Origin of the sequence: Spirillospora sp. NPDC048911 (genome assembly GCF_043198015.1) — a bacterium.
Classification (GTDB): Bacteria; Actinomycetota; Actinomycetes; order Streptosporangiales; family Streptosporangiaceae; genus Spirillospora.
This window is the reverse complement of the sequence record NZ_JBICUD010000004.1, coordinates 172978-285633: the sequence shown is the minus strand read 5'-3', so window position 1 is coordinate 285633 and position 112656 is coordinate 172978. Positions and strand designations below refer to the sequence as shown.

Genomic DNA, 112656 nt, shown 5'->3' with positions numbered 1-112656 from the left:
GCGCCGCCTCGATGAACTCCTTCCGCTTCAGCGACATCACCTGGCCGCGGATGATCCGGCCGGTCGCGGCGAACGAGAAGAACGCGATGACGACGATGGTCATCGTCAGGCTCGCCGTCACCGAGGTGGGCTGGAAGGTGACCGCCAGCACGATGGCCACCAGCAGGTAGGGCAGGGCGAGCGTGATGTCCATCGCCCGCGCGAGGATCGTGTCGAGGACCCCGCCGGCGTAGCCGGCGAGCACGCCGACGGCCACGCCGGACAGCGACGCGAGCATGGCCGCGGCGACGCCGACGATGAGGGAGATCCGCGCGCCGTACGCCGCCCGGACCAGCACGTCGCGGCCGAGCTGGTCGGCGCCCAGCCAGAACTCGCCGCCCGGTCCGGCCGGCTGCCCGTTGACGTCGAGCCCGGTCCGCGGGAACGTCGCGTCGTACGGATGGCCCGTCCACGCCGCCCAGAGCGGCGCCAGGAGCGCGAAGAGCACGATCAGCAGCAGCACCGCGAGCGAGATCAGCGCGACCGTGTCGCCGCGGAAGCGTGCCCAGGCCAGCTGGAACGGGCCGCGTCCCTGCACCCGGGCCGGCTCGGTGCTGGCCGCGGGCAGTTCGGACTCGAGTTCGGAACGGCTCATGACGGGACCTCCGGCAGCTCGGGCTCGGTGGACTCCTGCTCGATCCCGGCGTGCTCGCCGGCCAGCCGCTCGCCCGGCTCGACCGGGAAGTGGCAGGCCGCCGCGTGGTCCGGCGCGCCGGCGCCCTTGACGGTGAGCACCGGCTCCTCGGCGACGCAGCGTTCCCGGGCCTTCGGGCAGCGCGGATGGAACCGGCAGCCGGACGGCGGGTCGACGGGCGAGGGCACGTCGCCGCTCAGCACGATGCGCTCGGCCCGGTCGGCCTTGTCGGGGTCAGGCACCGACGCGGCCGACAGCAGCGCGGCGGTGTAGGGGTGGCGCGGCAGGACGTAGAGGTCTTCGACCGGGGCCGTCTCGCCGATCTTGCCGAGGTACATCACCGCGACCCGGTCGCTCACGTACCGGACCACCGACAGGTCGTGGGCGATGAAGACGTACGTCAGGCCGAGCTCGTCCTGAAGGTCGTTCAGCAGGTTGATGACCTGCGCCTGGATGGAGACGTCCAGCGCGGACACCGGCTCGTCGCAGACGATGAGCCTGGGCTTGAGCGCGAGCGCGCGGGCGACGCCGATGCGCTGGCGCTGGCCGCCGGAGAACTCCGCGGGGAAACGGTTGTAGTGCTCGGGGTTGAGGCCGACGAGCTCCATGAGCTCCTGTACCCGCCTCTTGCGTTCGGGCCCGTCGGCGATGGCGTGGATCGCGAACGGGTCGCCGATGATGGACCCGACCCGGCGGCGCGGGTTCAGCGCCCCGTACGGATCCTGGAAGATCATCTGAACGTCGCGGCGGAAGCTCTTGAGCCCCGCCTTCGACAGCGTGGCGATGTCGGTGCCCTCGAACCGAATCCGGCCGCCGGTCACCGGCTGCAGCCCCGTGACGCAGCGCGCCAATGTCGACTTGCCGCAGCCGCTCTCCCCCACGACGCCGAGCGTCTCCCCGCGGCGGATCTCCAGGCTGACGCCGTCGACGGCGTGCACCCTGGCGACCTCCTTCTTGAAGACGACCCCCTGCCTGATCGGGAAGTGCTTGCGGACGTCCTCGATCGACACGAGGACCTCGCCCCGCGCCGTCAACGGCCTCCCCCGTCCGCGTCCTCGATGCCGGCGGCGCGGCGGCGGACGCGTTCGGCCTCGTCGCCCAGGCCGACGGCCTCGGGCGGCAGCCAGCACGCGGAGACGTGCTCCGGCGCCGCCGCGCCGGCCGCGCCGGCCGCGCCGGCCGGCGCCGGGACCGGCATGAGCGGCGGCTCCTCGGTGCGGCACCGGGGCATCACGTACTCGCAGCGCGGGTGGAACACGCACCCGGGCGGCAGGTTGATCAGGCTCGGCGGCTGGCCCGGGATCGGCCTGAGCCGGGTCCCGGCACCGGCCGCGCCCGGCACCGACTGCAGCAGCCCCTTGGTGTACGGGTGATGCTGCCCGTAGTAGAGGCCGCGGCGGCCGGCGTGCTCGGCGGGCTTGCCGCCGTACATCACCAGCACGTCGTCGGCCATGTCCGCGATCACGCCGAGATCGTGCGTGATCATGATCAGCGCGGTGCCGAACTCGCGCTGCAGCCGCCGCATCAGGTCCAGGATCTGGGCCTGCACGGTGGCGTCGAGGGCCGTGGTCGGCTCGTCGGCGATGATGAGCGCGGGGTTGAGGGCGAGCGCCATGGCGATCATCGCGCGCTGGCGCATGCCGCCGGAGAACTGGTGCGGGTAGTCGCCGGCGCGGCGGTCCGGCCGCGGGATGCCGACCAGGCCGAGCATCTCGACGGCGCGCCTGCGCGCCTGCTCCCTGCCCGTGCCCGGCTCGTGCGCTTTGATCATCTCCTCGATCTGCCGGCCGACCCGGTAGAGCGGGTGGAGGCTGGACAGCGGATCCTGGAAGATCATCGCGATCCGCGCGCCGCGGATCCGCCGCAGCTCCTTCTCCCCGGCCGCCAGCAGGTCGCGGCCCTCGAACAGCGCGCGGCCCGTCACCGTGGCGCCCGGGGTCAGCCCCATCAGCGTCTGCGTGCTGACGCTCTTGCCGGAGCCGGACTCGCCGACGATGCCGAGGGTCCGGCCGCGGTCGACGCCGAACGACATGCCGCGCACCGCGCGCACCACCCCGTCGGCGGTGGGGAAGGAGACCTTGAGGTCGGTCACCTCGAGGAGACTCATTGACGCCCTTCGTCAGGAGAGCTTGATCTGGCCGAGGTCGTAGGACTGGAACTGCGGCAGGTAGAGCGCGTTGGAGACCTTCGCCGAGTGGAAGATCGGGTACTTCTGGTTCATGAACGGCACCACGGGGGCGTCCTTCATGATCAGCTTGTCGGCCTCGGCCCAGGCGGTGGCGGCCTGGGCCTCGGCCGGCGCCTGGAGGGCCCTGTCGATGAGGGCGTTGACCGCGTCGTTGTCGTAGCCGCCGTAGTCGGTGGAGTTGGGCCCGTACGTGCGGCCGTCGAAGAGCGGCACGATGTTGGTGCGGCCGTTGTTGCCGTACCAGTCCGGCACCCAGCCCGGCGCGGCGATGTCCCACTTGCCTTCCCTGGCGTCGGCCGGGGTGACCAGCGTCTTGCCGTAGAAGTTGCCGTTGCTGTCGGCCGTGAGGTCGGCGGTGATGCCGCACGCCTTGAGGTTGGCCTGCACCGACTGTGCGATCTTCTGGTGGTTGCTGTTGGTGCGGTAGGGATACTTCAGCGTGAGCCCGCCCGGGTATCCGGCGGCCGCGAGCAGCTGCCTGCACTTGGCCGGATCACCGTTGTCGCCGCTGGTCGGATAGGAGTTGTACGTCTCGTGCCCGACGCTGCCCGGCGGGATCACCTGGTTGAGCACCCCGCTCACGTCCGGCCCGCCGTAGATCTGGACGAGCGCGGTCTTGTTGATCGCGTACTCGATCGCCCGCCGTACCGCCGGCTTGGACAGGGCCTTGCCGTTGGCGGGGCTCAGCGTGTTGAAGACCAGGTACGGGTTGCTGGTGGAACCCTGCATGATCTTGAAGTCGCCGTTGGACTTCAGGCTCTGGATCCTGCTGGTGGGCACCGGCTGGTCCCAGGAGAGGTCGGCCGTGCCCTGCTCGATCTGCTGCTGGACCACGTCGGGCGAGTCCTGGCCCATCGTGATCTGGATCCGGTCGGGGTTCTGCCCGCGGAGCGGGTCGGTCTCGGGCTTCCAGTTCTTGTTCTTGGCGAGCGTGTAGCTCTTGTTGGGCGTGTACCCCGTGATCTGGTACGGGCCGTCGGAGATCGTGTGCTCACGGAACTCGGCGCTGTCGGGAACGTACCGGTCGTACTCGGCCGGCGCCGCCGCGGAGAACGGGATCCCGAGGATGTTGGTGAAGTCGCTCGCCCTGCTCTTGAGCTTGACCACGAGCGTCTTGGCGTCCCTGGCCTGGAGCCCGGCGACCTGGTTGCCGTTCTGGTAGCGGGCGATCGCGGCGGCGTCGCGGGCGTCGACCTTGCCGAACCCCGTGCAGAACGCCTGCATGCCGGTGATCGTGCCGGTGTAGTAGCCGATGGCCCCCGAGGGCGACGCCGGGTTGCACAGGCGCTTGAGCCCGCGGACGAAGTCGGCCGCGGTCACCTCGCGGGGGGTGGGGGTGTTCCACCGGACGCCGGTGCGCAGCCTGATCGTGTACGTCCTGCCGTCGGCGCTGACGCCGCCGTTGCCGGTGGTCGGCAGCTCCCGGGCGACGTCCGGCCGGATCTTGATGGCGGCGTCGAAGTCGCCGGCGCCCTTCACGTTGAAGAGCGTCCGCGCGTACTGGCGGCTCAGCTGGCCGCTGATCGTCGAGTAGCCGCTCGCGGTGTCGAGGTGGTCGACGTCCGCCGACCCGACGACCTTGAGCGTGCCGCCCCCGCCACCGTCGTCGTCCCCGCCACAGGCGGCCAGCCCGAAGACGACCGCGCCGAGCCCCGCCGCGGCGCCGAGCCTCCGTCCGCTTCCCGTCATCGCACACCCCCGTGATCGCAACAGGTAGTCAAACTAGCACCGGGAGTGACCATCGCGGGGTGCGTGACGCCGACTTGCCAGGCGGGGTCTTTCAGTGGACGCGGCCCCAGGCGCGCGGGTCGCCGGGCTCGGCCGAGAAGTCGTAGCGCAGGCCGTCCCGGGTGAGGGCGGCCAGGCTCACCGACGTGGTGCCCCACACCCCGCCCCCGCCGAGGTCGAGGAGAGGCAGCAGCGCCCGCTTGTCGTCGCGCGCGAGGCCGTCGCCGTCCACCAGGGGCAGCCACTCGCCCCACGCCTGCGCGGCGGTGCCCGCCGCGCCGGGCTCGGGCCGGACGGCGGCGGCGAGCCTGGGCCGGAAGTGCGCGATGCGTTCCGACATGTAGGCGTCCTCGGAGCCGCCCGTCTCGGGGCCCTCGCCTTCGAGGCCACGGTTCACCACCAGGTGCAGGCCCGGGCCGAGCGGCCGCGCGGTGAGCTCCACGCCGTCCCAGCTCCACAGCCGCACGTCGCCGGGCCCCGCGCCGATCAGATGGAACGGGTCGAAGCGCGGCAGCTCGAGGCCGCCCGGATCACCGCCGGCCGCGGCGAGCAGCGGCAGCTCGCCGCGGGAGGCGCGCGCCTCCTCCGGGGCCATCCGCCCGCGGCCGTTGAGGACGCAGGCGGCGCGCGGGGCCGCCGGGTCGGCGGCGAACCAGGTGCCGCCGGCCCGCAGGTCGCGGCCGCCGATCAGGCCGGGCCGCCCGGGCCAGTGCGGGCCCGGCGGCTGCCAGGCCCGGGCGACGAACTCGTCCCGGACGCCGACGAGGAGGACCGGGACGGGGGACGAGGGGTCGACGCTGACGATCGCCGTGCACATGGCGACCATTGGAGCATTACGGGCAAAACCATCGGCGGCCGGGGGGCGGCGAGGCACGCCCAGGCGTCACAGGGGCGGCCAGGGGATGGCGGGCCAGTCTTCGGGCGGGTAGGGGTGAATGCGGTGCTTGAGCATCAGCTCGACCCTGCGGCGCGTGGCGTCCACCTCCTCGGCGGTGAGCAGCTCGGCGAGCCGGTCGCCCAGCGTGCCCTTGCGCAGCGCCGTCTCGACCCGGCCGAGCGCCTCCAGCGCCTCGCCGGTCAGCGGCTTGCCGCGCCACTGCCACAGCACCGTGCGCAGCTTGTACTCCACCGAGAAGCAGACGCCGTGGTCGCAGCCGTAGACGTGCCCGTCGCCGGGCGGGAGGAGATGCCCGATCTTGCGGTCGGCGTTGTTGACGACCGCGTCGAACACCGCCATCCGGCGGATCGGGTCGTCGTCCGACCGCGACAGGCCCACCAGGTCGATGTCGGGGTCGGGCTCGACCCACAGCTGCACCATGCCCGGCCCGTACGGGCCGTCGCGGTGCACCGTCGGCGGCACCAGGTGCCAGCCCATCGCCTCCGAGACCGCGTAGGCGGCGACCTCGCGGTCGGCCAGCGTGCCGTCGGGGAAGTCCCACAGCGGCCGCTCCCCCGCGACCGGCTTGTAGACGCAGGCGGCCTGCAGCCCCTCCCACTCGACCGAGCAGTAGAGGGTGGCGTTGGAGGCCTGGACGAGGCGTCCCTCCACGTTGAGCCGGCCGCGCAGCAGCAGCCGCTCGGCCCCCTCGACGTCGTGCGGCGAGACCGACCGGCCGCCGGCAGGGGTGCGATCCCGGGAGGACTGCGTCATGCGTTCATTCTCCAGGGCACCGGGGTCATGATCCAGCACAGGGCCGTCTCAACCGAGATGCCCGTTTTGGCGTGGGCAGATATGGCCGGCCGCGTCGAGCGGCAGACCGCACAGCGGGCAGGGCGGGCGGCCGGCGGCCACCACCTTCAGGGCGCGCTCGGCGAACGCGCGCGCCTGGGCGGCGGTGATGCGGACCCGCAGCACGACGATGGCCGGGTCGTCCTCGCCGACCTCGGCGTCCTCGGCGTCCTCGGTGACCTCCTGGGCCTCGATGATGACGCGCTCGTCCTCGGGGTCCCAGGCGAGCGCCATGGTGCCGACCTTGAACTCCTCCTCCACCGGCTGGTCGAGCGGCTCGTCGTCGCGCAGTTCCGACGGGGCGACGGCGGGCACCGCGGCGTCGCCGCCGCTGCGCCGCAGCACCTCGTCCAGCAGCTCTTCGAGACGTTCGGCCAGCAGGGTCACCTGGAACTTCTCCAGGCCGACACTGGTCACCCGCGGGCCCGAGCGCGCCTGCAAGAAGAACGCGCGCTCCCCGGGCCGGCCGACGGCGCCGGCGACGAACCTGTCGGGGAGTTCATAGGAGATGACCGGCATGACCACGACCCTACGCGCCGCCGCCGACGGGCGCGTCACCGTCCCCGCCGCCGGCGCTCGCGCCGTCCGCGGGCGGCTTGGGCACCAGGTCGGCCACACCGCCGCCGGTGTCGTTCAGGCGGACCACGAACGGCCGCAGCTCGGTGTAGCGGATCACCGTGAGCGAGGCCGGATCGGCCTGGATCCGCTGGAACTGGTCGAGGTGGAGCCCGAGCGCGTCGGCCACGATCGCCTTGATGATGTCGCCGTGGCTGCAGACCGCGTACATCGCGTCCGGCCCGTGCTCGGCGGCCACGCGCTCGTTCCACTCCCGCACGCCCGTGACGGCCCGGTGCTGCGCGGCGGCCAGGGACTCGCCCTCCTCGCCGGGGAAACGGGCGGCGCTCGGATGCGCCTGGACGACCCGCCACAGCGGCTCCTTGGCGAGCTCCTCCAGCGGCCGCCCGGTCCAGTCGCCGTAGCGCACCTCGCCGAACCGCTCGTCGACCTCGATCTTCTCGATGGGGTCGGCGTGCCCGGCGGCGATCGCCTCGGCGGTCTCCAGGCACCGGTCGAGCGGGCTGGAGACCACGGCCGCCAGCGGCAGCCCGGCGATCCGCGCGCCCAGGTCGCGGACCTGGGCCCGGCCGCGCTCGTCCAGGTGCAGATCGGGCGTCCAGCCGGCCAGCACGGGGCCGGTCAGCGCGGTGAGGCCGTGCCGCACCAGCAGAAGCGTCGTCACAGCACGCACTCTACGAGACCGGGCACGAAATGGAGATCATTACGCTCGCCGTGAATTTTCGGGAAGAATGCCTGCGTGATTGTGGACAAGGCGATCTACACCGCCGGAGTGCGCCAGGAGATCGACGGCGACATCAGCGACGCGTTCGACGCCGCCCGGACGAAGGGCGACTGCTTCGCGTGGATCGGCCTGTTCGAGCCGACCGAGGACGAGTTCGAGCTCATCCGCGAGGAGCTCAAGCTCCACCCGCTGGCGGCCGAGGACGCGGTCTCCGCCCATCAGCGGCCCAAGCTGGAACGCTACGACGACACGCTCTTCGTCGTGCTGAAGTCCATCGCCTACCACGACGACACCTCCGACATCGAGCTCGGCGAGATCCAGCTGTTCCTCGGCAAGGACTTCGTGGTGACGGTCAGGCACGGCCCCGGCAACCCGCTCGGCAAGGTGCGCAAGCGGCTGGAGAGCGACCCCGAGCTCCTCAGGTACGGCGCCACCTCCGTGCTCTACGCCGTCTGCGATGAAGTTGTCGACCACTACGGCGTCGTCGCGCACGAGGTTGAGCAGGACATCATCAATCTCGAACGCGCGGTGTTCGATCCGCGAGCCGCCGACGTCACCGAGGAGATCTACTCCCTGAAGCGCGAGGTCCTGGAGTTCCGCAGCGCCGAGGACCCGCTCATCCCCGTGCTCCAGGAGATCGTCAAGGGCCGCGTCGCCGAGTGCGGCACCACCCGCGAGTACTTCCGCGACGTCCTCGACCACCTGCTGCGCGTGGACGGCCTCGTGGACGCCCACAACGAGCTGCTCAACAGCGCCCTCACCGCGCACCTGGCCCTGCTCGGCAAGCAGCAGAACGAGGACATGCGCAAGATCTCCTCGTGGGCGGCCATCATCGCGGTGCCGACCGCCATCGCCGGGATCTACGGCATGAACTTCAAGCACATGCCCGAGCTCAACTGGGTCATCGGATACCCGCTGGCCCTCGTGGTGATGGCGGTGGCCTGCCGCATCGTCTACCGCAAGCTGCGCAAGAACGGCTGGCTCTGAAGCTCGCGGCCAGGTCCGCGCCTAGGCCTGGGACGCCTTGCCTTGGGGCACGCGGGCCAGCAGACCGGCCCAGAGGTGGGACTCGGCCCCCGCCGACTCCAGCCGGCCGCGGATCCGGTCGACGGTCCCGGTGGTGGGCAGCGCCAGCCAGATCAGCAGCGGGTAGCCGAGCACGAAACCGGCGACGAACACCAGCTCGCTGTGGCCGACCATGGCGAGCGGAAGGCCGAGCAGGATGACGCCCTCAGCCAGGGCGAACCGCAGCAGCAGCGCTTGGCGGAACTGCAGCAGTGCCGTCTCCACCGCCTGCGCGGGCTCCAGCCCCGCCTCCATCGGGCGCGGGGCGCGCGGGCCCGCCAGCGCCGCCAGCAGGGCCCCGGCGGCCAGCGGCAGGTAGAACCACCACGGCGCGTCGCCCAGCCGGCCCTTGCCGTCCTGGACGATCAGCGGGGTGATGGCGGCGATCAGCACCGGCGCGACCATCAGCACCAGCATCGTGGTCCGCAGCCGCCCGAGCAGCGTCCCCGACCGCGTCGACGCCACGAAGCCCGGGTCGTCGGCGCGGCTCGCCCCGAACACCGGCTCGACGATCTGCCCGCCGTCGTCGGGGAACTGCTGCGGCGAGTACATCGGAAACTGCGGGGGCGCCATGGTCGCGAACTCTAGCCCGAGACGGCGCGGATCGGGAGTCTTGCGGCGGCAAGGAATCCGAGGTCAGCGGCCAGGTGCGGCACCGACCACGCCACCGTCCACTGGTCAGGTCGCGCTGATCGCCCCGGCGGCCAGCAGGCCCATGATGATGCCGCCGAGCGCCACCCGGTAGTAGACGAAGATCATCATCGAGTGCCGGGTGAGGTACTTCAGCAGCCAGGCGATGCAGGCGTAGCCGACCACGAACGACACCACGGTGGCGATGATCGTGGGCACGAGCTGCAGCCCGCCCTCGAACGCGTGCCGCATCTCGAAGGCGCCCGACAGCACCACCGCGGGCACCGACAGCAGGAACGAGTAGCGCGCCGCGGCCTCGCGGGTGTAGCCGAGAAAGAGCGCGCCGGTCATGGTCGAGCCCGACCGCGACGAGCCCGGGATCAGCGACAGGCACTGGAACGCGCCGATGATCAGGCCGTCGCGCAGGTTGAGGTCGGCGACCTCGCGCTTGCGGTTGCCCGCCCACTCGGCCACCATCAGCAGCAGGCCCATCAGGATCAGCGAGGTGGAGTTGATCCACAGATTCCGCGACGGGCCCTCGATGAAGTCCTTGAACGCCAGGCCGCAGATCCCGATCGGGATGGTGCCGAGGCCGATGTACCAGCCCATCCGGGCGTCCTGGTGACGGCGGAGGTCAGGCGTCCACAGGCTCTTGGTCCACGTGGTCGCGATGTTCACCAGATCGCGCCAGAAGTAGATGATGACGGCCGCCATCGTGCCGAGCTGGATCACCGCCGTGAAGGGCGCGCCCGGATCGTCCCACCCCATGAACTTGGGGACGAAGAGCAGGTGACCCGAACTGGAGATCGGCAGGAACTCCGTGAGCCCCTGGACGATTCCGAGCACGGTCGCTTCCACGACGTTCACTAGGTGAGCTTCCCCTCAGGCACGAACCACGCGCCGACGCATGTTCCCGAAGGAAGCGTAGCGTTCCCCGGGCGCCCGCGCGCCCCGCCGGACCTGGACCGCTTCCGTTCCCCGATACATTGACGCCCTATGGAACAGCGTCACCTCGGCCGGAGCGGACTGCTGGTGTCCCGGCTGGGTCTGGGCACCATGACGTGGGGCCAGGACACCGCGCCGGAGGAGGCCGCCGCGCAGCTGACCGCCTTCGTGGAGGCCGGGGGGTCCCTCGTGGACACCGCCGACGTCTACAGCGAGGGCGACAGCGAGCGGATCCTCGGGCACCTCCTGCGCGAGCTGGTCGACCGCGACGAGATGGTGGTCGCCACCAAGGCGGCGATCCGCCCCAACGGCCGCTACGACGCCTCCCGCCGCCATCTCCTCGGCGCGCTGGACGCCTCGCTGGACCGGCTGGGGCTGGAGTACGTCGACCTGTGGCAGCTGCACGTGTACGACCCGGCGACGCCGATCGAGGAGACGTTGTCCGCCCTCGACGAGGCGATCGTCTCCGGCCGCACCCGCTACGTCGGCGTCTCCAACTACACCGGCTGGCAGCTGGCCAAGGCGGCGGCCTGGCAGAAGGCCTGGCCCGGCCGCGCCCCGGTCGTGTCCGCGCAGCTGGAGTACTCGCTGCTGCGCCGCGACATCGAGCGCGAGGTCGTGCCCGCCGCCGTCGACGCGGGCACGGGGGTCCTGCCGTGGTCCCCGCTGGGCCGCGGGGTGCTCACCGGCAAGTACCGCACCGGCATCCCCGCCGACTCGCGCGCCGCCGCCCCGCACTTCAACGAGTTCGTGCAGCCCTACCTCGACGAGGAGTGCGGCCGGATCGTGGAGTCGGTGGTGACGGCCGCCGAGGGCCTCGGCGTCTCGCCGCTGAGCGTGGCGCTCAGCTGGGTCCGCGACCGCCCGGGCGTGGTCGCGCCGATCGTCGGGGCGCGCACGGCGGCTCAGCTCGCGGTCGCGCTGGAGAGCGAGGGCCTCACGCTCCCCCACTCGATCCGCTCCGCCCTGGACGACGTCTCCGACATGTCGGCGCCGCACTCCTGACGTTCGACGTTCATCCGATGTTCAATGACCACCGGCCGTCCGCTTCCGCTACCGGGGATCCCGTGACCGATTCCGACCTGACCGACCTCTTCGCCTCCACCGGCGTGCCCGCCTCGTTCGCCGCCCGCGCCGCCGCGCGGCTCGGCGCGGGCGCCGCCGGGCGCCTCCGCGAGGACCCGTGGCGGCTGCTGCGCGTCCCGGGCGTCCGGCCGCAGCAGGCCGACCACTTCGCCCGCCAGGTGCTCGGTGACGCGGCCAAACCGGACGATCCGCGCCGGGGCCGCGCGCTGGTGGAGCATCTGCTCACCGAGGCCGCGCGGCAGGGCCACACCGCGACGCCCCTCGCCGAGGTCGAGTCGGCGCTGGGCGGCCTCGGCGTTCCCGACGCCCGCAAGGCGATCGACGACGCGCTGGACGAGGCCGAGGTCCTCTCGCTCACCGAGGAGCCCGAGTTCGACGAGGCCGCGTTCGAGGACGACGACGCCGAACCGCCCGAGCCGGAGGAGACGCTCGGCCTCGCCCGCTGGGCGCTGCCCGAGGAGGCGGCGGCCGAGGGCTTCCAGCGCCTGAACGCCACCGCGAGCCCGCTGCTGGACAACGCCGCGATCAAGGAGGCCCGCGCGGGCCTCCCGGAGGATCGTTCCCTCGCCCTCACCGCCTCGCTGCGCACCGGCGTCTGCCTGCTGCGGGGCACGCTGGACGACCTCGCCGAGACCGCGCTCCTCCTCGCCAGAGCCGCCACAGCGAACGGCCTGCGCGCGGCCGTGGTGACGGCGAGCGAACGTGCTGCCGCCGACCTTCGGAGCGAAGCGAGGAAGGTCGGCGTGGCCGTTGCTGGGGGGTCGTCCCCCCAGAATGGAACAGACCTGCGTGGCGAAGCGGACGATGTCGTGGTCGTGGGGTTGCACCGGCTGCTGGAGCCGCTGGAGGACGCCGCGGCGGCGCCGGGCGCCGTGGTGTTCGCCCGAGGCGAGCAGCGGCCGTTCGAGCTCGACCTGGTCGTGCTCCCGGACGCGGCGGGCCTGGACGTGGAGCTGTGCGCCGTGCTGGTCGAGGCGTGCGCGGACGGGACGCACCTGGTCCTCGGCGGCGAGCCCGGGGCACTGCCGCCGAGCGGGCCGGGGCACGTCCTCGGCGATCTGGCGGTGTCGGAGACCGTGCCGGTCGTCGACCTCGAGCCGGCGGCGGCGGCCGATCCGATCGCCGCGCTGACCGCGGCCGTGCGGGCGGGCGGCCTGGTCCCGGTCGAGGCGCCGGGCAAGGAGGTCGTGATCGTCCCGGCGGCCGACCCGCGCGAGGCCGTGCACCGAACGGTGCAGCTCGTCACCGACTCCATCCCCCGCGCGCTGGGCATCGCCCTGGACGACGTGCAGGTGGTGGCGCCGGCGGCGAGCGGCGAGGCGGGCACCGCCGCGCTCAACGCCGCGCTGAAGGCCCGCGTCAACCCCGGCCCCGGCGCGTACGGGGGCTTCGACCCGGGCGACCGTGTCGTGGTGGCCGCGCCGCTGCCGCAGGCCGCCGTGGGCGAGACGGGGACCGTCACCGGCGCCGAGGGCGGCGCCCTCCAGATCGCCTTCGCGGGAGGCACCGCCGACGTCCCCGCGGCGCTGACAGGCCGCCTGCGGCACGGCTGGGCGGTCACCGTGGCCCAGGGCCGGGGAACGCGGCGGCCCGCCGTCGTGGCCGTGCTGCCGGACGCCGGGCTCTCCCGTCCGCTGGTGGCCACCGCGTTCGGATTGGCGCGCCGCCATCTCTCGGTCGTGCAGGCCGCCGGACCCGCGCTGGCGCGCGCCGTCCGCGAGACGAACGCCCCCGCCCGCCGCACCCGACTGGCGCGGCTCGTGGTGCAGTGAATCCGGTGTTTACGGGTGAGGCCGGGCGGGGCAGGATCGGTCCAATGGCACCCCCGTGACGGGACCGGCCTGAACCGTTATCGTGGGGCCTGCGACATCTTGGACCGGGTGTCAACAACTGCATGGGGAGTGACGCGCATGGGGATTGGCGTGGCGCAGGAGCGGGTGCGGCGGCGGCGCTTCAGGCGGTTCGGCTCGGCCACCACCGCGGTGTCGGCGGGCGCCCTCGTCCTGGTGTTCCTGGGGGCGCCGGCGGCGTACGCGGGCACCGCGACGGCGTCGAAGCCCTGCAAGAAGGGCACCGATCCCCAGAGCACCCTCGAGAACTGGAAGTGCCAGCTCGGCAACCTGCGCGAGAGCCTCACGCCCAAGAAGCCGCAGACGACGCCGAAGCCGACGCCCTCGAAGAAGCCTCCACTGAAGAAGAGCTCCAGCGGCAAGAGCACCAAGTCGTCCAAGGGCTCGCAGGCACCGTCCAAGAGCGGCGGCAGCGGCGGGGTTCAGCCGCAACAGGGCTCCGGACCGGTCACGCTCAGCCGGCCCGGCAGCGTGCGGCCCTACTCCCCCTCGGTGCCGACGGCCAGCCTGCCGGGCGTCCTGCCGACGCCCGAGGTGGCCGCCGACCCGCGCGCCTACCTGCAGCAGCCCGGCACGCCCCAGACCCGCCTCATCTCGCCCGTGGCGGCCTCGGGCCGCCAGGACGACGAGGTGATGTGGGTCGCCGCGGCGGCGGCCGCGGCGGGCGCCGTGGGCGCGCTCAACCTCAGCGTGCTCGGCCGCCGCCTGCGGCGCCGCGCCGCGGAGGGCTGACCGGACGCGACGGCGGGCCCCGTTCCTCCCCGGTGAAGGGAGGAACGGGGCCCGCCGTCTCCGCTGTCTAGCCCGGGGCGCCGATGGCGTGCAGACCGCCGTCGACGTGGACGATCTCGGCGGTGGTCGCCGGGAACCAGTCCGACAGCAGCGCGACGCAGGCGCGCGCCGTGGGGTCGCTGTTCTTGACGTCCCAGCCGAGCGGCGCGGCCTGCGGCCACATCTCGACCATGCCCTCGAAGCCGGGGATGCTCTTGGCGGCCATCGTGGCCAGCGGCCCGGCGGCGACCAGGTTGACCCGGATGCCCTGCGGCCCGAGGTACTTGGCGAGGTAGCGGGCGCACGACTCCAGGCCCGCCTTGGCGACGCCCATCCAGTCGTACACCGGCCAGGCCTTGGTGGCGTCGAAGTCGAGGCCGACCACCGAGCCGCCCTCCTTCATCAGCGGCATGCAGGCCATGGTCAGCGCCTTGAGCGAGAACGTGGAGGCGTGCACCGCGGTCGCCACGTCCTCCCAGGGCGTCTCCAGGAAGTTGCCGCCGAGCGCGGTCTGCGGGGCGAACCCGATCGCGTGCACGACGCCGTCCAGGCGGTCGAAGCCGACCTCCTGGAGGTTGCCGGCGAGGGCGTCGAGGTGCTCGGTGTTCATCACGTCGAGCTCGATCACCGGCGGCGGCGAGTCCGGGCCGGACGGCAGCCGCTTGGCGGTGCGCTGGGTCAGCGTCGGGCGCGGGTAGGCGGTGAGGACCACCTCGGCGCCCTGCTCCTGCGCGACCCGCGCGACGTGGAAGCCGATCGAGGCGTCGGTGAGGACGCCGGTGACCAGGATGCGCTTGCCTTCGAGGATTCCCATGCTCAGTGTCCCATTCCCAAGCCGCCGTCGACCGGGATCACGGCCCCGGTGATGTAGGACGCGTCGTCGCCGGCGAGGAACCGGACGGTCTTGGCGATCTCCACCGGCTCGGCGACGCGGCCGAGCGGGATCACGCTCCTGATCGTCTTCTGCTGGTCCTCGCTCAGCGCGGCCGTCATGTCGGTGTCGACGAAGCCGGGGGCGACCACGTTGACGGTGATGTTGCGGGAGCCGAGCTCGCGGGCCAGCGACCGGGCGAAGCCCACCATGCCCGCCTTGGAGGCGGCGTAGTTGGCCTGGCCGGCCGAGCCGAGCAGCCCGACGACGGAGGAGACGAGGATGATCCTGCCCTTGCGCTTGCGCATCATGCCCTTGACGCCGCGCTTGGCGACGCGGAACGCGCCGGTCAGGTTGGTGTCCAGGACGGAGGTGAAGGACTCCTCGCTCATGATCGCCAGCAGCGTGTCCTTGGTGATGCCGGCGTTGGCCACCACGACCTCGACCGGGCCCTGCTCCGCCTCGACCTTGGCGAACGCGGCGTCCACGTCCTCCATGCTCGTCACGTCGCACTTCACGCCGAACAGGCCCTCGGGAGGCTCCCCGGACCGGTAGGTGACCGCGACCGCGTCACCGCCGGCGGCGAGCTCGCGGGCGATCGCGAGGCCGATGCCCCGGTTACCGCCGGTCACGAGGACAGAGCGACTCATGTCGTACCTCTCGTTAGCTGCGTCACAACGCAAAAGAGCGTATCGGCCGGGGCTCCGCGAGGAGATGTGGCTTCCCGACAAGATCCGGTCTCCCGGCTTTGTTCCGGACGGGCCCGGCGGCCCACGCGGTAGGTTTTCCAGGGTGCATGAAATCGATCCCGAATTCGTGGCGCTGCCGCTGCGCACGCTCGCCGACGCGGCCCTGAGCCGGGCCCGTGAGCTGGGCGCCGAGCACGCCGACTTCCGGCTGGAACGCATCCGAAGCCAGAGCCTGCGGCTGCACGACGCCGCGCTCGAGACCGCGCTCGACGCCGACGACGTGGGCCTGTCGGTCCGGGTGGTGAAGGACGGCACCTGGGGCTTCGCCGCGGGCATCGACCTCACCCCCGAGGGCGCCGCCCGGGTGGCCGCGCAGGCCGTCGAGGTGGCGGCGGTGGCGAAACCGGTCAACCGCGAGCCGATCGAGCTGGCCGCCGAGCCCGTCCACGGTGAGCGCACGTGGGTCTCCGCGTACGAGACCGACCCGTTCGCGGTGCCGACCGCCGACAAGGTCGCGCTGCTGACCGACTGGTCCCGCCGGCTGCTGGCCAGCGACCACGTCGACCACGCGGACGCGTCGCTGCTCCAGATCAAGGAGAACAAGTTCTTCGCCGATCTGCGGGGCACCGTCACCACGCAGCAGCGGGTGCGGCTGCATCCGTCGCTCACCGCGGTGGGCATCGCCGACGGCATGTTCGACACCATGCGCACCCTTGCCCCGCCGGTCGGCCGCGGCTGGGAGTGGCTGACGGGCGCGCACTGGGACTGGGACGGCGAGCTGGCCGCGATGCCCGAGCTGCTCGCCGAGAAGCTCGCCGCGCCGTCGGTCGAGGCGGGGGTGTACGACGTGGTCGTCGACCCGTCGAACCTCTGGCTGACCATCCACGAGTCGATCGGCCACGCCACCGAGCTCGACCGGGCGCTGGGCTACGAGGCCGCCTACGCGGGCACCTCGTTCGCCACCCCCGACAAACTCGGCAAGCTGCAGTACGGCTCGGCCGTCATGAACGTGACCGGCGACCGGACGGCCGAGCACGGGCTGGCCACCATCGGCTACGACGACGAGGGCGTCGAGGGCCAGTCGTTCGACATCGTCAGCGGCGGCCTGTTCACCGGCTACCAGCTCGACCGGCGCATCGCGCGCCTCACCGGCCAGGAGCGGTCGAACGGCTGCGCGTTCGCCGACGCGGCGTCGAGCATGCCGCTGCAGCGGATGGCGAACGTGTCGCTGCAGCCCGCGCTGGACGGCCCGAGCACCGACGAGCTCATCTCCGGCGTCGAGCGCGGCGTCTACATCCTCGGCGACAAGAGCTGGTCGATCGACATGCAGCGCTACAACTTCCAGTTCACCGGCCAGCGCTTCTACAAGATCGAGAACGGCCGGCTGGCGGGCCAGCTGCGCGACGTGGCCTACCAGGCCACCACCACCGACTTCTGGAACTCCATGGAGGCCGTCGGCGGCCCGCAGACCTACGTGCTGGGCGGCGCGTTCAACTGCGGCAAGGGCCAGCCCGGCCAGGTCGCCCCGGTCAGCCATGGCTGCCCGTCGGCGCTGTTCCGCGGGGTCAACATCCTCAACGCCCTCAAGGAGGCCGGCCAGTGACGAGCATCAGGCCGCAGGAGGCCGTCGAGCGGGCGCTGGCGCTGTCGCGCACCGACGACTGCGTCGTCATCGCCGACGAGTCCAGCACCGCCAACCTGCGCTGGGCGGGCAACACCCTGACCACCAACGGCGTCACCCGCTCCAACCGGCTGACGGTCATCGCGATGCGCGGCACCGGCGGCGGCGTCGCCACGGGCGTGGTGTCGCGGGCGGGGGTCGGCGCCGACGGCATCGAGGACCTCGTCCGCGCCGCCGAGAGGGTGGCCGAGGGCAGCGAGCCCGCCGAGGACTCGGCGCCGCTCATCACGTCGGACGCGCCGGGCGGCGGCTGGGACGACGCGCCGGCCGAGACCGGCATCGGGGTCTTCGCCGGGTTCGCTCCCGCGCTCGGTGAGGCGTTCGCCGAGGCCGAGGGCGCCGGCCGCAAGCTGTACGGATTCGCCAACCACGTGCTCACGTCCTCGTTCGTCGGCACGTCGGCGGGACTCCGGCTGCGCCACGACCAGCCGACCGGGCTGCTGGAGGTCAACGCCAAGGGCGGCGGCGGCTCGGCCTGGGCCGGCGTCGGCACGCGCGACTTCACCGACGTCGACGTCCCGGGGCTCACCGGCGACCTGGCGCGCCGCCTCGACTGGGGGCGGCGGCGGGTGGACCTGCCGGCCGGGCGGTACGAGACGATCCTGCCGCCGAGCGCCGTGGCCGACTTGATGATCTACCTCTACTGGTCGGCCAGCGCCCAGGACGCGCACGACGGCCGGACGGTGTTCAGCGCGCCGGGCGGCGGCACCCGCGTCGGCGAGAAGCTCGCGAGCCTGCCGGTCCGGCTGTCGAGCGACCCGCGCGCCGCCGGGATGGAGTGCGCCCCGTTCGTCGTCGCGCACGCCTCCAGCCGCGACTCGTCGGTCTTCGACAACGGACTGGACCTCGGCGCCACCGACTGGATCTCCGACGGCACGCTCCGGGCGCTCACGCAGACGCGCAAGTCGGCCGAGCTGACCGGGCTGCCGCTCACCCCGGGCATCGACAACCTGATCTTCGCGGGGCCGGAGGGCTCGTCGGCGTCGGTGGAGGAGATGGTGGCGCGCACCGAGCGCGGCCTGCTGCTGACCTGCCTGTGGTACATCCGCGAGGTCGATCCGCAGAGCCTGCTGCTCACCGGCCTCACCCGGGACGGCGTCTACCTCGTCGAGAACGGCGAGGTCGTCGGCGAGGTCAACAACTTCCGGTTCAACGAGAGCCCGGTGGACCTGCTGTCGCGGCTGTCCGAGGTCGGCGCGACCGAGGCGACGCTGCCGCGCGAGTGGTCGGACTACTTCACGCGCGCCGCCATGGCCCCCGTCCGCGTGCCGGACTTCAACATGTCGACGGTCTCCCAGGCCTCCTGAGCGACCGCGGGACGTCCGGCCGGGCCCCGGAGTGACCGGGGCCCGGCCGGACGCCTCCTAGGAGTCCTCGAGGCGGAAGCCGACCTTCATGCCCACCTGGAAGTGGGCCACCTCGCCGTCCACGATCTGGCCGCGGACCTCGGTCACCTCGAACCAGTCCAGATGGCGCAGCGTCTCCGACGCGCGCCTGATCCCGTTGCGGACCGCGTGCTCGACGGAATCCGGAGACGTGCCGACGATCTCGGTCACGCGGTACGTTCGATCGGTCATAGTGCCCTCCCTGGTGTCGCCTGTCAGCCCCCGTGGGCTTACCGTGGAATGGTGAAGGTCATTCCCCGCCGGCAGGCCGAGGTCTACACGGTCACCAACGCGCCGCGGCCGATGTCCGAGGACATCGGCTACCGCCAGCGCCGCTATCTGATCTCCATGGGAATCCGCACGGGCTGCTTCGTGGGCTCGGTCATCACGGCGATGGCCGGCGCCCCGCTGTGGGTCGTCGGCCTCATGGTGGTCGGCGCGCTGTTCCTCCCCTACATCAGTGTGATCTTCGCGAACGGCGGGCGCGAGCCCACGGAGACGGCACGCTACGCCATCCCACAGCCCCCGCCCAGCCACCCTTCCAACGGACAAGCTTCGCTTGGAAGCCCGCCACCGGACAGCCCGCACCACAAGCAGATTTCCGGACAACGACCAGAAATCGGGTCGTGACTTTCTCTTGACTAACCGCAGGGGGTTTCGGTGTACGATTTGTACCGGCGCTCTGGTCCCCCGTCGGAGCGCCCGTGCCGGTGTTCCGGGCCCCCGTCGGAACACCGATGATGCGACGCCGGGTGGATTGCCCCCGTATCCACCCGGCGTCGCTTTCATTTCCCCAGGTCTTCCCCTGAGTCTCCGACCAGGCGTGATCCCCGTCCGGCAGCCGGCTCCGGCCACCTGACCAGGCCCGCCCGCCTTCCCGGACACAACACGCGAGCCACACCCCTCCCGGCATCGCCGCCCGCCCGCGTTCGCTCCAGATCCGGCGTCCAGGCCCTTGACGGCGGATGACGCGGCCAAGGCCCCGCCTTTGCCTCCGGCAAACCCTGCGGGCTGTTCCTTCCTCGCTCACCAACGTCCGGACCAGGCGTTTCATCTCCCGGACGGGTGGCAGAGCCACCAGACCCCGCATCTTCGTGCCGCCGTGGCAAGTCTCGTCGCTGGCCTTGTCCGGCCACGAGCCGAAAACGGGGAATTTACAGATGAAGCCCGCCGACTCAGCCCATTTGCCACATACCGCTTGACGACTGCGGGGAGTGAGGCGAGCATCACACGTCCACTGTCATGAGACAGATGCCTCGAGTGTCTCACCGTCGGCCCGGGCGAGCGTCCGGTGCCGGCCAGATCGGAGAGCGGCGATGAGCCAGCATTCCCACGCGGCCCGGTCACCGCGGCACAGCCGCGACAGCGGCGGCGGCCACGCCCTCCCGCCGCGTTCCCGGCGGCGCGGCCTGCTGATCGGCCCCCTGGTGGCCGCGGTGGGACTCACGATCCTGGCGGCCTTCGGGGTGTACGCGTTCGCCGCCGGCGGCGGCTGCGGCGGGGACGACGCCGTCACGCTCGACGTGGCGGCGGCGCCCGGCGTCGCCCCGGCCGTCACCACCGCCGCCGGCCGCCTCAACGACGCCCACCGCGAGACGGCCGGGAAATGCGTCCGGGCAAGGGTCAGGGCCGCCGACCCGGTCGCGGTCGCGACGCTCCTGTCCGGCCGCGGCGTCGCGGGGGTCACCCGGCGGCCGGACGTCTGGATCCCCGACTCCTCCCTCTGGATCGGCCCGGCCCAGGCCGCGTCCAAGGCGGCCGGGGGCACCCGGATCACCCCGCACGGCTCGCTGGCGGCCAGCCCGCTCGTGGTGGCCGTGCCCCGCACGCTCGCGGCGCGGCTCGGCGGCCAGGGCACCCGGCCGTCGTGGGCCGATCTCCTCAAGGCCGCTTCCGGCGGCACGGCGGCCGCGGGCCAGGCCGCGATCCCGCCGGGATCGGTGAGGCTCCAGGTCCCGGATCCGACCCGCACGGCCCCGGGGATGGCCGCCCTGCTGGTGGCCGACGACCCGCAGGCCGGCTCGCCCAAGGAGGCCGCCTCGTTCACCGGGGCCGTCAGGGCGCTCCGCGAGGGCGTGGCACCGTCGGTCAAGGCCGAGTTCGCCTCGTTCCGACGCGACCGGCAGGGTCGCTATCCGGTCGCGCTGGCGCCCGAGCAGGCCGTGTACGAGTACAACGCGCAGGGCCCGGGAGAGCCCGCGGTCGCGCTGTACCCGGCCGAGGGCACGCTCACGATGGATCACCCCGTCCTGTTCCTCGGCCCGGACGGCGAGCGGGAGCGGGCGGCCGGTCTCCTCACGTCCGCGCTCACCGCCGAAGCGACGCGCGACGATCTGCGCGGGCTCGGCTTCCGCGCGCCCGACGGGACGGCGCCCGGCACGTTCGGGCCGAAGACCGGCCTCGACCCGCGGCCGCCTCGCGCGCTGCCGCCGCCCGCACCCGCCGAGGTGCGGAAGACCATGCAGGCCTGGGCGCGGCTCTCGCTCAGCATCCGCATGCTGAGCATCATCGACGTCTCCGGCTCGATGGAGGACGAGGTCGCGCCGGGCGTCACCCGCCTGCAGTCCACGGTGCGGACGGCGCAGCAGGGGCTGGCGCTGCTGCCCGACGACTCCGAGCTCGGCCAGTGGGTGTTCTCCACGGACCTGCAGAACGGCCAGGACTGGCGGGAGCTGGTCAGCGTGGGCCCGCTCGGCGAGCGGCTCGGCTCCGCCACCCGCCGGCAGCTCGTGCTCAGCGCGTTCGCCGAGACACGGCCCAAGAAGAACGGCGACACGGGGCTGTACGACACGATCCTGGCGGCCTACCGGGCGATGAAGCGGTCCTACAAGCCCGAGTTCGTGAACTCGGTCCTGCTCTGGACCGACGGCAGGAACGACGACCCGGGCGGCCCGTCGCTGCGGGCGACCCTGGACGCGCTGCGCCGGGAGGTCGACCCGGACCGGCCGGTCCTGGTGTTCATGTACGGGTTCGGCAAGGGGGTGGACGCGGGCGCCCTCCGGCGGATCGCCGAGGCGACCAGGGGCGACGTCCTCATCTCCGACACCCCTGAGGAGGTCCAGCAGAAGTTCCTCCAGGCGGTCACTCGGCGGGTGTGTGCCCCTGACTGCTGAACCGGGCCCCCGGAGTTCATCGCCGTCCGAGTTGAAACTAGAATCGGGTTCGAGGAAACTTAGCGTTCCGCTAGATCGATGGCGAAGCCGATGAGAGAAGGGGCGGATCGTGCGCCGTACCGTTTTCAACGAGGACCATGAGGCGTTCCGGGAGACGATCCGGGACTTCATCGAGGCCGAGGTCGTCCCCGCCTTCCCCGCGTGGGAGGAGGCGGGGCACCCGCCGCGCGACTTCTACAACAAGCTCGGCGAGCTGGGCGTCTTCGGCATCACCGTGCCGGAGGAGTACGGCGGCGCGGGCGAGACCAGCTTCAAGTACGCCGCCGTGATCTCCGAGGAGTGCGCCCGCCAGGGCGTGAACTTCGGCGCCACGACCGTGCACGTCAACCTCGTCCTGCCGTACCTGCTCGCGTACGGCTCCGAGGAGCAGAAGAAGCGCTGGCTGCCCCCCTTCATCTCCGGCGAGATGATGACCGCGATCGCGATGACCGAGCCCGGCGCCGGCTCGGACCTGGCGGGCATGCAGACCACCGCCAAGCGCGACGGAGACCACTACGTCCTGAACGGCGCCAAGACGTTCATCACCGGCGGCGTGCTGGCCGACCTGTGCCTGGTCGTGGCGCGCACCTCGCCCGCCACCCCGGAGAACCGCCGCGCGGGCCTGTCGATCCTGTGCGTCGACACCAAGAGCGAGGGCTACTCGGTCGGCCGCAAGCTGGAGAAGATCGGCCTGCGCACCTCCGACACCGCCGAGCTGTCGTTCACCGACGTGCGGGTGCCGGTGGAGAACCTCCTCGGCGAGGAGGGCCGCGGGTTCGAGTACCTCGCCCACAACCTGGCCGAGGAGCGGCTGGCCATCGCGGTGCAGTCGTACGCGTCCGCCGCCGCGGCGGTCGAGTTCGCGATGGGCTACGTGAAGGACCGCACGGTGTTCGGCAAGTCCGTCGCCTCGTTCCAGAACACCAAGTTCGTGCTGGCCGAGTGCGACACCGAGGTCGAGGCGGCCCGCTCGCTGGTCGACCGCGCGATGGACGCGCACGACCTCGGCGAGCTCACCCCGGCCGACGCGGCCAAGACCAAGCTCTTCTGCACCGAGGTCCAGGCCCGGGTCGTCGACAAGTGCCTGCAGCTGCACGGCGGCTACGGCTACATCCTCGAGTACCCCATCGCCCGGCTCTACACCGACGCCCGCGTCAGCCGCATCTACGGCGGCACCAGCGAGGTGCTGAAGACCATCATCGCCAAGCAGCTCGGCGTCTGACATCGGCGTCTGAGGGAGGAACGGACATGACCGAGTCCAAGGTCGCGATCGTCACCGGGGCGGCGCGCGGCATCGGCGCCGCCACGGCGGTACGGCTCGCCCGGGAAGGCTTCGCCGTCGCGGTCTGCGATCTCGACGAGGCCGCCTGCGCGGGCACCCTGGAGGACATCGCGGCGGCCGGCGGGCGGGCCGTCGCGGTCGGCGTGGACGTCGCGGACGCCACCCGGGTCGAGGCGGCCGTCGCCCGCGTCACCGAGGAGCTGGGCCCGCCGGTGGTGCTGGTCAACAACGCCGGGATCATCCGCGACAACATGCTGTTCAAGATGACCGACGACGACTGGGACTCGGTCATGTCCGTCCACCTGCGCGGCGCGTTCCTCATGAGCCGGGCCGTCCAGGCGCACATGACGAACGCGGGCTGGGGCCGCATCGTCAACCTGTCGTCGGTGTCGGCGCTCGGCAACCGCGGCCAGGCCAACTACTCGGCGGCCAAGGCGGGCCTGCAGGGGTTCACCAAGACCCTCGCGATCGAGCTCGGCAAGTTCGGGGTGACGGCCAACGCCATCGCGCCGGGCTTCATCGCCACCGAGATGACGGCCGCGACCGCGGCCCGGATGGGCGTGGACTTCGAGGAGTTCAAGCGCGCCGCGGCCGACCAGATCCCGGTGCGCCGGGTCGGCGTCCCCGCCGACATCGCCGGCACGGTCGCGTTCCTGGTGAGCGACGACGCCTCGTTCGTGACCGGCCAGGTGATCTACGTGGCCGGCGGCCCCCGGGCGTGACCGGGCCCGCACGCGAACCCGCCCGCGGGCGGGAGGTGACCGAGGAGTCGCTGCGCGCCGCCGCGATCGGGCTGCTGCGCCGCGAGGGCGTCCTCGCGGGGCTCAACCTCCGCGAGGTCGCCGACGCGGCGGGCGTCAACCGGGGGCTGGTCTACCAGTACTTCGGCTCGCGCCGCGGCCTGCTCCGGTCGGCGCTGTTCCACCGCGCGCGGGCCAACGCCGACGACGCCGGCGAGACGGCCGGGCTGCCGTTGCGCGAGCGGCTGTCGCGGCTGCTGTGGATCAACCTGCGCCGGCCCGAGCCGGTCGTGCTCACGACGCTGCTGGTGCTGGACGGCGACGACCGGCCCCGCGTCCTGCCCGACCGCGGCGAGGGCCGGGCCCGGCTCGCCGAGAGCGCGGCCCGGGGCGAGCTGGCGAGCTGTGACGTCGAGGCGGTCCAGGCCGCGCTCGCCTCGACGATCTACGGCTACACGCTGTTCCGCGAGCAGCTCGCCCGGGAGATCGGCCTGCCGGTCGACGAGCTCGACGCCCGCGTGGACCGCTGCGTGGAGGCGCTCTTCACCCGCTAGGGACTGATCGCCAGGAAGAGGAACGAGGCGAAGATCACCAGGTGCACGCCGGCCTGGAGCAGGATGGCCCGCCCGGTGACGACGGTGAGCGTCGACACCGCGACGGTGAGCGCCAGCAGCACCATGTGCGTGCCGCCCAGCCCGAGCTCCAGCGGGCCGCTCAGCCAGATCGTGGCGACGGCGATGGTCGGGATGGTGAGCCCGATGCTCGCCATGGCGGAGCCCAGTGCCAGGTTGAGGCTGGTCTGCACGCGGTCGCGGCGGGCCGCCCGGACCGCGGCGAGCGTCTCGGGCAGCAGTACCAGCAGGGCGATGACGACGCCGACGACCGCGTGCGGCAGCCCGGCGGCCTCGACGCCGCGCTCGATGACCGGTGACTCCACCTTGGCCAGCCCGACCACGGTGACCAGCGCGATGAGGAGGAGCACCAGGCTCGTCGTGGTCTCCCTGCCGGAGGGCGCTTCGGCGTGGTCGTCCTCGTCCAGGACGTCCCCGTCCTCGGTGACCGGCAGGAAGTAGTCGCGGTGCCGGACCGTCTGGGTCAGCACGAACAGGCCGTAGAGCACGAGCGAGGCGACCGCCGCGAACGCCAGCTGGCCGGGCGAGAACACCGGCCCGTTCGCGCTGGTGGTGAAGGTCGGCAGCACCATGCACACCGTCGCCAGCGTGGCGACGGTGCCCAGCGCGGCTCCGGTGCCCTCGGCGTTGAAGACGGCCACGCGGTGCCGCAGGGTGGCCACCAGCAGGGACAGGCCCACGATGCCGTTACAGGTGATCATGACGGCGGCGAACACCGTCTCCCGCGCCAGCGTCGCCGACTTCTCGGCGGACGACGACACCATCAGGCTGACGATGAGGGCCACCTCGATGACGGTGACGGCCACCGCCAGCACGAGCGAGCCGAAGGGCTCCCCGACCTTGTGCGCCACGACCTCGGCGTGGTGCACGGCCGCCAGCACCGAGCCCGCCAGCAGCAGCGCGACCACCGCCACCGCCAGGCCGGGCAGGTCCCGCCCCCAGGTCACCGCGAGCGCCACGAGCGCCAGCGCCGGAACGAGAACCTCCCAGCGTCCCGCGAGGGACCGAGCGAAGCCGATCATGTACCCAGTGGTATCACAGCACGTCGAGTGCGGCGGCCAGTGCCCGCGGCGCCGTCACCAGCGACGGCCCGTACCAGGTGAGCAGGCGGCCGTCGACGAGAGCGGCCGGTGTCCCCGGGAAACACTCCGGCCCGTCGTCGGCGGTGAACCGGTAGGGCTCGTCGGGCAGGACGACCAGGTCGGGTCCGGCCGCGACGAGCTCGGCCAAGGGAATCTTCGGATAGCGCTCGGGGTGATCGGCGTAGATGTTGCCGACGCCGAGGCGTGCCAGGACGTCCCCGGTGAACGTGTCGCGTCCCACGACCATCCAGGGCCGCCGCCAGATCGGGACGACGGCCCGCACCCGGCCGGCGGGCGGCGCGAAGTCCCAGGCGCGGGCGGCGTCGTCCAGCCAGGCCGGGGCGTCGAGCCCGCACGCCTCGGTGAGCATCCGGCGGAGCGACACGAGTGCCTCGTCCACCGTGCGGATGTCGGTCATCCAGACCGGGAGGCCCGCCGCGCGCAGCGCTTCGACGTCCACGGCGCGGTTCTCCTCGGTGTTGCCGAGGACGACGTCCGGCTTCAGCGCCACGATCCGCTCGACGTCGGGGTTCTTGGTGCCGCCGATCCGCTCGGCGTCGAGCCCGGCCGGATGGGTGCACCAGTCCGTCGCCCCCACCAGCAGGCCGGGGGCGGTCTCGGCGACCGTCTCGGTCAGCGACGGCACGAGCGAGACGACCCGGCGCACGACCGAAGCGGTCACACGTTCCGCCGGTACTGCCCGCCGACCTCGAAGAACGCGTCGGTGATCTGCTGCAGGCTGCAGATCCGCGCCGCGTCCATCAGCACGGCGAACACGTTGCCGCCCGAGCGCGCCGCCTCCTTGAGCGCGGCCAGTGCGCTCTCGGCGTCGTCGCGGTGCCGCTCCTGGAAGCCGCGCACGCGGTCGAGCTGCGAGCGCTTCTCGTCCTCGGTGGCCCGGGCCAGCTCCAGCGGCTTGCCGGCCTCCTCGTCGCCGTTCGGGTTGCGGAAGGTGTTGACGCCGACGATCGGCAGCGACCCGTCGTGCTTGCGCTGCTCGTAGAGCATCGACTCGTCCTGGATGCGGCCGCGCTGGTAGCCGGTCTCCATCGCGCCGAGCACTCCCCCGCGCTCGCTGATCCGGTCGAACTCGGTGAGCACCGCCTCCTCCACCAGGTCGGTCAGCTCGTCGATGACGAACGACCCCTGCAGCGGGTTCTCGTTCATCGCCAGGCCCCACTCGCGGTTGATGATGAGCTGGATGGCCAGCGCGCGGCGGACCGACTCGGCGGTGGGCGTGGTGACCGCCTCGTCGAAGGCGTTGGTGTGCAGGCTGTTGCAGTTGTCGTAGATGGCGATCAGGGCCTGCAGCGTGGTGCGGATGTCGTTGAAGTTCATCTCCTGGGCGTGCAGCGACCGGCCGGACGTCTGCACGTGGTACTTCAGCTTCTGGCTGCGCTCGTTGGCCCCGTACCGGTCCCGCATGGCCACCGCCCAGATGCGCCTGGCCACCCGGCCGAGCACGCTGTACTCGGGGTCCATGCCGTTGGAGAAGAAGAACGACAGGTTCGGCGCGAAGTCGTCGATGTCCATCCCGCGCGCGAGGTAGGACTCGACGTAGGTGAACCCGTTGGCCAGGGTGAACGCGAGCTGGCTGATGGGGTTCGCCCCGGCTTCGGCGATGTGGTAGCCGGAGATGGAGACCGAGTAGAAGTTGCGGACCTTGTTGGCGATGAACCATTCCTGGATGTCGCCCATCATCCGCAGCGAGAACTCGGTGGAGAAGATGCAGGTGTTCTGCCCCTGGTCCTCCTTGAGGATGTCGGCCTGGACGGTGCCCCGCACGGTGGAGAGCACGCGGGCGCGGATTTCGGCCGCCTCCTCGGCGGAGGGCTCGCGGCCGTTCTCCTCCCGGAAGGCGTCGGCGCCCTGGTCGATCGCGGTGTTGAGGAAGAACGCCAGGATCGTCGGCGCGGGACCGTTGATGGTCATCGACACCGAGGTGGTGGGGCTCGCCAGGTCGAACCCGTCGTACAGCGCCTTCATGTCGTCGAGCGTCGCGATCGAGACGCCCGAGGTGCCGACCTTGCCGTAGACGTCGGGCCGCTCGCCCGGGTCGCGGCCGTAGAGCGTGACCGAGTCGAACGCGGTGGACAGCCGGGTCGCGGGCTGGCCCTCCGACAGCAGCTTGAAGCGGCGATTGGTGCGGAACGGGTCGCCCTCGCCCGCGAACATGCGCGCCGGGTCCTCGTTGTCGCGCTTGAACGGGAAGACCCCGGCGGTGAACGGGAAGCGGCCGGGCAGGTTCTCCGCGCGCAGGAAGCGGAGCAGCTCGCCGTGATCGGTGTAGCGCGGCAACGCGACCCGCGGGATGCGGCTGCCCGACAGCGACTCGCGGGTGAGCGCGGTGCGCAGCTCCCTGTCGCGGATCTTCACGACCTGCTCGTCGCCGGAGTAGGACTCCACGACGGCCGGCCAGCCCTCGATGAGCTCCGCGTTCTCCGGGGCGACGTCGCGGCGCGCGCCCTCCAGCAGTCCCTCGACCTCGGCGGTCTCGGTCAGTTCGGCACTGACCTCTGCCAGCCGCTGGACGCGCCGGACCGCCTCGATCTGTTTCAGCGTCTCGGCGTGGTAGCCGCGCACGGTCTCGGAGATGCCGGACAGGTAGCGCACCCGCGCGGGCGGGATGATCTGGGCGGCGCCCGTGGAAATCTTGGTCTCCGCCCGCGGCAGCACGCCCGGCTCGATGCCCAGCGGGCCGATCAGATGCTGGTAGAGCGCGGTGACGCCGTCGTCGTTGAAGGTGGCGGCGCTCGTGCCGAACACCGGCATGTCCTCGGGCTTGGCGCCGAACGCCTCGCGATTGCGGATCAGCTGCCGGGACACGTCGCGCAGCGCGTCCGCCGCGCCGCGCCGCTCGAACTTGTTGATCGCCACCACATCGGCGAAGTCGAGCATGTCGATCTTCTCGAGCTGGGAGGCGGCGCCGAACTCGGGCGTCATGACGTAGAGCGAGACGTCGGCGAGCGGGACGATCGCCGCGTCGCCCTGGCCGATCCCGGGCGTCTCCAGGATCACCAGGTCGTACCCGGCGGCCTTGCACGCCTCGATCACGGTCTCGATGTTCTCCGGCAGCTCGCGTGCGCCGCGGGTGGCCATCGAGCGGAAGAAGACGCGGTCGCCGTCCAGCGCGTTCATGCGGATGCGGTCGCCGAGGAGGGCGCCGCCGCCGCGCCGGCGGGTCGGGTCGACCGCGAGCACCGCGACGCGCAGCCCGTCCCGCTGGTCCACGCGCAGCCGGCGCACCAGCTCGTCGGTGAGGGACGACTTGCCGGAGCCGCCGGTGCCGGTGATGCCGAGCACCGGGACGCGCCGCTCGCCGGCCGCCTCGGCGATCGCCCGCCGGTCGGCCTCGGGCAGCTTGCCCGCTTGAAGGCAGGTGATGGCGCGGGCGAGCGCACGCCGGTCGCCGGCGAGCACCGCTTCGGCCGGGACGGGCTCGGCCGCCAGGTCGACGTCGCAGTCGCGGACCAGCTCGTTGATCATGCCGGGCAGGCCCAGCCGCTGGCCGTCCTCCGGCGAGAAGATCCGGACCCCCGCCTCGGCGAGCCGGGCGATCTCCTCGGCCACGATGACGCCGCCGCCACCGCCGAAGACGTGCACGTGCCCCGCCCCGGCCTCGGCCAGCGATTTGGCGAGGAATTCGAAGTACTCGACGTGGCCGCCCTGGTAGGAGCTGATCGCCACCCCCTGGGCGTCCTCCTCCAGGACCGCGTCGACGACGGCCTGGACCGAGCGGTCATGGCCCAGGTGCACCACCTCGGCACCCTGCGACTGCAGGATGCGCCGCATGATGTTGATGGCCGCGTCGTGGCCGTCGAACAGCGCCGCCGCCGTCACGAACCGCACGGGATTCACCGGGACATGCATCAGAACCCTACCCCTTGGACTTCCAATATTTGGAAGCTAAAGTAATTCGTCGTGGACGAGACAGTCAATTCCCTGGATCCCATCGCCGAAGCGCACCACCAGTGGAGTGCCCGGTGGCCCGAGCACGCCGACCACATGGCCGCGGTGACATCGGTGATGCGGGTGCAGCAGTTGCTGCTGAGCCGGATCGAGGCGGCGCTCAAGCCGCACGGCCTCACGTTCGCGGCCTACGAGGCGCTGCGGCTGCTCGCCTTCACCCGCTCGGGCTGCCTGCCCATGGGCAAGATGGGCGTCCGCCTGATGGTGCACCCCGCCTCGGTGACCAACGTGATCGGACGCCTCGAGCAGCGCGGGCTCGTCCGGCGCAGGCCCTCCCAGGGCGACCGCCGGATCGTGCTCGCCGAGATCACCCCGGCCGGGCGGGAGGTCGCGGAGGAGGCGACGGAGGCCCTCCACGAGGCGTCGTTCGGGCTCCCCGGCCTGACCTCCGAGCAGGCCACCGGCCTCACCGAGGCGCTGCGCGCCGTCCGCGTCTCCGTGGGCGAGGTCGACCGGATCGGTTAGCTCAGCGTTCGCGCGCCCAGGCGTCGACGAGGTCGGCCACCTCGGGCCGGGACCCGCGGACGTAGTGGTCGTCCTTGACGAACTCCAGGCGCTTGTCCCGGGCGGCGAGGGCTTGGTGAACGCCCCGGGCGTCGCTCTCGTACACGCACTCGTCCGCGGTCGCGTGGATCACCAGCGACGGCACGGTGATCCGCCCGAGATGCGGCGCGGCGGCGCACTGCGAGGTGCGCAGGCTCCACATCGACAACCAGGTGCGCAAGGTGCACAGCGAGCCGATGCCGAAGACCCCGTAGTTGGCCTTGACCGGCTCGCCCTGGTAACACCAGTTGGGCTTGCGGTCCGAGGGTTCGATGGCGGGGTCGATCATCCGCAGATCGGCCCAGGTGCGGTGGAGGGTGAAGAGCTGGTCGCGGGCGCGGGTGCCCTGGAGCGCGGCGAGCCGGCCGAGCACCCAGTCGGTGATCCGCTCGTTCCGGGCCCGCTGCGCGGCGCGGTAGCGCGCCTGGAACCCGGCGCCGTAGGGCGGGCCGTTCGCCGGATCGAACGGGTCGAGGGCCGGGTCCACCGAGAGCGCGTCGGTCTCGTCGGTGATCGAGGGGTCCATCCAGGCGGTGAGCACCTCGGGCCGTCCCGAGTGCGCGGCCAGCGCGACGAACAGATCGCCGGCGGGCAGATCCTCGATCGCCGGCACGGGCCGCATCCCGGCGACCGGCGTCACGTTCGGCTCGACCGCCTGGGACTGGTAGGCGGCCATGAGCGAGCCGCCTCCGGAGTTGCCGAGCAGCACCACGCGCTCGGCACCGGCCTGCTCACGAAGCCACCGCACGCCGACGCCGATCTCGGCGAGCGCGTGGTCGAGCAGGAAGTACGGCTCGGCGCCGCGGAACCGGGTGTTCCAGCCGAGGAAGCCGTAGCCGCGCTCGGCCAGGTGGGAGGCGAGATAGTGCTCGGAGAAGTCGATGTTGTAGTGCGTGGCGATGAACGCGGTCTTGGGAGTCGCTCCGGCCGGCCGGTGGTAGACGCCCTGGCAGGGGTGACCGCCCGCGCCGGCCCTGCCGATGAGGGGCGAGGGCAGCCCCACGAACTCCCTGACCACGTTGGCCACCCGGCCTCCCAGCTCGAACCGAATCTCGTTCTACCGGAAGGCTAGGGGGCTCAGCGTTTGAGCGCCAGCCCGATGTGGACGCCCAGTTCCTCGTACAGGGCGAGGTCGGTCAGCGTGAAGGCCGGCCGGTCCGGCTTGCGGACCAGGAACAGGACGCCGAGCGGATCGGCCGTCTCGTCACGCAGGGCGACGCCGACGGCGAACGCCGTGTTGAGCTCCTTGGGCACGGCGCGGCCTTCCCTGCTCCGCCCCAGCGCCCCGTCCTCCCACAGCGGGATGTGCAGCATGGACTCGCCGGTCTCGACGATGGTGCGCGCGACCAGGGAACCGCCCGGATCCATCCGTTCCAGGGCACGGCAGACCACCACGCCGTCAGGCTCCGCCGGCGTGCCCACCGGGCCCGCCACGACGGCCCGCCGGAGCGCGCCACCGCTCACCAGGTCGAGGATGGCGAAGTCGCAGCACTCGGCGGCCAGCAGTGCCGCGGCGTCGCCCAGCATGGTCGGGCCGAAGGCCGCGGGCGCGCCGAGGAGCAGCCGGGTCATCCGTCCCATGATGTCCAGCCGGCGCAGCTGGGCGGCCTCCGCCATGATGTCGTGGTGGCCGCCCTGACCGGCGAAGACGTCGAGCGTGACCAGGACGCCCGGCCGCTCGTCGGTGTGCAGGGCGAGCCGTGCCAGCCGGAGCTCGAGCGGCGGCGTGCTGCCGTTGCGCGACCCCACCCGGCCGAGGACCGACCCCGGCCGGCCCTCGCGCAGCACGTCGGCGAGCTCGCAGCGGAAGGTCGCCCGCCACGGCAGCTCGACGAAGACCGCGAAGGGCTTGCCCACGGCGCGCAGGGCCGTGACGCCGAGGAGGCCGGCGCCCCGGCGGTTGAGCGCGCGGATCACGCCGGTGCCGTCGAGCACGAAGGCGGGCGAGGGCAGCTCCTGGAACGCGCGGTGCGTCAGCTCCCGCTGCCACGCGGCCCCGGCGCCGGGCAGCGCCAGCCGTTCGATCTCCTCGGTGCAGACCCGGAGCTCCTCTTCGGCGTTCTCCAGCTCGGTCAGCGCCGTCTCGAGCGTCGGCGCCGCGCGCAGTGCGTCGATACGGCCGGTGAAGGCGTCCAGGTCCTTCCGAATGGCCGCGAGATCCAACCTTGAGGCCATCGCGTGCCCCTCCCACGAGCAGCCGACCCAGGTCCGGTGTTCTCCTGTTTTCCACTCTAGGGGAAGAGCTCGGCCGCCGGTATTCCCGCCGTCAGCCGTCTCCGGCTGAGGTGTGGTCCATGACGATGATCACCCCTCGGACCTGCCCGTCCTCGTCGCACAGCAGGTTGAGGTCCACCGTCAGCCGCACCGGCCGGCCCCGCCGGTTCACCGCGTCCAGCGTGACCGCCGAGCCGTTGTGCGAGGCGTCGCCGAGCAGCCGGCGCACCGACGGCTCCAGCTCGTCCAGCGGCAGGCCGATGTCGAGGGTGAACAGGTCCCGGCCCTGGGTCTCCTCCGCGCGCATCCCCCAGAGCTCCTCCGCGCCCTGGTTCCAGACCTGCACGCGCAGCGCCTCGTTCACCACGACGGCCGCCGCGCCGAGGCTGCGCAGCACCGAGCTGAGGAACGAGTTGGCCGAGTCGAGCTCCTCGCTGCGGATGCGGAGCGCGTCGTTGATCTCCTGCAGCTCGTCGTTGGTGGACTGCAGCTCCTCGTTCATCGTCTCGAGCTCCTCGTTGGTGGACTGCAGCTCCTCGTTCGTGGTCTCGAGCTCCTCGTTGGTGGACTGCAGCTCCTCGTTGGTCGTCTCGAGCTCCTCGTTCAGCGACTGCAGCTCCTCGTAGGCGCGTTCCAGCTCCTGGTTGGAGTGCTCCAGCTCGTCCCGGAGCCGGCGATAGTGCGTGACGTCGGAGAAGCTGACGCCGACGCCGATCATGTCGCCCGGCGCCCTGTGGAGCGGCACCGCCAGGACGTCGAAGACGCTCGGCTCCGCGCCGGCGGCGCGATGCCAGATGACGTCGTGCAGCTCGATGGGACGGGAGTCCTTCTTGACCTGCTCGATCACCGAACGGAGCTCGACCGGGCGGTAGGAGACCTCGAGGTCCTGGAACGGCCGGCCGAGGTCGCGGGGACGCAGGTTGAACAGCGCCTCCGCGCGGCCGTTGGCCACCCTGAGCCTGCCGTCGAGGTCGATGGCGAGCTGGGCCACCGGCCCGGAGCTCAGCGCCGCCTGGTCGAGGTTGCTCGCCGCCGTCCCGGTGCTGACGGTGTCCTCCCAGCCCTTGTAGGGGAAGCCGGACTGGGGCACGGCGGGGATCTTGCGGAAGAGCCGTTTGCGCAGGTCGATGGGCTCGAACCGGTCGCCGTGGTTGAGCAGCATCTCGGCCTTGCCGAGGAAGAGGAAGCCGGGCTTGGACAGCGCGAAGTGGAAGCGCCGGATCACCCCGGTCTGCGTCTCGGCGTTGAAGTACATGAGGGTGTTGCGCGCGACGAGCAGGTCGACACGGGAGATGGGGGCGTCCCGGGTCAGGTCGTTCCGGCCGAAGATCACCTGGCGCCGCAGGTCACGGCGGAACGCGTAGCGCGTGCCGACCGGCTCGAAGTAGGTGCGGCGCAGCTCCTCGGGGATGTCGGCGACCTGCCGCTCGGTGTAGGAACCGGTCCGCGCCTGGCTGAGCGCGTCCTCGTCGAGGTCGGTCGCGTAGATCTTCACCCGGTCTCGAAACGCGTCCGTGCCGAGCTCCTCCGCCAGCAGCATCGCCAGCGTGTAGGCCTCCTCGCCGGTCGCGCAGCCGGCGCTCCACACCCGGATCATGCGGCTCGGATCCTTGGCGGCGAGCATCTCCGGCAGCACGGTCTCGCGCAGCGCCTGCCAGGCCGGCGGGTCCCGGAAGAAAGCGGTCACGTTGATGAGCAGGCTGTCGAACAGCCGGGCGAACTCCTCGTGCTCCAGCTCGAGATAGTCGCGGTACTCCCCGACCGTGCCCAGGTTGAGGGCGTCCATCCGGCGCCGTATCCGGCGGGTCAGGGTCGTCGGCTTGTAACCGGTGAAATCGAATCCGCGGGTCTCCTTGAGCATGAGGAGGAGATCCTCGAATTCCTGTCCGTTCTCACTTTCCGCCACCTCCGAAGCCTACGCCGCGCGGGCCCGCTTCGCCTGGAAGCGGGCGTCCTCAGGAGATGGTCCCGGCATCGCGGGACCGGCCCGGCACGCCGATCTCCACGGGGCCTCCGCTCTGGTCGACGATGAACGCCGCCAGGTCCGCGGCGCGCAGGGCGACCGCGCCCTCGGTGGCCGCCAGCGCCGCTCTCGGCATGCCGTCATAGGCGCACTCGGCCGGGTCCTGGACGGCCACGACGCCGCCCCGCCGTTCCACCGCGGCGCACCCGGCCGCACCGTCACGAAGAGCGCCGCTCAGCACCACCGCCACCACGTGGGGACCGGCGGTCAGGGCCGCGCTCTGGAACAGCGCGTCCGCCGAAGGACGGTGCCCGTGCTCTCGCGGGCCCCGGGAGACCCGGGCGGTGCCGCCGTCGACCAGGAGGTGGTGGTCCGGCGGCGCCAGGTAGATGCGCCCCGGCCGCAGCTCTTCCACGTCCCCGGCGGGCGCGGCGGGCAACGCCCCGGCGCGGGCGAGGATGCCCGGGAGCGCCCGCCCGCCACTGGGCGGAAGGTGCAGCACCGCCAGCACGGCGGCGGGCAGGCCCGCGGGCAGTCCCGCCACCACCGCGCGCAACGCCTCGATACCGCCCGCGGAGGCCGCCATCACGACCACGTCGCGGCCAGGCGCCTTTCCCATGTCGCGTCCATTCCCGGCCGGCGCGAGGTCACTCGCGTGGACGGCGCGTCGTTCCCGCACGAATGCTCCCGCCGGTCTTGCGATCCGCCTCGGCGAGCGACCGGTGCTCCCGGGCCTTCTGCCGGTGCCGGCCGGTGTCGCCGATGCCGCTCTCGGCGAGGCGGTCGTGCAGGGCCGCCGCGCGGTCATGGACGTCACCGGCGTGATAGTAGGCCGCCTCGGCCGCCTCGGCGGCCGCTTCCGCCCGCAACTCGGCCATCCGGACCAGCTCGGCGGACCGTGGCAGGCGAGCGGAACGGGCGGCCTGGCTCGCGCTGTACTCCCGCAGTTCGCGGCCGCGGGCCTGGAGTTCCCGCAGGCGCTGGCCGATCTGTTCGAGACGCCCACCGGTGGAGTACCGAGGGGAAGCTTCGCCCTTCACTCTCCCATTTATCCTCCTTCCCCCAGCTCCTGGCCAGAAGTTTCTCGAAGAGGGGGAACCGGACCTCGGAACCGGGGGTAGTTTCGTGATTGCGATCCGTGTCCATCCCCAAGAGATCGGCCATCATGAGCGGCCACGTCCTCCGCGATCTTGACCTGCCGCCTGCCGGGACCGGCTCGCCGGTGCCGTCGGGCCGGCTTCTGGGGCTCACCCGGCTGGCCCTCGTACCGCTGGACGGCCACGGCCACGTCCTGCACTGGACGGCACAGGCCGAAGAGCTGTTCGGCTGCACCATCGACGAGACCGCGGGGCGGAGTTTCGGCGAGATGTTTCAGGTGCCGGGCAGCCCCGGAGCGGCGCTCGACGGCACCTGCTCCCCGGACGGGCAGGCCATCGCCTTCGTCGCCCCCGCCCTCCGCCGCGAGCGCCTCACCATCAAGAACATCGCCTGGTGGGTGTACCCGATGCCGCCCCCGGGGCCCGTCCGGCTGCTCGTGTTCGCCGTGGAGGCCGCCGAGCTGCGGGAGGTCTCGCTCAGCCTCTCGGTCGGAGACCAGCTCATCGTGCGCCCGCGCGGCGCCCCCGGCCCCCGGCGCGGACTGCGGGTGCCGAGCCTCAGCCCGTGCGTCCTCCCGGTGGAGGCGGCGAGCCTGGCGCGGCTGCGGCACAACCTCGCCGAGGCATTGCGGGTGCTGCCGCCCGAATGCCGCCGGAGGGCGAGCGCGCGGATCCTCGCGCTCGGCTATCCCGGGATCGGCCTCATCGTCACGGCCCGGCTGCCGTTCGACGTCCGCAACGGCGCCGTCCCCGAGGAGACCACGCTGCCCGCGACGGCCGCCCCCCGGCAGCTCGCCTTCATCAACCGGGCGACGGCCCGGATCGCGAGCAGGCTCGACCCCGTCCACGCCGCGGCGGAGCTGGCCGGCGCCATGGTGCCGCACTTCGCCGAGTTCGCCGAGGTCCACGTGGTGGAGGAGGTGCTGGCGGGGCCCAGGACTCCCCGATCGTCCAGAGTCCCCTGGCGGATCCGCCGGCTCGCCCGCACCGAAGGCCCGCCGCCTCGGCCCGACCCCGTCGAGGTGCCCGCGAGCAGCCTCCTCGCGCACACGCTCAACACAGGGGAGCCCGTGCACCTGCCTCGCGCGCCCGGCGACCCGGCCTTCGGCGACCGGCTGCTGGAAGCCGTTCCGCACTCCGGGCCGCTCACGATCCTCCCGCTCGTCGCCCGGGGCGCGGTGGTCGGCGACCTCCTGCTGGCGCACGCGGCGCACAGGCCGGCCCCTGCCGGCCACGACCTCGCCGCCGCGGAGGAGATCGCCCGGGTCGCGGCGACGTCGATCGCCGACGCGGGGCTCCTCCAGCACGAGTCGCGCATCGCCGAGGCGCTCCAGTCGAGCCTGCTGCCGCGCGCCATCCCCGAGCTGACGGGGGTCCGGGTCGCCCACCGGTACCTGCCCGGCAGCGCGGGGGCGCGGGCCGGCGGCGACTGGTTCGACGCCATCCCGCTGCCCCGCGACCGGGTCGCGCTGACCGTCGGCGACGTGATGGGGCACGACTGGCGGTCCGCGGCGACCATGGGCCAGCTGCGCACCGCCATCCAGGCGTTCGCGTCGCTGGACCTCGATCCCCTGGAGGTGCTCCGGCGACTCGACACGCTCGCCCCGAGGCTCGGCGACGGCAGCATCGCCACCTGCGTCTACGCGGTCTACGACCCGGTGCAGCGCCACTGCACGATCGCCAACGCCGGACACGTGCCGCCGGTCCTGATCGCACCCGACGGGTCGAGCCGCCTGCTGCGGCTCCCGGCCGGGGTGCCGATCGGCGTGGGCGGACATCCGTTCGGGACGGCGGGGCTCAGGGTCGAGAACGGCAGCCGCCTCGTGCTCTGCACCGACGGGCTGGTCGAGCGGGCCGGCGCGGACATCGAGGCGCGGCTCGGGCTGCTGTGCGATCATCTCGCCGGCGCGGGGCGCGCGCTGGACGACCTCTGCGACGACGCCGTGTCGGCGATGCTCGGCACGGACCGGCACGACGACGTGGCGCTGCTCGCCGCCGAGTTCCGCGGCGTCGACCGGCCGCGGGGCAGGCCTCGCTGAGCGCCCCCTCGCACCGGGTATGTACCTTTGTGCCGGTCCTGTGGTGAGGATTCGGTCACAACGTCGTGCCGGCGCCGCGGGACGGGGAGGTATGGCGATGGGCGATCCGACGGCGGCAGACCACCCGGCTGAGGGGGTCACTTATGGCGGCTATCTGAGTCTCGACCGGCTGCTCGCGTGCCAGGAGCCGCGCACCGGCGCGCACGACGAGCTGCTGTTCGTGATCATCCATCAGGTCTACGAGCTGTGGTTCAAGCAGCTGCTGCACGAGGCCGCGCTGCTGCAACGGCGGCTGGAGGAGGGCAACAGCGCGGGCGCGCTGCACACGGCCCGCCGCATCGCCAAGATCCTCAAGACGGTCGTCGGGCAGCTGGACGTCCTGGAGACGATGACGCCGCGCCAGTTCGCCTCGTTCCGCGACGCGCTCGGCTCGTCCAGCGGCTTCCAGTCCGCGCAGTTCAGGGAGCTGGAGGCGGTGCTGGGACGCCGCGAGTTCCCCGCGTCCGACCTGCGCGACGACGAGCGGCTTCAGGCCGCCGTGGCGCGGCGCTCGGTGTTCGACTCGCTGCTGCGCTACCTGCGGCGCCAGGAGTTCGCCGTGCCCGACGCCGCGCTCGACCGCGACCCGGGCACGCCGTGGCGGCCCGACGAGGACGTGCAGCGCACGCTCCTCAAGGTCTACGCCGACGAGAGCGGACCGGCCGCCGAGGTGTGCGAGGCCCTGGTCGACGTGGACGAGGGCATCCAGGAGTGGCGCTACCGGCACGTCAAGATGGTGGAACGCACCATCGGCGCCAAGCTGGGCACGGGCGGCTCGGCGGGCGCCGACTACCTGCGCTCGACTCTGTTCCGGCCCGCCTTCCCGGATCTCTGGGAGGTCCGCTCGCAGATCGAGGAGGCACCCGTCCATGACGCGTGACGACGAGCGGATCGCGATCGTCGGCGGCGGCCTCGCCGGAGCGCTGCTGGCGACGCTGCTGGGACGGCGCGGCCTGGAGGTGACGCTCTACGAGCGCAGGCCCGATCCGCGGATCGCCGGGGCGGAGCGCGGCCGCTCCATCAACCTCGCCATCTCCGCTCGCGGGCTGGCGGCGCTCGACGCCGTGGGGCTGCGCGACCAGGCGCTCAAGCGGGCGCTTCCCATGCACGGGCGGATGATCCATCCGCTCGGGAAGGGGCTCGACTTCCAGCCGTACAGCGCCGACGGCGAGCGGGCGATCAATTCGATCAGCCGGGCCGAGCTCAACCAGGCCCTTCTTGGCGCGGCGGAGGCGACTCCCGGCGTGACCGTGCGTTTCTCGCAGCGGGTGACCGGCGTCGACACGGCCGCCGGGCTGCTCCTGCTGGAGGGACCGGACGGGCCCGTGACCGAGCGCGCCGGCGTCGTCCTCGCCGGGGACGGCGCGTACAGCGCGGTGCGCCGCTCGCTGGCCGCCGGTGGCGGGATCGACGACCGGCAGGACTTCCTGGAGCACGGCTACAAGGAGCTGACGATCCCGGGCCGCGGTGCCACCCCAGACGATCCGGGGGACTTCGCGCTGGATCCCGACGCGCTGCACATCTGGCCGCGCGGGACCGCCATGATGATCGCGCTGCCGAACCTCGACCGCTCGTTCACCTGCACGCTGTTCTGGCCCAAGAGCGACTTCGAGGCCCTCGACACGGCCGCGAAGGTACGGGCCCACTTCGAGACCCACTATCCCGACGCCGCCCGCCTGATGCCCGCGCTGACCGACGACTTCGCGCACAATCCGGTGGGCTCGCTCGTGACGGTCCGCTGCTGGCCGTGGGTCCGGTACGGGCAGGGCTCCATCGTCGCGCTGCTCGGTGACGCCGCCCACGCGATCGTGCCGTTCTTCGGACAGGGCGCCAACTGCGCGTTCGAGGACTGCATCGAGATCGACCGGCTGCTGGGCGAGGCCGGCGGCGACTGGGCCGGTGCCCTCTCCCGCTATCAGGAGCAGCGCAAGGCCAACACCGACGCGATCGCGGCGATGGCCCTCGACAACTTCGTCGAGATGCGCGACCGGGTCGGCTCGCCGGTCTACCGGCTGAAGCAGACCGCCCAGCACGCCCTCGAACGCCGCTCGGCGGGCCGCTACCTCTCGCGTTACGAGCTCGTGTCGTTCACCACGATGCCGTACGCGCAGATCCCGCGGCGGATCCGGCGGCAGAACCAGGTGGTCGCGGCCGGGCTGCTCGGCGGCGCGCTGCTGGCCGGGCTCGCCGCCCGGCGCCTGCGCCGGCGTCCCGGCCGGCGGCGCGGCTGTGCCAGGGTGGGGACGTGACGGACGAACCCATCGACGAACTGCAGTGCTCGGCCAAGGGGTGCCGCGCGGACGCCGTGTGGGCGCTGCGGTGGAACAACCCCAAGATCCATACGCCGGACCGGCGCAAGACCTGGCTGGCCTGCGACGAGCACCGCGCGAGCCTGTCGGCCTTCCTGGACCGCCGCGACTTCCTGCGGGACGTCGTGCCGGTCGCCGAACGCGACGTGCCCGCCTAGGAGCCCGCCCCGGGGTCAGGCTCAGCGCCGGCCCCGGGGCCGGGCTTCCATCCTTCGGCCATCGCGGTGAGCCGGGCGGCCGCGTCCCGCGCCGGGGCGCCGCGCCCGACCGCCAGTCCCAGCAGGTAGGCGGTGAGCGGAGCGCCCGGCCGCGCCACCCCGTGGGCGACGTCACGGGCGAGATCAAGGATCAGGTCGCGGTCGACCTCGTCCCGGCCGATTCCGAGTTCGAGGCAGGCAGCCTCGATCCATTCCTCCAGCACCGTCGTCCTCCCCCTCAGCGAGCGTGCGTCCACTCTCGCACGATCAAGGGCCGCCGGGCCGGGTCAGGCGGTCGGCGTGTTCGAGCTCGCCGGGGGTGTCACAGTCGTACCAGGGCGGCCGCTCCCCCGCCCGGACGGTCACCGTGACCGGGCCGAGCGGTGCGAGCAGGCCGCGCAGAGAGGCCCCTTCGTAGCCCGCGAGGGCCCGGCGGAGAGCGCCGGCCTGCCAGCATCCCGCGAGCCACTGCTCGCGCCCGCCGTCGTCCAGCAGCACCGCCCCGGCCGCGTCCGCGTCGCGTGCCGCGGCCAGCAGCAGAGCCACGTCGCCGGGGCCCAGGAACGGAAGATCGCCCGCGAGCAGCGCCACCCACGGCGCGGAGACCGCCGGCAGGCCCGCGCGCAGGGCGGGGACCGGCCCGGCGCCGGGCGGGTCCTCCCGCACGAACACGGCGTGCGCGGGCTCGGGACGCGGCGGGCCGACGATCACCAGGGTGCGGGCGGCGCCGGCCGCGTCCGCCACGCGGGCGATCAGCGGCCGCCCGCCGACCCGCTCGCCGGGCTTGTCGCCGCCGCCCATGCGCCGGGCCCGCCCGCCCGCGAGCACCACCGCGTCGAACGGCTCAGCCGTCGCCATTGCCCCGGGTGCCGCCGGTCTCGCGCTCGTAGGCGCTGAGGTTCTGCTCGAGGGCCTTCATCAGCTCCCAGATCTGGCCCGGCGGGATCCGTACCCGCGCGACGACCTGAGCCGGCACGTGGACGTACCGTTCCCCGGACGCCGGGTCCTCGGAGACCTCGGGCGGCCGTATCTCGGTCGCGAAGTCCAGGACGAAACAGTCTTGCGTGCGCCACACGGAGGCGAACCCCGCGTAGGCGCCGACCTCGTTCTCCGGCGGTACGACGATCTCGACGCGATGCTCCAGCGGCTGGTCCGTCACCCCGCCATCGTCGCATGTGGCGCGGGCGGAACGGTCAACCGCCGATCGCCGACATGGGGCGGGCCGGCTGGAGGAAGGACGGGTCGTCGATGCCGTGACCGGCCCGCTTGGCCCAGACCGCCTTGCGCCAGCGGTCGGCGAGCTCGTCGTCGGAGGCGCCCGCCCGCAGGGCGTCGCGGAGGTTGGACTCCTCGGTGGCGAACAGGCAGTTGCGGATCTGCCCGTCCGCGGTGAGCCGGACGCGGTCGCAGGCACCGCAGAACGGCCGGGTGACAGAGCCGATCACGCCGACCGCGGCGGGCCCGCCGTCGATCAGGAACGACTCCGCGGGGGCGCTGCCGCGCTCCTCCGGCAGCTCGGGGGTCAGCTCGAACTCCCCGCCCAGCAGCGCGAGGATCTCGTCCGCGGTGATCATGTTGTCGCGGGTCCAGCCGTGCTGGGCGTCCAGCGGCATCTGCTCGATGAACCGCAGCAGATAACCGTGCTCCAGGCAGAAGCGCAGCAGCGGCACCGCCTCGTGGTCGTTGATCCCGCGCATCAGCACGGCGTTGATCTTCACCGGGGCCAGCCCGGCGGCGACCGCGGCGGCGAGCCCCTTGAGCACGTCGTCGAGGCGGTCACGGTGCGCCAGCCGCTTGAAGGTCTCCCGGTCGAGCGTGTCGAGGGAGACGTTCACCCGGTCGAGGCCGGCGTCCGCCAGCGGCGCGGCCAGCCGGTCCAGGCCGATCCCGTTGGTGGTCAGCGAGACCTGCGGGCGCGGCGCCAGCTCGGCCGTCCGCTGAACGATGCCGGCGATGCCCCGCCGCAGCAGGGGCTCGCCGCCGGTGTAGCGGACCTCGGTGACGCCCAGCTCCGCCACACCCAGCCGGACCAGGCGGACCACCTCGTCGTCGGTGAGCAGCTCGGGCTTGGGCAGCCAGTCCAGCCCCTCGGGCGGCATGCAGTAGGCGCACCGCAGATTGCACCGGTCCGTCAGGGAGACCCGCAGATCGGTCGCGGTACGGCCGAAGGTGTCGACCAGCACGGGCGCCCTTCCCTCCTGCTGTGGCGGTCCGTCACCGGACGCCATTGATGGGCAGATCGTCCCAGACTATTCGGGTGGTTGACGATCCGTCGCATCGCGGGAGACGGTATCGGCCACGCCCACGGCTCCGTCCTTCGGCGGATCGCACAAGAGGGCACCGGACGCGGGAGGCGCACATGGCCATGGCACGACTGTGGGAGTTCGCGGGGGTCCGCGGGGCGATCACCGCCCATGCCTGGCACCACGAGGATCCCCGCTACATCGCGGTCCTCACCCACGGCTATGGCGAGCACCTCGGCCGCTACGAGCACGTCGCCGGCGCCCTGGTCCGGCACGGCGCCGTGGTCTGTGGCCCGGATCACCTCGGGCACGGCCGGTCGGCGGGCGAGCCGGTCCTGGTGGAGGACTTCGCGGACGTCGTGGCCGACCTCCACACGGTGGTCGAGTCGGCCCGCGCCGATCATCCCGGCCTGCCCGTGGTGCTGATCGGCCATTCGATGGGCGGCATGATCGCCACCCGGTACGCCCAGCTCCACGGCCGGGACCTGACCGCCCTGGTGCTCTCGGGGCCCGTCCTCGGCCGCTGGGACGCCCTCAGCGCCCTGCTCGCCCTCGACGAGATCCCCGACGTCCCCATCGACCCCGACACGCTGTCCCGCGACCCGGCGGTCGGCAAGGCCTACAACGAGGACCCGCTCGTCTGGCACGGCCCGTTCAAGCGGCCCCTCCTGCTGGCCACCGAGGCCTGCGTCAGGCAGATCAACGAGCACGGCTCGCTCGGCGACCTGCCCACCCTCTGGATCCACGGCTCGGACGATCAGCTCGTTCCGCTCGAGGGCACCCGCACGGGCATCGAGGCGATCCGCGGCAGCGACCTCAACGAGATCATCTTTCCCGGCGCCCGGCACGAGGTCTTCAACGAGACCAACAAGGCCGAGATCCTGGCCGCCGTGACCGCTTTCGTCGACCGGAACCTGCCCGCCCGGTAGCCCCGCGCCCACGGAAACTGGGAAGGTAGATCGTTATGAACGAGGTGAACCGGTCCGCTCAGGCCCGCGAAGTCGACTACATGAAGAACGTGGACGTCCACCCCGACGTCCACCGGGCGACCGAGCCCGATGAGGACCAGGTGCTGCGCGAGCTCTACGGCGAGCCGGACGACGACGGGATCTTCCGCGCGGACGGTCCCGCCGAGCCGGTGGACGACCCGCCGGAGTCATGAGCCCGACATCGCGGAGAGGATGCGTTCCTCGGTGACCTCGCGTCCCGCCAGCTCCGCGATGACGGCTCCGGCGCGCAGCACCACCACGCGGTCGCAGCCGTTCACCAGTTCCTCCAGGTCGGAGGAGATGAGGAGGATGGCCAGGCCGTTGACGGCCAGCTCGTCCAGCAGGTCGTGCAGCTCGGCCTTGGCGCCGACGTCGATGCCGCGCGTGGGCTCGTCCAGCAGCAGCACCTTCTGCTGATTGCCGCCCGACAGCTCGCCGGCCTTCTGCTGCGGCGAGGTCGCCTTGATCTGCAGGCGGCGCATGAACGTGTCGACGCGGGCGGTGGACAGCACGCCGAACCGCGACAGGCGCGGCAGCGCCGCGAGGGCGATGTTGTCGCGCACCGACAGGCTCGGGATGATCCCCTCGGTCGTGCGGTTCTCGGGGAGCAGGCTCACGCCCGCGCGGATGGCGCCGGGGATCGAGCGCCGGCGCAGCGGGGCCCCGGCCACCGTCACCTGGCCCGCGTCCAGCGGCAGGGCCCCGGCGATGGCGCGCGTCGGTGCGGCCGGCGGCCTGGGTCTCCGGATCGACGGGCACATGTACGACCCCGAACGCGGCTTCGCGTACGAGATGACCTCCGACTCATCGGCGCTCACCCGCCGCTTCACCGAGCTCCAGACCCGCATGCTGACCGTCAAGAGCCGCTGCGCGGTCTCGGGCGCGGTCTACACCCAGCTCAGCGACGTCGAGAACGAGCTCAACGGCTTCTACACCTACGATCGCCGAGTGCTCAAGATGGACGCCGCCGCCGTCCGCAAGGCCAACCGGAAACTCATCACATCCACGAACGGAGACACGCCGCCCCTCCCGCCGGGCAGCCCGAACGCCATCGGCGTCTACCCGTTCAACGAAGGCACCGGCTCAACAGCGGAAGACACGGCCGGCGACCACGACGCGACCCTCGTCGACAACCCGACCTGGACCACAGGCCGTTCAGGCTCGGCCCTGCAATTCAACGGCTCGAACCAGTACGCCGACACCAACGCCGCGATCCTCGACACCACAGGCAACTACACCGTCTCCGCCTGGGTGAAGCTGGACCGCCTAGGAGGCTTCGCCACCGCGGTCAGCCAGGACGGCGCCACCAACAGCGCCTTCTTCCTCCAGTACTCGGGAGCCGACAACCGTTTCGCGTTCAGCTTCGCCGGCCTCCGCGCCCTGGCGCCCACAGCGCCTGAGACCGACCGCTGGTACCACCTGACCGGCGTCCGTGACGCCGCCGACGGCTCACTCACTCTCTACGTGGACGGCCAGAAAACAGCCACCGCCGCCGCCTGCCTGGGCGACGCGTCCACCGGCCACACCGTGATCGGCCGAGCCCAGTACGGCGGTAACCAGGTCGACTACTGGCCCGGAGCCCTGGACGAGATCCGCCTCTACGACCGTGCCCTCTCCCCCACCGAAGTAGAGACCCTCTACAAGTCCACCAAGTAGACACCCGTCGTCCGCCGGGGCCCACGACCCCGGCGGACGGCTAGCTCTTCTCCCAGTCCCAGATCGGCACTGTCCGCAACGGATGCAGCTCAGCGTCCGTCTCCGCATGGGAGTTCTGCTTGGCGACCTCGGTGCCGAACTCGACGTGGCTCCGCAACGTGGCCCGGAAGGGCTCGTCCGCGGGCAGCCCCGCCTCGTCCGCCGACGCCATGTAGAGATCGACGAACCGCTGCCGCTGCTCCTCAGTGATCTTCAGCCTCCGATGGACGGCGATGAGGGCGGGCATGCCGCCGTGCTCCCGCGTGAAGCCGTCCGGCCCCCCGAACGTCTCGACCTCGAACGCCGTCAGCCTGGGCACGTGTTCCGGCCTCCCCCCGCCGAACAACGGCCCGATGAGCGGATCCGCGAGACAGTGACCGTAGAAGATCTCCACAAACCGCCGGAACGCCTCAGCGCCGCCCCCGTGCTCCAGAATCGTAACCACGATTACTCGATTACAGGCGCGCGATGCAGCCAGGCAACACCATGGCCGCCACCGGCCGCACAACAACACATTGTAGATATCCATTTACTCTATGTGACAACTGCCGATGGAGGGGTATTCAGCTGGCCACGGCCGCGTCATCGGGCCCGGCCACCACGAAAGGACCGACCATGCGCACCCCCCGCAAACTGCTGACCACCGGCGCGCTGACCGCTGCCCTGCTGGCCGTCCACGCCCCGGCCGACGCCGCGTCGCCGTCCGACCCGCCGGGCGGCAGCGCGGGCTTCTTCACGGGCTTCTTCGACGGCCACCAAGGCGGCTTCTCCGGAGGCTTCTTCAACAGCGGCGGCAGCAGCGAAAGCCAGAGCGAAAGCCAAGGAGGCTTCCTCGGCGGACTCTTCGGCAGCAAGAGCGACGGCCAAGGCTCTCCGGCGCGAACCGGTCGATTGGGCAGGCCTGGTCAGACCAGACCTGCCCAAATCACCTAGCCCTTGATGCAGATCAACTGGCGCAGGTGCGCCACTACCTCGACGAGGTCGGACTGCGCTTCGATCACCGTCTCCAGGTCCTTGTAGGCACCGGGGATCTCGTCGAGGACGCCGCCGTCCTTGCGGCACTCGACGCCCTTGGTCTGCTCGACCAGGTCGTCGACGGTGAACGACTTGCGCGCCTTGTTGCGGCTCATCTTGCGGCCCGCGCCGTGGGACGCGGAGTTGAACGAGTCCTCGTTGCCCAGGCCGCGCACGATGTAGGTGCCCGTGGCCATCGAGCCCGGGATGATGCCGAGGTCGCCCTCGCCCGCGCGGATCGCGCCCTTGCGGGTGACGAGCAGCTCGACGCCGTCGTAGACCTCTTCCGCCACGTAGTTGTGGTGGCAGGAGATGACCTCGCCCCACGTGCAGCGCTTCTCGCCGAAGCGGCGCGTGATGACGTTCTGCGCGAGCGCGATCATGACGGCGCGGTTGCGGCGCGCGTAATCCTGCGCCCAGAACAGGTCCCGGCGGTACTCCTCCATCTTGCGCGTACCGGACAGGAAGACCGAGAGGTCCTTGTCCGGCAGGTCCTGGTTGTGCGGCAGCTTGCGCGCGGCCTCGACGTGGTGCTCGGCCAGTTCCTTGCCGATGTTGCGCGACCCGGAGTGCAGGACGAGCCAGATCGCACCGGAATCATCCGCGCAGAGTTCAAGGAAGTGGTTGCCTCCGCCAAGGCTGCCCATCTGTGCGCGGGCACGGCCAAAGCGGCCGCGCACTCCGGGGTGGAGGTCCTCGAAGTCCTTCCAGAAGTCGTACCAGCCGCGTTCCCGCAGGTTCGGCAGCGCGGACGGGTCGACCGGGTCCTTGTGCGAGTAGCGGCCGACCGGGATCGCCTTCTCGAGGCGGCCGCGCAGGCTCGACAGGTCGTCGGGCATGTCGTCGGTGGTGAGGCTCGACTTGACCGCGGTCATCCCGCAGCCGATGTCGACGCCGACGGCGGCCGGGGACACCGCGTCCCGCATCGCGATCACCGAGCCGACGGTCGCGCCCTTGCCGTAGTGCACGTCGGGCATGACCGCGAGGCCCTCGATCCAGGGCAGGCCCGACACGTTCTTGAGCTGGTCGAGCGCGACGTCCTCAACGGTGGCCGGGTCGGTCCAGAGGCGGATCGGAACACGGCCGCCCTTGAGCGTCTGGTACGGCATCACCTGCTCCTCTCCGTCGTGAGGGATCCGAACCGTGATCTATGACGCCAGAGACGCCCGTCCCGGTTCAACTCATTTTCCCTCGTCCGGGACGCTGCGGGTGTCGCCGGTCCGGTGGGTGAGGCCTCTCGTGTCCAGGTGGGTGAGGAGGGCGATGGCCACTCGGCGGGTGGTGTTGAGGGCTTCGCGGGCCTGGCTGACGGTGAAGGGCTGCGGGAGTGCCTTGAGGATCTGGAGGGCCTCGTCGTCGGCGCCCGGCAGGAGGACGATGCCGTCGGGGAGGTGGAGGACGGCTCCGGCCCGTTCGGCCGCGCTGAGCACCTGGGGGGTCAGGCCGAGGTTCGCCAGGCGGTCGGTCGTGGGGGCGTCGAAGGGGGTCGTCAGGTCGGCGGTGAGGCGTTTTACAGCGTCGGCGACCTGGGGCGGGAGGCCTGTGTCGGGGCCGTAGACGCGGCCCTCGGTGAGGCGGAGGGGCGGGCGGACCAGGGCGGCGACCAGCCGGCGGGACGGGAGGCCCAGGCGGAGGCGGAGTGCCTCGACGGGGATGCCCGGGGCCAGGGGCTGCGCGGCGGCGTGCTGGGTCAGGGCCTCGGTGAGTTTGGTGTGGAGCTCTTCCCAGTGGGCGGGGTCCGCCAGCCACTCGGTGCCGATCGGGACGGCGTTCGGGGGCGGGGTGCAGCCCATGATGCTGAGGTCGTCGCGGTGCAGGACACCGTGGCGGCGCAGCACGAGCTTGCCGCCGGGCTGGTTGGGCCAGGACGCGAGCTCGCGGGCGCGGGCGGCCCCGGCGCCGCGGCGGACGAGGGTCGGCGGGCGGACGTCGAGGACGCTCAGTCCGGCGATGGCGCGGCGGCCGGGGTCGCGGAGGAGGGCCGTGTCGCCGACGTGGAGGGGCAGGCGGGCGTTCAGGGTGAGGCGCGCGGTGTCGGGGCCGAGGGGGCGCAGGCGGACCGGCGTCGCGGTCGAGCCCAGGTGCAGGATCATCTGGCGGGCGAGCCGGCCGGAGGGCTCGTCGGACGCGACGCGCACGTCGATGCAGGTGGTGAACGCCCATTTGCCAGGGCTGACCAGGGCCATGCCGCGTTCGACGCGGTCGAGGTCGACACCGCGGAGGTTGAGGGCCACGCGGGCGACGCCGTGGACGGTCCGCTCGGGTTCCTTGGCGGATTCGAGGGCGCGGACGGTGACTCGTTCACCGGCGGGCATCAGGAGGAGCTCGTCGCCGACGTGGAGGGTGCCTGCGGTGAGCGTGCCGGTGACCACGGTGCCACTGCCCGGGATGGTGAACGCGCGGTCGATCCAGAGGCGGATGGGCGCCTCGGGGTCGGGCACCGGGAGGCGGGCCGCCAGGCGGTCGAGCGCGGCGATCAGTTCGGGCAGGCCCGCGCCGGTGGTGGCGCTGACGGTGACGGCCTCGCAGGCCCGCAGGCTGGTCTTGGCGAGGCGTTCGCGGGCTTGGCGCAGTGCGAGTTTGGGGTCCGCCACGTCCGAACGGGTGATGACGAGGACGCCGTGGCGGACTTCGAGGGCGTCGATGGCCGCCAGGTGCTCCTCGGTCTGCGGCATCCAGCCCTCGTCGGCCGCCACGGCCAGCAGGACCGCCGGGACGGGCCCGACCCCGGCGAGCATGGTCGTGACGAACTTCTCGTGGCCCGGCACGTCGACGAAGGCCAGCTGCTCGCCGGAGGGCAGGGTCGTCCACGCGAAGCCCAGGTCGAGGGTGAGGCCGCGGCGGCGTTCCTCGGCGAGCCGGTCGGGCTCCATGCCGGTGAGCGCGCGGACGAGCGTCGACTTGCCGTGGTCGACATGTCCGGCGGTGGCGACGACCTGCATCAGACCTCTTCCTTGGACGCGAGGACGGCGGCCCGCAGCGGGCCGTCGTCGGCGGTGCCGGTGGAACGAAGGTCGAGCAGGAGCCGGCCGTTCTCGATACGGCCGATGACCCTTCGGGCCCGGAGCGGGGATTCGTACGTGGCGGGGAGCGAGACGGCGGCGCTGGGCAGGTCGACGGCGGGCGCGCCGCCGGCGCCGACCGCGGCGGCCGTGTCGATGGCGAGGGCGTCGATGTCGTGGGCGGCCAGGTCTTTCGCGAGGCGCTCGGCTCGGTCGCGAAGGCCGCCTGCCGGGATGTGGAGCATCTGGACGGCCGGCGGGAGCGGCCCGCGGAGGGTGGCTTCGAGCGCGGCGAGCGTCAGCTTGTCGACGCGGAGCGCGCGGTAGAGGGGGTGACGGCGGAGCCGCTGGACGAGGTCGCGCGCGCCGAGGATCAGCCCGCCCTGGGGGCCGCCGAGGAGCTTGTCGGCGCTGGCGGTGACCAGGCCGGCGCCGGCCTCGAGCACGGTGGTGGCGTCGGGCTCGTCCGGCAGCGCGGGATCGGGTGTGAGGAGGCCGGAGCCGATGTCGACGACCAGGGGGACCCCGAGGGCGGCCAGTTCGCCGATCGGCGCCGTCGCGGTGAAGCCCTCGATGCGGAAGTTCGACGGGTGGACCTTGAGGACGAAGCCGGTGTCCGGCCCGATCGCGGCGGCGTAGTCGCCGGCCGTGGTGCGGTTGGTGGTGCCGACCTCGCGGAGGCGGGCGCCCGTCGAGGCCAGCAGGTCGGGCAGCCGGAACCCGTCGCCGATCTCGACCATCTCGCCGCGGCTGATGACGATCTCGCGGCCCGCCGCGAGGACGGTCGCCGCGAGGACGAGCGCGGCGGCGTTGTTGTTGACGACCTGGACGGACTCCGCGGCGGGGCACGCCTCGCGGAGGGCGGCCAGGGTGCCGCTGCCGCGCGGGCCGCGCCTGCCGGTGGCCAGGTCGTACTCGACGTCGGAGCATCCGGCGGCGGCGGTGAGGGCGGCGCGGGCGGCCTCGGAGAGCGGCGCCCGGCCGAGGTTGGTGTGCAGCAGGATGCCGGTGGCGTTGATGACGGGCCGCAGCGTGGTCGCGTGGTCGGGGAGCGCCGCGAGCGCGGCCGCCGCGACCGCGCCGGGCGGGATCTCCCCGTCGCGGGCCCGCTGCTGGGCCGCGCCGACCGCGGACTTCACCAGTGCCCGGCCGAGACGGACGGCGGCGTCCGCGAGCCGGGGGTCCGCCATGACGGCGTCGGTACGGGGAACCTGTCTCCGTGGGTCCACGCCAAGCCACCTTATGGACGCCGGGGCCTCCTGTGAAAGCTGATCGTGCTCACACTCTGAGATCAGCGCCCGAACCGCGAAAAGTGTCACCCTATGCACTGTCGCGCCCACCTGGCTGTAAGCCCTATTTGGGGGCGATGCCGAAGTGGTCCCGTTCGGCCGCGTGCGCCACGAAGTCGTCCACCATCCGGTTCACGAGTTCGGCGAGCAGCCGGCGCTCCTCCCCCGACCATCCGGACAGGGCCTCGTCCATCCATCGCCGCCCGACGGCGCGCAGGCACTCGACGGCCTCGCGGCCCGAGTCGCGGAGGCGGATCCGCTGGGCGCGCCGGTCGTCGGGGTCGGGCACCCGTTCCACGTAGCCGGCCTTCTCCAGCCGTTGCAGCTGGCGGGTGACGTGCGGCGCCTCGACCGCCAGCCGGGTGGCGAGCTCTCCCGGCCGCATGGGCCCGTCGGCGTCCGCGAGCAGGCGCAGCAGCGGCACGGCGGCGCGGTCGACCGGCACTCCCGCGGCGGCGACGGTCCGGTCGTGCTGCTTGGCCCGGGTGAGCAGGTGGGAGATGCGGGTGAGGGCCCGCTCGATCTCCGCGATGTCCGCGATGTCCGCCGGGGCGGTGTTCCGCGGCTGGCTTGACGGCATGTGATGGAGCTTACTAGCTACTTACTTAACTTAAGTAAGTACAATCGCCGTCATGTCGTCCGCTCCCCCCGCCGCGGCCTCCGTGCACACCGGCCAGGCCGATCAGGCCACCGCGCACGCCGGGCTCACCCTCCTCGCGCTGGCCACCGCCGGCGCGGTCGTGTCGGTACAGCAGACCCTGGTGATCCCGCTGCTGCCGCGCCTCATGACCCAGTTCGACGCGTCGGTCACCTCCGTCACGTGGGTGTTCACCGCCTCCCTGCTCGCCGGGGCGGTCGCCACGCCGCTGCTGTCGCGCTTCGGCGACATGTACGGCAAGAAGAAGATGATCCTCGTGGCGATGGGCCTGCTGCTGGCGGGTTCGGTGATCTGCGCGCTGTCGGGCTCGCTCGGCGTCCTGGTCACGGGACGGGCGCTCCAGGGCACCTCGGCGGCGATGATCCCGCTCGCCATCGGGATGATCCGGGACACCTTCCCGCCGGAACGGGTGACCACCGCGATCGGGATCGTCAGCGCCACCATGGGCGTCGGCGGCACGATCGGCATGATCGTCACCGGCCTCGTCGCCGACCGCGTCACCGGCCACCACCCGATGTTCTGGATCGCCGCCGGGCTGGCCGCCGTCGGCCTGGTGCTGATCGCCTACAGCGCGCCCGACATCGGCGGGCGCACCGGCGGGCGGCCCGACCTGCTCGGCGCGGCGGTGCTGGCGGGCTGGCTGGTCTGCCTGCTCATGGGCATCAGCGAGGGCAACGCCTGGGGCTGGACGTCGGGCGGCGTGCTCGGCCTCTTCGCCGCGGCCGCCGCCCTGTGCGCGCTGTGGGTGATGATCGAGCTCCGCGTGCGCGAGCCGCTCGTCCGGCTGGGCCTGCTGATCGGCCCCAAGTCGCTGTCGGCCAACCTCGCGTCGATCCTGCTGGGCTTCTCGATGTTCGCCGCGTTCACGCTGATCTCCAACTTCGTGCAGTCCCCCAAGGACAAGGTCGGGTACGGCCTCAGCGGCTCGGTCCTGGACGTCGGGCTCTACATGCTGCCGAGCACCGTCACCATGCTGGTCTTCTCTTCCCTGGCCGGGCGCATCGCCGCGCGCGTGGGCCCCGCGTTCACGCTGGCGGCCGGCTCGTTCGTCGCCGGGCTGAGCTACCTGTGGCTGGCGCTGTCGAACGCGCACGGCTACGACATGCTCGCCTTCAGCGCGCTGCAGGGTGTCGGGTTCGGCATCGCGTACGCGGCGCTCGGCACGCTCGCCGTCCAGCACGTGCCGATGGACCAGAGCGGCATCGCGAGCGGGATCAACTCGCTGGTCCGCACCACCGGCGGCAGCGTCGCGGGCGCCGTGACGGCCGCGATCCTCAGCGGCCGCACGCTCGCGGGCACGTCCGTGCCGACGCTCGGCGCCTACGAGCTGTGCTTCTTCATCGTCGCCGCCGGAGCCGCCCTCGCCGCGGCCGTCGCCGTCGTGCACGGGCTCCGCCACGCGCCTCGGGCCTCTTGACGAACCACCCTCCGGACCGACCCAATAGGGGGACGCCCCGAATGGGCAATTGGGGCGACGGGACTCTGTGAAGAAGAGACGCAGGGGCACCTGAACCGGAGGTTGACATGGGCGCCTACGCGGCGGCGTACGAACGCAGCATCGCCGACCCCACCCGGTTCTGGGGGCTCGCCGCGCGGGACGTCCGGTGGCTCGTGCCGCCGGACCGGGTGCTCGACGACGGGGCGCCGCCGTTCTACCGCTGGTTCACCGGCGGCGAGCTCAACACCTGCGACAACGCGCTGGACCGGCATGTCGAGGAGGGCCGCGGCGACCAGGCCGCGCTGATCTACGACAGCCCGGTCACCGGTACCGTCGCGACCTACACCTACCGCCAGCTGACCGACCTGGTGGCGCGGTTCGCGGGCGCGCTGCGCGACCTCGGCGTCGACCGCGGCGACCGCGTCGTCATCTACCTGCCGATGATCCCCGAGGCGGTCGTCGCCATGCTCGCCTGCGCCCGGCTCGGGGCGGTGCACTCGGTGGTGTTCGGCGGGTTCGCGGCCAAGGAGCTGGCGGTGCGGATCGACCACGCCCGGCCCAAGGTCGTGGTGTCGGCGTCCTGCGGGATCGAGGGCGGCCGGGTCGTGGCGTACAAGCCGCTGCTGGACAAGGCGCTGGACCTGGCCGCGCACAAGGTCGACCGCTGCGTGATCCGGCAGCGCCCGCAACTGCACGCCGACCTGGTCCAGGCCCGCGACATCGACTGGGACGAGGCGGTCGCGCGGGCGGTCCCCGCCGACTGCGTCCCCGTCGCCGCCACCGACCCCCTCTACATCCTCTACACGTCCGGCACCACCGGCCGCCCCAAGGGCGTGGTCCGCGACAACGGCGGGCACGCCGTGGCGCTCCGCTGGTCGATGGAGAACATCTACGGCGTCGGCCCCGGCGACGTGTTCTGGGCGGCCTCCGACGTCGGCTGGGTCGTCGGCCACTCCTACATCGTGTACGCGCCGCTGCTCACCGGCTGCACGACCGTGCTGTACGAGGGCAAGCCCGTCGGCACGCCCGACGCCGGGGCCTTCTGGCGGGTCGCCGCGCAGCACCGCGTCAAGGCGCTCTTCACCGCGCCCACCGCCGTCCGCGCCATCAAGAAGGAGGACCCGGACGGGGAGCTGCTCGCCGGATACGACCTCTCGGCCATGGACACCCTCTTCCTCGCGGGAGAGCGGCTGGACCCCGACACCTACCACTGGGCCGAGCGCGTGCTCGGCAAGCCGGTCATCGACCACTGGTGGCAGACCGAGACGGGCTGGCCCATGGTGGCGAACCTGCGGGGCCTGGAGCCGATGCCGGTCAAGCCCGGCTCCCCCACCGTGGCGGTGCCCGGGTTCGACGTCCGGGTACTGGCGCCGGACGGCACCCGCAGCGCTCCCGGCGCCGACGGCGACCTCGTCGTGCGGCTGCCGCTGCCGCCGGGCACGCTGTCCACGCTGTGGCAGGACGACGAGCGCTTCGTCGAGTCCTACCTCACCCGCCATCCCGGGCACTACCTCACCGGCGACGGCGGTCGCGTGGACGACGACGGCTACGTCTGGGTGATGGGGCGCACCGACGACGTCATCAACGTGGCGGGCCACCGGCTGTCGACCGGCACGATGGAGGAGGTCATCGCTGCCCACCCCGCGGTGGCCGAGTGCGCCGTGATCGGCGTCCAGGACCGGCTCAAGGGCCAGGTGCCCCGCGGCCTGGTCGTGCTCAAGAGCGGCGCCGAGGTGGACGAGGAGACGCTCCGCGGCGAGCTGGTGGGGATGGTCCGCGAGCAGGTCGGGCCGGTCGCGGCGTTCAAGGAGATCGCGATCGTCCCGGCGCTGCCCAAGACCCGCTCGGGCAAGATCCTGCGCGGCGCGATGCGCGGCATCGCCGACGGCCTGGAGGTGACGGTGCCGTCGACGATCGAGGACCCTGCCGTGCTCGACGGGCTCCGGCCCGTCCTGCGCCCGCCGGCCGCCCCCTGACCCCCGGCGGCCCCTAACTCGCCCGCGCTCAGAAGTCCGCGGTCTTCCGGGGCCAGAACGCCGCCACCAGGTAGACGCCGACCACCGCGAAGGCGATCTGGAAGAGCGTCTCCCAGAAGTTCCAGCCGCTGGTCTTCAGGTCGAACAGGTGCGCCAGGCCCGTTCCGGCGAACGCGGCGACGATGCCGACGACGATGGTGAGCCAGATCGGCATGTGCTGCTTGCCCGGCACGATCAGGCGCCCGACGGCACCGATGACGGCCCCGAAGATCAGGGCGGTGATGATCCCCCCGATGGTCATGTCCACTCCCTCGGTCGTGTGGTGCCGGCCCCGCTCGGCCGCGAACCCGTAACCGGGTGAATACCCAGCGTAGGGATTATTGACACGACCGTGACGTAGCCGACGCGGGCTACCGCACCACGAGGGTGTGCCTGCCCCGCCCGACCAGCTCGCCCACCACCGGCGCGCCGGGGATCTCGCCCGCGACGAGCAGCCCGCCGGAGGTCTGCGCGTCGGCCAGCAGCAGCCGTTCCGCCTCGGCGATGCGGCCGAAGTCGGTGTGCGGCGCGACCCAGGCGAGGTTGCGCCGCGAGCCTCCCGGCACGAAGCCGTCGCGCACGGCGGCGCGGGCGCCGTCGAGGTAGGGCACGGCGGCCGCGTTGACCACGGCCGTGACGCCGCTCGCCCGCGCCAGCTTGTAGAGGTGCCCGAGCAGGCCGAAGCCGGTGACGTCGGTCGCGCAGCGGATGTCGCGTTCCAACGCGAGCCGGCCCGCCGCCGCGTTCAGGGTGGTCATGACGTCGACGGCCTGGCCGAACACCTCTCCGGTGGCCTTGTGGCGGGCGTTGAGCACCCCGATGCCGAGGGGTTTGGTCAGCGAGAGCGGGATCCCGGGACGGCCAGCGTCCAGCCGCAGCAGCCGCCCGGGATCGGCGGCCCCGGTGACCGCCAGGCCGTACTTGGGCTCGGGGTCGTCGATGCTGTGGCCGCCCGCGATCGGGCAGCCCGCCAGCGCCGCGACGTCCCGGCCGCCGCGCAGCACCTCCTTGGCCACCTCCCAGGGCAGCGCGTCGCGCGGCCAGCCCAGCAGGTTGATCGCCATGAGGGGTTCGCCGCCGACCGCGTAGACGTCCGAGAGCGCGTTGGCGGCGGCGATCCGGCCCCAGTCGTAGGCGTCGTCGACCACCGGGGTGAAGAAGTCGGCGGTGGAGACGACCGCGCGGCCGCCGTCGATCCGCAGCACGGCGGCGTCGTCCCCGTCGGCGGCGCCCATGAGGAGCGCGTCCGGGAAGCCCCCGGCGAGCCCGGCGACGACGTTCTCGAGCTCTCCTGGCGGGATCTTGCAGGCACACCCTCCGCCGCGGGCGTACTGGGTCAGGCGAAGGCCGGCCGGCACGGAGTCCACAGCGGGAACCTATCCCACCCCCCACCTGGATGATCAAGAACCGGACGGTACCCGTCCGGCTACGCACCGATCCCATCCGGCCGCGACCAGCACGAAAGTCCGGACGGCACGCCCCGAACCCCCTTGCCCGAACCGCATTCGGCATGATGCGATTCCGAGGATGCAAGTAACCAGTTACTTTGACAGCGGGGCCGAGAGGGGCGCGGACATGGGCGAGGCCGAGAACCCGGCGGGACGGACGATCTGCACGAGCCTGGCGGCCATCGCGGCCGAGCACGGCGGCGCGCCCGCCTACTCCGACCGCGACGGCGACGGCTGGCGGACGCTGACCTGGGGCGAGACGCGGCGGCGGGCCCTGGAGACGGCAGCCGGATTCGCGGCGCTGGGCCTGGAGGCCGGCGAGGTCGTCGCGCTGATGATGCCCAACCGGTCCGAGCACGTCCTCGCCGACCTGGGTGCGATGCACGCGGGCGGCGTGCCCACGACCGTCTACGCGACGCTCGCCCCCGACCAGGTCGCCTTCGTCGCGGCCGACTGCTCGGCCAGGTACGCCGTGCTGGACGGGCCGGACCAGGTCGGCCGGTGGCTGCCGGTCCTGGGCGACCTGCCCGCGCTGCGCAAGGTCATCGTGCTGGACGCGGCGGCGTGCCCGGACGACGAGCGGTTCATGACCTGGCAGGCGTTCAGCGAGCTCGGCCGGGAACGGCTGGCGGCCGATCCCGGGGCCGTCGACCTCCGCTGGCAGGCGGTCAAGCCGTCCGGCACCGCGACCCTGCTCTACACCTCGGGCACGACCGGCGATCCGAAGGGCGTGATCATCACGCACTCGATGGCGCTGCGCGAGTGCGCGCTGGTGGAGCGCAGCTCGGTGCTGCCCGAACGGAACGCCGGCGTCTCCTACCTGCCGTTCGCGCACATCGCCGACCGGGTGCTCAGCTACTACCTGCCGGTCACCCGGGGCTCGCACGTGTACTTCTGCCCGGACCCGGCGCTGCTCACCACCGTGCTGCGCGAGGTCCGGCCGCACTCGTTCTTCGGCGTGCCCCGGGTCTGGGAGAAGATCATGGCGGGCATCCAGGCGGTGCTGGCCGGCGAGCGGGACGAGGCGACGAAGGCGGCGGTCCAGGGGGCGCTGGACGTCGGCCGCCGGTACGTGACGAGCCTGGAGCACGGCAACACCACGCCGCCCGAACTGGCCGCCGCCTTCGAACGCGCCGACGCCGCCGTGCTGACCCCGATGCGCGCGCTGCTCGGCCTCGACCGGGTCGGCCAGGCGTCCAGCGCCGCCGCCCCGCTGCCGGACGAGGTCGCGCGGTTCTTCGCCGGGCTCGGCCTGAAGATCTTCGACGCGTACGGCATGACCGAGACGACCGGCGCCGTCACGGCCAACCTCGCCGGCTCCTTCAAGCTCGGCACGGTCGGCCGCCCGTTCGACGGCGTGGAGCTGCGGCTCGCGGCGGACGGCGAGATCCTCGTCCGCGGCGCCACCTGCACGCCCGGCTACCTCAACCGTCCCGAGGCCACCGCCGCGCTGCTCGACGAGGGCGGCTGGGTGCACACCGGCGACGTCGGCGTGCTGGACGAGGACGGCTTCCTCAAGGTCGTCGACCGCAAGAAGGAGCTCATCGTCACCGCGGGCGGCGAGAACATCGCCCCGTCCATGATCGAGAACCTCCTCAAGGAGCATCCGCTGGTCGGGCAGGCGCTCGCGTACGGCGACCGGCGGCCCTACGTGGTCGCGCTGATCACCCTGGACGGCGAGGTGGCACCCGTCTGGGCCGCGGCGCACGGTATCGACACCACCGATCTGGCGGCCCTCGCCGAGCATCCGCTGGTCGTCGAGGAGGTGGCCGGGGCGGTCGCGGACGCCAACGCCCGCCTCGCCCGCGTCCAGCAGGTCAAGAAGTGGCGGCTGCTCCCCGCCGAGTGGACCGCCGAGAGCGAGGAGCTGACGCCGACCCTCAAGCTCAAGCGCCGGGTCGTCCACGGCAAGTACGGCGACACGATCGAGAACCTCTACAGGTGATCGCGGCGTACGGTGGAGGCATGAGGCGCCGCAAACTGGCGTACGGGATCATGATGGGCACCTGCCTGACGCTCTTCGTGCTGGCGTGGTCGGTCGTCCGGCTGTTCTCACCGCCCGCGGCGATCGTGATGTCGGTCGTCGCGATGGTGATCCCGCCCTTCGCCGCCGTCGTCGCCAACTGGAACGTCGACCGGCGCGAGTGACCCCGGCGGCCTTCGCGCGGGGAGCGCATCGGGAGTACCGTCGCGCTATGGGGCGGATCACGGTGCGCAAGCCGGTACTGCGGCTGAGCACCGCCGGGGTGCGCGGGCGGCGGCCCGACACGCTGGCGGTGGAGGAGCCTCTGGAGATCCGGATCGCCGGCCGGCCGCTGACCATCACGATGCGGACGCCGGGCGACGACTTCGACCTCGTGGCGGGCTTCCTCGCGGCCGAGGGGATCATCTCCGGGGCGGCCGACCTCGCGGGCATGCGCTACTGCGCGGACACCCACGAGCAGAACACCCTCGACGTGGTCCTCGCGGCCGGGGTCGCGCCGCCGGACGCGCTGCTCGAACGCGCCTTCACCACGACGAGCGCGTGCGGGGTCTGCGGCAAGGCCAGCATCGAGGCGCTGCGCGCCGACCGCCCGTACGACGTCGCGGCCGACGACGTGGCGCTCACGCCCAAGCTCCTGGCCGCGCTTCCGGACCGGCTGCGCGAGGCGCAGCGGGTCTTCGACCGCACCGGCGGGCTGCACGCGGCCGGGCTCTTCGACCCGGCGGGCGGCCTGCTGGCCGTGCGCGAGGACGTGGGACGGCACAACGCGGTCGACAAGGTCGTCGGCTGGGCGCTGCGCGCGGGCCTGCTCCCGCTGACCGGCCGGATCCTCATGGTGAGCGGCCGCGCCTCGTTCGAGCTGACGCAGAAGGCGATGCTGGCCGGGATCCCGGTGCTGGCCGCCGTCTCGGCGCCGTCGTCGCTGGCGGTCGAGCTGGCCGAGGACGCCGGGATGACCCTGATCGGCTTTCTGCGCGGCGAGACCATGAACGTCTATACCGGCGCCGAGCGCGTGACCGTGTGACCCGTCCCGCAAAACCTTCCCAGTAATTAGTGTAATTGTCATCCCCCGATGAAAACCGATGGGTAACTTGTGGGACAAATCCCAAGAAAGCACATCGGCCGCACTAGTTCACTGGCGTGCCAGCAGTCCATGCGGCGCTCGGCGCCGTACACCGAATGACGATCGTGCAGCGTCCATAGGTGATCTTGTACTGCTCCAGTGACCAGGCGCGCCGGCGTGAGGAGCGGAAATGGCAGGGCTTCCCGAGGCGGGACCGGATGCCGGGATCGACGAGCGGCACCCCCGCATCCAGCCCAGACGCGTCTCGTTCGACTGGGAGAAGACGCCCCTGCACTGGATTCCCGGCGATCCGGTCGCGACTCACATGATCAATTCTTTCCATATCGTCCTGCCCGAGGGCGAGAAGTGGTTCGTCCAGTGCGTCAAGGACGCGACTCCGCATATCAGGGACGAGAAACTCCGCGCGGAAATCAAGGGCTTCATCGGCCAGGAGATGGTGCACGCGCGATCCCACCAGGGCGTGCTCACCCAGCTCCTGGAGGTCAACGGGATCGACGTCTCCAAGATCACTGAACCGGCCGCCCAGGGGAACGCCGACCGCCCGGCCCAGATGGCGGCACTCAAGGAGAGGTCGCCGCGCCTGTGGCGGCTGCGCCTGCGGTTCGAGCTGGCGGCCGTGGCCGCGATCGAGCACTACACCGCCGTGCTCGGCCAGTGGATCATGGACAACGACCGGCTGGACGCGGCGGGCGTGGACCCGACGATGCTGGACCTGCTGCGCTGGCACGGCGCGGAGGAGGTCGAGCACCGCTCCGTCGTCTTCGACGTCTACCAGCAGATGGGCGGCAGGTATCCGATGCGCGTCGCCGCCTGGGCGGTGTCGCTGTTCTTCCTCGTCTGGGCGGTGATCGGCGGCGGGATCTACCTGCTGAAGCAGGACCCGACCGTCAAGCGCAAGGTGACGTTCCCGCACGTCTACCGCTCGTACCGCAAGTCGGTGCGCAAGGGCCACATCCCGGGGATCTTCAAGCTGCTGCTCGGCGAGGCGCCGATCTACCTCAAGCCCTCGCACCACCCATCGCAGATCTGCTCCACCCCGCAGGCCTTGGAATACCTGATGAAGTCACCCGCGGCCCAGGCGGCGGGCTACGACCCTTACTAATGGCTTCGCGGCCCAGCGTGATGGGCGCCACTCTCGCCGCGGCTTGACCGGGGTCCGCGACAGCGGTTAATTGAACGATGTGTCCAATAATGTGATGACGACCGCGCGCCGCGTCCGCGGGGACGGGGTCGACCTGGCCGTCTTCGAGCAGGGCGACCGCTCCCGGCCGACCGTGCTGCTGATGCACGGCTACCCCGACACCCACGCCGTCTGGGACGAGGTGGCGGCCCGGCTCGCGGCGCGCTACCACGTGGTCCGCTACGACGTCCGGGGCGCGGGCGCCTCGTCCCGCCCGTTCGGCCGCAGGCGCTACACGTTCGCCTACCTGATGGCCGACCTGCGCGCGGTGCTGGACGCCACGAGCCCGGACCGGCCCGTGCACCTCGTCGGCCACGACTGGGGCTCCATCCAGGCGTGGGAGGCCGTCTGCACGATGCCCGAGCGGTTCGCCTCGTTCACCTCGATGTCCGGCCCCTGCCTCGACCATGTGGCGCACTGGACGCGGGGCAAGCTGAGCAGGCCGACCCCGCGCAACCTCAGGCTGGCGGCGGGCCAGGGCCTGCGGTCCTGGTACATCGCCTTCTTCCAGACCCCGGTCGTGCCCGAGGTGATGTGGCGCGCCGGACTGACCAGGCTTTTCACTCGCGCCCTGGAGATCGGCGAGGGCGTCGGGCCGCGCGCGGGCCACCCGGCGCGCACATTCGCCCGCGACGCCGCCGCCGGCGTCGGCCTCTACCGGGGCGACATGCCGCAGCGGCTCCGCAGGCCGCGCGACCGCCGCACCGACGTGCCGACGCAGGTGATCGTGGCGACCAGGGACCTGTTCGTCTCCCCGCATCTGGTCGGCGGCCTCCAGGACCGCGTGCCCCACCTGTCGCTGCGCACGATCGCGGCGGGGCACTGGCTGCCGCGCAGCCACCCCGGGGTCGTCGCCCAGTGGATCACCGAGCACGTCACCGCGGTCTCCGGCGGCCCGCTCACCGCGCCGGAGGAACGTGCCGTGCGCCGGGCCCGGGTGCGCCGCGACCGGCGCCCGTTCGACGGATCGCTGGTCGTCGTGACCGGCGCGGGCAGCGGCATCGGCCGCGCGACGGCGCTGGCGTTCGCCGAGAAGGGCGCCGACGTGGTCGCCGCCGACCTCGATCCGGCCACCGCGCGGCGCACCGCCGAGCTCATCGGGCCGCGGGGCCACGCCGTCCAGGTCGACGTGGCCGATCCGGTCGCGATGGAAGACTTCGCCAAGTCGGTGCTGCACGAGCACGGCGTGCCCGACGTCGTGGTCAACAACGCCGGGATCGGCATGGCCGGCGCGTTCCTCGACCACTCCGTGGAGGATTGGCGGCGGGTACTGGACGTCAATCTCTGGGGCGTCGTCCATGGCTCGCGGCTGTTCGGCGCGCGGATGGCGGAGCAGGGCCAGGGCGGGCACATCGTCAACACCGCCTCGGCGGCGGCGTTCACGCCCTCGCGCACGCTGCCCGCCTACGCCACCAGCAAGGCGGCCGTGCTCATGCTCTCCGAGTGCCTGCGCGCCGAACTGGCGGGCAAGGGGATCGGGGTCAGCGCCATCTGTCCCGGCATCGTCAACACCAACATCACGCGGACGTCGCGGTTCGTCGGCCAGTCGGCAGAGGAGCAGGGCAGGAAACAGGAACGGGCGGCACGTGCCTATGCCCGGCGCAACTTCGGTCCCGAGGGCGTCGCCAAGCAGATCGTGGCGGCGGTGCAGAAAAACCGGGCCCTCGTCCCCGTCACCCCGGAGGCACGGCTGAGTTACCTCACCTCGCGGATCTCCCCGCGAGTGATGCGCCTGCTCGCCCGGCTCGACGTCGGATAGCCCGGACGGTCACCACACGCTCTGGTGGCCGTCGAGCTCGTACGCGGCGTGGATCAGCGGCACGTGGCTGAACGCCTGCGGGAAGTTGCCCACCAGGCGGCCCGACACGGGGTCGTACTCCTCGGCCAGCAGGCCCACGTCGTTGCGCAGTGACAGCAGCCGCTCGAAGAGCTCGCGCGCCTCGTCGTCGCGGCCGATGGCGCGCAGGCCGTCGACGAGCCAGAACGAGCACGCCAGGAACGCGCCTTCCTCGCCCGTCAGCCCGTCGGACGCCGCTCCCTCGTCGGTCGGGTAGCGCCGGACGAACCCGTCACCGGCCAGCTCCCGCCGGACGGCCTCGATGGTGCCGGCGACGCGTGGATCGTCCGCGGGGAGGAAACCCACCTGCGGCATCAGCAGGAGGGCCGCGTCCAGGTCCTGCGAGCCATACGACTGGGTGAACGTGCCGCGGGCGGGATCGAAGCCCTTGTCGCAGACGTCCCGGTGGATGCGGTCGCGCAGGGCGCGCCAGTGGTCGACCGGCCCGGGGCGGCCGAACTCCTCGGCGATCTTGATGGCGCGGTCGAACGCGACCCAGCACATCATCTTGGAGTGCACGAAGTGCCGCCGTGGGCCGCGCACCTCCCAGAGCCCCTCGTCGGGGTCGGCCCACCGCGCCTCCACGTACGCGAGCAGCGAGTCCTGCATCGCCGCGATCTCCGGGGCCGGGGGCAGGCCGGCCTTGCGCGCGAGGTAGAGCGAGTTCATCACCTCACCGGGGACGTCCAGCTGGAGCTGCCCGGCGGCGGCGTTGCCCACGCGGACGGGCCGTGAGCCCTCGTACCCGGGCAGCCAGCCGACCTCCCACTCGGTGAGCCTGCGCTCCCCCGCCACCCCGTACATGATCTGGACGTCCTCGGGATCGCCCGCGACGGCCCGCAGCAGCCACCGCCGCCACGCGTCCGCCTCCTCGGTGCAGCCGCTGCGCAGCAGCGCGTCCAGCGTCATGGTCGCGTCGCGCAGCCAGCAGAAGCGGTAGTCCCAGTTGCGGACGCCGCCGATCGTCTCCGGCAGCGACGTGGTGGGGGCGGCGACGATGCCGCCGGTGGGCGAGTAGGTGAGCGCCTTGAGCGTGATCAGGGACCTGATGACGGCATCGCGGTAGGTGCCCGCATAGGAGAACCGGCCGACCCACGCGGTCCACTCCGCCTCGGTCTCCGCCAGCGCGTGCAGCGCGTCGACCGGCTTGGGCGCCGGGAGGTGGGACGCGTGCCAGGTGAGCACGAACGGGATCCGCTCCCCCGCGCGGACGGTGAACTCGGCGGTGTGCGCGAAGTCCCGGCCCACCACCTTGATCGGGCTTCGCAGCCAGATCGCGTCCGGGCCCGCGATCCCGGCGAGCTGGCCGCCGGACTGGTGCATCCAGGGCACGCGGTGGCCGTAGTCGAACCGCAGCCGCAGGTCCAGCGTCACGCCGACCTCGCCCGCGAGCCCCTCGACGATCCGCACGATGTCGGGCGCCTCCCCGCGGTGCGGCATGAAGTCGATGACCCGGACGGCGCCGCCGGGCGTCTCCCACTCGGTCTCCAGGATCAGCGTGTCGCCCCGGTAGCGGCGCCGGGCGGCGCGCCCCGCACCGGTCGGCGCCAGCCGCCACCGGCCGTTCTCCTCGTCGCCGAGCAGCGCGGCGAAGCAGGCCCCCGAGTCGAAGCGCGGCAGGCACAGCCAGTCGATGGAGCCGTCGTCGCGGACCAGCGCGGCGCTCTGGCAGTCGCCGATCAGCGCATAATCTTCGATGCGTCCCGGCACGTCCTGTCCCCTTGAGTTCACGGCGACATCGGCAGGTCAGGCCTACCCGTGATCGGCCCGGGCCATGCCCGGCCCGGCGACGATCGCGTGCCGCCGGGGTCAAGCGTTTACCGCCACGGGGTTCCGGCGAGCCGCGGAACATGGGACCTTGGCAGGTAGAAGGACCGCGGCGGGGCCCGCGAAAGCCGACCGAACCGACGCCGGAGAGTTTTCATGCGCATTCGCGACATCCTGCGGAGAAAAGGGAACGCGGTGGCCACGGTACGACCCGACGCCACCGTCCGGGAACTGCTGGCCACCCTGGCCGAGCACAACATCGGCGCGGCGGTGGTCTCGCCCGACGGTGAGACGATCGCCGGCATCGCGTCCGAACGCGACGTCGTGCGCCGCCTGCACGAACACGGCGCGCGGCTGCTCGACCGGCCGGTGGCCGAGATCATGACCGAGCGGGTCCGCACCTGCGAGCCGGAGACCGACGTGCACGACCTGCGGACGACGATGACCGAGCACCGGATCCGGCACATCCCCGTCGTCGTCGACGGGCGGCTGGCCGGGCTGGTCAGCATCGGCGACGTGGTCAAGAGCGCGATCGACGAACTCGAGAGCGAACGCGAGCACCTCGTCGACTACATCCAGCGCGCGCCCTGACCCCCCTGAACCGACCTCACCGCGCCCCGCGGCGGCCGATCGCCGCGGGGCCGTCAGACGTAGGCGGGCAGCGGGCGGGAGACCGGGGCCGCGTCGACCTCGCGGTAGGCGGCGGCCAGGCGTTCGGCGGCCGCGCGCAGCGTTTCCGGCGGCAGCACGTACGGCAGCCGGACGCAGTCCTCCAGCACGCCGTCCACGCCGAAGACCGGGCCCGGCACCACGCGCACGCCATAACGCCCGGCGGCCTCGGCCAGAAGCGTCGCCACCGGCGCGCCGAGCCGCGCCCACAATGACATGCCGCCTTCGGGCAGGCGGAACTCCCAGTCCGGCAGATGGTCGCGCAGGGCGGCGGCCAGCGCGTCGCGGTTGCGCAGCAGCGTCGCGGCGCGCTCGGCCCGCACCTCCTCGACCCGCAGCAGCAGCTCGCGGACGATGAGCTGGTCGAGTACCGGGCTCGCCATGTCCATGGCCTCGCGTGACAGCACCAGGCGCCGGGCCAGCGGCGCGGTGGTGCGGATCCAGCCGATGCGCAGCCCGCCCCACAGCAGCTTGGACGCCGAGCCGATCGTGATGACGCGCCCGCCGGTGTCGTAGGACGACACCGGCGCCATCCGGGGCGCGGCCAGGTCGTGCCCCAGCTCGGCGAACGTCTCGTCGACGAGCAGGAACGCGTCGGCCCGCCGGGCGGCGTCCACCAGCGCGGCCCGGTCGTCCTCGCCCATGAGCCCGCCGGTCGGGTTGTGGAAGTCGGGGATCGTGTAGGCCAGCCGCACCGCCGCCTGCCGCATGCTGCCCGCGATCAGCTCCAGGTCCCAGCCCTCGTTCACGCCCACCGGCACCAGCCGGGCCCCGCGCCGCCGCAGCGCGCCGAGGGCGTGCGGATAGGTCGGCCGCTCGACCAGGACGGCGTCCCCGGGGTCGGTCAGGGCCTGGGTCAGCAGGGTGAAGGCGTGCTGCGCGCCCGTGGTGACGACGATCTGGTCCGGCCGGGTCGGCACGCCCCGCGCCGCGTACCTCGCGGCGATCACCTCGCGGAGCTCGACCAGGCCGGCGGGCTCGTAGCCGGGGCCCGCGCTGTACCGGCCCAGTTCGCCGACCGCGGCGGCCACGGCCTCCTGGAAGATCTCCGGGGCGCCCGGCGTCGCGCAGCCGAGGTCGATGAAACCAGGCCCGTCCGGGGCGTGCGCCATGCCGAACTTGCCCGCGCCGAAGGGCACCGAGACCGACGGCACCGTCCGCGTCGACGGGGCCGACATGTTGGTCGGAGGCAGTGCCGTCCAACTGCCCGCGCCCTGCCTGCTCTCGATGAACCCCTCGTCGCGGAGCCGGTCGTAGGCGGCCGTCACGGTGGTGCGGCTGACGCCGAGGGCGGCCGCCAGGTCTCGTTCGGCGGGCAGCCGCGTGCGCAGGGCCAGCCGCCCGTCGAGGACGAGCCCGCGCACCGCGAGGGCGAGCGCCGCGTAGAACGGCCGCTCGTGCGGCACCTCGCCGAGCAGACGGGCCAGCTGGGATCCGCTCACGTACCGGGTACTCATACAGACCACTTTTCCATATTGGCTCTTTCTAGACCAGTCCACTCGCGACCAAACTGGATACTTCGGCCGCGAGTCTGCTGGTAGCAGCGTGATGAGGAGAACAGGCAATGGCCTTGATGGTACGTCGATTGGTGCAGCTCTATCTCGGATTGGCCTTGTACGGTCTGGGCATCGCCCTGCAGGTGGACTCCGCACTGGGCAACGATCCGTGGGACGTGTTCCACCAGGGACTGGCGCGGCAGTTCGGGTTGTCGATCGGCATATGGATCATCATCATCGGGGCCGTCGTCATGCTGGCCTGGATCCCGCTGCGGCAGCGGCCCGGCCTCGGCACGATCAGCAACGTGGTCCTGGTGGGCGCCTTCGCCGACCTGTTCCTCCACCTGCTGCCCGACCCGTCCGCCCTCGCGGCCCGCTGGGCCTACCTCGCCGCGGCGATCGTCGTCGGCGGCTTCGCCACCGGCCTCTACATCGGCGCCGGGTTCGGGGCGGGCCCGCGGGACGGCCTGACGACCGGCCTGGCCGCGCGGGGCCGGTCGATCCGGGTCGTGCGCACCGGCATCGAGCTGAGCGTGCTGGCGGCAGGCTGGCTGCTCGGCGGCACCGTGGGGATCGGCACCCTGCTGTACGCGGTGGCCATCGGCCCCCTCGCGCACGTCTTCATCCCGCTGCTGGAGATCAAGAAGCCGGCGGCCGATCAGGCGCCGCGCTCTCAGGCGACGCCGGAGCCGTCCGGCGAGGCCCTCGTCCCCCTGACGTGACGGGGAACGCACGCGACACGACCGGAATACAGGTGAGGTGATCGGGGCCGGTGCGCGTCACCGGCCTCTTCAGCGTTCGGCGGCGAGGGTGGTCAGGACCGCGCGGAAGTCTTCGGGGAGCACGAGCGTGTCGCCGTCGTAGCGGGTCTCCAGGAGCGTCAGCTCGCCGTTGCGCCACCAGTAGAGGTGCGGGCTCAGGGAGCCAGGGCCGTCCTCGTAGGCCTGATGCGCCTGGCCCTGGAGCTCCCGCGCGGCCGCCACCGCCGCCCGGTAGCCGGCGCGGATGCCGCCGACCGGGGGCTGGATGGGGTGCGCGATGATCAGGCTGCGGTTCGGCACGACCACCAGCGCGCCGTACGGGCCGAGCGGCAGGTACTCCTCCAGCCAGGCCAGGTGCGTGACGGCGTAGAACGTCCAGCCGTGCAGCACCGACACCCGCACGCCGCCGAGCTCCTGCTCGTCCAGCTGCAGCGGCCCGTCGGCCCGCACGTTGGCGCGGCCCAGCATGAACAGCGCGTCGCCGGAGACCGGCCAGCCGTTCATCTCGTCGGTGGTCACGGTGCGCACGGTGGTCGGGGTGTCGACCACCACGGCCTCGATGAGCCCGGGGGCGAACGGGCGCGCGGCCAGCACGCCGTTGTCGGCCTCGGCGGGGTAGATGCGGGTGCGCAGCAGGTTCTGGGCGAGCTCGAAGTCGCTGAGGTCGAGCGGCTCCTCGATCGCGGTGACGATCGTGGTGACGTGGTCGGAGACCAGCGCGGGCCAGTCGTTGCGGGGGACGAGCCGCGCCAGCTGCCGCAGGTTGCGCAGGCTCACGTGGAGTCGGTTGGCGCCCTCGAGCAGCATGACGTCGCCGGGGACCTGGCGGCAGGAGTAGCCCAGGCTCTCCGCCACCAGCACCAGAAGGGAGTCGAGTGCGCCGTCGTCCCAGTCGCCGGGACGCGCGTGCCTGCCGCCGCTCATCAGACACCTCCTGCGGGAGCTTGCAGGGTCAGAACACCGGCGCCTGCGTCCAGCCGGACGCGGGCGCCGAGTTCGAGCGTGAGCTGGCGGGGCCCGTGCCCGGCGGAGACGCCCGCCAGGATCGGGACGCCGAGCGGGCCGAGCCGGCCCGCCACCACGGCGTCGGCCTCGGCCGGGTCGCCGCAGTCGGTCCAGGGCCCGAGGACGACGCCCGCGGCGCCGTCGAACCAGCCCGCCTGGAGCAGCTGGGTGAGCATGCGGTCGATGCGGTAGGGCGCCTCGGCGATGTCCTCCAGGAAGACGACGCGCCCGGCCGCCGGTGGCGGCGCGTAGGGCGTGCCGAGCATCGCCGTGAGGAGCGCGAGCGTGCCTCCGGTCAGCGGCCCCTCGGCCCGGCCAGGGGCGAGCGCGTGCGTGCCGCCGACGGCCTCGGGAGCGCTCCCGAACCACGCCGCGCGAAGGCTCGCCAGCGAGGCCTCGTGGTCGTCACCGGCGCCGTCGGCGAGGATGCCCGCCGGCATGGGCCCGAACGCGGTGGTGATGCCGAAGCGCTCACCGAAGGCCGCATGGAGGGCGGTGATGTCGCTGGAGCCGTGAAGGAGCTTGGGGCCGCGATCGGTGACCGCCGCCTCGGCCATCGCCGCCCAGTCGAGGTGGTCGAGGATCCGGGTGGCGCCGTAGCCGCCCCGGGCGCACACGACCGCCCGCACCCGCGGATCGCACCACGCGGCCTGCAGGTCGGCCGCCCGGTCGGCGTCCGTCCCGGCGAGCCGCTGCCAGTCGTCGCGGACCGGCTCCGCCGTCCCCAGGTTGACCCGGTCGAGGGCGTGCTTGGCCACGACGACGTCCAGGCCGAGATCGCGCAGCACCGTGCAGCCGGACTCCAGCCGGTCCGGATGCACCGGACCGCTGGGCGCGATCACGGCCACCCGGTCGCCGGGCCGCAGCCTGGCGAATCCCCGGGCGCCCCCGCTTCTCAACCCGATCCCTCCTCGCACCGCAACGGATAGAGCTTGTCAGGAGAATTACGCCAGCGGAAGGGGCCCCCGGTCACGACCCGCCAACAGATCCTCACCAAGTGAGTGTCGCCTCCCGATCCCATCCGTCCCCCATCACGGCCTTGTCACGATCAACGGACGGGATCACCGTTCGTTCCCCGTCGCCAGCTCCACCAGCCGCGGCAGAGTCTCGCCGATCGGCTTGCGCAGGACGGCGTCGGCCAGCCCGTCGTAGGGCGTGGGCTGGGCATTGATGATCACGAGCCGGGCGCCGTGCTCGACCGCCTCCAGGCACAACCCTGCCGCGGGCTGCACGGTCAGCGAGGTGCCGACGGCGACGAAGAGGTCGCAGGACCGGGCGGCGGCGATCGCGGCCTCCAGCACCTCCGGTTTGAGCGACTGGCCGAACGAGATCGTCGCCGACTTCTGGATCCCGCCGCAGGCGGCGCACGGCGGATCGTCCTCGCCCTTCTCCACCCGGGCCAGGATCTCGGGCATCGGGGTGCGCAGCCCGCAGGACAGGCACTCGGCGTACCGCATCGTGCCGTGGATCTCGATCACCAGTTCGGGGCTCGAGCCGGCGCGCTGGTGCAGGCCATCGATGTTCTGGGTGACGATCGCGCGCAGCCGGCCCGCCCGTTCGAGGTCCACCAGCGCGGCGTGCCCGGTGTTGGGCCGGGCGTTCCACGCCGGGTGGTCGCACCGCGACCGCCAGGCACGGCGGCGCACCTCCGGGTCGGCGACATAGCTGCCGATCGTCGACATGGCCGCGGCAGCCGGGTCCTTGGTCCAGACCCCCTGCGGTCCCCGGAAGTCGGGGATGCCGCTGTCGGTGCTGATCCCGGCGCCGGACAGCACCGTGATCGACTCGGCCGCGGGCAGCCAGTCCGCGAGCGTCTGGGGGGCGTTCATGGTTCCAGGCTAGGGCCGGAACGCCCCGTTCTGTTCCGAATATCCCGAAGCTGAGCGGGGATCTGCAGGTGACGGCGGGGACCGATTGTCCGGTGAGCGGAAGGGCATGGCCGTGATGGGGAAGGCCAACGCGGTGCGTCGCGGGCGGCGGCATCACCCCGGAGGTGAGAAACTGGGCCTTCGTATGAGGTCGACGCCGCACATTCTGGTGATCAATGGCACCAAGGTCCGCCGCCCGGTCTTCGTCCTGGGCGCTCCCCACTCCGGTGCGGACCTTCTCGCGCGTGCCGTGAAACGTTCCACCGGCTTTCACCTGACGGTCGGGCGCCCCGGTGTGCTGCGCGTCACCTACGCCTTCGCCCGCCGCCCGTCGATCGCCTCCGAGCGCGGCCGCGGGGCCGCCCGGGTGCTGCGCGACGCGTTCGCCGAGGCGTGGCAGGTCTCCGCGCGCGGCTGCGCCGAGTGCCCGGCGGAGTGCCGGGAGCTGTCCGGCCTGCGGGCGCCCGCGGCCGACGACGGTGATCTCGCGGAGCCGTGCACCGAGCCGCGCGGGATCTCCCGGTTCGCCGACGCCTCCCCCGACCTGCTCTACAGCGCCGACGTCCTGCTGGACGCGTTCCCCGACGCCCAGCTGCTGCAGGTGATCAGGGACGGCCGGGACGTGGTGGCCGACATGCTCGACGACGAGCGCTGCATGGCGTGGTTCCGGCCCGGGCTCGCCAACCTCGACGAGGTCTTCCCCAACCCGTTCTTCGGCGTCGAGGACGTCCTCGAACGGGATCGCTGGCCCCAGGCGGCGATGGCGGTCCGGTGCGCGCTGCGGTGGCGCGGCTCGGTGCGGCTCAGTGCCAAGCTGCGCGCCCAGACGCCCGACGACCAGCTGATGACGGTGCGGTACGAGGATCTGATCTCCCGGCCGCGCAAGGTCGCGGACACCGTCTCGGACTATCTGGAGGCGCCGATCTCCAAGGCCGCCCTGTCCGGGCTGGTACGCCCCCGCGATCGGGAGGCCGGGGAGCGGCAGGCGGGGACGTGGCGCAACCGGCTCACCTCCCGGCAGCTGGTCCAGGTGGAGAAGGTCGCCGGTCCGGAGCTGCGCAGGCTGGGCTACGAGCTCAGCGGCGTTTCATGATCGACGAGGCGGAGGCCGCCACGTCCGGGCCGCGCCAGCCGAGCGCGACGCCCGCGGCCCCCAGGCCGACGAGCAGGACGGTGTAGCGGCCGGGCCCGCTCTTCACGACCCGGACGGGATTGATCGTCGCGGTGTTCATGGTCCTTCGCACCCTGGTCTCCTCTCCGTGGACGCTCGCGCTCCCAGTCACTGTGACGACGCGAAGTGGCCATCGGGTTGCCGCCCCGGCGCGATCAAAGGAAGTCCAGGAAACCGCAACCGGCGTCGCGCGACAGGAGTTCCCTGAGATTCCCGTGGGACCTTCAGGGCGGCACGAGGCCGTCAGGGACTGAAGATCTGCCGCATCACGGTGATCCGTTGCCGCCCGTCCAGCCGTACATCGAACATGCGCGCACGATCCGGGAGCGGCCCGTACCGCCTCTCGGCCGTCCTGGACATGGCGGCGAACTGCTCCGGCGTCACCTGGATGCCCTTGAGCCAGTCCTTGAGGTCGCCCTCGAACAGGGGCGCCGTGATGTGGATGCGGGCTCCGGGCGCGAGGGCGGTCGCCGCCGCGGGCCGGACGTTCGCCGGGACGACCGTCTCCGGCCCGCCCGGCTGCCGTCGCGTCGCCCGCGCCAGCAGGACCTCGTCCGGCCGGGCCCCCGGACGGACCACTGCGAACGCCGTCGTCGCCCCCGACAGGGCGGCGGCCGATGGCGTCGCGGCCGAATCGCGTACCGCCGCCATGTTGGCGCGCTGCTCGCCGCAGCCGGTCGCCAGGACCGGCACGGCGGCCAGTACGGCCAGAAGCCCGATCGTCCTCCGCATGCTCGTCACCCCCGTCGCGGCGTACCTACCCAGCTCGGCGGGGCTGACCATCTTTTCGAAGGTCTCGGTATGGTCACTCCGCTCCGAGCGGCTCCGCGGTGCGGCTCTCCCGTCCGTTCTGACGGGCGAACTGGGTGCGGTAGAGCTCGGCGTAGAGCCCGCCCCCGAGCAGCAGCTCCTCGTGCCGGCCGCGCTCGGCGACCCGGCCGTCGTCGATCACCAGGATCTGGTCGGCCTCGCGGATGGTCGAGAGCCGGTGCGCGATCACCAGCGACGTGCGGCCCGCCAGCGCCGTCTTCAGCGCGCGCTGCACGGCCGCCTCGGACTCCGAGTCCAGGTGCGCGGTGGCCTCGTCCAGGACGACCACCGACGGGGCCTTCAGCAGCAGCCGGGCGATCGCCAGGCGCTGCTTCTCACCGCCCGACAGCCGGTACCCGCGGTCGCCGACGACCGTGTCGAGCCCCTCGGGCATGTCCGCGATCAGCTCGCCGATCTGGGCCGCCGCCAGCGCGGTGAGGATCTCCTCGTCGGTGGCGGCGGGCCTGGCGTAGCGCATGTTCTCGCGGATCGAGTCGTGGAAGAGGTGGGCGTCCTGGCTGACGACGCCGACCTGCGCCCGCAGCGACTCCAGGGTCACGTCGCGGACGTCCTGGCCGCCGACGCGCACGGCTCCGTCGTCGGCGTCGTAGAGCCTCGACACCAGATGGGTGATCGTCGACTTGCCCGCCCCGGACGGCCCGACCAGGGCCACCAGCTCGCCCGGCCCGGCCGTGAACGTGACGCCGTGCAGGACGGGCCGTCCCGGCGCGTTGTCGTTGCGGGCGATGGACTCCAGCGACGCCAGCGAGATCTCCTCGGCGGCGGGATAGGCGAAGTGCACCCCGTCGAACTCGATCGCGGGCGCCGCGGTGCCGTCCCCGTGCCCAGCGCCATCCGCGTGGCCGTCGGCGTCCGCCCGGGCCCGGCACAGCGGCACGGCGCCCTTGCGGTCGCGGATGAGCGGCTTGAGGTCCAGCACCTCGAAGACGCGGTCGAAGCTCACCAGCGCCGTCATCACGTCCACGTGGACGTTGGAGAGCGCGGTGAGGGGCCCGTACATCCGGGTCAGCAGGGTCGCGAGCGCGACCAGCGTGCCGAGTTCGAAGCTCCCGTCCGCGGCCAGGACACCGCCGACGCCGTAGACCATGGCCGTGGCGAGCGCCGCGACGAGGGTCAGCGCGGTGAAGAACACCCGGCCGTACATCGCGGCCACCACGCCGATGTCGCGGACCCGGGCGGCGCGGGCGGAGAAGTTCTCCTCCTCCTCGGACGGGCGCCCGTACAGCTTGGCGAGCATGGCGCCCGCCACGTTGAACCGCTCGGTCATCAGCGAGGACATCTCGGCGTCCAGCTGCATCTGCTCGCGGCTGATGCGCTGCAGCCGCTTGCCCACCCACTTGGCCGGCAGGATGAAGATCGGCAGCAGCAGCAACGCGAACAGCGTGACCTGCCAGGACAGGATCAGCATGGTGATCAGCACGAGGACCAGGCTGATCACGTTGGAGACCACCGACGACAGGGTGGTGGTCAGGGCGCGCTGGGCGCCGATCACGTCGTTGTTGAGCCGGCTGACCAGCGAGCCGGTCTGGGCCCGCATGAAGAAGGCGACCGGCTGGCGCTGGACGTGGCCGAACACCTGCGTGCGCAGGTCGTAGATCAGGCCCTCGCCGATGCGCGCCGAGTACCACCGCTGCGCCAGGCCGAGCACGGCCTCCACCAGCGCGAGCCCGGCCACCGCCACGGCCAGCCAGATCACCAGGTCCTGCCGGCCGGGCACGATGCCCCGGTCGATGATCGCCTTGAGCAGCAGCGGGTTGGCGACCACGATCACCGCGGCGAACGAGTTGAGGACCAGGAACAGCACCAGCTCGCGGACGTACGGGCGGGCGTACCCGGCGATCCGCTTGACCGTGCCGGGCTTGAGCTTCTGCTGGGTCACCGAGCCGTCCCGGCGGAACGACGCCATCACCTGCCAGCCGTTGCCCGGCATACCCGGCATCCCCATGCGGCCTCCGACCGTTCGAGTCCAGCTCCGCGTACGCCGTGCGCGTACGTAATCAAGTAAGCATCTCAGTCTGCACCCACGACAACGCACCTCGTACCCGACCGCTTCCCGGCTCAGCTCACGGCGAAAACCGGCCGTCCGCGCGCAGCCCACCTGGAGATCCTGCGGGCGCTCTGGCCAGCTCTGGGCGATCTTGTGGACTTTGTGGCGGTCCGGTAGTAGATGTGAGCCACTACTCCACGCTCAACTCCCCTCAGGAGTCCCCTGTGACCCGAAGACTGACGCGTGGCGGCGCCGGCGTGATCACCCTCACGGCCGCGCTCCTCGCCACGACCGCATCGCCGGCCGGCGCCACCGCGCCCGCCGCGGCGGACCGCCCGCAGATCAAGGTGGAGAACGGCGCGACGCAGCCGGTCTTCTCCCGGGCCGACGCGGTCACCCAGACGGTGAACATCGAGACCACCGTCGACAGCGACCGCGACGGCGTCCGAGACCGCGTGCAGATGCGCGTCATGCGGCCCAAGGAGACGAACTCCGGCCTCAAGGTGCCGACGATCCTGGAGGCCAGCCCGTACTGGGCGGGCATCCTCGACGTGCCCAACCACAACGTCGACATCGACGGCGCGCAGGCCAAGAGCCTCAAGGCGAACCCGCGCAACCTGGCCGAGATCTTCCCCGGCTACCTCGACAACTACTACATCCCGCGCGGCTACGCCGTCGCCCAGCTCGACAGCATCGGCACCGGCGGCTCGACCGGCTGCCCGACGTCCGGCGACCGCAGCGAGCAGGCCGGCGCCAAGGCCGCCGTCGACTGGCTGAACGGACGGGCCAAGGGCTGGGCCGCCGACGGCAGCGAGGTGAAGGCGGGCTGGTCCACCGGCAACGTCGGCATGATCGGCCAGTCGTACAACGGCACGCTGCCCAACATGGCGGCCGCGACCGGCGTCGTCGGGCTGAAGGCGATCGTGCCGATCGCCGCGATCTCCAGCTGGTACGACTACTACCGCGCGAACGGCGGCGTGCTCGCGCCCGGCGGGTTCCAGGGCGAGGATCTGGACGTGCTCGCCAAGGCCGTGCTCACCCGGAAGAACCCCGAGGTCTGCAAGCCGGTCATCGATCAGATCGAGGCCACGCAGGACCGCGTGACGGGCGACTACAGCAAGGTCTGGGCCGACCGCGACTACCTGGGCCAGGCCCGCAAGGTGCGCGCCGCGGTCATGGTCGTGCACGGCCTGAACGACTGGAACGTCAAGGTCAAGAACTCCGTCCAGTGGTGGAACGCCATCAAGCAGGCCGGCGTGCCGCGCAAGCTCTGGCTGCACCAGGCCAACCACGCCACCCCGTTCCGGTGGCGGCTGGAGGAGTGGCTGCGGCAGACCGGCGCCTGGTTCGACCGCTTCCTCTACAACATCGACAACGGCATCACCAAGGAGCCGAGGGTCGACGTCGAGCGGGCCCCCGGACAGTGGGAGACCGCCTCTGACTGGCCCGTTCCCGGCACACGGACCGTGCCGGTGAGCCTGAACGCCGGAAAGGCCGGCCAGCCCGGCACGCTGTCGCTCAGGCCGCGCCGCGGCCCGGTCCAGTCGATGATCGACGCGGGCCGCACCCGGACCGCCGAGCAGCTCCTGGTGAACGAGGACCAGGCCGACCCGAACCGGCTGGCCTTCCTCACCCCGGCCCTGACCAAGCCGGTGCGCCTCAACGGCATCCCCAAGGCCGCCTTCCGGGCCTCGCTCGACGGGCGCTCGCCGTACCTCACGGCGCTGCTGGTCGACTACGGCACCGACACCCGCCCGACCGGCGCCCGCCTGGACACCGGCCAGCGGGTCTGCTTCGGGCAGGGCGTCCCCGGTGACGACGGCTGCACCACCCGGCAGGCGCTGGTGACCGCGACGGCCCCGTACAAGATCGTGACGCGGGGCTGGCTGGACGCGCGCAACCGGCACAGCCCGAGCCGCACCGAGCCGATCAAGCCCGGCAAGGCGTACGACTTCCGCTGGGACTTCGAGCCGACCGACTACGTCTTCAAGGCCGGCCACCGGCTCGGCGTGATCGTCCTGTCCACGGACTACGACTACACGCTGCGCTACCCGGCGGGCACCAAGCTGACCCTCCAGCCGGGAACCAGCAAGGTGCTCCTGCCACTCGCCCGCGGCGGCCGCGAGGCCCTGTTCTAAAGCTCTTGCGGCCTCGGCCCGCGAGCCTGGCGGCTCGCGGGCCGAACCGCAAAAGCGGCGCCAAGCGAAGCTTGTCCTTTGAAAGGGCGGCTGGGCGGGGGGCGTAGCGGGAGGGCGACATCGCTTCGCGATCTGATCTGCGGGCCCTCGCCTCCGGCTTCGGGCCCGCAGATCAGGTAGCGCGCTCGCGTGCGTGGCTGAGGCTGCCGGTCAGGCGTTCTGGGAACCGAAGAGCTCGCGCAGGCGGCCGATCTGCTCGCGGCGCTCGGCGGCGCACTGCTCTTCGAGGGTGTTGCCGGGCGCCTCCAGCAGCAGCCGCTTGGTGGCCACCGCCGCGCCCGGGTTGACCGCGAGGAGGGCGGTGACGAGCTCGTCGACGGTCTTGTCGAGGTCGGCCCGCGGCACGACGTACTCGGCCAGGCCCAGCCGCGCCGCCTCGTCGGCGAGCACGGTGCGGGCGGTGAGGCAGAGCTCCAGGGCCCGGTTGACGCCCACGATCTCCACCAGCGGCTTGGTGCCGGTGAGGTCGGGCACGATCCCGAGCGCGGGCTCCTTCATGCAGAACTTGGTGTCGTCGGCGATCACGCGGATGTCGCACGACAGCGCGAGCTGGAAACCGCCGCCGATGGCGTGCCCGTGCACGGCCGCGATGGAGACGATCTCGGGGCGCCGCAGCCAGGTGGAACTCTCCTGCAGTCCCGCGATGAACCGGTCGGAGGCGGCCGCGTCGGCGCCGTCGGGAAACCCGCCGCCCGAGAACATGCCGAGGTCGATCCCGGCGGAGAAGGACGGGCCCGCGCCGCGCAGGACCACCACGCGGACGCCGTCGGGCAGGGACTCGCCGATCCCGGCCAGCCCCCGCCAGGTGGCGAACGTCAGTGCGTTGCGGCGCTCGGGCCGGTTCAGCGTGATCGTCGCGATCGCGCCGTCCACGTCGAGCCGCAACCCGGCCTCGGCCAGTTCGGCCTCGTTCGGGCTTGTGGCCGGATCCGGCCGCGGCTCCTCGACCCTCGCGTCCGACATGACGTTCCCTCCGCAGTGACATGGTCTGCTGACTCTGGCCCGGACGTGAGTCGTTTGACTCATGTCCGGGCCGGCGCCATGCGGTACCGGTGCCATGCCGGAGACATGCCGGCCACCCGTCCCGCCGCCGCGACCGAACCCTACTCGGTCGGCCGCGGCGGCGGGTCAGGCGGTGTGCTCATCCGGGGGAAGTCGTCCGTTCAGGACTTCTTGCCACGGGTGGCGCCACCGCGTCCCCGCAGGTTGACGCCGGATTCGGTGAGAATCCGGTGGATGAACCCGTACGAGCGGCCGGTGGCGGCTGCCAGGGCGCGGATGCTCTCGCCGGAGTCGTACCTCTTCTTGAGCTCCGCCGCCAGCTTGTCGCGCTCGGCACCGGTCACGCGGGTGCCCTTCTTAAGGGTCTCGGCCACGAGTACCTCCCGTAGTGATGTGGTGACCGCTGCGTTATCCCCCGCCATGATCAGTCATTCCCGCGCGTTCGGCTACCCACTCCGCCAGAAAAGATCTGCGATAGCTACCGCGCAGGTCACGCAAGTGCCACCAGATCGGCAAACTCGTCACTCCAGATGTCTTCGACACCATCCGGCAGCAAAATCACTCTTTCCGGCTGGAGCGCCTGCACCGCACCCTCGTCGTGGGTCACCATCACGATGGCTCCGGAGAAGGTGCGCAGCGCTCCGAGGATCTCTTCGCGGCTCGCCGGATCGAGGTTGTTGGTGGGCTCGTCCAGCAGCAGGACGTTGGCGCTCGACACCACGAGCATGGCCAGGGCGAGCCTGGTCTTCTCTCCGCCGGACAGCACCCCGGCGGGCTTCTCGACGTCGTCGCCGGAGAACAGGAACGATCCGAGGATCTTGCGGACCTCGACCGGTGCCAGCCCAGGCGCGGACGACTGCATGTTCTCCAGGACCGACCTGTCGACGTCGAGCGTCTCGTGCTCCTGGGCGTAGTAGCCGATCCGCAGGCCGTGCCCGGGGATCACCTGGCCGGTGTCGGGCTTGTCGACCCCCGCCATCAGGCGCAGCAGGGTGGTCTTGCCGGCGCCGTTCAAGCCGAGGATGACGACCCGGCTCCCCCGGTCGACCGCGAGGTCGACGTCGGTGAAAATCTCCAAAGATCCGTACGATTTCGACAAACCCTCCGCGGTCAGCGGGGTCTTGCCGCACGGCGCCGGCTCGGGGAAGCGGATCTTGGCGACCTTGTCGGCCTGCCGCTCCCCCTCCGCCCCGGCGAGCAGCTGCCGGGCCCGCCGGTCCATCTGCTGGGCCGCCTTGGCCTTGGTGGCCTTGGCCCGCATCTTGTCGGCCTGGGCGAGCAGCGTGGCCGCCTGGCGCTGGGCGTTGGCGGTCTCCCGCTTGCGGCGCCGCTCGTCGGTCTCGCGCTGGTCGAGATACTTCTTCCAGCCGACGTTGTAGATGTCGACGACGCTGCGGTTGGCGTCGAGGTGGAAGACCCGGTTGACGACGGCGTCGAGCAACTCCACGTCGTGGCTGATGACCACGAGGCCGCCCTGGTGGGACTTCAGGAAGTCGCGCAGCCAGACGATCGAGTCGGCGTCGAGGTGGTTGGTGGGCTCGTCCAGCAGCAGCGCGTCGGCGTCGGAGAACAGGATCCGCGCCAGCTCCACCCGGCGCCGCTGACCGCCGGAGAGGGTGCCCAGCGGCTGGGTCATCACGCGGTCGGGCAGGCCGAGGCTGGAGGCGATCGAGGCCGCCTCGGCCTCCGCCGAGTAGCCGCCGAGGACGTGCAGCCGCTCCTCCAGGCGCCCGTACCGGCGGACGGCCTTGTCGCGCTCGTCGCCGGTGGCCGTCGCCATCTGGTCCTCGGCGAGCCGCAGCTTGCGGATGACCTCGTCCAGGCCCCGCGCGGACAGGATGCGGTCGCGCGCGAGCTCGTCGAGGTCGACGCCGCGCGGGTCTTGCGGGAGGTAGCCGAGCGTGCCCGACCGGGTGACGGTGCCCTGCGCAGGCTGGGCCTCACCTGCGAGTACCTTGGTGAGGGTGGTCTTGCCGGCGCCGTTGCGGCCCACGAAGCCGACCCGGTCGCCGGGGTTGACCCGGAAGGTGGCGCCTTCGATCAGCAGCCGGGATCCGGCACGCAGCTCGATGTCGTTCGCAATGATCACAGTGACAGGGCTCCCCTGACGGAAAGGGCTCGGGCGGCTCAGCGGCTCGACGGGAAATCTGGCTCAGCGGAAACAGGCGGACGCACAAACGCGCGCCGGCGGTCCGATCGACCGCGACGCGCGCGCTGGGGGCCTGTCAGCTCGGGAGCGAAACCATCAGATCAGTGTACGTGACGCGGGAGGCCGTTCCCGCCTCACGTGTGCGGAAGGTGCCGCACCCGGCCATGCCGGCTCGCGGGGAACCGGGACGGCGGACACGGGGGCGAGCCAGGCTCGCTGGTGTGGAGCGAGCTGGTCACCGCCGGCTCCAGGGCCTCGGGCGAGTTCTACCGGGCGATCTTCGACTACACGCTCGAAGAGATGCCGGGCGACTTCGACTACACGGTCCTGCACCGGCCGGACGGGCACGGCATCGGCGGTGTCATGGGCGTGCCCGCGCTGCCGGCCGCGGCGTGGATGGTCTACTTCGCGGTCGAGGACCCCGACGAGGCCGTCCGCCGGGCCCGTGACACCGGCGGCACGGTCGTCGCCGAGCCGGAGGACGCCCCGTACGGCCGCATGGCCACCGTGAAGGACCCGTTCGGCGCCGAGTTCCGCGTGATGCGGCCGGCGCCCCCGCAAGGGACCTGACCGATCGGCGGGCCCGGCTCCCGGGGGCGTGTCGCCGCCGGAAGCCCGGCCCGCCTCCGGCCGTTGCGGCTCGCGCCCGGCCGGCGGTGCCCGCGTCCGGCGGCTAGTGCTCGCGTTCGGCGGCGAGGCGCTGGCCGATGGTGTGGTGGAGGCGCTGCAGGCCGCCCGCGCCCAGCATGCCGACCTGGCCCTCCAGGTCGCGCAGCAGCGTGTCCTCGTTGGCCACGACCTCCGACGACTGCATCAGCACCGTGCCCTGGCCGGTGAAGTCGAACTGGTGCTCCTCCCCCGAGGTGCCGCCGACGCCGAACACCTGCCGGGCCATGCCCATCACGCCGCGCATGTACGAGTGGTCGTAATGGTGGCAGGGCGACGGGCAGTCGGCCCAGCCGAGCAGCGCCTGCGGGTCGACCCGGATCGGCGGCTCGACGAAGTGCACCGGGCCGTTGGAGGCGGCCACGAAGCGGCCGGTGCCGATCAGGGTCAGGAACCCCGGGATGATCGACTGCTTGAGCTCCAGGCCGGGCTCGAAGGCCAGCAGGTTGCCGGCGCGGACGGTGAGGTTGCCGTCGTCGAGGTCGAAGGAGTTGACGTCGAAGCCCCGGTCGGCCAGCAGCAGCTTGCCCTGCCCCTGCGCGATGACCCAGTCCTGGGCGTACAGGGGCGAGTGGAAGTGGGCGGCCACGAGCGAGTCGAGCGGGCCCGCCGAGAGCGCCTCGAACTTGATCTGCCCGTAGTAGGCGATCATCTTGCCCTTCTGGGTGAACCACTGCCCGTTGAGGTCCACGCTGAAGGCGTACGGGTTGACGTTGTCGTTGGACGGCAGCGTCATCGGGTTGAAAGTCGGGACCGACACGGCTCAGATCTTCCTCTCGCTGGCCTGCACGTAGACGACGCCCTGGCCGCTCAGCTGCAGCTGGAAGCCCTCGCCCGAGCCGCGGCCGACCATGTCGCGCAGCCCCATCGCCGTGGTGAGCTTGTTCTGCACCTGGCCGCGGTGCGCGACGTACGCCTGCGGGTCGACGTGCACCGGCCGCTGCGGGGTGATCGGCAGCTCCATCACGCCGCCGTGCGACAGCACCGCGCACGAGCCGTGCCCGGTGAGCGTGGTCGTGAACAGGCCCTGCCCGCTGACCGCGCCGCGGATCACTCCGCCGATGCCGCCCTGCTCGCCCATGAACATCGTCCCGGCCTGCAGGCTCCCGTCGTAGACCAGCAGCCGGTCGGCCTCCACGTAGAGGGTGTCGCCCGCGAGCTCGATGACCTGGACGTGCAGGCCGCCGTGCCCGAACATCGCGCTGCCGTGCCCGGTGACGTGCATCATCACGGTGCGCTCGCCCGCCATCGCGCGGCCGAGGGTCTGGCCGAGGCCCTGCCCGGCCGTGGCGGTCGGGGCGAAGTGGACCCGGCCGGTGTAGGCGAGCATCGCGCCGCGCTTGCTGTAGACCTCCTGGCCGGGGCCGACCGCGACCTGGAGCATCTTCGAGTTGATCGAGGTGTATCCCGGCATCAGATCTCCAGAATTCCGCCGCCGCGCTCGGCGGGCTGGACGTAGACGAGGCCGTGCCCCTGGTAGCGGAACTGGACGCTCTCCCCCGAGCCCTGCCCGAGCACGGTGCGCCAGTTGACGTCGGTGACGACGTCCTGCTGGAGCTGGCCGCGGTGCCCCACGTAGGCGTGCGGGTCGACGCACAGCGGCGTCCCCGGGCTCACCTCCAGGGCGATCGCCGGGCCGTCGGACAGGATCGCGACCATGCCCTGGCCCTCCACCTTGGTGGTGGCGAGGCCCTGGCCGGTGCCCATCCCGCGCAGCCCGGTGAACTGCACCCCCGTCTGGAGCCGCCCGTCGAGGGCCAGCAGGCTCTCCGACTCCACGAACAGCGTCTCGCCGTTCAGCGGGACCAGCGTCACCTCGGTCGCCTCGCTGGCCAGGAACACCGTGCCCTGGCCGGTGATCTCCATGAGCGTCATGCCCTCGCCGGCGATCCGGCGCTTGAGCGCGCCGCGCAGGCCCTCGCCGCCGGTCATCCCCTGCCGCTTGAACGTCATCTGCCCGTCGTAGGCGACCATCGAGCCGTTCAACGCCCTGATGGTCTCGCCGGCCAGATCGACGGCCAGCATCTTCGAGCCGTTCAGTCTGAATTGCGCCACGAGGCCACAACATACCGGCCAGGGCCCCTCCCGGACCCCTCAACAGGATCAGCGCGGCGACGACACCGCGGGGCCCGATCGGGAAAGATGTCGGTCATGTGGATCGCCCCCGAACACCGCGGCCTCGGCCGCTGGATCGCCCCCGGTCTCGCCCTCGCCGCCGGCGTGGTGGTCGCCGCCGTCCTCGCCGCCGACGGGCGCGGCGAGACGGGGCTCATCGCGCTCGGTGTGCTGGCCGGTTACGCCGCCCATCTCGGCTACCGCCGCAACGAGCCGGCGCTCCCCATCAGCGACGGGTTCGGCAGCGGGCACCGGGCCCGCGCGCATCTGAAGTCGGCGGCCATGACAGGCGACGTGCTCATCGCGGCCGTCGTCGCGGCCGTCGTCGTGCAGGGGCTGCGCGGCGCCGACATCACGCCGTACGCGTGGCTGGCGGCACTGGCCGGGGTCGTCTACACACTCTCCGCTCTCTTCGGCGGGCGTGGGCTCTGATCTGGGCTCTGATCAGCGAATACTGCGTTAACTTCTGCTGACACCTATCCGATTTGTCATGATCACGTCGGCATAATGCGGTTGTGTCAGCCCTCGACCTGCTCGTTCCGGCGCGCGCGGTGTTCCATCCGGTGATCGACCTCGACACCGGCAGCGTGATCGCCGTGGAGCCGCACACCGGTCCGCCGGCGGAGCCGCCCGCGGCCGTCCGGCCCGATCCCGTGGCGGACGACCTGCGGCGGGCCGTCGGCGCCGCGCGGGCCGCCGCCGATCTGGGCACCCATCTGCCGCTGACGATCGGCCTGCGGGCGGAGACCCTCGCGCACGGCGAGGCGGTCCTGGGCGAGCTGCATCAGGGCCTCGCCGAGGCGGGCCGCCGCCCGAGCGAGGTCATCATCTGCGTCACGGGCGGCTTCCCGCCCGGCCAGCGCCAGGCGGTGACCGTGGCGCTGCACAGGCTCCGGCGCGCCGGATATCCGGTGGGGCTCGGCGGGCTGGGCGTCGCCCACGCTCCCCTGGACCTCCTGCTCGACATCGCGCCGTACCTGATCCGGCTCGATCCCGGCCTGTCGCGGCGCACGTCGTCCGATCCGCGCCGCTCCGCGCTGGTGACGGCGCTCGTCGACCTGGCGCACCGCATCGGCACCCACGTGCTCGCGCCGGGCCTGGAGACCGAGGCCCAGGTGCTGCATCTGCGCGAACTGGGCGTACGGCTCGTCCAGGGCCCGGCACTGGCTCCGCCGGAGTGGCGGCCCGGCATGCGCGTCACGGTGCCGGTCATCGCCAAGGAGGAACGCGATCCGACGCCCCACGGCATCGACCTCGGACCGCGGGTCTCGGAATTCACCCTGCCGGCGGTGACCATGCCCGACACCGCGACCGCGGACGAGGTGCTCGGCGCGCTCAACGCGGAGACGGGCACCACCAGCGTCGTCCTGGTCGACGCGCACCAGCGCCCGGCGGCCACCGTCGACCGGACGCGGTTCCTGCTGCGGCTGTCGGGCGCGTACGGCCACGCCCTGCACGCGCACAAGCCCGCCGCCCGCCTGGCCGACGCGCCGCGCCTCGTCCCCCGCACGGTCCCGGCGATCGCGGCGCTGCGCGCGGCGGGCCGGGAGGACGACCGCGTCTACGACGACCTCGTCGTCACCGACGAGGTCGGCCGATGCCTGGGAATCGTGCGCGTGGGCGACCTCATCCGCAGCCTTTCCGGCTGATTCGTTCGGAACGCGCTGAGATCGTCTCTGCGACGTCAGGAATCCGAAGGTGACCCCGTGTCACTGATCGACCCGGAAAGGCCGCCAGCGGCCGTCTCCTGCGCGAGGATGGCCGCCTGCACCCGGCTCCGCAGGTTCAGCTTGGCCAGGATCCGGCTGACATGGGTCTTGGTGGTGGTCTCGGCCATGTCCAGGCGGGCCGCGATCTGCCCGTTCGACAGGCCCTCGCCGAGGCACGCGAAGACCTCCCGCTCGCGCGGGGTCAGCTCTGCCAGGCCGGACGGCTGGGCGTGGACCGCGGGGCGGCTCGCGAACGTGCTGATCAGGCGCCGGGTCACCTGCGGCGCCAGGATCCCGTCCCCCGCCGCGACCGTGCGCACCGCCTCCACCAGGTGATCGGCGTCCACGTCCTTGAGCAGAAATCCGGCCGCCCCGGCCCGCATGGCGCCGAACACGTACTCGTCCATGTCGAACGTGGTCAGCACCAGGACGTCGGCGACGCCCGCGAGCTCCCGGGTGGCGGAGATCCCGTCCAGCCTCGGCATCCGGATGTCCATCAGGACCACGTCGGGCCGCAGGTGCCGGGCCAGCGCGACCGCCTCCTCGCCGTCGGCCGCCTCGCCGACCACGACGATGCCGCGCGCGGCGCCCAGGATCAGCACCAGCCCGGCGCGGACCGCCGCCTGGTCGTCTGCCACCAGCACCTTGATCAAGATCTCTCCCCGTCGGCGAGCGGGAGCTCGGCGTGCACCCGCCAGCGGCCGCCCCGCGCCCCCGCCTCGAACGTCCCGTCCAGCATGGTCGCGCGCTCCCGCATCCCGACCAGGCCGCTGCCGGTCCCGGGCAGCCGGGACGCCCCGTTCCCGGCGGGACTGTCGACGGTGACGACGACGCTGTCCGGACGGTACTCCAGGAGCACCTCGACCCGGCCCGCCGCGGCGTGCTTGAGCGCGTTGGTCAACGATTCCTGCACGATGCGGTAGGCCGCGTGCTCCACCGGCGCGGGCAGCTCCGGCGCGTCCCCGACCACCTTCAGGCCCGCCGTGAGATCGGTGCGGGCCGTGTGGGCCACCAGCCGTTCGAGGCCGTCCAGCCGTGGCGCGGCCGCCGGATCCGCCTCGTCGCCCTCCCGCAGCAGCCCGATCATCCGCCGCATCTCGGCGAGCCCCTGGACGCTGTTCTCCCGGATCACCTCCATGGACCGGTTGACTCCCTCCCGGTCCAGGTCCGCGACCTTGAGCACGGCCGACGAATGAAGAGCCACCGCGCTCAGATGATTGGCGATGACATCATGCAGCTCACGCGCCATCCGCGCCCGTTCGGCGTTGACGGCCGCCAGGCGGTCCATCTCGGCCAGCCGCGCCATCTGGACCGCGCGCTGCCGCTCCATGTCCGCCCGGTCGCGGTGCTCCCGGACGACCATCGCGGTGAGCACCGGCCCGACCCACCCCACCCCCGCCAGCGATCCGGCCATCACCCCGCCGCTGATCGTCGAGGCGGCGACCCCGACGCCCACCGCCACGACCAGCGTGGCCGCCGTCGTGATCCCGAGCAGCCACTCGGCCGCGCGCTTCGGGCCATAGAGACTCGCCGCGTACAGCGCGTCGCTGTAGATCAGCAGCGTGGCGAAGCCGGGCCCGATCGCCACGTCCGCGAAGTTGAACGGCGTGGAGATCAGCAGCCCCACGATCGGATGCGTGCGCCGGTACAACATCGCGAAACACAGCCCGGCCAGGGGCAGCAGATGCCACGCGGGCGAGAACTCCCACTCCGGCCAGGTGCCATAGCCGCGCGCCGACAACAGCACCACGCCCCCCGCGAACGCGGCGATGGCCAGCAGCACGTCCTGCCGCGTGGTGAATCGCATGCCCCCTATCTCAGCACCCTCCACCCCCTCCACGACTCCATCCCGATGAGGGTCACCCATACATCCTTCGAATGACCAGGGGCACCCGCGGAGACAAGCGAGTTCGTCAGATACACGTGAGGCAGGCCCCGGTCAGGGGGCCTGCCTCGGGTGACGGGCTTCGTCAGACGTTGAAGCCGAGGGCGCGGAGCTGGTCGCGGCCCTCGTCGGTGATCTTGTCGGGGCCCCACGGGGGGAGCCAGACCCAGTTGATCTTGACGTCCTTGACCAGGCCGTCCAGGGCGCTGTGGGCCTGGTCCTCGATCACGTCGGTGAGCGGGCAGGCGGCGCTGGTCAGCGTCATGTCGAGGGTGGCGACCTCGTCCGCGAGGTTGACGCCGTAGATCAGGCCGAGGTCGACGACGTTGATGCCGAGCTCGGGGTCGACCACGTCCTTGAGCGCCTCGAGGATCTCCTCCTCGGCCTCGTTCGACGTGACCGCGCCGGTCTCGGGCGTCGGGTCGTCCTGCGTCGCGGCGTCCGCGGCGGCGGGCGTTTCAGTCATGATGCCTCTCCGAGAGCACGGGCGGTCGCGTCCTTCCACGCCATCCAGGCGAGCAGGGCGCATTTGATCCGGGCGGGGTACTTGGAGACCCCGGTGAAGGCGACGGCGTCCTCGAGGACGTCCTCGTTCGGCTCGCCCTCGCCGCGCGACTGCATGAGCGCGAGGAACTCGTCGCCGATCGCCATCGCGTCCTTGACCGGCTTGCCGATGATGAGCTCGGTCATCACCGACGCGCTGGCCTGGCTGATCGAGCAGCCCATGGCGTCGTACGAGACGTCCGCGACGGTCTCGCCGTCCAGGTGGACGCGGAGGGTCACCTCGTCACCGCAGGTCGGGTTGACGTGGTGGGCCTCGCCCTCGTACGGCTCCCGCAGCCCCTTGTTGTGGGGGTTGCGGTAATGATCCAGGATGACCTCCTGGTACATCGCCTCGAGCTGCATGTCGTCCTTTTCCTCGTCGGGGGGCTTCTTTCCCTACAACAGGGGATGGAGTCAGGCTGTTCCGAAGAACTTCTGGGCCTGGCGCACGCCCTCGGCCAGCGCGTCGACGTCCGCGAGGTCGTTGTAGACGTAGAAGGTCGCCCGGGTGGTGGCCGGAATGCCGAACCGGCGGCAGATCGGCCACGCGCAGTGGTGCCCCACGCGGATGGCGACGCCGAGCTCGTCGAGCACCTGGCCCACGTCGTGCGGGTGGATGTCGTCGACGGTGAACGACACGGCCCCGCCGCGCGCCTCGGTGTCGCGCGGGCCGATGATCCGCACCCCGGGGATCTCGCCGAGCCGCTCCAGCGAGTAGGCGGTGAGCGCCTCCTCGTGGGCGGCGACCCGGTCCATCCCGAGCTCGGACAGGTAGTCGCAGGCCGCGCCGAGGCCGATCGCCTGGGCGGTCATCGGCACGCCGGCCTCGAACCGCTGCGGCGGCGGCATGAAGGTGGAGCCCTCCATGCGCACGACCTCGATCATCGAACCGCCGGTGATGAACGGCGGCATGGCCTCCAGCAGCTCGCGGCGCCCCCAGAGCACGCCGATGCCGGTCGGGCCGAGCATCTTGTGGCCGGAGAAGACCAGGAAGTCGGCGCCGAGCTCGCGCACGTCGACGGGCTGGTGCGGCACCGACTGCGCGGCGTCCAGCAGGACGAGGGCGCCGACCTCGTGGGCGCGTGCGGCGATCCGCTGGACGGGCGGCACCGTGCCGAGCACGTTCGACTGGTGGGTGAGGGCGACCAGCTTGGTGCGCTCGTTGACCAGCGTGTCGAGCTCGGACAGGTCGAGCCTGCCCTCGTCGGTGATGCCGAACCAGCGCAGGGTCGCGCCGGTCCGCTGGCACAGCTGCTGCCAGGGCACCAGGTTGGCGTGGTGCTCCATCTCGGTCACGACGATCTCGTCGCCGGGACCGACCTTGAAACGGTCGGCCTCGGCGCCGAAGGTGGCCGCGTTGCTCAGCGCGTACGCCACCAGGTTGATGCCCTCGGTCGCGTTCTTGGTGAACACGATCTCGCCGGGCACCGCGCCGATGAACGTGGCGATCCGGGTGCGCGCGCTCTCGTAGGCCTCGGTGGCCTCCTCGGCGAGCAGGTGGGCTCCGCGGTGCGGCGCGGCGTTGTGGCGCTCGTAGAACTCCCGCTCGGCGTCCAGCACCTGGACCGGCTTCTGGGAGGTCGCCCCCGAGTCGAGGTAGACCAGCTCGCGGCCGCCCCGGACGGTGCGCGACAGCAGGGGGAAGTCCTTCTTCAGCTCCTCCGGCAGGAGGGTCATGACGACGCGCCCGCCTTCACGTACTTCTCGTAGCCCTCGTTCTCCAGCACCTCGGCCAGCTCCGGCCCGCCCGCCTCGACGATACGGCCGGCGGAGAAGACGTGGACGAAGTCCGGCTTCACGTAGCGCAGGATGCGCGTGTAGTGCGTGATGAGCAGCACGCCGGTGTCGCCGGCCGACGAGAAGCGGTTGACGCCCTCGGAGACCACCTTGAGCGCGTCGACGTCGAGGCCGGAGTCGGTCTCGTCCAGGACCGCGATCTTGGGCTTGAGCATCTCCAGCTGGAGGATCTCGTGCCGCTTCTTCTCGCCGCCGGAGAAGCCCTCGTTGAGGCTGCGCTGCGCGAACGCCGGGTCGATGGAGAGGTTCTCGAGCGCCTGCTTCATCTCCTTGGAGAACTCCCGCAGCTTCGGCGCCTCACCGCGCACGGCGGTGACGGCGGAGCGCAGGAAGTTGGAGACGGAGACACCGGGAACCTCGACCGGGTACTGCATGGCGAGGAACAGCCCGGCGCGGGCGCGCTCGTCGACGCTCATGTCCAGGACGTCCTCACCGTCCAGCGTCACGGCACCGCTCGTGATCTCGTACTTGGGGTGACCGGCGACGGCGTAGGCGAGGGTGGACTTGCCGGAGCCGTTCGGCCCCATGATCGCGTGGGTCTCGCCGGCCTTCACGGTCAGGTCGACCCCGCGCAGGATCTCCTTGGTCCCGTCCGCGCCGTCGGCGACGGAGACGTGGAGGTCGCGAATCTCTAGCGTGGCCATATCTATGAAGCTCTCTCGTTGTTCAGTCGTCGGAGCCGAGCGAGACGTAGACGTCGCCGTCCTCGACCTTGGCCTTGTACGTGGCGACCGGCTGCGTGGCCGGCGGGTTGGTGGGCTTGCCGGTGCGCACGTCGAAGCACGACCCGTGCAGCCAGCACTCGATCGTGCCGTCGTAGACCTCCCCCTCGGAGAGGGAGACCTCGGCGTGCGAGCAGATGTCGTTGAGCGCGAACACGCCCTCGCCGCTGCGCACCAGGGCGACCGGGGTGTCGTCGACCTCGACGGCCAGCACGCCGTCGGCGGGGATCTCCGCCAGCGGGCACACCTTCACGAACGTCATCGCTTCACCGCTTCCCGGTCGAGCTCCGCCTCGATCGCCTCGCGCACCTTGTCGCGGACCTCGGCGACCTCGATGCGCTCGACGAGCTGCCCGAGGAACCCGCGCACGACCATGCGGCGGGCCTCGTCACGCGAGATGCCGCGGGCCTGCAGGTAGAACAGGTGCTCGTCGTCGAGCCGCCCGGACGCCGACGCGTGGCCGGCCCCCGCGACCTCACCGGTGAGGATCTCCAGGTTGGGCACGGAGTCGACCCGGGTGCCGTCGGTGAGCACCAGGTTGCGGTTGAGCTCGTAGGTGTCGGTGCCCTCGGCCTCGGCGCGGATGATCACGTCGCCGATCCAGACGGCGTGCGCGTCCTCGTCCTGCAGCGCGCCGCGGTAGTCGACCCTGCTGCGGCAGTGCGGGACGACGTGGTCGACCAGGAGGCGGTGCTCCAGGTGCTGGCCGCCGTCGGCGAAGTAGACGCCGTAGAGCTCGGCGTCGCCGCCGGGCCCGTCGTAGACGACCGACGGGGAGATCCGCACCACGTCGCCGCCAAGGCTGACGTTGTGGCTGACGAACCGCGCGTCACGGGCCAGCTTGGCGTGCTGGTGCGAGACGTGGACGGCGTCGTCGGCCCAGTCTTGCAGGCTCGTCACCGAGAGGCGGGCGCCGTCGCCGACGATGAACTCGACGTTGTCGGCGTAGATGGCGCTGCCGTGGTGGCCGAGCACGACCGTGGCCTCGGCGAACGGCTCCAGGATGATCGTGGTGTGGCCGTACGCCGCGCCCCCGCCGTCCTCACCGCGGGTGCGGATCACGGTCGGCGCGGAGGCGACGGCCTCCTTGGGCACGGTGACGACGGTGGCCTGGGTGAACGAGGCGTACGCCTGCGCGCTCACCCGGTCGGTGGGCACGTAGGCCTTGCCGAGCCGCTCATCGTCGCGGCCGACGGTCTCGACCGTCACCTCGGGGGCCGCCTCGACCTCGACGATCACCTTGCCGGTCGCCTCGGCGGTGCCGTTGTGCAGCCCGCGCAGGCGGCGCAGCGGGGTGAACCGCCACTCCTCCTCGCGGCCCGACGGCACCTCGAAGTCGGCGACGTCGTAGGAGGCCTTCTCGTGCGGAGTCGAGAGAGGCCTTGTGTCCAGGCCCATCAGCCGACGGCTCCTTCCATCTGAAGCTCGATGAGCCGGTTGAGTTCGAGGGCGTACTCCATGGGCAGCTCACGCGCGATCGGCTCGACGAAGCCGCGCACGATCATCGCCATCGCCTCGTCCTCGGTCATGCCGCGGCTCATGAGGTAGAACAGCTGGTCCTCCGACACCTTGGAGACCGTGGCCTCGTGGCCCATCTCCACGTCGTCCTCGCGGACGTCGACGTAAGGGTAGGTGTCGGACCTGGAGATCTGGTCGACCAGCAGCGCGTCGCACTTGACCGTGGACTTGGAGTGGGCGGCGCCCTCCTGGACCTGGACAAGGCCGCGGTAGGACGTGCGGCCGCCGCCGCGCGCCACCGACTTGGAGATGACGCTGCTGGAGGTGTGCGGAGCCGCGTGCACCATCTTGGCGCCGGCGTCCTGGTGCTGGCCCTCGCCGGCGAACGCGATCGACAGCGTCTCGCCCTTGGCGTGCTCGCCCAGCAGGTAGACGGCCGGGTACTTCATGGTGACCTTGGAGCCGATGTTGCCGTCGACCCATTCCATGGTGGCGCCCTCGTAGGCGACGGCGCGCTTGGTCACCAGGTTGAAGACGTTGTTGGACCAGTTCTGGATGGTCGTGTAGCGGACGCGGGCGTCCTTCTTCACGACGATCTCGACGACCGCCGAGTGCAGCGAGTCGGACTTGTAGATCGGCGCGGTACAGCCCTCGACGTAGTGCACGTACGAGCCCTCGTCCGCGATGATCAGGGTCCGCTCGAACTGGCCCATGTTCTCGGTGTTGATCCGGAAGTAGGCCTGCAGCGGGATCTCGACGTGCACGCCCGGCGGCACGTAGATGAACGACCCGCCCGACCACACGGCGGTGTTGAGCGCGGCGAACTTGTTGTCGCCCACCGGGATCACCGAGCCGAAGTACTCCTGGAAGATCTCCGGGTGCTCCTTGAGGCCGGTGTCGGTGTCGAGGAAGATGACGCCCTTCTCCTCGAGGTCCTCACGGATCTTGTGGTAGACCACCTCGGACTCGTACTGGGCGGCGACGCCCGCGACGAGGCGCTGCTTCTCCGCCTCGGGGATGCCCAGCTTGTCGTAGGTGTTCTTGATGTCCTCGGGGAGCTCCTCCCAGGAAGCGGCCTGCTTCTCGGTGGAGCGGACGAAGTACTTGATGTTGTCGAAGTCGATGTCGGACAGGTCCGACCCCCACGAGGGCATCGGCTTCTTGTCGAACAGCCGCAGCCCCTTGAGGCGCAGGTCGAGCATCCAGTCGGGCTCGCCCTTCTTGGCCGAGATGTCGCGCACGACATCCTCGTTGAGGCCGCGGCGCGCTGAGGCGCCGGCCGCATCCGAGTCGGCCCAGCCGAACTTGTACTTGTCAAGCCCTTCCAGCTCGGGGTGGGCTGCCGTAGTCATAGGGATGTCCCTCCGGACTCCTCGTTCGCATTGTCAGTGCCGCCGTCCGCACCAGCGCCTCCACAAAGAGACCTGGGGCTGACGTGGGTCGTGCAGATCCCGTCGCCGTGGGCGATCGTCGCCAGGCGCTGGACCGGGGTCCCCAGCAGTCTGCTGAAGGCCTCCGTCTCGGCCTCGCACAGCTGCGGGAACTCCGCCGCCACGTGCGCGACCGGGCAGTGGTGCTGGCAGAGCTGCTCTCCGCCCGGCTCCCCGGACACGGCGTGGGGCGCCTTGGCCGCCGCGGCGGCGTAGCCGTCGGCCGAGAGTGCCTCGGCCAGCTTGCGTACCCGCTGGTGCGGCGGGGCGGCCTGGACGACCGGGGTGTAGCGCCGTTCCAGATCGGCGATCTGGCGCCGGGCGAACTCGGCCACCGCGTGGTCCCCCGCCTTCTCGGCGAGGAACCGCAGCGCGCTGGTCGCCAGGTCGTCGTAGGCGTGCACGAAGGCGTTGCGCCCGGCGTCGGTGATCACGAACCACTTGGCCGGACGGCCCCGCCCGCGCTGCCCCTGCGACCGGGACCGGCGGGTCTCGATCTCGACCATCTCCTCGGCGAGGAGGACGTCGAGGTGGCGGCGGATGGCGGCCGGGGTGAGTCCCATGCGTTCCCCCAGCGCGGAGGCGGTGATGGGACCGTGCTCGAGGATGAGCCGGGCCACTCGCGCGCGCGTGTCGCGCTCGCCGTGGCCGGCGCCCGACGGCACGCCCGAAGGCCGCGCGGAGGCGGCCTGGGCGACGCTCGTCGTCTCGCTCACGTTTTTCACAACATCAGTGTGCCGTAATTCCTTCCCGGGGAACAAACGAATCCTGATGTCGTCAGTCACGCAGGTAAGCCTTACCTAACCTGCGATTTCGGCGTTTCCGGGACGTATCCACCGGATCGGCAACGGGTCGCCCGCGCGCCGCCGTAGCCACTCTATGCCCCGGCCGGCGCTCCTCGTGGCAGCACCACGACGGGGCGGCACGCCGCACGGACGATCTTGCCGGAGCTCTCGCCCAGGAAGACCTTGCGCAGCGGGCCGTCGTGGCTGGACATGCAGGCCAGGATCTCGCCGGGCCGCACGTCCAGCGCGCCGAGGGTCTTGGCGATGCCGGCCCCCATGATCGCTTCGGTACTGACCCGGACCTCGGCGCCGACCAGCTCGGCGGCGTGCGCGAGATCCTCCTCCGCCCGCGCGAACTGGCGCCGCATGACCTCCTCGGCGTTCTGGAACTTGGCCGCCAGCCCCGGCGGCCGCAGGACCAGCGTGACCAGCCGCACCGGCAGGCCGAGCGACCTGGCCAGCCGGGCGGCGGCGGCCAGCGCGGCTTCGGTCGCGGGCCGCCGCCAGTAGGCGACGGTGAGCCGCTCGAACTCCTGGGGCGCCTCCTCGGCGTAGCCGCGCGGCGCCAGCATGACCGGTACCGGCGAGCCGTGCAGCAGCTGGTCGGCGGTGCTGCCGATGGCGATGCGGCCGCGCCGGCCGCGCGGCGCCGAGCCGATGACGATCAGGCCCGCATCGGTCTTCTTGGCCACTTCCAGCAGGCCGCGGCCGCTGCCTCGGTTGGCGCGCACAACGTAGGCCACGTCTTTATCTGGCAATTTGGCCTTGGCTAGGCGGTCCGCTGCCTGGGCCAGCGCCAGTTCGGACTGTTCCTTGAGGTAGGCCACCCATTCGGCGTCGACCGAGCCTGGACCGCGTGCGGGCCAGGCTGACGGGTGGACGTTCGCCACGGTCAGGTGCGCCCCGGCGGTCCGGACGATCAGGGACGCCAGCGCCAGGGCGTCGTCCCCGCGGTCGTCGGGCGAGTATCCGGCGAGCACGCGCAGGTCGGTCATCCCAGCTCCTCAGCGGGCGATGCGGGTGGTGCGGGCGGCCCCGGCGGGCGGCCGGGCCGCCCCGCCAGGTTGGAGTGGCGGTAGCCGTAGGCGAAGTAGGCGGCGAGCCCCGCGGCGCTCCAGATCAGGAAGACCACCCAGGTGATCGAGTCGAGGCCGTACATCAGGTAGGCGCAGAAGGCGACGCCGAGCAGCGGCGTGACCGGGTACAAGGGGGCGCGGAAGCTGCGCGGCATGTCCGGCCGGGTCCGGCGCAGCACGATCACCCCGAGGTTGACGAGCGCGAACGCGAAGAGCGTGCCGATGCTGGTCGCCTCGGCCAGCTGGCCGAGCGGCACGACCGCCGCCAGCAGGGCGACGAAGGCCGACACGATGAGGGTGTTGGCGACCGGCACCTGCGCCCGGCTGACACGCTCGAAGATCTTGGGGATGAGCCCGTCGCGCGCCATCGCGAACAGGATGCGGGTCTGGCCGTACAGGACGGTCAGCACGACGGTGCCCATCGAGATGACCACGCCGAACGACAGGATGAGCGCCGCCCATCTGCTGTCGCCGGTGGCGAGGTTCAGCACGTCCGCCAGGGAGGTCGTGGACTCGAAGTCGCCCCAGGGCATGGCCCCGACGGCGGCGAGGCCCACCAGCACGTAGATCACGGTCACGATCACCAGCGAGAGCAGGATCGCCAGCGGCAGGTCGCGCCTCGGGTTCTTGGCCTCCTCGCCGGCGGTCGAGGCGGCGTCGAAGCCGATGTAGGAGAAGAAGACCTTCGAGCCCGCCGCGCTGACGCCCGCCCATCCCATCGGCGCGAAGTCGGAGAAGTTGCCGGTGTCGAAGGCGGTGAAGGCGACGAAGCAGAAGAACGCCAGCACCGAGATCTTGAGCAGCACCATGATCGTGTTCGCGGTGGCGCTCTCGGACGTGCCGCGCAGCAGCAGGAGCATGGCCAGCACGACGATGAGCACGGCGGGGAGGTTGACCACTCCCCCGCTGTCCCCCGGCGAATGGCTGACGGCGGCAGGCATCCCGAACTCGAACGCCGACTGGAAGAACTCGTTCAGGTAGCCGCCCCAGCTGGACGCCACCGCCGACACCGACACCGCGTACTCCAGCAGCAGGCACCAGCCGCACACCCAGGCGACGAGCTCGCCCATGGTGGCGTACGTGTAGGAGTAGGAGGAGCCGGAGACCGGGATGGTGCCCGCCAGCTCCGCGTACGACAGCGCCGAGAACAACGCGGTGACGGCCGCCAGCACGAATCCCAGCACCACCGCCGGCCCGGCCTCGGGGACCGCCTGGCCCAGCACGAAGAAGATGCCGGTGCCGAGAGTGGCCCCGACGCTGAACAACGTGAGCTGCAGCAGGCTCATCGTGCGCCTGAGCTCACCGCCCTCGCCGTGCCCGCTCTCAGCGATGATCTGGTCGACCGGCTTCGTCCTCAGCAGGCTGCGCAGCGGCGAGCCCGGCCTGGCGCTTGCTCTCTTTCCCGTGGCCACGCTTACCCCGTTCCCACGTCTTGGCACCGCCATGACGCCCGGGGCCGATGGCGGCCACGCCGCCGGTCCGGCCATGAGGCCGCCCGGGGCCGCGCCGGCTCAGCCGAGCGTGGCGACCATGATCGCCTTGATGGTGTGCAGCCGGTTCTCGGCCTCGTCGAAGACGATCGAGGCGTCGGACTCGAAGACCTCCTCGGTCACCTCCAGCGCGTCCAGTCCGGTCTTCTCGTAGATCTCCTCGCCGACCGCGGTCTCCCGGTCGTGGAACGCGGGCAGGCAGTGCATGAACTTCACGTCCGGATTGCCGGTCGCCTTCAGGACCTCCTCGTTGACCTGGTAGTCCATGAGCAGCTTGATCCGCTCGTCCCAGACCTTCTTGGACTCACCCATCGAGACCCACACGTCGGTGAGGACGAAGTCGGCGCCCTTGACGCCCTCGTCCACCTTCTCGGTGATGGTGACGGACGCGCCGGTCCTGGCGGCGATCTCCCCGGCCGGCTTGACGACCATGTCCTGGTCGGGCCAGAGGGTCCTGGGCGCCACGATCCGCACGTCCATGTCCATGAGCGCGGCGGAGACGATGTAGGAGTTCGCCATGTTGTAGCGCGCGTCACCCAGGTAGGCGAAGGCGACCTCGTGGAGCGGCTTGCCGCAGTGCTCCCGCATCGTGAGCTGGTCGGCCAGCATCTGCGTGGGATGCCATTCGTCGGTCAGCCCGTTCCATACCGGGACGCCGGAGTACCGCGCGAGCTCCTCCACCGTCCGCTGGTTCTTGCCGCGGTACTCGATGCCGTCGAACATCCTGCCCAGGACGCGGGCGGTGTCCCTGGTCGACTCCTTGTGCCCCATCTGGGAGCCGATCGGATCGAGGTAGGTCACGTGCGCGCCCTGATCGTGCGCGCCGACCTCGAAGGCGCAGCGGGTGCGGGTCGAGGTCTTCTCGAAGATGAGCGCGATGTTCTTGCCGGCCAGGTGCCGCCGCTCGGTGCCCGCGTACTTGGCCGCCTTGAGGCCGGCGGACAGGTCGAGAAGGTACCTCCACTCCTTGGGCGTGAAGTCCAGCTCCTTGAGGAAGCTGCGCCCGCGCAGGTCGAATGCCATCGTTCCCCCGTTCAGGCGTCGCGTTCGAGCGGGCAGCTCATGCAGCGGGGCCCGCCCCGGCCGCGGCCGAGTTCGCTGCCGCGGATGGTCAGCACCTCCACGCCGTTGCCGCGCAGATGGTTGTTGGTGGTGGTGTTGCGCTCGTACGCGACCACGACGCCCGGCTCGACCGCGAGGACGTTGGATCCGTCGTCCCACTGCTCGCGCTCGGCGGCGAAGAGGTCCTGGGTCGCGGTGAGCACCGTGATGTCGTCCAGGTCCAGGGCCCCGGCGATCGCCTTGTGCATCTCCTCGGCCGGGTGGTCGGTGACCTTGAGCTCCTTCTCGACGTCCCCGGGCTCGACGGTGTACGAGGGCAGCATGCCCATGCCGGCGTACTTGGTGAAGACGCCGTGGTCGACCATCGTCAGCACCGTGTCGAGGTGCATGAACGCCCGTCGCTTCGGCATCCGCAGGGCCACGATCTTCTTTGCCGCCTCCTTGGCGAACAGCGAGCGGGCGAGCATCTCCACCGCCTGCGGCTGGGTGCGCTCGCTCATGCCGACGAGGACCGCGCCGTTGCCGATGACCAGGACGTCGCCGCCCTCGATCGTGGCCGGGGCCATCTTGGTGCCCTCGTTCCAGATGTTGAAGCCGCCCGCCTCCGGCAGGCCGTGGCCCTCGGCGAACAGCGGATGCCACCCGTAGACGGCCTCCATGTTCACGGTCTCGCGCATCCGGGCCTTCTTGCGCATCGTGTTGATCGAGACGCCGTCGTAGATCCAGCACGAGGGATCGCGTGTGAACATGTGGTTGGGCAGCGGCGGCAGGACGAAGTCGTCCAGGCCGAGCGAGTGGAACGCGATGGACTTGGGCTCCTCCATCCGCTCCAGCAGTTCGCGCTTGGTGATGCCGCCGATGAGGAACGACGCGAGCTCCTTGAGGTCCATCGAGTCGAACGCGTTGCGGATCGGGTCGGTGGACAGGGGGCCGAACCAGTGCGGGTCGATCACGAAGTCGAGGATGTGCTTCCTGGCCTCGGGTATCTCGACCGTCTCGCGCAGCAGGTCGAGCAGCATGTGCACCCTCACGCCACGGGAACGCAGCAGCTCCTGGAACTCCTCGTGCTCCTCGCCCGCCCGCTGGACCCACAGCACGTCGTCGAACAGCAGGTCGGCGGCGTTGGACGGGGTGAGCCGCTTCAGCGACAGCTCCGGCTTGTGGAGCAGCACCTGGCGCAGCTTGCCGACCTCGGAACCGACGTGGAAGGTCATGCCGTTCCTCCTAGTACGGGGCCGGCCGGCGCGGGGGCGGCCGGCGCCGGGCCGTACTCGGCGCGTTTCGCCTTGGTCCAGATGTAGACCGGCACGCCGATGAGCATCATGAGGACGCCGAGCATGACGGCGGACTCGCCCGAGCCGTACACGATCCAGGCCCCGAACAGCAGGGCCGGCGAGGCGATCGACAGGTCCCTGGCCATGCGCGCCTTGTTGAGCTCCCGGCCGCCGGTGACCAGCCAGAAGAGCTGCGCGCCCGCCGAGAAGAAGTACGGGATGGCGGTGGTGAACGAGGCGAGCAGCAGGATGGAGTCGAAGCCGCTCTGCGAGCCGAGGTGGGCATACAGAAGCATCAGCGAGGTGAGGACGGCGCCGGTGACGATCCCCGCGATGGGCGCCCCCCGGCGCGAGAGCCTGCCGAACGCCCTCGGGAACATGCCGTCGCGTGCCGCCGCCATCGGCATCTCGGCGACGAGCATGGTCCAGCCGTTCAGCGCGCCGATGCCGGAGACGACCGCGCAGGCCGCCATCAGCCCGCCGCCGGTGCCGCCGCCGAACATGTTGTTGATCGCCTCGGCGAACGGCGCGGCGGACGTGGAGAGCCGGTCCGCCGGCACGGTGCCGAAGACCGCCACGGTCGCGAGCATGTACATCGCGGCACAGGCGAGGACGCCGAAGACGCTGGCCTTGCCGATGGTGCGCCCGGGGTCCCGGACGCGTCCGGCGACGATCGTGACGCTCTCCATGCCGGAGTAGGCGAACAGGATCAGTCCCGCCGCCAGGGAGAGCGCGCCCATGACCGAGTCGCCGCTGGTGTTGAAGGCGGGGAAGTTCTCCGCCGAGACGAAGAACAGCCCGACGACGCCGACGAAGATCAGCGGCACGAACTTGAGCACGGTGGTGACCAGCTGGAACGCGCCGATGTTCCTGACACCGCTGAGATTGATCAGCGCCGGGATCCAGACCCCGGCCAGGCCGATCAGGAGCTTGCCGGCCGTGCTGTCCCATTTCAGGAAGTAGTTGACGTAGCCGACCCAGGCGAAGGCGATCGCGGCGTTGCCGATCCAGGCGGTGAGCCAGAAGGACCACGCGGTCCAGAACCCCATGAACTCGCCGAACGCGTCTCGGGCGTAGGCGTAGGGGCCGCCGCTGGCGGGGATCCGGGCGCCGAGCCTGCCGAAGACGATCGCGAGGGCTGTCGCCCCGAGGGTGACAAGGCCGAAGACCAGGATGCTGATGCTCCCGATATCGGCGAGCGAGGCGGGCAGCAGGAAAATGCCGGTACCGACGATATTCCCGACCACTAATGCGGTGGCGGCGGGCAGTCCGAGCTTGGGCTCGCCGACATCTTCGGTGGCCCTTCTGACGGTACCTCTTTCTGTCTTCAGCACACCTGGTCCGGCCAGTTCAGCGGCTCCCCATTCCGCCTTAGGCTCTCCCATTCATGTCCCCCCGACGGAAGCAGAAGCCCAGGTCACCGCCGTGGAGATGGCGACATTCACGGATTACCCGTGGGCCTATCAGGCAAACTCGCCCGCCGCATACGCCACAGCGGCGAGATATGAAGCCCGGTCGGGGTCCCCTTTGTTTCCGTGTGTGCGGGTTTAGCTTTTACGGTCTCAGGTGGACCCGCGAAGGAGAATCGGTCGAACCGGTCGAACCGGCCCCGTCGTCGTGCGACGCGGTCGCGATCACCGCGGCGAAGAAGACCACCAGCATGAGCAGGCCCACCAGGACCACCGGCAGCAGGGCCCAGCGCGACGGAAGGCCGAGGGCGCTGCCCTCGTAGCCGCCGAAGGCCGCCAGGCGGCGGCCGTACGCGGGATCCTCGGCGGCCGTCCGCTCGGCGATCTCGTCCAGCACCCGGTGCTCGGCCGCCGACAACCCCATCCCGTCCCCCTGACGCGTCGCGCTCGCATGTCCGTGAAGAGTCGGGTCTATTCGGTTTTGAGCTATTTGTCCACTTTCTTGACTTGGTCCTTGCCCGGCGCGCGCCGCCGCTACCGGGGACGCCGGGCGCGAACCTGTCAGGGGGCCTGCCTAAAATCGTCTCCATGGCACCCCCGGAACCGAGCGCCGTCGAGCTGGACGGCCTGGTCAAGCGCTATGGCGCGGCCACCGCCGTCGACGGGCTCTCGTTCCGGGCCGGCCGCGGCGCCGTGACGGCCCTGCTCGGCCCCAACGGCGCGGGCAAGACCACCACGATCGAGATCTGCGAGGGCTTCCGGCGCGCCGACGCGGGCACCGTGCGCGTCCTCGGGCTCGACCCGCACCGCGACGCGCGGGCGCTCAAGCCCCGGGTGGGCGTGATGCCGCAGTCGGGCGGCGTGCCGGGGACGGCGCGGGCGGCCGAGTTCCTGCGGCTGGTGGCGGCGTTCCACGCCCGCCCGCTCGACCCCGCCGCGCTGCTGGAGCGCCTCGGTCTGGCCGAGCACGCGCGCACGCCGTTCCGCCGCCTGTCGGGCGGGCAGCAGCAGCGGCTCTCGCTGGCCGTGGCGATCGTCGGCCGGCCCGAGCTGGTCTTCCTCGACGAGCCGACCACCGGGCTCGACCCGCAGGCCCGCCACGCGACCTGGGACCTCGTCGAGGAGCTGCGCGCCGCCGGGGTGTCGGTGATCCTCACCACCCACCACATGGAGGAGGCCGAGCGCCTCGCCGACCGGGTCGTCATCGTCGACCACGGCCAGGTGGTGGCGCAGGGCAGCCCCGCCGAGCTCACCGGCGCCGAGCGGCAGCTGCGCTTCCGGGCCCGGCCGGGCCTGGGCCTGGACGAGCTGCTGGCGGCCCTGCCGGCGGGCAGCGCCGCCAAGGAGTCGCCCGCCGGCCACTACCTGATCGAGGGTGACGTACGGCCCGAACTGCTGGCCACGGTGACCGCCTGGTGCGCCTCGCACGGCGTCCTCACCGAGGATCTGCGGATCGAGCGGCGCACCCTGGAGGACGTCTTCCTGGAGCTGACCGGACGGGAGCTGCGCTCGTGACCACCGACTCCGCGGCCGCCGATTGCGGGGCCGCCGCGCCGCGCCTCGACCTCACGCCCGCGCCCGGCACCGTACCGCTGCCGAGGATGATCCTGGCGCAGACCGGTTACGAGCTGCGCACCCTGCTGCGCAACGGCGAGCAGCTGCTCCTCACATTGATCATCCCGGTGGTGCTGCTCACGCTGTTCGGCGCCACCTCGCTGCTCGACCTCGGCCCGGGCCGCCGGGTCGACTTCCTCACGCCCGGCATCCTGGCGCTGGCCGTCATGTCCACCGCGTTCACCGGCCAGGCGATCGGGACGGGCTTCGAGCGGCGGTACGGCGTGCTCAAGCGGCTGGGGGCCACCCCGCTCCCCCGCGCCGGGCTCATCGCCGCCAAGACGCTGACCGTCCTCGCGGTCGAGGCGCTGCAGGCCGTGGTGATCTGCGCGGTGGCGCTCGCGCTGGGCTGGCAGCCGCACGGCAACCCGCTCGCGGTGGCGGCGCTGATCCTGCTCGGCACGGCCGCGTTCAGCGGCTTCGGGCTGCTCATGGCCGGCACCCTGCGCGCCGAGGCCACGCTGGCGGCGGCCAACCTGGTCTACATCCTGCTCCTGGCGGTCGGCGGCGTGGTGTTCCCGCTCGACGACTTCCCCGCCGGGGTGCGGTCGGCCCTGGAGCTGCTGCCGATCGCGGCGCTGGCCGACGGGCTGCGGCAGGTGCTCCAGCACGGCGCCGCCCTGCCCGGCGAGCCGCTTCTCGTCCTCGCGGTCTGGGCCGCGGCCGGTCTCGCGCTGGCCGCCCGGTTCTTCACATGGGAGTGATCTGTGGCACTCGCTGAGGCCCCCGGTTCCTACGGCGCGACCGGCGGGCTCGCCCGCCGTGCGCGGATGGCGTCGCTCGGAGCGGTGCCCCCGCCCGCGCTGATCCTGCTCGGCATCCTCTCGGTGCAGGTCGGCGCCGGGATGGCCAAGCACATGTTCGACCGGATCTCCCCGGACGCCGTGGTGCTCCTGCGGCTGGCCACGTCCGCGATCGTGCTGGGCTTCCTCGGCCGCAAGGTGCTGCGGACCGTGTTCCGCGACCACACCCGGGGCGATCTCGCCGTGGCCGCCGGTTTCGGGCTCACGCTCGCCCTGATGAACTTCTCGATCTACCAGTCGTTCTCGCGGATCCCCCTCGGCGTCGCGGTGACGATCGAGTTCCTGGGCCCGCTGACGGTCGCCATCGTGGCCTCCCGGCGGCTGCGCGACGTGGTGTGGGCGCTGCTGGCGTTCGGCGGCGTGGTGATGCTCGCGCGCGGCGGCGAGATGGACCTGGTCGGCATCGGGTTCGGGCTGCTGGCGGGCGTCGGCTGGGCCGCCTACATTCTGCTCACCGCCGCCACCGGCGAACGTTTCCAGGGGTCGACCGGGCTCGCGCTGGCCAGCATCGTCGGCACGGCCGCCATGATGCCCATCGGGGTCGCCTCGGGCGGCTCCGCCCTGCTCAGCCCGGAGCTCCTGCTCATCGGGCTCGGTGTGGGCCTGCTCTCCTCGGTGATCCCCTACTCCCTGGAGATGGAGGCCCTGCGGCGCATGCCCGCCCGGGTCTTCGGCATCCTGATGAGCCTGGAGCCCGCCGTCGCCGCGCTGATCGGCGTGCTGCTGCTCGGCGAGATCCTCTCCGGCCGCCAGTGGCTCGCGATCGGCTGCGTGGTCGTGGCCTGCGTCGGCGCGACCCGCGGCCAGCAGGACCCGCCCGAGGCGCCCGAAGCCTGACTAGGATCGGCGGAGAGGACGCCACGACAGCACCCCGACCGACGACCCCGACAGAAAAGAGGCCGCCGTGACCGCCTGGCGAGAAGAAGAGGGGCTGCCGCCCGAGTTCTTCGAGGCGGGGTCACCGTCGTTCGTCGACTTCCTGCGCGCCCGCGCGCCGGAGCTCCTGCCGGTCAACCGCGAGCGCAAGGACGCCCTGGGTCTCCCCCACGGCACCACGATCCTGGCACTGACGTTCCCCGGCGGCGTGATGATGGCCGGCGACCGGCGCGCCACCCGGGGCCACGAGATCGCCTACCGCGAGCTCGACAAGGTCCAGAAGGCCGGTGAGCACTCGGTCGTCGCGTTCGCCGGCACCGTCGGGCTCGCGCTCGACATGGTCCGCCTGTTCCAGGTCGAGCTGGAGCACTACGAGAAGATGGAGACGGTCACCCTGTCGCTGCCGGGCCAGGCCCGCCGCCTCGGCGCCGTCATCCAGGCCAACCTGGCCCAGGCCCTCCAGGGCCTGGCCGTCGTCCCGCTCTTCGCCGGGTACGACCTCGACTCCGAGACCGGTCGCATCTTCACCTACGACATCATCGGCTCGCCGCAGGAGGCCCGCGACTTCCACGCCGAAGGCTCGGGCTCGCCCTACGCGCACGGCGCGCTCAAGAAGCTCTACCGCCGCGACCTCTCCGAGGACGAGGCCGCCGCCGTCTGCGTCCAGGCGCTCTACGACGCCGCCGACGACGACTCCGCCACCGGCGGCCCCGACCTGACGCGCCGCATCTACCCGGTGATCGCCTCGGTCACGGCCGACGGCTACCGGCGCCTTCCCGAAGACCAGGTCGCGGCGATCGTCGAGCAGGTCGTGCAGGCCCGCAACGAGCGCCCGGACGGGCCCGTGGCCCCGCTGAGGTGATCGCGAGACTGTCGGTCCCGCTCCCTAGGATGGGGCCATGGCACGGGCGAACGACGAGGCCGCTGACCTCATCCAAGAGCTGGCTGACCTCCTCTCCATCACCGGCGGCGACGCCTTCAAGATCCGGGCGTACGAGAAGGCCGCGCGCGCGATCGCGGGCTATCCCGACGACATCTCGGGCCTCGACCTGGCCGGGCTGAAGAAGATCCCGACCGTCGGCGAGGCGATCGCCAAGAAGGTCGTCGACTACAACACCACCGGCACGATCCGCCAGGTGGAGGAGCTGCGCGCCCAGATCCCCGCGGGCGTCCGCGCACTGACGACGATCCCCACCCTCGGCCCCAAGAAGGCGCTCGCCGTCTACGAGGAGCTCGGCATCTCGTCGGTCCCCGAGCTGGCGCAGGCCATCCAGGAGGGCCGGCTGCGCGATCTCAAGGGCTTCGGCGCCAAGACCGAGGACAACATCCTGCGGGGCATCGAGCTCATGCGGCAGTCCGGCGAGCGGGTGCTGATCGACGTCGCGGCCGACCTGGCCGACGAGATCGTGGCCGCCCTCTCCGCCCATCCCGCCGTGCTGCGCTGCGCCCACGCCGGGTCGCTGCGCCGCATGCGCGAGACGATCGGCGACGTCGACATCCTCGCGGCCGCCACCGACCCCCACCCGATCATGGAGGCGTTCACCGCCCTCCCCTACGTCGCCGAGGTGATCGCGAGCGGCGACAAGAAGACCTCGGTCCGCACCACCAGGGGCCTCCAGGTCGACCTGCGCGTCGTCCCGCCGGAGTCGTGGGGCGCCGCCCTGCAGTACTTCACCGGCTCGCAGCCGCACAACGTCCGCACCCGCGAGATCGCCGTCCGCGCGGGCCTCAAGCTCTCCGAGTACGGCCTCTTCGACGCCGAGTCGGGCGAGCTGATCGTCTCCGAGACCGAGGAAGAGGTCTACGAGCGGCTCGGCCTCCCCTGGATCCCGCCGACCCTGCGCGAGGATGGCGGCGAGATCGAGGCGGCCCTCAAGGGCGAGCTCCCCCGCCTCGTCACCGTCGAGGATCTCAAGGGCGACCTGCACAGCCACACCGACCTCACCGACGGCCTGGCCTCGCTGGAGGAGATGGTCGAGGCCGCCGCCGCCCGCGGCCTGGAGTACTACGCGATCACCGACCACGCGCCCGACCTCTACATGCAGCGCATGACCGACGAGAAGATGCTGGCCCAGCGCGAGCAGGTCCGTGCTCTCCAGGCGAAGTATCCCGGCCTCACGCTGCTGCACGGCACCGAACTCAACATCGACCCTGACGGCGGGGTCGACTGGGACGCCGGCTTCCTCTCCGGCTTCGACGTCTGCGTGGCCTCGGTCCACTCCGCGTTCACGCAGGACAAGGCCGAGATGACCCGCCGTTTCGTCCGCGCCTGCGAGAATCCCCACGTCCACGTCATCGGGCACCCCACCGCCCGCCTCATCGGCAGGCGGCCGCCCGTCGACGCCGACTGGGACGAGGTCTTCCGCGCCGCCGCCCGCACGCACACGGCTTTGGAAATCGACGCGTTCCCCGACCGGCTGGACCTGCCCGCCGACCTCGTCCGCCGTGCCGTCCGCCTCGGCGTCAAGTTCTCGATCGACACCGACGCCCACGCGCTCGGGCACCACCGCAACATCCGCTACGGCGTCGGCACGGCCCAGCGCGGCTGGCTCACCCCCGACGACGTGATCAACACCTGGCCCCTGGACCGCCTCCGCGCCTACCTCGGCAAGTCCTGACTCCAACGGCGCGAGGTCAAGCCGACCCGGGGCTCAGGCGGGTTGAGGGGCCTCGGGCCGGGACGCCTCGAGGGTCTCGGGGGCGGGCGTCGCCGTGGCCAGGGGGCCTCGGTCGCGGGTCGCGAAGACCAGGCGCAGCGCCGCGATCCACATGATCGCCGAGCCCAGCATGTGCAGGACGACCAGCACGGCGGGCACGCCGGTGAAGTACTGAACGTAGCCGATCACGCCCTGGGCCATCTCGATGGCGAAGAGCTCGACGGCGCGGCGCTGGAGGGCCGCGGGGGCGCCGGTGCGGCGCAGCACCACGAGGAGCACGACCGTCAGGGCCACGGTGAGCCAGGCGATGGCGCTGTGGACGCGCGCGACGTCCTCGATGTTGAACCCCCAGCGGCGCGACTCGGCGTCGCCGGCGTGCGGGCCCGTGCCGGTGACGACGGTGCCGGCCACCATGAGCAGCGCCGTGACGCCGACCAGGGCCAGCGTGAGCCGCCGGACTCCCTGGCCGACCAGCGCGCGGACGGGCCCGTCGCCCTCCCCTGCGCGCACCCAGAGGGCCACGCAGAAGATCAGCAGCGCGGGCGAGACCAGGAAGTGCACGCCGACCGAGGCGGGGTGCAGCTTGGTGAGCACCACGATGCCGCCGACGATCGCCTGGGCGAAGACGCTGGCGGGCTGGGCGGAGGCGAGCAGCAGCAGGTCACGGCGGCGCGGGCGCAGCCGCAGCGCGGCCACGAAGACGGCCACCCCGATCGCCAGCACCAGGAACGTCAGCATCCGGTTGCCGAACTCGATCGCCATGTTGACGGCCGAGTGGTCGGGATGCGCCGTGGGCACCAGGCTGTCGCCGGTGCACTTGGGCCAGTCGGGGCAGCCCAGGCCCGACTTGGTGACCCGCACCGCACCGCCCGTGGCGATGATGCCCGCGTTGCCGATCACCCCGAGCAGCGCCAGGAAGCGCATCGAAGCAGCCGTGGGGTGCCACACGGCGCCCCACGCCCGGGTCAGCGGATTGCGGGGAGAGGGGACGACATCGGATCGCTCAGCCACGGCATTCATCGTATGGCCGCCTCTCCGCGACCGTGACCCGACCCCGGGTCACGTGTCTCACGAGCCCGCCGACCCGCCGCAAGCCGGGGTCAGCCGCAGACCGAGGCGTGCGCAAGCCGGAGCGGGCGTGGGCCCGGGGCGGGCGCGGCCTGGGGAGCGCGGCCCGGAGCGGGCGTGAGGTGGGTTAGGCGAAGGGGCCGGGTGGGGGTGGCTGGGCGGGCAGGAAGCCGGAGGGGCCTTGCGGGGCCCAGGGCGGGGCCGCGGGCGCCGCCATGCGCGGCGGGGTCTGGAGGAAGGCCTGCCGGGCGGTCGCCATCAGGCCCAGCAGCGCGTCGCGGCGGGTGGCGAACCAGCGGGGCTCGGCCACGCCCCGTTCGGCCCGCTTGTGGAGCAGGGCGAGCTCCGTGGCGGCCAGCTGGTAGTCGAGCATGGCGCGCCCGGCGGGCGGGCCGGCGACGCCGCGGGCCCAGCGGCGGGCGGCGCGGCGGGACGGGATGGTGCGCAGCATGCGGATGTCCTGCGGCGTGACGAGGCCGGTGCCCTCGTACATGGGCAGGTACGCCTCGATCCGGCGGACGGTGCGGCGGCGCTCCACCACCACGATGATCACCAGGATGATGAGGACGCAGAAGTCGAGCAGGTAGACGATGCCCAGGCCGCCCAGGCCGAACGCGGTGGCGCCGTTCCAGAGGCCGTGCAGCACCATGGCGCCGAGCAGGCCCAGCAGCGGCGCCAGGACCTGCTTGCCGCGGTGGGTGGCGGCGTAGGCCACGCCCAGGCCGGTCATCGAGGTGAAGAGCGGGTGGCTCAGCGGCGCCACGAGGCCGCGGAGAATGAAGACGGCCTGGAGCTGCTGGGTGCCGCCCTCCTCGTACGCCCGCATGTAGTAGGTGATGTTCTCCATCATGGCGAAGCCGAGGCCCACCATGGTCGCGTAGATGATCCCGTCGGCGAAGCCGTCGATCTCGTTGCGGCGGATCCACAGCAGGACGAAGAGCACCGCGCCCTTCAGCGTCTCCTCGACCAGCGGCGCCCCGAAGGTCGCGCTGACGAAGTGCCCCTCGGTCTCGCCGAAGATCGGCACGGTCACGTACAGCAGGCCGAGCGTGTTGAGGATGAGCGCGCCCAGCACCGCCACGCCGGCGCCCCACATGAACGCGAACGCCAGGGCGCGCGGCGGCTCGGGCTCCATCCGGTCCAGCGTCAGGGCCAGCGCGATCAGCAGCGGGATCGGGATGATCGCGAGGATCACGCCAACCCAGAAGCCCGCGCCGCCCCAGAGCGCGTCGACGCCCAGGGCGATCACGGCGCACAACGACGACACCACCAGGCCGACGATCAGGCCGACCGACGGCCGTCCCGGAATACGCCCCTCGAGCACCGCTTTGGGATCAACTCGCGCCATGTCGCGAGCGTAACCGGACGGTCGGCGAGGCGTTAGGGCGGGAGCCTCACACGGTTGTTCCGATCAGGGCTCAGAAGAACATCGGGTCGATCGCGACGGCGGTGAACAGCAGCGCCAGGTAGACGTTCGACAGGTGGAAGAAGCGCATCGGCCGGAGGTGGACACCGGTCACGCCCGCCAGCACGGCCCGCAGCAGCCGGTGCCCCTCGAGCAGGAAGACCGCGCCGAGCACGACCGCGACCGCCCCGTACACCGGGCCCATCCCGGCCACCGGCCACAGCAGCAGCGAGCAGGCCACGGTGGCCCAGGTGTAGAGCAGGCTCTCGACGACGACGCGGCGCTCGGTCGCGACGACGGGCAGCATCGGCACCTTGGCGAGCTTGTAGTCCTCGCGGTAGCGCATCGCCAGCGTCCAGGTGTGCGGCGGGGTCCACAGGAACACCACGCCGAACATCACGAACGGGGTCCAGCTGAGGCTCTCGGTGATCGCGGCCCAGCCGATCAGGACCGGCATGCAGCCCGCGATGCCACCCCAGACGACGTTCTGGGAGGTGCGCCGCTTGAGCAGCAGCGAGTAGACGAAGATGTAGAACAGGATCGCGAAGACCGAGAGGGCGGCGGCGAGGACGTTGACCGTGAGGGCGAACCCGGCGGTGGAGCCCACGGCCAGCACCACGCCGAAGACCAGCGCCTCGGCCGGTGTGACCTGTGCCCGGGCCAGCGGCCGGCGCCGCGTCCGGCGCATCTTGGCGTCGATGTCGCGGTCGATGTAGCAGTTGATCGCGTTGGCCGCGCCCGCCGACATCGTGCCGAACAGCAGCGTCGTCAGCGCGACGCCGAGCGGCGGCACCCCCCGGGCGGCCAGGAACATCACCGGCAGCGTCGTGATCAAGAGCAGCTCGATGACGCGCGGCTTGGTCAGCGCGACATAGGCGCGCACCAGCCCGCCGAGCGGCCGCCGGCCCGCCGCCGGCTCGGGCGGCGGCGCCGGAAGCTCCGCCGGGATCTCCTCGGTGAGCTCGACGTCGAGCTTGTTACTGAGCACCGTCACAATCGGGTCCACGTCCATTTAGGCATGAGAGGTCGCTGCCGACCTCGGCGGTGCCCCCGTGCTGGGCCGCACCTCGGCTTGATGAGACTGCCGCGGCCGCTGTCGTCAACCGCGCAATCACTGTAGTCCGCCCCCTCCGGGGGTCGAGCACCGGGGCACCGGACGCGCCGGAGGGCGAGGTCGCGGGGACGCCCGGCTCCCCCGCCGGTTCACCCGCGCGGGGGGTTAGTCGCCAGGATCATCGGGCAAGGGTCGTCATGTGCGACGCGGGCCCGCCGTGGCCCGCCGTTCACCATGACGTCAAGAGGTACGGTCCGCCGGTTCGATAGGCTCGGAGAGCAGGGCGTGATCTTCGCCCGGCCGGGGCGTGACCGCCCCGGCCGCGAAGGTCGTCGAGACGGCCGCACAGGCGGTCAACGGGGAAGATCCGTGGGCGGGACCACGTTTCGGTGAACGACGGTGAGCGACGACGCGCCGTGCGGACGTACAGAGTGAGACGCACCAGAGTGAGACGCACAGCCTGAGAAGCACAGCACGAGATCCGAAGCATGACATTGAAGCTGTGGTGTGAAGCCGGCACAGCGGTTCGAGAGGAGCCTGGCGTTCCGTGAGCAGGGACAGCAGCACGTTTGAATGGTCCGACCTGGACCGACGGGCGGTGGACACGGTCCGCGCCCTCGCCATGGACGCGGTGGAGGAGGCGGGCTCGGGGCACCCGGGCACGGCGATGAGCCTGGCCCCGGCGGCCTACCTGCTCTTCCAGCGGTTCCTGAGGCACGACCCGACCGACCCGGCCTGGCCGGGTCGCGACCGGTTCGTCCTCTCCTGCGGGCACTCCAGCCTGACCCTCTACATCCAGCTCTACCTGTCGGGCTACCCGCTGACGCTGGACGACCTCAAGTCGCTGCGCAAGTGGGACAGCCTCACCCCGGGCCACCCCGAGCACGGGCACACCGCGGGCGTGGAGACGACGACCGGGCCGCTGGGCCAGGGCCTCGCCAACGCCGTCGGCATGGCGATGGCGGCGCGCCGCGAGCGCGGCCTGTACGACCCCGACACCGACCAGGGCGACTCCCCGTTCGATCACACCATCTGGACGTTCGTGTCCGACGGTGACATCGAGGAGGGCATCAGCCACGAGGCCAGCGCCCTGGCCGCCCACCAGCGGCTGGGCAACCTGGTGGTCCTGTACGACGACAACCACATCTCCATTGAGGACGACACCCGCATCGCCCTCTCCGAGGACGTGCGCGCCCGCTACGAGGCGTACGGCTGGCATGTCCAGCACGTCGACTGGACCGTCGACGGCGAGTACTCGGAGAACGTCCAGAAGCTCGCCGAGGCCTACGCCGCCGCGCGCGCCGAGACCTCGCGCCCGTCGTTCATCGCGCTCCGCACGATCATCGGCTGGCCCGCGCCGAACAAGCAGAACACCGGCAAGATCCACGGCTCCGCGCTCGGCGCCGACGAGGTCGCGGCGACCAAGCGCATCCTCGGGCTCGACCCCGAGATGAGCTTCGACGTGCCCGCCGACGTGCTGGAGCACTCCCACCGCGTCGTCGAGCGTGGTCGCGAGCTGCGCGCCGAATGGGACAAGTCGTACACCGCGTGGCGCGAGGGCAACCCCGAGCGCGCCGCCGAGTTCGACCGCATCTCGGCGCGCCGGCTGCCCGAGGGCTGGACGGCCAAGCTCCCCGAGTTCGAGCCCGGCAAGGACCTGGCCACCCGCGCCGCGTCCGGTGAGGTGCTCACCGCACTGGCCGGGGTGCTGCCCGAGTTGTGGGGCGGCTCCGCCGACCTCGCCGAGAGCAACAACACCACGATGAAGGGCGAGCCGTCCTTCATCCCCGAGGAGTTCCAGACCAAGGACTTCCCCGGCGGCCCGCACGGCCGCACGCTCCACTTCGGCATCCGCGAGCACGCCATGGGCGCGATCCTCAACGGCATCGCGCTGCACGGCGGCACCCGCCCCTACGGCGGCACGTTCCTGGTCTTCAGCGACTACATGCGCCCGGCCGTGCGCCTGGCCGCGCTGATGAAGCTGCCCGTGACGTACGTGTGGACGCACGACTCCATCGGGCTGGGCGAAGACGGCCCGACCCACCAGCCGGTCGAGCACCTGTGGGCGCTGCGCGCCATCCCCGGCCTCGACGTGGTCCGCCCCGGCGACCCCAACGAGACCGCGGTGGCCTGGCGCACCATCCTGGAGCACGCCGACCGCCCGGCGGGCCTGGCGCTCACCCGGCAGAAGCTGCCGACCTTCGAGCGCGGCAACGGGATCGCCCCGGCCGACGGCGTCGCCAAGGGCGGCTACGTCCTGGCCGACGCGTCCAACGGCTCGCCCGAGGTGATCATCATCGCCACCGGCAGCGAGGTGCAGCTCGCCGTCCAGGCCCGCGAGACGCTGGAGGCCGAGGGCACCCCGGCCCGGGTGGTCTCGATGCCGTGCGTCGAGTGGTTCGAGGAGCAGGACGAGGCCTACAAGCAGCAGGTGCTTCCCCCGGCGGTACGGGCCCGTGTCTCCGTCGAGGCCGGAGTCGCCCTCGGGTGGCGCGCCTATGTCGGCGACACCGGGGAATCGGTGAGCCTGGAGCACTTCGGTGCCTCGGCCGACTACAAGACGCTGTACGAGCAGTTCGGCATCACGGCGGAGCGCGTCGTGGCCGCCGCCCACTCCAGCCTGATCAAGACCGGTGCGGGCGACGCGGGCCGCGGCCACACCACCGGCAACTGACCCGCCGACGCTCGAACAGGAGGAAACGATGAGCGACAACCTGAAGAACCTCTCCGACCAGGGTGTGTCGATCTGGCTCGACGACATCAGCCGGGAGCGCCTGCGCACCGGCAACCTGGAGGCGCTGGTCAAGGACAAGAACGTGGTGGGCGTGACGTCCAACCCCACGATCTTCGCCAAGGCGCTGAGCAAGGGCTCGGCCTACGACGAGCAGGTCAGGGACCTGGTGCTGCGCGGCGTCGACGTCGACGAGGCCTCGCGCGCGATCACCACCTACGACATCCGCTGGGGCTGCGACGTGCTGCGGCCGGTCTACGACCGCACCGACGGCCTCGACGGCCGGGTCTCGATCGAGGTCGACCCGCGCCTGGCCCGCAAGTCCGACGAGACGATCGCCGAGGCGCGGGCGCTGTGGTGGCTGGTCGACCGGCCCAACCTGTTCATCAAGATCCCGGCGACCGAGCCGGGCCTGCCCGCGATCGCCGCGTCACTGGCCGAGGGCATCAGCGTGAACGTGACGCTGATCTTCTCGCTGGAGCGCTACGGCAAGGTCATCGACGCCTACTTCGAGGGGCTGGAGAAGGCCCGCGAGAACGGCCACGACCTGTCCAAGATCGCGTCGGTGGCGTCGTTCTTCGTCAGCCGGGTCGACACCGAGATCGACAAGCGGCTCGACAAGATCGGGACCGACGAGGCCAAGGCGCTGCGGTCCAAGGCCGGCGTCGCCAACGCCCGGCTCGCGTACGCGCTGTACGAGGAGAAGTTCGGCAGCGACCGGTGGAAGGCGCTCAAGGACGCCGGGGCCCGGCCCCAGCGGCCCCTGTGGGCCTCGACCGGCGTGAAGGACCCCGACCTCCCCGACACGCTCTACGTCGACCAGCTCGTCGCCCCCGGCACGGTCAACACGATGCCCGAGGCCACGCTGGAGGCCACCGCCGACCACGGGAACATCACCGGCGACACCGTCACGGGCAACTACGACGACGCCCGCGCCCACATGGCGGCCCTCAAGGACGCGGGCGTCGACTACGACGACGTCGTCAAGGTCCTGGAGGACGAGGGCGTCGACAAGTTCGAGGTCTCCTGGAACGAGCTCCTCGGCACCATCTCCGGCGAGCTCGACAAGCAGGGGGCCGACGCGTGACCTCGGTGGTGACCGCCGGCGGGGTGTCGGTCACCATCCGCGGCGTCGTCCTGGACGAGAGCGAGCCGGTCCTCGACCGGCTCGTCTCCGACGGCGTTCCGGCCTCCCTGACGTCCCGGCACGCCGGGCTCTGGGGGCCGGACGCCGCGCCCGCGGCCGCCCGGCGGCTGGGCTGGCTCGACCTGCCGGAGAGCTCGCGGGCGCTGCTCGGGCGCCTCGCCGAACTCGTCGGCGAGGCGCGCGGCGCGGGGCTCGACCGCGTCGTGCTCGCGGGCATGGGCGGTTCGTCCCTCGCGGCCGAGACCATCGCGCTCACCGGCGACGCCGAGCTGACCGTCCTCGACACCACCGATCCGCACCAGGTGGCCGACGTCCTCGCCGACCACCTCGACCGGACCCTGCTCGTGGTGTCCAGCAAGAGCGGCGGCACGATCGAGACCGACGCGCACCGCCGCGTCTTCGAGCGGGCGTTCGCCGAGGCCGGGATCAGCGGTGACGCGCTGCGGCGGCGCTTCGTGGTCGTCACCGACCCCGGTTCGCCGCTGGAGGCCGTGGCGAAGGCGGCCGGCTACCGGCTCGTGCTCTCCGACCCGGACGTGGGCGGCCGCTACGGCGCGCTGTCGGCGTCCGGCCTGGTGCCGAGCGCGCTGGCGGGCGTGGACGTGCGGCGCCTCCTGGACGAGGCGTCGGCGCTGGCCCCCGCCCTCCAGCAGCCCTACGACAACCCCGCGCTGACGCTCGGCGCGGTCCTCGGCTCCTCGGCCCTCGGCGGCCGCGACAAGCTGGTGATCGCCGACAACGGCTCCGGCCTGGCGGGCTTCGGCGGCTGGGCCGAGCACCTCGTCGCCGAGTCGACCGGCAAGGACGGCAAGGGCCTGCTGCCGGTCGTCGTCGAGAGCGTCGACGCGCCCGGTTTCGAGCTGACCGGCGACATGCGCCGGGTCGTGCTGGGCAGCCGCCCGGACGAGCCCGGCGCGGGCCGCGACGCGGGGCTCAGCGTCGCGGGCCCGCTGGGCGCGCAGTTCCTGCTGTGGGAGTACGCCACGGCGGTCGCGGGCCGCGTCCTCGGGGTCAACCCGTTCGACGAGCCCGACGTCCAGGCGTCCAAGGACAACACCGCGGCGCTGCTGCGGGCCGAGGAGGGCACCGCCCCCACGGTCGTCCGCACGGCCCCCGCGCTGGTCGAGGGCGCCGTGGAGGTGCACGGCCGCGACGAGTCGCTGAAGGGCGTCAAAGACCTGGCCGGGGTGTTCGAGGCCGTCCTCGCGGCGGCGCCCGACCACGGCTACCTCGCCGTGATGGCCTATCTGG

Annotated in this window: 108 protein-coding genes (2 of these 108 cut by a window edge); 42 read left to right on the top strand and 66 right to left on the bottom strand. The window is 71.9% G+C overall.

Translation table 11 applies throughout. The features are described 5' to 3' along the window. From ACGFNU_RS19490 to ACGFNU_RS19455, 8 genes are all read right to left on the bottom strand, one after another. Window positions 1-634 carry the 5' portion of an ABC transporter permease gene (locus tag ACGFNU_RS19490; RefSeq protein WP_392595375.1) on the bottom strand. The gene continues 329 nt to the left of window position 1, outside the view, so the window shows 634 of its 963 coding nt (coding positions 1-634); the start codon lies at window positions 632-634; its stop codon lies off the left edge, out of view. Continuing rightward, the gene (locus ACGFNU_RS19485; protein WP_392595373.1) at window positions 631-1707 is read right to left on the bottom strand and encodes an ABC transporter ATP-binding protein; all 1077 of its coding nucleotides are present in this window, start codon (window positions 1705-1707) and stop codon (window positions 631-633) included. The genes ACGFNU_RS19490 and ACGFNU_RS19485 overlap by 4 nt, the downstream gene beginning before the upstream one ends. Beyond that, window positions 1704-2780, bottom strand: coding sequence for an ABC transporter ATP-binding protein (locus tag ACGFNU_RS19480; protein ID WP_392595371.1), 1077 nt, complete (start codon window positions 2778-2780; stop codon window positions 1704-1706). The genes ACGFNU_RS19485 and ACGFNU_RS19480 overlap by 4 nt, the downstream gene beginning before the upstream one ends. Window positions 2781-2792: 12 nt before the next feature. Next, window positions 2793-4550 carry an ABC transporter substrate-binding protein gene (locus ACGFNU_RS19475; RefSeq protein WP_392595369.1) on the bottom strand — a complete coding sequence of 586 codons (1758 nt, stop codon included), beginning with the start codon at window positions 4548-4550 and terminating at the stop codon, window positions 2793-2795. A 91-nt stretch (window positions 4551-4641) separates the two neighbouring features. After that, entirely contained in the window at window positions 4642-5406 is a 765-nt protein-coding gene (locus ACGFNU_RS19470) for an NRDE family protein (protein WP_392595367.1), read from the bottom strand. Between the two features lie 66 nt (window positions 5407-5472). Beyond that, on the bottom strand, window positions 5473-6240 hold the full coding sequence (locus ACGFNU_RS19465; RefSeq protein ID WP_392595366.1) for an SCO1664 family protein: 768 nt from the start codon (window positions 6238-6240) through the stop codon (window positions 5473-5475). A 48-nt stretch (window positions 6241-6288) separates the two neighbouring features. Beyond that, on the bottom strand, window positions 6289-6837 hold the full coding sequence (locus ACGFNU_RS19460; protein ID WP_392595364.1) for a DUF3090 domain-containing protein: 549 nt from the start codon (window positions 6835-6837) through the stop codon (window positions 6289-6291). Between the two features lie 10 nt (window positions 6838-6847). After that, the gene (locus ACGFNU_RS19455) at window positions 6848-7558 is read right to left on the bottom strand and encodes a histidine phosphatase family protein (protein ID WP_392595362.1); all 711 of its coding nucleotides are present in this window, start codon (window positions 7556-7558) and stop codon (window positions 6848-6850) included. A 75-nt stretch (window positions 7559-7633) separates the two neighbouring features. Here ACGFNU_RS19455 and corA point away from each other — a divergent pair, with 75 nt between their 5' ends. Next, window positions 7634-8605: a magnesium/cobalt transporter CorA gene (corA, locus tag ACGFNU_RS19450; protein ID WP_392595360.1), complete on the top strand. Its 972-nt coding sequence runs from the start codon at window positions 7634-7636 to the stop codon at window positions 8603-8605. A gap of 21 nt (window positions 8606-8626) precedes the next feature. On the opposite strand, the gene ACGFNU_RS19445 is transcribed toward corA, so the two are convergent. Then, window positions 8627-9256, bottom strand: a complete 630-nt coding sequence (locus ACGFNU_RS19445) for a hypothetical protein (RefSeq protein WP_392595359.1) — start codon at window positions 9254-9256, stop codon at window positions 8627-8629. Between the two features lie 105 nt (window positions 9257-9361). Further along, window positions 9362-10180 (bottom strand): undecaprenyl-diphosphate phosphatase, encoded by an 819-nt coding sequence (locus ACGFNU_RS19440; RefSeq protein ID WP_392595357.1) that lies wholly within the window; start codon window positions 10178-10180, stop codon window positions 9362-9364. A 129-nt stretch (window positions 10181-10309) separates the two neighbouring features. On the opposite strand from ACGFNU_RS19440, the gene ACGFNU_RS19435 reads away from it, so the two are divergent. The 3 genes from ACGFNU_RS19435 to ACGFNU_RS19425 all read left to right on the top strand — a co-directional run bounded on the left by ACGFNU_RS19435 (window position 10310) and on the right by ACGFNU_RS19425 (window position 13926). Then, complete coding sequence (locus ACGFNU_RS19435; protein ID WP_392595355.1) at window positions 10310-11263, top strand: aldo/keto reductase; 954 nt, start codon at window positions 10310-10312, stop codon at window positions 11261-11263. Between the two features lie 62 nt (window positions 11264-11325). Next, window positions 11326-13116, top strand: coding sequence for a helix-hairpin-helix domain-containing protein (locus tag ACGFNU_RS19430; protein ID WP_392595353.1), 1791 nt, complete (start codon window positions 11326-11328; stop codon window positions 13114-13116). Between the two features lie 138 nt (window positions 13117-13254). Further along, the gene (locus tag ACGFNU_RS19425) at window positions 13255-13926 is read left to right on the top strand and encodes a hypothetical protein (protein ID WP_392595352.1); all 672 of its coding nucleotides are present in this window, start codon (window positions 13255-13257) and stop codon (window positions 13924-13926) included. Between the two features lie 67 nt (window positions 13927-13993). Here ACGFNU_RS19425 and fabI read toward each other — a convergent pair whose 3' ends face one another. Together fabI and ACGFNU_RS19415 are read right to left on the bottom strand one after the other, a co-directional pair. Continuing rightward, window positions 13994-14779 (bottom strand): enoyl-ACP reductase FabI, encoded by a 786-nt coding sequence (gene fabI, locus ACGFNU_RS19420; protein ID WP_392595350.1) that lies wholly within the window; start codon window positions 14777-14779, stop codon window positions 13994-13996. A 2-nt stretch (window positions 14780-14781) separates the two neighbouring features. Next, window positions 14782-15486 carry a beta-ketoacyl-ACP reductase gene (locus tag ACGFNU_RS19415; protein ID WP_392595348.1) on the bottom strand — a complete coding sequence of 235 codons (705 nt, stop codon included), beginning with the start codon at window positions 15484-15486 and terminating at the stop codon, window positions 14782-14784. Between the two features lie 142 nt (window positions 15487-15628). Between ACGFNU_RS19415 and ACGFNU_RS19410 the strand changes: the two genes are divergently transcribed. Beyond that, complete coding sequence (locus tag ACGFNU_RS19410) at window positions 15629-17128, top strand: TldD/PmbA family protein (RefSeq protein WP_392595346.1); 1500 nt, start codon at window positions 15629-15631, stop codon at window positions 17126-17128. Window positions 17129-17133: 5 nt separating this feature from the next. Next, a complete protein-coding gene (locus ACGFNU_RS19405; RefSeq protein WP_392596475.1) occupies window positions 17134-18513 on the top strand; it encodes a metallopeptidase TldD-related protein in 1380 nt (459 codons plus the stop codon). Between the two features lie 57 nt (window positions 18514-18570). Here the strand turns inward: ACGFNU_RS19405 and ACGFNU_RS19400 are convergent, their stop codons facing one another. Then, window positions 18571-18783: a dodecin gene (locus ACGFNU_RS19400; protein ID WP_392595344.1), complete on the bottom strand. Its 213-nt coding sequence runs from the start codon at window positions 18781-18783 to the stop codon at window positions 18571-18573. Between the two features lie 48 nt (window positions 18784-18831). On the opposite strand from ACGFNU_RS19400, the gene ACGFNU_RS19395 reads away from it, so the two are divergent. The 5 genes from ACGFNU_RS19395 (at window position 18832) to ACGFNU_RS19375 (ending at window position 24319) form a co-directional block, all read left to right on the top strand. Beyond that, window positions 18832-19221, top strand: coding sequence for a DUF3099 domain-containing protein (locus ACGFNU_RS19395; RefSeq protein WP_392595342.1), 390 nt, complete (start codon window positions 18832-18834; stop codon window positions 19219-19221). Between the two features lie 686 nt (window positions 19222-19907). Continuing rightward, on the top strand, window positions 19908-21704 hold the full coding sequence (locus ACGFNU_RS19390) for a substrate-binding domain-containing protein (RefSeq protein WP_392595340.1): 1797 nt from the start codon (window positions 19908-19910) through the stop codon (window positions 21702-21704). Between the two features lie 109 nt (window positions 21705-21813). Next, complete coding sequence (locus tag ACGFNU_RS19385) at window positions 21814-22965, top strand: acyl-CoA dehydrogenase family protein (protein ID WP_392595339.1); 1152 nt, start codon at window positions 21814-21816, stop codon at window positions 22963-22965. Between the two features lie 26 nt (window positions 22966-22991). Then, the gene (gene fabG, locus ACGFNU_RS19380; RefSeq protein WP_392595337.1) at window positions 22992-23747 is read left to right on the top strand and encodes a 3-oxoacyl-ACP reductase FabG; all 756 of its coding nucleotides are present in this window, start codon (window positions 22992-22994) and stop codon (window positions 23745-23747) included. Then, window positions 23744-24319, top strand: coding sequence for a TetR/AcrR family transcriptional regulator (locus tag ACGFNU_RS19375; RefSeq protein ID WP_392595335.1), 576 nt, complete (start codon window positions 23744-23746; stop codon window positions 24317-24319). Before fabG ends, ACGFNU_RS19375 begins: the two co-directional genes overlap by 4 nt. Here the strand turns inward: ACGFNU_RS19375 and ACGFNU_RS19370 are convergent. The 3 genes from ACGFNU_RS19370 to icmF are packed head-to-tail and all read right to left on the bottom strand — an operon-like array spanning window position 24316 to window position 29349. Beyond that, entirely contained in the window at window positions 24316-25419 is a 1104-nt protein-coding gene (locus tag ACGFNU_RS19370) for a calcium:proton antiporter (protein ID WP_392595333.1), read from the bottom strand. The two genes, ACGFNU_RS19375 and ACGFNU_RS19370, sit on opposite strands and share 4 nt — an antisense overlap. 13 nt (window positions 25420-25432) lie before the next feature. Then, window positions 25433-26161, bottom strand: a complete 729-nt coding sequence (locus ACGFNU_RS19365; RefSeq protein ID WP_392595331.1) for a helical backbone metal receptor — start codon at window positions 26159-26161, stop codon at window positions 25433-25435. Next, the gene (icmF, locus tag ACGFNU_RS19360) at window positions 26158-29349 is read right to left on the bottom strand and encodes a fused isobutyryl-CoA mutase/GTPase IcmF (protein ID WP_392595329.1); all 3192 of its coding nucleotides are present in this window, start codon (window positions 29347-29349) and stop codon (window positions 26158-26160) included. The genes ACGFNU_RS19365 and icmF overlap by 4 nt, the downstream gene beginning before the upstream one ends. Window positions 29350-29400: 51 nt before the next feature. Between icmF and ACGFNU_RS19355 the strand changes: the two genes are divergently transcribed. Then, a complete protein-coding gene (locus ACGFNU_RS19355; RefSeq protein WP_392595327.1) occupies window positions 29401-29913 on the top strand; it encodes a MarR family transcriptional regulator in 513 nt (170 codons plus the stop codon). 1 nt (window position 29914) lies between these two features. On the opposite strand, the gene ACGFNU_RS19350 is transcribed toward ACGFNU_RS19355, so the two are convergent. From ACGFNU_RS19350 to ACGFNU_RS19330, 5 genes are all read right to left on the bottom strand, one after another. Next, complete coding sequence (locus ACGFNU_RS19350) at window positions 29915-31018, bottom strand: alpha/beta hydrolase (protein ID WP_392595325.1); 1104 nt, start codon at window positions 31016-31018, stop codon at window positions 29915-29917. Between the two features lie 50 nt (window positions 31019-31068). Next, complete coding sequence (locus ACGFNU_RS19345; RefSeq protein ID WP_392595323.1) at window positions 31069-32166, bottom strand: PAS domain-containing protein; 1098 nt, start codon at window positions 32164-32166, stop codon at window positions 31069-31071. A 91-nt stretch (window positions 32167-32257) separates the two neighbouring features. After that, window positions 32258-34111: a CheR family methyltransferase gene (locus tag ACGFNU_RS19340; protein ID WP_392595321.1), complete on the bottom strand. Its 1854-nt coding sequence runs from the start codon at window positions 34109-34111 to the stop codon at window positions 32258-32260. A 49-nt stretch (window positions 34112-34160) separates the two neighbouring features. Beyond that, window positions 34161-34787: a chemotaxis protein CheB gene (locus ACGFNU_RS19335; RefSeq protein ID WP_392595319.1), complete on the bottom strand. Its 627-nt coding sequence runs from the start codon at window positions 34785-34787 to the stop codon at window positions 34161-34163. Window positions 34788-34815: 28 nt separating this feature from the next. After that, a complete protein-coding gene (locus ACGFNU_RS19330) occupies window positions 34816-35208 on the bottom strand; it encodes a hypothetical protein (protein ID WP_392595318.1) in 393 nt (130 codons plus the stop codon). A 125-nt stretch (window positions 35209-35333) separates the two neighbouring features. Between ACGFNU_RS19330 and ACGFNU_RS19325 the strand changes: the two genes are divergently transcribed. The 4 genes from ACGFNU_RS19325 (at window position 35334) to ACGFNU_RS19310 (ending at window position 39810) form a co-directional block, all read left to right on the top strand. Further along, on the top strand, window positions 35334-37304 hold the full coding sequence (locus ACGFNU_RS19325) for a PP2C family protein-serine/threonine phosphatase (RefSeq protein ID WP_392595316.1): 1971 nt from the start codon (window positions 35334-35336) through the stop codon (window positions 37302-37304). A gap of 97 nt (window positions 37305-37401) precedes the next feature. Further along, the gene (locus ACGFNU_RS19320; protein ID WP_392595314.1) at window positions 37402-38223 is read left to right on the top strand and encodes a tryptophan 2,3-dioxygenase; all 822 of its coding nucleotides are present in this window, start codon (window positions 37402-37404) and stop codon (window positions 38221-38223) included. Further along, a complete protein-coding gene (locus ACGFNU_RS19315; protein WP_392595312.1) occupies window positions 38213-39592 on the top strand; it encodes an FAD-dependent oxidoreductase in 1380 nt (459 codons plus the stop codon). The genes ACGFNU_RS19320 and ACGFNU_RS19315 overlap by 11 nt, the downstream gene beginning before the upstream one ends. After that, window positions 39589-39810, top strand: coding sequence for a hypothetical protein (locus tag ACGFNU_RS19310; protein ID WP_392595310.1), 222 nt, complete (start codon window positions 39589-39591; stop codon window positions 39808-39810). The genes ACGFNU_RS19315 and ACGFNU_RS19310 overlap by 4 nt, the downstream gene beginning before the upstream one ends. On the opposite strand, the gene ACGFNU_RS19305 is transcribed toward ACGFNU_RS19310, so the two are convergent. The 4 genes from ACGFNU_RS19305 to moaA are packed head-to-tail and all read right to left on the bottom strand — an operon-like array spanning window position 39807 to window position 42032. Continuing rightward, window positions 39807-40073 (bottom strand): DUF6457 domain-containing protein, encoded by a 267-nt coding sequence (locus tag ACGFNU_RS19305; RefSeq protein ID WP_392595308.1) that lies wholly within the window; start codon window positions 40071-40073, stop codon window positions 39807-39809. The genes ACGFNU_RS19310 and ACGFNU_RS19305 overlap by 4 nt on opposite strands. A gap of 43 nt (window positions 40074-40116) precedes the next feature. Continuing rightward, window positions 40117-40707 carry a molybdenum cofactor guanylyltransferase gene (locus ACGFNU_RS19300; RefSeq protein ID WP_392595307.1) on the bottom strand — a complete coding sequence of 197 codons (591 nt, stop codon included), beginning with the start codon at window positions 40705-40707 and terminating at the stop codon, window positions 40117-40119. Next, the gene (locus ACGFNU_RS19295; protein ID WP_392595305.1) at window positions 40694-41008 is read right to left on the bottom strand and encodes a DUF3467 domain-containing protein; all 315 of its coding nucleotides are present in this window, start codon (window positions 41006-41008) and stop codon (window positions 40694-40696) included. The genes ACGFNU_RS19300 and ACGFNU_RS19295 overlap by 14 nt, the downstream gene beginning before the upstream one ends. A gap of 34 nt (window positions 41009-41042) precedes the next feature. Then, window positions 41043-42032 carry a GTP 3',8-cyclase MoaA gene (gene moaA / locus ACGFNU_RS19290; protein WP_392595304.1) on the bottom strand — a complete coding sequence of 330 codons (990 nt, stop codon included), beginning with the start codon at window positions 42030-42032 and terminating at the stop codon, window positions 41043-41045. 176 nt (window positions 42033-42208) lie between these two features. Between moaA and ACGFNU_RS19285 the strand changes: the two genes are divergently transcribed. Together ACGFNU_RS19285 and ACGFNU_RS19280 are read left to right on the top strand one after the other, a co-directional pair. Further along, a complete protein-coding gene (locus ACGFNU_RS19285; RefSeq protein ID WP_392595302.1) occupies window positions 42209-43021 on the top strand; it encodes an alpha/beta hydrolase in 813 nt (270 codons plus the stop codon). 35 nt (window positions 43022-43056) lie between these two features. Beyond that, window positions 43057-43254, top strand: coding sequence for a hypothetical protein (locus ACGFNU_RS19280; protein ID WP_392595301.1), 198 nt, complete (start codon window positions 43057-43059; stop codon window positions 43252-43254). On the opposite strand, the gene ACGFNU_RS19275 is transcribed toward ACGFNU_RS19280, so the two are convergent. Next, window positions 43249-43752: a hypothetical protein gene (locus ACGFNU_RS19275; protein ID WP_392595299.1), complete on the bottom strand. Its 504-nt coding sequence runs from the start codon at window positions 43750-43752 to the stop codon at window positions 43249-43251. The genes ACGFNU_RS19280 and ACGFNU_RS19275 overlap by 6 nt on opposite strands. Between ACGFNU_RS19275 and ACGFNU_RS19270 the strand changes: the two genes are divergently transcribed. Continuing rightward, the gene (locus ACGFNU_RS19270) at window positions 43709-44737 is read left to right on the top strand and encodes a LamG domain-containing protein (protein ID WP_392595298.1); all 1029 of its coding nucleotides are present in this window, start codon (window positions 43709-43711) and stop codon (window positions 44735-44737) included. The genes ACGFNU_RS19275 and ACGFNU_RS19270 overlap by 44 nt on opposite strands. Before the next feature lie 40 nt (window positions 44738-44777). Here ACGFNU_RS19270 and ACGFNU_RS19265 read toward each other — a convergent pair whose 3' ends face one another. Next, window positions 44778-45305, bottom strand: a complete 528-nt coding sequence (locus ACGFNU_RS19265; RefSeq protein ID WP_392595296.1) for a group II truncated hemoglobin — start codon at window positions 45303-45305, stop codon at window positions 44778-44780. 86 nt (window positions 45306-45391) lie between these two features. Between ACGFNU_RS19265 and ACGFNU_RS19260 the strand changes: the two genes are divergently transcribed. Continuing rightward, window positions 45392-45709, top strand: coding sequence for a hypothetical protein (locus tag ACGFNU_RS19260; protein WP_392595295.1), 318 nt, complete (start codon window positions 45392-45394; stop codon window positions 45707-45709). On the opposite strand, the gene ACGFNU_RS19255 is transcribed toward ACGFNU_RS19260, so the two are convergent. The 4 genes from ACGFNU_RS19255 to ACGFNU_RS19240 all read right to left on the bottom strand — a co-directional run bounded on the left by ACGFNU_RS19255 (window position 45706) and on the right by ACGFNU_RS19240 (window position 50661). Next, complete coding sequence (locus ACGFNU_RS19255; RefSeq protein ID WP_392595293.1) at window positions 45706-46899, bottom strand: RtcB family protein; 1194 nt, start codon at window positions 46897-46899, stop codon at window positions 45706-45708. The genes ACGFNU_RS19260 and ACGFNU_RS19255 overlap by 4 nt on opposite strands. A gap of 72 nt (window positions 46900-46971) precedes the next feature. Beyond that, window positions 46972-48732 carry a selenocysteine-specific translation elongation factor gene (gene selB, locus ACGFNU_RS19250; protein WP_392595291.1) on the bottom strand — a complete coding sequence of 587 codons (1761 nt, stop codon included), beginning with the start codon at window positions 48730-48732 and terminating at the stop codon, window positions 46972-46974. After that, window positions 48732-50021 carry an L-seryl-tRNA(Sec) selenium transferase gene (selA, locus tag ACGFNU_RS19245; protein ID WP_392595289.1) on the bottom strand — a complete coding sequence of 430 codons (1290 nt, stop codon included), beginning with the start codon at window positions 50019-50021 and terminating at the stop codon, window positions 48732-48734. Before selA ends, selB begins: the two co-directional genes overlap by 1 nt. Window positions 50022-50145: 124 nt before the next feature. Further along, window positions 50146-50661: a MarR family winged helix-turn-helix transcriptional regulator gene (locus ACGFNU_RS19240; protein ID WP_392595287.1), complete on the bottom strand. Its 516-nt coding sequence runs from the start codon at window positions 50659-50661 to the stop codon at window positions 50146-50148. Between the two features lie 52 nt (window positions 50662-50713). Here ACGFNU_RS19240 and ACGFNU_RS19235 point away from each other — a divergent pair, with 52 nt between their 5' ends. Together ACGFNU_RS19235 and ACGFNU_RS19230 are read left to right on the top strand one after the other, a co-directional pair. Next, the gene (locus ACGFNU_RS19235; RefSeq protein WP_392595286.1) at window positions 50714-52156 is read left to right on the top strand and encodes an MFS transporter; all 1443 of its coding nucleotides are present in this window, start codon (window positions 50714-50716) and stop codon (window positions 52154-52156) included. 107 nt (window positions 52157-52263) lie between these two features. Next, on the top strand, window positions 52264-54153 hold the full coding sequence (locus ACGFNU_RS19230; RefSeq protein ID WP_392595284.1) for a propionyl-CoA synthetase: 1890 nt from the start codon (window positions 52264-52266) through the stop codon (window positions 54151-54153). A 28-nt stretch (window positions 54154-54181) separates the two neighbouring features. On the opposite strand, the gene ACGFNU_RS19225 is transcribed toward ACGFNU_RS19230, so the two are convergent. Together ACGFNU_RS19225 and selD are read right to left on the bottom strand one after the other, a co-directional pair. After that, window positions 54182-54454, bottom strand: a complete 273-nt coding sequence (locus tag ACGFNU_RS19225; RefSeq protein ID WP_392595282.1) for a GlsB/YeaQ/YmgE family stress response membrane protein — start codon at window positions 54452-54454, stop codon at window positions 54182-54184. A 109-nt stretch (window positions 54455-54563) separates the two neighbouring features. Then, window positions 54564-55550, bottom strand: coding sequence for a selenide, water dikinase SelD (gene selD / locus ACGFNU_RS19220; protein WP_392596473.1), 987 nt, complete (start codon window positions 55548-55550; stop codon window positions 54564-54566). A 217-nt stretch (window positions 55551-55767) separates the two neighbouring features. On the opposite strand from selD, the gene ACGFNU_RS19215 reads away from it, so the two are divergent. The 5 genes from ACGFNU_RS19215 (at window position 55768) to ACGFNU_RS19195 (ending at window position 61647) form a co-directional block, all read left to right on the top strand. After that, the gene (locus ACGFNU_RS19215) at window positions 55768-57585 is read left to right on the top strand and encodes an AMP-dependent synthetase/ligase (RefSeq protein ID WP_392595281.1); all 1818 of its coding nucleotides are present in this window, start codon (window positions 55768-55770) and stop codon (window positions 57583-57585) included. Window positions 57586-57605: 20 nt separating this feature from the next. Beyond that, entirely contained in the window at window positions 57606-57788 is a 183-nt protein-coding gene (locus ACGFNU_RS19210) for a DUF3099 domain-containing protein (RefSeq protein ID WP_392595280.1), read from the top strand. Window positions 57789-57835: 47 nt separating this feature from the next. Beyond that, window positions 57836-58648: a formate dehydrogenase accessory sulfurtransferase FdhD gene (gene fdhD / locus ACGFNU_RS19205; protein ID WP_392595278.1), complete on the top strand. Its 813-nt coding sequence runs from the start codon at window positions 57836-57838 to the stop codon at window positions 58646-58648. Between the two features lie 229 nt (window positions 58649-58877). Beyond that, window positions 58878-59810, top strand: a complete 933-nt coding sequence (locus ACGFNU_RS19200; protein WP_392595276.1) for a metal-dependent hydrolase — start codon at window positions 58878-58880, stop codon at window positions 59808-59810. Between the two features lie 94 nt (window positions 59811-59904). After that, window positions 59905-61647, top strand: coding sequence for an SDR family oxidoreductase (locus tag ACGFNU_RS19195; protein ID WP_392595274.1), 1743 nt, complete (start codon window positions 59905-59907; stop codon window positions 61645-61647). Window positions 61648-61656: 9 nt separating this feature from the next. Here ACGFNU_RS19195 and ACGFNU_RS19190 read toward each other — a convergent pair whose 3' ends face one another. Further along, window positions 61657-63435 carry a glycoside hydrolase family 15 protein gene (locus tag ACGFNU_RS19190; protein WP_392595273.1) on the bottom strand — a complete coding sequence of 593 codons (1779 nt, stop codon included), beginning with the start codon at window positions 63433-63435 and terminating at the stop codon, window positions 61657-61659. 213 nt (window positions 63436-63648) lie between these two features. On the opposite strand from ACGFNU_RS19190, the gene ACGFNU_RS19185 reads away from it, so the two are divergent. Continuing rightward, window positions 63649-64083: a CBS domain-containing protein gene (locus tag ACGFNU_RS19185; protein WP_392595271.1), complete on the top strand. Its 435-nt coding sequence runs from the start codon at window positions 63649-63651 to the stop codon at window positions 64081-64083. A gap of 53 nt (window positions 64084-64136) precedes the next feature. Here ACGFNU_RS19185 and ACGFNU_RS19180 read toward each other — a convergent pair whose 3' ends face one another. Then, a complete protein-coding gene (locus ACGFNU_RS19180; RefSeq protein ID WP_392595269.1) occupies window positions 64137-65618 on the bottom strand; it encodes a PLP-dependent aminotransferase family protein in 1482 nt (493 codons plus the stop codon). A 107-nt stretch (window positions 65619-65725) separates the two neighbouring features. On the opposite strand from ACGFNU_RS19180, the gene ACGFNU_RS19175 reads away from it, so the two are divergent. Beyond that, entirely contained in the window at window positions 65726-66379 is a 654-nt protein-coding gene (locus ACGFNU_RS19175) for a YitT family protein (RefSeq protein ID WP_392595267.1), read from the top strand. A 69-nt stretch (window positions 66380-66448) separates the two neighbouring features. Here ACGFNU_RS19175 and ACGFNU_RS19170 read toward each other — a convergent pair whose 3' ends face one another. From ACGFNU_RS19170 to ACGFNU_RS19160, 3 genes are all read right to left on the bottom strand, one after another. Further along, complete coding sequence (locus ACGFNU_RS19170; RefSeq protein ID WP_392595266.1) at window positions 66449-67342, bottom strand: hypothetical protein; 894 nt, start codon at window positions 67340-67342, stop codon at window positions 66449-66451. Then, complete coding sequence (locus ACGFNU_RS19165) at window positions 67342-68322, bottom strand: LD-carboxypeptidase (RefSeq protein ID WP_392595264.1); 981 nt, start codon at window positions 68320-68322, stop codon at window positions 67342-67344. The genes ACGFNU_RS19170 and ACGFNU_RS19165 overlap by 1 nt, the downstream gene beginning before the upstream one ends. A gap of 162 nt (window positions 68323-68484) precedes the next feature. Continuing rightward, complete coding sequence (locus ACGFNU_RS19160) at window positions 68485-69252, bottom strand: NAD-dependent deacetylase (protein WP_392595263.1); 768 nt, start codon at window positions 69250-69252, stop codon at window positions 68485-68487. Window positions 69253-69436: 184 nt separating this feature from the next. Here ACGFNU_RS19160 and ACGFNU_RS19155 point away from each other — a divergent pair, with 184 nt between their 5' ends. Continuing rightward, complete coding sequence (locus ACGFNU_RS19155; protein ID WP_392595261.1) at window positions 69437-70384, top strand: sulfotransferase family protein; 948 nt, start codon at window positions 69437-69439, stop codon at window positions 70382-70384. Here ACGFNU_RS19155 and ACGFNU_RS19150 read toward each other — a convergent pair. The 3 genes from ACGFNU_RS19150 to ACGFNU_RS19140 form a co-directional block, all read right to left on the bottom strand. Next, window positions 70368-70535, bottom strand: a complete 168-nt coding sequence (locus ACGFNU_RS19150) for a hypothetical protein (protein ID WP_392595260.1) — start codon at window positions 70533-70535, stop codon at window positions 70368-70370. The genes ACGFNU_RS19155 and ACGFNU_RS19150 overlap by 17 nt on opposite strands. A gap of 170 nt (window positions 70536-70705) precedes the next feature. Further along, complete coding sequence (locus ACGFNU_RS19145) at window positions 70706-71194, bottom strand: hypothetical protein (protein WP_392595258.1); 489 nt, start codon at window positions 71192-71194, stop codon at window positions 70706-70708. 73 nt (window positions 71195-71267) lie between these two features. Further along, window positions 71268-73232, bottom strand: a complete 1965-nt coding sequence (locus tag ACGFNU_RS19140) for an ABC transporter ATP-binding protein (RefSeq protein WP_392596471.1) — start codon at window positions 73230-73232, stop codon at window positions 71268-71270. Between the two features lie 272 nt (window positions 73233-73504). Here ACGFNU_RS19140 and ACGFNU_RS19135 point away from each other — a divergent pair, with 272 nt between their 5' ends. Continuing rightward, complete coding sequence (locus ACGFNU_RS19135; RefSeq protein WP_392595256.1) at window positions 73505-75418, top strand: Xaa-Pro dipeptidyl-peptidase; 1914 nt, start codon at window positions 73505-73507, stop codon at window positions 75416-75418. A gap of 210 nt (window positions 75419-75628) precedes the next feature. Here ACGFNU_RS19135 and ACGFNU_RS19130 read toward each other — a convergent pair whose 3' ends face one another. The 3 genes from ACGFNU_RS19130 to ACGFNU_RS19120 all read right to left on the bottom strand — a co-directional run bounded on the left by ACGFNU_RS19130 (window position 75629) and on the right by ACGFNU_RS19120 (window position 78569). Next, entirely contained in the window at window positions 75629-76441 is an 813-nt protein-coding gene (locus ACGFNU_RS19130) for an enoyl-CoA hydratase/isomerase family protein (RefSeq protein WP_392595254.1), read from the bottom strand. Between the two features lie 200 nt (window positions 76442-76641). Further along, window positions 76642-76854 (bottom strand): helix-turn-helix domain-containing protein, encoded by a 213-nt coding sequence (locus tag ACGFNU_RS19125; protein ID WP_012852589.1) that lies wholly within the window; start codon window positions 76852-76854, stop codon window positions 76642-76644. A 116-nt stretch (window positions 76855-76970) separates the two neighbouring features. Beyond that, a complete protein-coding gene (locus ACGFNU_RS19120) occupies window positions 76971-78569 on the bottom strand; it encodes an ABC-F family ATP-binding cassette domain-containing protein (protein ID WP_392595252.1) in 1599 nt (532 codons plus the stop codon). A gap of 279 nt (window positions 78570-78848) precedes the next feature. Here ACGFNU_RS19120 and ACGFNU_RS19115 point away from each other — a divergent pair, with 279 nt between their 5' ends. Further along, the gene (locus ACGFNU_RS19115) at window positions 78849-79199 is read left to right on the top strand and encodes a VOC family protein (protein WP_392595250.1); all 351 of its coding nucleotides are present in this window, start codon (window positions 78849-78851) and stop codon (window positions 79197-79199) included. A gap of 103 nt (window positions 79200-79302) precedes the next feature. On the opposite strand, the gene ACGFNU_RS19110 is transcribed toward ACGFNU_RS19115, so the two are convergent. The 3 genes from ACGFNU_RS19110 to ACGFNU_RS19100 are packed head-to-tail and all read right to left on the bottom strand — an operon-like array spanning window position 79303 to window position 81350. Further along, window positions 79303-80055, bottom strand: a complete 753-nt coding sequence (locus ACGFNU_RS19110) for an AIM24 family protein (RefSeq protein WP_392595248.1) — start codon at window positions 80053-80055, stop codon at window positions 79303-79305. A 3-nt stretch (window positions 80056-80058) separates the two neighbouring features. After that, window positions 80059-80709, bottom strand: coding sequence for an AIM24 family protein (locus ACGFNU_RS19105; RefSeq protein ID WP_392595246.1), 651 nt, complete (start codon window positions 80707-80709; stop codon window positions 80059-80061). Continuing rightward, on the bottom strand, window positions 80709-81350 hold the full coding sequence (locus tag ACGFNU_RS19100) for an AIM24 family protein (RefSeq protein ID WP_392595245.1): 642 nt from the start codon (window positions 81348-81350) through the stop codon (window positions 80709-80711). Before ACGFNU_RS19100 ends, ACGFNU_RS19105 begins: the two co-directional genes overlap by 1 nt. A gap of 96 nt (window positions 81351-81446) precedes the next feature. On the opposite strand from ACGFNU_RS19100, the gene ACGFNU_RS19095 reads away from it, so the two are divergent. Both ACGFNU_RS19095 and ACGFNU_RS19090 read left to right on the top strand, forming a co-directional pair. Continuing rightward, window positions 81447-81842 carry an ABC transporter permease gene (locus ACGFNU_RS19095; protein ID WP_392595244.1) on the top strand — a complete coding sequence of 132 codons (396 nt, stop codon included), beginning with the start codon at window positions 81447-81449 and terminating at the stop codon, window positions 81840-81842. An 83-nt stretch (window positions 81843-81925) separates the two neighbouring features. Continuing rightward, window positions 81926-83059 carry an EAL domain-containing protein gene (locus tag ACGFNU_RS19090; protein ID WP_392595242.1) on the top strand — a complete coding sequence of 378 codons (1134 nt, stop codon included), beginning with the start codon at window positions 81926-81928 and terminating at the stop codon, window positions 83057-83059. Window positions 83060-83094: 35 nt separating this feature from the next. Here ACGFNU_RS19090 and ACGFNU_RS19085 read toward each other — a convergent pair whose 3' ends face one another. From ACGFNU_RS19085 to ACGFNU_RS19010, 16 genes are all read right to left on the bottom strand, one after another. Further along, a complete protein-coding gene (locus ACGFNU_RS19085; protein WP_392595240.1) occupies window positions 83095-83772 on the bottom strand; it encodes a response regulator in 678 nt (225 codons plus the stop codon). Continuing rightward, window positions 83769-84926 carry a sensor histidine kinase gene (locus ACGFNU_RS19080; protein WP_392595239.1) on the bottom strand — a complete coding sequence of 386 codons (1158 nt, stop codon included), beginning with the start codon at window positions 84924-84926 and terminating at the stop codon, window positions 83769-83771. The genes ACGFNU_RS19085 and ACGFNU_RS19080 overlap by 4 nt, the downstream gene beginning before the upstream one ends. A 163-nt stretch (window positions 84927-85089) precedes the next feature. Then, window positions 85090-85470 (bottom strand): metal-sulfur cluster assembly factor, encoded by a 381-nt coding sequence (locus ACGFNU_RS19075; RefSeq protein ID WP_392595237.1) that lies wholly within the window; start codon window positions 85468-85470, stop codon window positions 85090-85092. After that, window positions 85467-85910 (bottom strand): Fe-S cluster assembly sulfur transfer protein SufU, encoded by a 444-nt coding sequence (gene sufU, locus ACGFNU_RS19070; protein WP_392595235.1) that lies wholly within the window; start codon window positions 85908-85910, stop codon window positions 85467-85469. Before sufU ends, ACGFNU_RS19075 begins: the two co-directional genes overlap by 4 nt. Window positions 85911-85961: 51 nt before the next feature. Beyond that, on the bottom strand, window positions 85962-87224 hold the full coding sequence (locus tag ACGFNU_RS19065) for a cysteine desulfurase (protein ID WP_392595233.1): 1263 nt from the start codon (window positions 87222-87224) through the stop codon (window positions 85962-85964). Further along, complete coding sequence (sufC, locus tag ACGFNU_RS19060) at window positions 87221-87988, bottom strand: Fe-S cluster assembly ATPase SufC (RefSeq protein ID WP_392595232.1); 768 nt, start codon at window positions 87986-87988, stop codon at window positions 87221-87223. The genes ACGFNU_RS19065 and sufC overlap by 4 nt, the downstream gene beginning before the upstream one ends. Window positions 87989-88010: 22 nt before the next feature. Continuing rightward, a complete protein-coding gene (locus ACGFNU_RS19055; RefSeq protein WP_392595231.1) occupies window positions 88011-88328 on the bottom strand; it encodes a non-heme iron oxygenase ferredoxin subunit in 318 nt (105 codons plus the stop codon). Beyond that, the gene (gene sufD, locus ACGFNU_RS19050) at window positions 88325-89464 is read right to left on the bottom strand and encodes a Fe-S cluster assembly protein SufD (protein WP_392595230.1); all 1140 of its coding nucleotides are present in this window, start codon (window positions 89462-89464) and stop codon (window positions 88325-88327) included. Before sufD ends, ACGFNU_RS19055 begins: the two co-directional genes overlap by 4 nt. Beyond that, window positions 89464-90876: a Fe-S cluster assembly protein SufB gene (sufB, locus tag ACGFNU_RS19045; protein WP_392595229.1), complete on the bottom strand. Its 1413-nt coding sequence runs from the start codon at window positions 90874-90876 to the stop codon at window positions 89464-89466. Before sufB ends, sufD begins: the two co-directional genes overlap by 1 nt. After that, window positions 90873-91670, bottom strand: coding sequence for a helix-turn-helix transcriptional regulator (locus ACGFNU_RS19040; protein WP_392595228.1), 798 nt, complete (start codon window positions 91668-91670; stop codon window positions 90873-90875). Before ACGFNU_RS19040 ends, sufB begins: the two co-directional genes overlap by 4 nt. 161 nt (window positions 91671-91831) lie before the next feature. Beyond that, the gene (locus tag ACGFNU_RS19035; protein WP_392595226.1) at window positions 91832-92734 is read right to left on the bottom strand and encodes a universal stress protein; all 903 of its coding nucleotides are present in this window, start codon (window positions 92732-92734) and stop codon (window positions 91832-91834) included. Next, complete coding sequence (locus ACGFNU_RS19030) at window positions 92731-94260, bottom strand: amino acid permease (RefSeq protein WP_392595224.1); 1530 nt, start codon at window positions 94258-94260, stop codon at window positions 92731-92733. Before ACGFNU_RS19030 ends, ACGFNU_RS19035 begins: the two co-directional genes overlap by 4 nt. Window positions 94261-94326: 66 nt before the next feature. Further along, window positions 94327-95328: an ornithine carbamoyltransferase gene (gene argF / locus ACGFNU_RS19025; protein WP_392595223.1), complete on the bottom strand. Its 1002-nt coding sequence runs from the start codon at window positions 95326-95328 to the stop codon at window positions 94327-94329. An 11-nt stretch (window positions 95329-95339) separates the two neighbouring features. Continuing rightward, on the bottom strand, window positions 95340-96581 hold the full coding sequence (locus ACGFNU_RS19020; protein ID WP_392595221.1) for an arginine deiminase: 1242 nt from the start codon (window positions 96579-96581) through the stop codon (window positions 95340-95342). Then, window positions 96578-97975, bottom strand: a complete 1398-nt coding sequence (locus ACGFNU_RS19015) for an amino acid permease (protein ID WP_392595219.1) — start codon at window positions 97973-97975, stop codon at window positions 96578-96580. The genes ACGFNU_RS19020 and ACGFNU_RS19015 overlap by 4 nt, the downstream gene beginning before the upstream one ends. 220 nt (window positions 97976-98195) lie before the next feature. Then, entirely contained in the window at window positions 98196-98474 is a 279-nt protein-coding gene (locus tag ACGFNU_RS19010; RefSeq protein WP_392595218.1) for a DUF3040 domain-containing protein, read from the bottom strand. A 164-nt stretch (window positions 98475-98638) separates the two neighbouring features. On the opposite strand from ACGFNU_RS19010, the gene ACGFNU_RS19005 reads away from it, so the two are divergent. The 5 genes from ACGFNU_RS19005 to polX all read left to right on the top strand — a co-directional run bounded on the left by ACGFNU_RS19005 (window position 98639) and on the right by polX (window position 103961). Then, window positions 98639-99565 (top strand): ABC transporter ATP-binding protein, encoded by a 927-nt coding sequence (locus ACGFNU_RS19005; RefSeq protein WP_392595216.1) that lies wholly within the window; start codon window positions 98639-98641, stop codon window positions 99563-99565. Window positions 99566-99651: 86 nt separating this feature from the next. Beyond that, window positions 99652-100368 (top strand): ABC transporter permease, encoded by a 717-nt coding sequence (locus tag ACGFNU_RS19000; protein ID WP_392596469.1) that lies wholly within the window; start codon window positions 99652-99654, stop codon window positions 100366-100368. Window positions 100369-100371: 3 nt separating this feature from the next. Further along, window positions 100372-101304: a DMT family transporter gene (locus tag ACGFNU_RS18995; RefSeq protein ID WP_392595215.1), complete on the top strand. Its 933-nt coding sequence runs from the start codon at window positions 100372-100374 to the stop codon at window positions 101302-101304. Window positions 101305-101371: 67 nt separating this feature from the next. Then, complete coding sequence (prcB, locus tag ACGFNU_RS18990; protein WP_392595213.1) at window positions 101372-102205, top strand: proteasome subunit beta; 834 nt, start codon at window positions 101372-101374, stop codon at window positions 102203-102205. A 37-nt stretch (window positions 102206-102242) separates the two neighbouring features. Continuing rightward, on the top strand, window positions 102243-103961 hold the full coding sequence (polX, locus tag ACGFNU_RS18985) for a DNA polymerase/3'-5' exonuclease PolX (protein ID WP_392595211.1): 1719 nt from the start codon (window positions 102243-102245) through the stop codon (window positions 103959-103961). Between the two features lie 33 nt (window positions 103962-103994). Here polX and ACGFNU_RS18980 read toward each other — a convergent pair whose 3' ends face one another. The 3 genes from ACGFNU_RS18980 to ACGFNU_RS18970 form a co-directional block, all read right to left on the bottom strand. Continuing rightward, on the bottom strand, window positions 103995-105011 hold the full coding sequence (locus ACGFNU_RS18980) for a heme A synthase (RefSeq protein ID WP_392595209.1): 1017 nt from the start codon (window positions 105009-105011) through the stop codon (window positions 103995-103997). Window positions 105012-105195: 184 nt separating this feature from the next. Next, a complete protein-coding gene (locus ACGFNU_RS18975; RefSeq protein ID WP_392595207.1) occupies window positions 105196-106416 on the bottom strand; it encodes a PrsW family intramembrane metalloprotease in 1221 nt (406 codons plus the stop codon). Between the two features lie 70 nt (window positions 106417-106486). Continuing rightward, window positions 106487-107485: a heme o synthase gene (locus ACGFNU_RS18970; RefSeq protein ID WP_392595206.1), complete on the bottom strand. Its 999-nt coding sequence runs from the start codon at window positions 107483-107485 to the stop codon at window positions 106487-106489. Between the two features lie 589 nt (window positions 107486-108074). Between ACGFNU_RS18970 and tkt the strand changes: the two genes are divergently transcribed. The 3 genes in view from tkt to ACGFNU_RS18955 are tightly spaced (at most 28 nt apart) and all read left to right on the top strand, a layout consistent with a single transcriptional unit that may run on beyond the window. Continuing rightward, window positions 108075-110201: a transketolase gene (gene tkt / locus ACGFNU_RS18965; RefSeq protein WP_392595204.1), complete on the top strand. Its 2127-nt coding sequence runs from the start codon at window positions 108075-108077 to the stop codon at window positions 110199-110201. Window positions 110202-110229: 28 nt separating this feature from the next. Further along, window positions 110230-111345: a transaldolase gene (gene tal / locus ACGFNU_RS18960; protein WP_392595202.1), complete on the top strand. Its 1116-nt coding sequence runs from the start codon at window positions 110230-110232 to the stop codon at window positions 111343-111345. Then, window positions 111342-112656 carry the 5' portion of a glucose-6-phosphate isomerase gene (locus ACGFNU_RS18955; RefSeq protein ID WP_392595200.1) on the top strand. Its footprint extends 353 nt past the window's final position, so 1315 of the gene's 1668 nt are visible here — the first part of the coding sequence; it begins with the start codon at window positions 111342-111344; the stop codon falls past the right edge of the window. Before tal ends, ACGFNU_RS18955 begins: the two co-directional genes overlap by 4 nt.

Coding starts and splice junctions, on each gene's coding strand:
- ACGFNU_RS19480 (WP_392595371.1), bottom strand. CDS start 2,780: ATGAGTCTCCTCGAGGTGACCGACCTCAAGGTCTCCTTCCCCACCGCC.
- ACGFNU_RS19475 (WP_392595369.1), bottom strand. CDS start 4,550: ATGACGGGAAGCGGACGGAGGCTCGGCGCCGCGGCGGGGCTCGGCGCG.
- ACGFNU_RS19470 (WP_392595367.1), bottom strand. CDS start 5,406: ATGTGCACGGCGATCGTCAGCGTCGACCCCTCGTCCCCCGTCCCGGTC.
- ACGFNU_RS19465 (WP_392595366.1), bottom strand. CDS start 6,240: ATGACGCAGTCCTCCCGGGATCGCACCCCTGCCGGCGGCCGGTCGGTC.
- ACGFNU_RS19460 (WP_392595364.1), bottom strand. CDS start 6,837: ATGCCGGTCATCTCCTATGAACTCCCCGACAGGTTCGTCGCCGGCGCC.
- ACGFNU_RS19445 (WP_392595359.1), bottom strand. CDS start 9,256: ATGGCGCCCCCGCAGTTTCCGATGTACTCGCCGCAGCAGTTCCCCGAC.
- ACGFNU_RS19435 (WP_392595355.1), top strand. CDS start 10,310: ATGGAACAGCGTCACCTCGGCCGGAGCGGACTGCTGGTGTCCCGGCTG.
- ACGFNU_RS19425 (WP_392595352.1), top strand. CDS start 13,255: ATGGGGATTGGCGTGGCGCAGGAGCGGGTGCGGCGGCGGCGCTTCAGG.
- fabI (WP_392595350.1), bottom strand. CDS start 14,779: ATGGGAATCCTCGAAGGCAAGCGCATCCTGGTCACCGGCGTCCTCACC.
- ACGFNU_RS19415 (WP_392595348.1), bottom strand. CDS start 15,486: ATGAGTCGCTCTGTCCTCGTGACCGGCGGTAACCGGGGCATCGGCCTC.
- ACGFNU_RS19400 (WP_392595344.1), bottom strand. CDS start 18,783: ATGACCGATCGAACGTACCGCGTGACCGAGATCGTCGGCACGTCTCCG.
- ACGFNU_RS19395 (WP_392595342.1), top strand. CDS start 18,832: ATGGTGAAGGTCATTCCCCGCCGGCAGGCCGAGGTCTACACGGTCACC.
- ACGFNU_RS19390 (WP_392595340.1), top strand. CDS start 19,908: ATGAGCCAGCATTCCCACGCGGCCCGGTCACCGCGGCACAGCCGCGAC.
- fabG (WP_392595337.1), top strand. CDS start 22,992: ATGACCGAGTCCAAGGTCGCGATCGTCACCGGGGCGGCGCGCGGCATC.
- ACGFNU_RS19370 (WP_392595333.1), bottom strand. CDS start 25,419: ATGATCGGCTTCGCTCGGTCCCTCGCGGGACGCTGGGAGGTTCTCGTT.
- icmF (WP_392595329.1), bottom strand. CDS start 29,349: ATGCATGTCCCGGTGAATCCCGTGCGGTTCGTGACGGCGGCGGCGCTG.
- ACGFNU_RS19345 (WP_392595323.1), bottom strand. CDS start 32,166: ATGGCCTCAAGGTTGGATCTCGCGGCCATTCGGAAGGACCTGGACGCC.
- ACGFNU_RS19335 (WP_392595319.1), bottom strand. CDS start 34,787: ATGGGAAAGGCGCCTGGCCGCGACGTGGTCGTGATGGCGGCCTCCGCG.
- ACGFNU_RS19325 (WP_392595316.1), top strand. CDS start 35,334: ATGAGCGGCCACGTCCTCCGCGATCTTGACCTGCCGCCTGCCGGGACC.
- ACGFNU_RS19320 (WP_392595314.1), top strand. CDS start 37,402: ATGGGCGATCCGACGGCGGCAGACCACCCGGCTGAGGGGGTCACTTAT.
- ACGFNU_RS19315 (WP_392595312.1), top strand. CDS start 38,213: ATGACGCGTGACGACGAGCGGATCGCGATCGTCGGCGGCGGCCTCGCC.
- ACGFNU_RS19300 (WP_392595307.1), bottom strand. CDS start 40,707: ATGGCGACGGCTGAGCCGTTCGACGCGGTGGTGCTCGCGGGCGGGCGG.
- ACGFNU_RS19285 (WP_392595302.1), top strand. CDS start 42,209: ATGGCCATGGCACGACTGTGGGAGTTCGCGGGGGTCCGCGGGGCGATC.
- ACGFNU_RS19280 (WP_392595301.1), top strand. CDS start 43,057: ATGAACGAGGTGAACCGGTCCGCTCAGGCCCGCGAAGTCGACTACATG.
- ACGFNU_RS19270 (WP_392595298.1), top strand. CDS start 43,709: ATGGCGCCGGGGATCGAGCGCCGGCGCAGCGGGGCCCCGGCCACCGTC.
- ACGFNU_RS19265 (WP_392595296.1), bottom strand. CDS start 45,305: ATGGATATCTACAATGTGTTGTTGTGCGGCCGGTGGCGGCCATGGTGT.
- ACGFNU_RS19260 (WP_392595295.1), top strand. CDS start 45,392: ATGCGCACCCCCCGCAAACTGCTGACCACCGGCGCGCTGACCGCTGCC.
- ACGFNU_RS19255 (WP_392595293.1), bottom strand. CDS start 46,899: ATGCCGTACCAGACGCTCAAGGGCGGCCGTGTTCCGATCCGCCTCTGG.
- selB (WP_392595291.1), bottom strand. CDS start 48,732: ATGCAGGTCGTCGCCACCGCCGGACATGTCGACCACGGCAAGTCGACG.
- ACGFNU_RS19240 (WP_392595287.1), bottom strand. CDS start 50,661: ATGCCGTCAAGCCAGCCGCGGAACACCGCCCCGGCGGACATCGCGGAC.
- ACGFNU_RS19235 (WP_392595286.1), top strand. CDS start 50,714: ATGTCGTCCGCTCCCCCCGCCGCGGCCTCCGTGCACACCGGCCAGGCC.
- ACGFNU_RS19230 (WP_392595284.1), top strand. CDS start 52,264: ATGGGCGCCTACGCGGCGGCGTACGAACGCAGCATCGCCGACCCCACC.
- ACGFNU_RS19225 (WP_392595282.1), bottom strand. CDS start 54,454: ATGACCATCGGGGGGATCATCACCGCCCTGATCTTCGGGGCCGTCATC.
- ACGFNU_RS19215 (WP_392595281.1), top strand. CDS start 55,768: ATGGGCGAGGCCGAGAACCCGGCGGGACGGACGATCTGCACGAGCCTG.
- ACGFNU_RS19210 (WP_392595280.1), top strand. CDS start 57,606: ATGAGGCGCCGCAAACTGGCGTACGGGATCATGATGGGCACCTGCCTG.
- fdhD (WP_392595278.1), top strand. CDS start 57,836: ATGGGGCGGATCACGGTGCGCAAGCCGGTACTGCGGCTGAGCACCGCC.
- ACGFNU_RS19200 (WP_392595276.1), top strand. CDS start 58,878: ATGGCAGGGCTTCCCGAGGCGGGACCGGATGCCGGGATCGACGAGCGG.
- ACGFNU_RS19195 (WP_392595274.1), top strand. CDS start 59,905: ATGACGACCGCGCGCCGCGTCCGCGGGGACGGGGTCGACCTGGCCGTC.
- ACGFNU_RS19185 (WP_392595271.1), top strand. CDS start 63,649: ATGCGCATTCGCGACATCCTGCGGAGAAAAGGGAACGCGGTGGCCACG.
- ACGFNU_RS19180 (WP_392595269.1), bottom strand. CDS start 65,618: ATGAGTACCCGGTACGTGAGCGGATCCCAGCTGGCCCGTCTGCTCGGC.
- ACGFNU_RS19175 (WP_392595267.1), top strand. CDS start 65,726: ATGGCCTTGATGGTACGTCGATTGGTGCAGCTCTATCTCGGATTGGCC.
- ACGFNU_RS19170 (WP_392595266.1), bottom strand. CDS start 67,342: ATGAGCGGCGGCAGGCACGCGCGTCCCGGCGACTGGGACGACGGCGCA.
- ACGFNU_RS19160 (WP_392595263.1), bottom strand. CDS start 69,252: ATGAACGCCCCCCAGACGCTCGCGGACTGGCTGCCCGCGGCCGAGTCG.
- ACGFNU_RS19155 (WP_392595261.1), top strand. CDS start 69,437: ATGAGGTCGACGCCGCACATTCTGGTGATCAATGGCACCAAGGTCCGC.
- ACGFNU_RS19145 (WP_392595258.1), bottom strand. CDS start 71,194: ATGCGGAGGACGATCGGGCTTCTGGCCGTACTGGCCGCCGTGCCGGTC.
- ACGFNU_RS19140 (WP_392596471.1), bottom strand. CDS start 73,232: ATGCCGGGTATGCCGGGCAACGGCTGGCAGGTGATGGCGTCGTTCCGC.
- ACGFNU_RS19130 (WP_392595254.1), bottom strand. CDS start 76,441: ATGTCGGACGCGAGGGTCGAGGAGCCGCGGCCGGATCCGGCCACAAGC.
- ACGFNU_RS19105 (WP_392595246.1), bottom strand. CDS start 80,709: ATGCCGGGATACACCTCGATCAACTCGAAGATGCTCCAGGTCGCGGTC.
- ACGFNU_RS19095 (WP_392595244.1), top strand. CDS start 81,447: ATGTGGATCGCCCCCGAACACCGCGGCCTCGGCCGCTGGATCGCCCCC.
- ACGFNU_RS19080 (WP_392595239.1), bottom strand. CDS start 84,926: ATGCGATTCACCACGCGGCAGGACGTGCTGCTGGCCATCGCCGCGTTC.
- ACGFNU_RS19075 (WP_392595237.1), bottom strand. CDS start 85,470: ATGACTGAAACGCCCGCCGCCGCGGACGCCGCGACGCAGGACGACCCG.
- sufU (WP_392595235.1), bottom strand. CDS start 85,910: ATGCAGCTCGAGGCGATGTACCAGGAGGTCATCCTGGATCATTACCGC.
- ACGFNU_RS19065 (WP_392595233.1), bottom strand. CDS start 87,224: ATGACCCTCCTGCCGGAGGAGCTGAAGAAGGACTTCCCCCTGCTGTCG.
- sufC (WP_392595232.1), bottom strand. CDS start 87,988: ATGGCCACGCTAGAGATTCGCGACCTCCACGTCTCCGTCGCCGACGGC.
- ACGFNU_RS19055 (WP_392595231.1), bottom strand. CDS start 88,328: ATGACGTTCGTGAAGGTGTGCCCGCTGGCGGAGATCCCCGCCGACGGC.
- sufD (WP_392595230.1), bottom strand. CDS start 89,464: ATGGGCCTGGACACAAGGCCTCTCTCGACTCCGCACGAGAAGGCCTCC.
- sufB (WP_392595229.1), bottom strand. CDS start 90,876: ATGACTACGGCAGCCCACCCCGAGCTGGAAGGGCTTGACAAGTACAAG.
- ACGFNU_RS19035 (WP_392595226.1), bottom strand. CDS start 92,734: ATGACCGACCTGCGCGTGCTCGCCGGATACTCGCCCGACGACCGCGGG.
- ACGFNU_RS19030 (WP_392595224.1), bottom strand. CDS start 94,260: ATGGCGGTGCCAAGACGTGGGAACGGGGTAAGCGTGGCCACGGGAAAG.
- argF (WP_392595223.1), bottom strand. CDS start 95,328: ATGGCATTCGACCTGCGCGGGCGCAGCTTCCTCAAGGAGCTGGACTTC.
- ACGFNU_RS19020 (WP_392595221.1), bottom strand. CDS start 96,581: ATGACCTTCCACGTCGGTTCCGAGGTCGGCAAGCTGCGCCAGGTGCTG.
- ACGFNU_RS19010 (WP_392595218.1), bottom strand. CDS start 98,474: ATGGGGTTGTCGGCGGCCGAGCACCGGGTGCTGGACGAGATCGCCGAG.
- ACGFNU_RS19005 (WP_392595216.1), top strand. CDS start 98,639: ATGGCACCCCCGGAACCGAGCGCCGTCGAGCTGGACGGCCTGGTCAAG.
- ACGFNU_RS19000 (WP_392596469.1), top strand. CDS start 99,652: ATGATCCTGGCGCAGACCGGTTACGAGCTGCGCACCCTGCTGCGCAAC.
- polX (WP_392595211.1), top strand. CDS start 102,243: ATGGCACGGGCGAACGACGAGGCCGCTGACCTCATCCAAGAGCTGGCT.
- ACGFNU_RS18975 (WP_392595207.1), bottom strand. CDS start 106,416: ATGGCGCGAGTTGATCCCAAAGCGGTGCTCGAGGGGCGTATTCCGGGA.
- ACGFNU_RS18970 (WP_392595206.1), bottom strand. CDS start 107,485: ATGGACGTGGACCCGATTGTGACGGTGCTCAGTAACAAGCTCGACGTC.
- tal (WP_392595202.1), top strand. CDS start 110,230: ATGAGCGACAACCTGAAGAACCTCTCCGACCAGGGTGTGTCGATCTGG.